Annotated in this window: 86 protein-coding genes and 2 pseudogenes (2 of these 88 running past the window's edge); 46 read left to right on the top strand and 42 right to left on the bottom strand. The window is 66.1% G+C overall.

All coding sequences use genetic code 11. The annotated features are described in order from the left end of the window. Together F1640_RS23260 and F1640_RS23255 are read right to left on the bottom strand one after the other, a co-directional pair. On the bottom strand, nucleotides 1–1,408 hold the 5' portion of the coding sequence (locus tag F1640_RS23260) for a LuxR C-terminal-related transcriptional regulator (RefSeq protein ID WP_124808518.1). It extends 1,340 nt beyond the left edge of the window; only the first 1,408 of its 2,748 coding nucleotides appear in the window; the start codon lies at nucleotides 1,406–1,408; its stop codon lies beyond the left edge, outside the window. Between the two features lie 110 nt (nucleotides 1,409–1,518). Beyond that, a complete protein-coding gene (locus tag F1640_RS23255) occupies nucleotides 1,519–2,310 on the bottom strand; it encodes an avidin/streptavidin family protein (protein WP_124808517.1) in 792 nt (263 codons plus the stop codon). 109 nt (nucleotides 2,311–2,419) lie between these two features. On the opposite strand from F1640_RS23255, the gene F1640_RS23250 reads away from it, so the two are divergent. Then, nucleotides 2,420–3,076 carry a DsbA family protein gene (locus tag F1640_RS23250; RefSeq protein WP_124808944.1) on the top strand — a complete coding sequence of 219 codons (657 nt, stop codon included), beginning with the start codon at nucleotides 2,420–2,422 and terminating at the stop codon, nucleotides 3,074–3,076. A 15-nt stretch (nucleotides 3,077–3,091) separates the two neighbouring features. On the opposite strand, the gene F1640_RS23245 is transcribed toward F1640_RS23250, so the two are convergent. Further along, the gene (locus F1640_RS23245) at nucleotides 3,092–4,069 is read right to left on the bottom strand and encodes an alpha/beta hydrolase (RefSeq protein ID WP_124808943.1); all 978 of its coding nucleotides are present in this window, start codon (nucleotides 4,067–4,069) and stop codon (nucleotides 3,092–3,094) included. 423 nt (nucleotides 4,070–4,492) lie between these two features. Between F1640_RS23245 and F1640_RS23240 the strand changes: the two genes are divergently transcribed. Continuing rightward, on the top strand, nucleotides 4,493–5,626 hold the full coding sequence (locus F1640_RS23240) for a glycoside hydrolase family 68 protein (protein WP_194921949.1): 1,134 nt from the start codon (nucleotides 4,493–4,495) through the stop codon (nucleotides 5,624–5,626). A gap of 27 nt (nucleotides 5,627–5,653) precedes the next feature. On the opposite strand, the gene F1640_RS23235 is transcribed toward F1640_RS23240, so the two are convergent. The 4 genes from F1640_RS23235 to F1640_RS23220 form a co-directional block, all read right to left on the bottom strand. Beyond that, on the bottom strand, nucleotides 5,654–6,655 hold the full coding sequence (locus F1640_RS23235; RefSeq protein WP_124808941.1) for a LacI family DNA-binding transcriptional regulator: 1,002 nt from the start codon (nucleotides 6,653–6,655) through the stop codon (nucleotides 5,654–5,656). A gap of 103 nt (nucleotides 6,656–6,758) precedes the next feature. Next, nucleotides 6,759–8,465 (bottom strand): carboxylesterase/lipase family protein, encoded by a 1,707-nt coding sequence (locus F1640_RS23230; RefSeq protein WP_124808940.1) that lies wholly within the window; start codon nucleotides 8,463–8,465, stop codon nucleotides 6,759–6,761. A 68-nt stretch (nucleotides 8,466–8,533) separates the two neighbouring features. Continuing rightward, nucleotides 8,534–10,642, bottom strand: coding sequence for a TonB-dependent receptor (locus tag F1640_RS23225; protein ID WP_206694938.1), 2,109 nt, complete (start codon nucleotides 10,640–10,642; stop codon nucleotides 8,534–8,536). A gap of 142 nt (nucleotides 10,643–10,784) precedes the next feature. Beyond that, complete coding sequence (locus F1640_RS23220) at nucleotides 10,785–11,885, bottom strand: alpha/beta hydrolase (protein WP_223806572.1); 1,101 nt, start codon at nucleotides 11,883–11,885, stop codon at nucleotides 10,785–10,787. Between the two features lie 172 nt (nucleotides 11,886–12,057). Here F1640_RS23220 and F1640_RS23215 point away from each other — a divergent pair, with 172 nt between their 5' ends. Beyond that, entirely contained in the window at nucleotides 12,058–13,167 is a 1,110-nt protein-coding gene (locus F1640_RS23215; protein ID WP_223806571.1) for an alpha/beta hydrolase fold domain-containing protein, read from the top strand. Nucleotides 13,168–13,177: 10 nt separating this feature from the next. Here F1640_RS23215 and F1640_RS23210 read toward each other — a convergent pair whose 3' ends face one another. After that, nucleotides 13,178–14,344, bottom strand: a complete 1,167-nt coding sequence (locus F1640_RS23210; RefSeq protein ID WP_124808939.1) for an alpha/beta hydrolase — start codon at nucleotides 14,342–14,344, stop codon at nucleotides 13,178–13,180. A gap of 131 nt (nucleotides 14,345–14,475) precedes the next feature. On the opposite strand from F1640_RS23210, the gene F1640_RS23205 reads away from it, so the two are divergent. From F1640_RS23205 to F1640_RS23185, 5 genes are all read left to right on the top strand, one after another. Continuing rightward, nucleotides 14,476–15,597 (top strand): phosphotransferase family protein, encoded by a 1,122-nt coding sequence (locus tag F1640_RS23205; RefSeq protein WP_190287195.1) that lies wholly within the window; start codon nucleotides 14,476–14,478, stop codon nucleotides 15,595–15,597. Then, nucleotides 15,594–16,604, top strand: a complete 1,011-nt coding sequence (locus F1640_RS23200; protein WP_124808937.1) for a hypothetical protein — start codon at nucleotides 15,594–15,596, stop codon at nucleotides 16,602–16,604. Before F1640_RS23205 ends, F1640_RS23200 begins: the two co-directional genes overlap by 4 nt. A 188-nt stretch (nucleotides 16,605–16,792) precedes the next feature. Then, nucleotides 16,793–18,154: an amidohydrolase family protein gene (locus tag F1640_RS23195; RefSeq protein ID WP_255530693.1), complete on the top strand. Its 1,362-nt coding sequence runs from the start codon at nucleotides 16,793–16,795 to the stop codon at nucleotides 18,152–18,154. Then, nucleotides 18,144–19,268, top strand: a complete 1,125-nt coding sequence (locus F1640_RS23190; protein ID WP_124808935.1) for a dipeptidase — start codon at nucleotides 18,144–18,146, stop codon at nucleotides 19,266–19,268. The genes F1640_RS23195 and F1640_RS23190 overlap by 11 nt, the downstream gene beginning before the upstream one ends. Before the next feature lie 4 nt (nucleotides 19,269–19,272). After that, a complete protein-coding gene (locus tag F1640_RS23185; protein WP_124808934.1) occupies nucleotides 19,273–20,202 on the top strand; it encodes an ornithine cyclodeaminase family protein in 930 nt (309 codons plus the stop codon). A gap of 269 nt (nucleotides 20,203–20,471) precedes the next feature. On the opposite strand, the gene F1640_RS23180 is transcribed toward F1640_RS23185, so the two are convergent. The 4 genes from F1640_RS23180 to F1640_RS23165 all read right to left on the bottom strand — a co-directional run bounded on the left by F1640_RS23180 (nucleotide 20,472) and on the right by F1640_RS23165 (nucleotide 23,795). Continuing rightward, the gene (locus F1640_RS23180) at nucleotides 20,472–20,843 is read right to left on the bottom strand and encodes an EthD domain-containing protein (protein ID WP_124808933.1); all 372 of its coding nucleotides are present in this window, start codon (nucleotides 20,841–20,843) and stop codon (nucleotides 20,472–20,474) included. Between the two features lie 9 nt (nucleotides 20,844–20,852). After that, nucleotides 20,853–22,100 carry a cytochrome P450 gene (locus tag F1640_RS23175; protein ID WP_124808932.1) on the bottom strand — a complete coding sequence of 416 codons (1,248 nt, stop codon included), beginning with the start codon at nucleotides 22,098–22,100 and terminating at the stop codon, nucleotides 20,853–20,855. Nucleotides 22,101–22,105: 5 nt separating this feature from the next. After that, a complete protein-coding gene (locus F1640_RS23170; RefSeq protein WP_194921946.1) occupies nucleotides 22,106–22,291 on the bottom strand; it encodes a TonB-dependent receptor in 186 nt (61 codons plus the stop codon). Between the two features lie 82 nt (nucleotides 22,292–22,373). After that, nucleotides 22,374–23,795, bottom strand: a complete 1,422-nt coding sequence (locus F1640_RS23165; protein WP_255530690.1) for an ISL3 family transposase — start codon at nucleotides 23,793–23,795, stop codon at nucleotides 22,374–22,376. 14 nt (nucleotides 23,796–23,809) lie between these two features. Here F1640_RS23165 and F1640_RS23160 point away from each other — a divergent pair, with 14 nt between their 5' ends. The 6 genes and pseudogenes from F1640_RS23160 to F1640_RS23135 form a co-directional block, all read left to right on the top strand. Continuing rightward, complete coding sequence (locus tag F1640_RS23160) at nucleotides 23,810–25,366, top strand: ISL3 family transposase (RefSeq protein WP_194917215.1); 1,557 nt, start codon at nucleotides 23,810–23,812, stop codon at nucleotides 25,364–25,366. A gap of 125 nt (nucleotides 25,367–25,491) precedes the next feature. Continuing rightward, nucleotides 25,492–26,316 (top strand): annotated as a pseudogene (locus F1640_RS23155) (ISL3 family transposase); the annotation flags it as partial. Between the two features lie 185 nt (nucleotides 26,317–26,501). Beyond that, nucleotides 26,502–28,028, top strand: coding sequence for an IS21 family transposase (gene istA / locus F1640_RS23150; protein ID WP_194917528.1), 1,527 nt, complete (start codon nucleotides 26,502–26,504; stop codon nucleotides 28,026–28,028). 11 nt (nucleotides 28,029–28,039) lie between these two features. Further along, nucleotides 28,040–28,780 (top strand): IS21-like element helper ATPase IstB, encoded by a 741-nt coding sequence (gene istB / locus F1640_RS23145; protein WP_194921074.1) that lies wholly within the window; start codon nucleotides 28,040–28,042, stop codon nucleotides 28,778–28,780. 90 nt (nucleotides 28,781–28,870) lie between these two features. Then, a complete protein-coding gene (locus F1640_RS23140; protein ID WP_206694934.1) occupies nucleotides 28,871–29,635 on the top strand; it encodes a transposase in 765 nt (254 codons plus the stop codon). 75 nt (nucleotides 29,636–29,710) lie between these two features. After that, nucleotides 29,711–32,488 (top strand): annotated as a pseudogene (locus F1640_RS23135) (conjugal transfer protein TraG N-terminal domain-containing protein); the annotation flags it as partial. On the opposite strand, the gene F1640_RS23130 reads toward F1640_RS23135, so the two are convergent. Continuing rightward, nucleotides 32,485–32,961, bottom strand: a complete 477-nt coding sequence (locus F1640_RS23130) for a hypothetical protein (protein WP_124811092.1) — start codon at nucleotides 32,959–32,961, stop codon at nucleotides 32,485–32,487. The pseudogene F1640_RS23135 and the gene F1640_RS23130 overlap by 4 nt on opposite strands. 116 nt (nucleotides 32,962–33,077) lie before the next feature. Between F1640_RS23130 and F1640_RS23125 the strand changes: the two genes are divergently transcribed. From F1640_RS23125 to F1640_RS23115, 3 genes are all read left to right on the top strand, one after another. After that, complete coding sequence (locus tag F1640_RS23125) at nucleotides 33,078–33,713, top strand: hypothetical protein (RefSeq protein WP_124811093.1); 636 nt, start codon at nucleotides 33,078–33,080, stop codon at nucleotides 33,711–33,713. 6 nt (nucleotides 33,714–33,719) lie between these two features. Next, a complete protein-coding gene (locus F1640_RS23120; protein WP_124811094.1) occupies nucleotides 33,720–34,280 on the top strand; it encodes an RES family NAD+ phosphorylase in 561 nt (186 codons plus the stop codon). Nucleotides 34,281–34,484: 204 nt separating this feature from the next. After that, nucleotides 34,485–35,210 carry a hypothetical protein gene (locus tag F1640_RS23115; RefSeq protein WP_194921942.1) on the top strand — a complete coding sequence of 242 codons (726 nt, stop codon included), beginning with the start codon at nucleotides 34,485–34,487 and terminating at the stop codon, nucleotides 35,208–35,210. 51 nt (nucleotides 35,211–35,261) lie between these two features. On the opposite strand, the gene F1640_RS23110 is transcribed toward F1640_RS23115, so the two are convergent. Then, the gene (locus tag F1640_RS23110; RefSeq protein WP_124811096.1) at nucleotides 35,262–36,035 is read right to left on the bottom strand and encodes an SDR family oxidoreductase; all 774 of its coding nucleotides are present in this window, start codon (nucleotides 36,033–36,035) and stop codon (nucleotides 35,262–35,264) included. Nucleotides 36,036–36,146: 111 nt separating this feature from the next. On the opposite strand from F1640_RS23110, the gene F1640_RS23105 reads away from it, so the two are divergent. From F1640_RS23105 to F1640_RS23070, 8 genes are all read left to right on the top strand, one after another. Continuing rightward, nucleotides 36,147–37,052 carry a LysR family transcriptional regulator gene (locus F1640_RS23105; protein ID WP_124811097.1) on the top strand — a complete coding sequence of 302 codons (906 nt, stop codon included), beginning with the start codon at nucleotides 36,147–36,149 and terminating at the stop codon, nucleotides 37,050–37,052. Between the two features lie 78 nt (nucleotides 37,053–37,130). Then, nucleotides 37,131–37,814, top strand: a complete 684-nt coding sequence (locus F1640_RS23100; RefSeq protein ID WP_124811098.1) for a response regulator transcription factor — start codon at nucleotides 37,131–37,133, stop codon at nucleotides 37,812–37,814. Further along, nucleotides 37,811–39,181 (top strand): HAMP domain-containing sensor histidine kinase, encoded by a 1,371-nt coding sequence (locus F1640_RS25920; protein ID WP_223806829.1) that lies wholly within the window; start codon nucleotides 37,811–37,813, stop codon nucleotides 39,179–39,181. Before F1640_RS23100 ends, F1640_RS25920 begins: the two co-directional genes overlap by 4 nt. Nucleotides 39,182–39,324: 143 nt before the next feature. After that, complete coding sequence (locus F1640_RS23090; protein ID WP_124811099.1) at nucleotides 39,325–40,026, top strand: phosphatase PAP2 family protein; 702 nt, start codon at nucleotides 39,325–39,327, stop codon at nucleotides 40,024–40,026. Between the two features lie 44 nt (nucleotides 40,027–40,070). Continuing rightward, a complete protein-coding gene (locus tag F1640_RS23085) occupies nucleotides 40,071–42,494 on the top strand; it encodes a TonB-dependent receptor (RefSeq protein WP_124811100.1) in 2,424 nt (807 codons plus the stop codon). Nucleotides 42,495–42,638: 144 nt separating this feature from the next. Next, nucleotides 42,639–44,066 carry a TolC family protein gene (locus F1640_RS23080; protein ID WP_124810397.1) on the top strand — a complete coding sequence of 476 codons (1,428 nt, stop codon included), beginning with the start codon at nucleotides 42,639–42,641 and terminating at the stop codon, nucleotides 44,064–44,066. Further along, the gene (locus tag F1640_RS23075; protein WP_194921940.1) at nucleotides 44,063–45,058 is read left to right on the top strand and encodes a hypothetical protein; all 996 of its coding nucleotides are present in this window, start codon (nucleotides 44,063–44,065) and stop codon (nucleotides 45,056–45,058) included. Before F1640_RS23080 ends, F1640_RS23075 begins: the two co-directional genes overlap by 4 nt. 2 nt (nucleotides 45,059–45,060) lie before the next feature. Continuing rightward, nucleotides 45,061–48,147 (top strand): efflux RND transporter permease subunit, encoded by a 3,087-nt coding sequence (locus F1640_RS23070; protein ID WP_124810399.1) that lies wholly within the window; start codon nucleotides 45,061–45,063, stop codon nucleotides 48,145–48,147. A gap of 1 nt (nucleotide 48,148) precedes the next feature. Here the strand turns inward: F1640_RS23070 and F1640_RS23065 are convergent, their stop codons facing one another. The 4 genes from F1640_RS23065 to F1640_RS23050 form a co-directional block, all read right to left on the bottom strand. After that, nucleotides 48,149–49,141, bottom strand: a complete 993-nt coding sequence (locus F1640_RS23065; RefSeq protein ID WP_124810400.1) for a DUF2891 domain-containing protein — start codon at nucleotides 49,139–49,141, stop codon at nucleotides 48,149–48,151. A 55-nt stretch (nucleotides 49,142–49,196) separates the two neighbouring features. Further along, entirely contained in the window at nucleotides 49,197–50,207 is a 1,011-nt protein-coding gene (locus F1640_RS23060) for an MBL fold metallo-hydrolase (protein WP_124810401.1), read from the bottom strand. 48 nt (nucleotides 50,208–50,255) lie between these two features. Further along, nucleotides 50,256–51,344: an MBL fold metallo-hydrolase gene (locus F1640_RS23055; protein ID WP_124810402.1), complete on the bottom strand. Its 1,089-nt coding sequence runs from the start codon at nucleotides 51,342–51,344 to the stop codon at nucleotides 50,256–50,258. A gap of 74 nt (nucleotides 51,345–51,418) precedes the next feature. Further along, a complete protein-coding gene (locus F1640_RS23050; protein ID WP_124810403.1) occupies nucleotides 51,419–53,830 on the bottom strand; it encodes a TonB-dependent receptor in 2,412 nt (803 codons plus the stop codon). A gap of 268 nt (nucleotides 53,831–54,098) precedes the next feature. Between F1640_RS23050 and F1640_RS23045 the strand changes: the two genes are divergently transcribed. From F1640_RS23045 to atzF, 9 genes are all read left to right on the top strand, one after another. Next, nucleotides 54,099–55,448, top strand: coding sequence for an IS1380 family transposase (locus F1640_RS23045; RefSeq protein ID WP_194917264.1), 1,350 nt, complete (start codon nucleotides 54,099–54,101; stop codon nucleotides 55,446–55,448). 263 nt (nucleotides 55,449–55,711) lie between these two features. Continuing rightward, the gene (locus F1640_RS23040) at nucleotides 55,712–56,797 is read left to right on the top strand and encodes a putative urea ABC transporter substrate-binding protein (protein WP_124810404.1); all 1,086 of its coding nucleotides are present in this window, start codon (nucleotides 55,712–55,714) and stop codon (nucleotides 56,795–56,797) included. A 44-nt stretch (nucleotides 56,798–56,841) separates the two neighbouring features. Then, a complete protein-coding gene (locus F1640_RS23035; RefSeq protein ID WP_194921937.1) occupies nucleotides 56,842–57,657 on the top strand; it encodes an ABC transporter permease in 816 nt (271 codons plus the stop codon). Then, complete coding sequence (locus F1640_RS23030; protein WP_124810406.1) at nucleotides 57,654–58,430, top strand: ATP-binding cassette domain-containing protein; 777 nt, start codon at nucleotides 57,654–57,656, stop codon at nucleotides 58,428–58,430. Before F1640_RS23035 ends, F1640_RS23030 begins: the two co-directional genes overlap by 4 nt. A gap of 12 nt (nucleotides 58,431–58,442) precedes the next feature. Next, nucleotides 58,443–58,967 (top strand): CopG family ribbon-helix-helix protein, encoded by a 525-nt coding sequence (locus tag F1640_RS23025; RefSeq protein ID WP_223806735.1) that lies wholly within the window; start codon nucleotides 58,443–58,445, stop codon nucleotides 58,965–58,967. Further along, the gene (locus F1640_RS23020; protein ID WP_124810407.1) at nucleotides 58,964–59,788 is read left to right on the top strand and encodes an urea amidolyase associated protein UAAP1; all 825 of its coding nucleotides are present in this window, start codon (nucleotides 58,964–58,966) and stop codon (nucleotides 59,786–59,788) included. The genes F1640_RS23025 and F1640_RS23020 overlap by 4 nt, the downstream gene beginning before the upstream one ends. Before the next feature lie 17 nt (nucleotides 59,789–59,805). Beyond that, on the top strand, nucleotides 59,806–60,441 hold the full coding sequence (locus F1640_RS23015; RefSeq protein ID WP_124810408.1) for an urea amidolyase associated protein UAAP2: 636 nt from the start codon (nucleotides 59,806–59,808) through the stop codon (nucleotides 60,439–60,441). Further along, the gene (uca, locus tag F1640_RS23010) at nucleotides 60,438–64,040 is read left to right on the top strand and encodes an urea carboxylase (protein WP_124810409.1); all 3,603 of its coding nucleotides are present in this window, start codon (nucleotides 60,438–60,440) and stop codon (nucleotides 64,038–64,040) included. The genes F1640_RS23015 and uca overlap by 4 nt, the downstream gene beginning before the upstream one ends. After that, complete coding sequence (atzF, locus tag F1640_RS23005) at nucleotides 64,037–65,806, top strand: allophanate hydrolase (RefSeq protein WP_124810410.1); 1,770 nt, start codon at nucleotides 64,037–64,039, stop codon at nucleotides 65,804–65,806. Before uca ends, atzF begins: the two co-directional genes overlap by 4 nt. A 153-nt stretch (nucleotides 65,807–65,959) precedes the next feature. On the opposite strand, the gene F1640_RS23000 is transcribed toward atzF, so the two are convergent. Continuing rightward, entirely contained in the window at nucleotides 65,960–66,886 is a 927-nt protein-coding gene (locus F1640_RS23000) for a YncE family protein (protein WP_124810411.1), read from the bottom strand. A 236-nt stretch (nucleotides 66,887–67,122) separates the two neighbouring features. On the opposite strand from F1640_RS23000, the gene F1640_RS22995 reads away from it, so the two are divergent. Both F1640_RS22995 and F1640_RS22990 read left to right on the top strand, forming a co-directional pair. After that, nucleotides 67,123–68,016 (top strand): sterol desaturase family protein, encoded by an 894-nt coding sequence (locus F1640_RS22995; RefSeq protein ID WP_124810412.1) that lies wholly within the window; start codon nucleotides 67,123–67,125, stop codon nucleotides 68,014–68,016. 3 nt (nucleotides 68,017–68,019) lie between these two features. Continuing rightward, nucleotides 68,020–69,621, top strand: coding sequence for a sulfotransferase (locus tag F1640_RS22990; protein ID WP_223806736.1), 1,602 nt, complete (start codon nucleotides 68,020–68,022; stop codon nucleotides 69,619–69,621). Between the two features lie 17 nt (nucleotides 69,622–69,638). Here F1640_RS22990 and F1640_RS22985 read toward each other — a convergent pair whose 3' ends face one another. The 9 genes from F1640_RS22985 to F1640_RS22945 form a co-directional block, all read right to left on the bottom strand. Next, nucleotides 69,639–70,583, bottom strand: coding sequence for a DUF979 domain-containing protein (locus F1640_RS22985; RefSeq protein WP_124810413.1), 945 nt, complete (start codon nucleotides 70,581–70,583; stop codon nucleotides 69,639–69,641). Continuing rightward, nucleotides 70,580–71,260 (bottom strand): DUF969 domain-containing protein, encoded by a 681-nt coding sequence (locus tag F1640_RS22980; RefSeq protein WP_124810414.1) that lies wholly within the window; start codon nucleotides 71,258–71,260, stop codon nucleotides 70,580–70,582. The genes F1640_RS22985 and F1640_RS22980 overlap by 4 nt, the downstream gene beginning before the upstream one ends. Nucleotides 71,261–71,327: 67 nt before the next feature. After that, complete coding sequence (locus tag F1640_RS22975; protein ID WP_194921936.1) at nucleotides 71,328–72,263, bottom strand: alpha/beta hydrolase; 936 nt, start codon at nucleotides 72,261–72,263, stop codon at nucleotides 71,328–71,330. Nucleotides 72,264–72,282: 19 nt separating this feature from the next. After that, the gene (gene glpK, locus F1640_RS22970; protein ID WP_124810416.1) at nucleotides 72,283–73,761 is read right to left on the bottom strand and encodes a glycerol kinase GlpK; all 1,479 of its coding nucleotides are present in this window, start codon (nucleotides 73,759–73,761) and stop codon (nucleotides 72,283–72,285) included. Further along, a complete protein-coding gene (gene glpD / locus F1640_RS22965; protein ID WP_124810417.1) occupies nucleotides 73,761–75,320 on the bottom strand; it encodes a glycerol-3-phosphate dehydrogenase in 1,560 nt (519 codons plus the stop codon). Before glpD ends, glpK begins: the two co-directional genes overlap by 1 nt. 67 nt (nucleotides 75,321–75,387) lie before the next feature. After that, the gene (locus tag F1640_RS22960) at nucleotides 75,388–76,293 is read right to left on the bottom strand and encodes a sugar kinase (RefSeq protein WP_124810418.1); all 906 of its coding nucleotides are present in this window, start codon (nucleotides 76,291–76,293) and stop codon (nucleotides 75,388–75,390) included. Next, nucleotides 76,294–78,189, bottom strand: a complete 1,896-nt coding sequence (locus tag F1640_RS22955; protein WP_124810419.1) for a glycoside hydrolase family 2 protein — start codon at nucleotides 78,187–78,189, stop codon at nucleotides 76,294–76,296. 102 nt (nucleotides 78,190–78,291) lie between these two features. Then, nucleotides 78,292–80,565 carry a TonB-dependent receptor gene (locus tag F1640_RS22950; protein ID WP_124810420.1) on the bottom strand — a complete coding sequence of 758 codons (2,274 nt, stop codon included), beginning with the start codon at nucleotides 80,563–80,565 and terminating at the stop codon, nucleotides 78,292–78,294. A gap of 403 nt (nucleotides 80,566–80,968) precedes the next feature. Next, entirely contained in the window at nucleotides 80,969–81,409 is a 441-nt protein-coding gene (locus tag F1640_RS22945; RefSeq protein ID WP_124810421.1) for a RidA family protein, read from the bottom strand. A gap of 356 nt (nucleotides 81,410–81,765) precedes the next feature. Between F1640_RS22945 and F1640_RS22940 the strand changes: the two genes are divergently transcribed. After that, entirely contained in the window at nucleotides 81,766–86,652 is a 4,887-nt protein-coding gene (locus F1640_RS22940; protein ID WP_194921935.1) for an S-layer family protein, read from the top strand. Between the two features lie 2 nt (nucleotides 86,653–86,654). Here F1640_RS22940 and F1640_RS22935 read toward each other — a convergent pair whose 3' ends face one another. Both F1640_RS22935 and F1640_RS22930 read right to left on the bottom strand, forming a co-directional pair. Continuing rightward, on the bottom strand, nucleotides 86,655–87,626 hold the full coding sequence (locus F1640_RS22935; protein ID WP_190287310.1) for a PHB depolymerase family esterase: 972 nt from the start codon (nucleotides 87,624–87,626) through the stop codon (nucleotides 86,655–86,657). 89 nt (nucleotides 87,627–87,715) lie between these two features. Further along, nucleotides 87,716–88,318 carry a TetR/AcrR family transcriptional regulator gene (locus F1640_RS22930; RefSeq protein ID WP_124810424.1) on the bottom strand — a complete coding sequence of 201 codons (603 nt, stop codon included), beginning with the start codon at nucleotides 88,316–88,318 and terminating at the stop codon, nucleotides 87,716–87,718. Between the two features lie 162 nt (nucleotides 88,319–88,480). Between F1640_RS22930 and F1640_RS22925 the strand changes: the two genes are divergently transcribed. The 5 genes from F1640_RS22925 (at nucleotide 88,481) to F1640_RS22905 (ending at nucleotide 96,481) form a co-directional block, all read left to right on the top strand. Then, nucleotides 88,481–90,673 carry a TonB-dependent receptor gene (locus F1640_RS22925; protein ID WP_194921934.1) on the top strand — a complete coding sequence of 731 codons (2,193 nt, stop codon included), beginning with the start codon at nucleotides 88,481–88,483 and terminating at the stop codon, nucleotides 90,671–90,673. Between the two features lie 35 nt (nucleotides 90,674–90,708). Further along, nucleotides 90,709–92,643, top strand: a complete 1,935-nt coding sequence (locus tag F1640_RS22920; protein ID WP_190287312.1) for a PQQ-binding-like beta-propeller repeat protein — start codon at nucleotides 90,709–90,711, stop codon at nucleotides 92,641–92,643. Continuing rightward, complete coding sequence (locus F1640_RS22915) at nucleotides 92,640–93,467, top strand: hypothetical protein (protein WP_124810427.1); 828 nt, start codon at nucleotides 92,640–92,642, stop codon at nucleotides 93,465–93,467. Before F1640_RS22920 ends, F1640_RS22915 begins: the two co-directional genes overlap by 4 nt. Next, nucleotides 93,464–95,038: a long-chain-fatty-acid--CoA ligase gene (locus F1640_RS22910; protein ID WP_124810428.1), complete on the top strand. Its 1,575-nt coding sequence runs from the start codon at nucleotides 93,464–93,466 to the stop codon at nucleotides 95,036–95,038. Before F1640_RS22915 ends, F1640_RS22910 begins: the two co-directional genes overlap by 4 nt. A 75-nt stretch (nucleotides 95,039–95,113) precedes the next feature. Continuing rightward, the gene (locus F1640_RS22905; protein ID WP_190287313.1) at nucleotides 95,114–96,481 is read left to right on the top strand and encodes a DUF1254 domain-containing protein; all 1,368 of its coding nucleotides are present in this window, start codon (nucleotides 95,114–95,116) and stop codon (nucleotides 96,479–96,481) included. Nucleotides 96,482–96,484: 3 nt separating this feature from the next. Here F1640_RS22905 and F1640_RS22900 read toward each other — a convergent pair whose 3' ends face one another. The 6 genes from F1640_RS22900 to F1640_RS22875 form a co-directional block, all read right to left on the bottom strand. Then, a complete protein-coding gene (locus F1640_RS22900) occupies nucleotides 96,485–97,783 on the bottom strand; it encodes a hypothetical protein (protein ID WP_124810430.1) in 1,299 nt (432 codons plus the stop codon). A 37-nt stretch (nucleotides 97,784–97,820) separates the two neighbouring features. After that, nucleotides 97,821–98,602, bottom strand: a protein-coding gene (locus tag F1640_RS22895) for an IS5 family transposase (protein ID WP_202804794.1) whose coding sequence is annotated in 2 segments (ribosomal slippage) — nucleotides 97,821–98,278 and nucleotides 98,278–98,602 — 783 coding nt in all. Because the reading frame shifts where the segments join, the coding sequence is not laid out codon by codon here. A gap of 373 nt (nucleotides 98,603–98,975) precedes the next feature. Further along, the gene (locus F1640_RS22890; RefSeq protein ID WP_124808249.1) at nucleotides 98,976–99,452 is read right to left on the bottom strand and encodes an Lrp/AsnC family transcriptional regulator; all 477 of its coding nucleotides are present in this window, start codon (nucleotides 99,450–99,452) and stop codon (nucleotides 98,976–98,978) included. A gap of 66 nt (nucleotides 99,453–99,518) precedes the next feature. Then, entirely contained in the window at nucleotides 99,519–100,652 is a 1,134-nt protein-coding gene (locus F1640_RS22885) for a membrane dipeptidase (RefSeq protein ID WP_309229353.1), read from the bottom strand. 13 nt (nucleotides 100,653–100,665) lie between these two features. Continuing rightward, nucleotides 100,666–103,425 (bottom strand): M14 family zinc carboxypeptidase, encoded by a 2,760-nt coding sequence (locus F1640_RS22880; RefSeq protein WP_223806482.1) that lies wholly within the window; start codon nucleotides 103,423–103,425, stop codon nucleotides 100,666–100,668. Then, nucleotides 103,422–103,664: a hypothetical protein gene (locus F1640_RS22875; RefSeq protein ID WP_124808251.1), complete on the bottom strand. Its 243-nt coding sequence runs from the start codon at nucleotides 103,662–103,664 to the stop codon at nucleotides 103,422–103,424. Before F1640_RS22875 ends, F1640_RS22880 begins: the two co-directional genes overlap by 4 nt. 340 nt (nucleotides 103,665–104,004) lie before the next feature. Here F1640_RS22875 and F1640_RS22870 point away from each other — a divergent pair, with 340 nt between their 5' ends. The 4 genes from F1640_RS22870 (at nucleotide 104,005) to F1640_RS22855 (ending at nucleotide 109,370) form a co-directional block, all read left to right on the top strand. Beyond that, nucleotides 104,005–106,293, top strand: a complete 2,289-nt coding sequence (locus F1640_RS22870; RefSeq protein ID WP_223806483.1) for a TonB-dependent receptor — start codon at nucleotides 104,005–104,007, stop codon at nucleotides 106,291–106,293. 68 nt (nucleotides 106,294–106,361) lie between these two features. Further along, the gene (locus F1640_RS22865) at nucleotides 106,362–107,252 is read left to right on the top strand and encodes an amidohydrolase family protein (RefSeq protein WP_194921932.1); all 891 of its coding nucleotides are present in this window, start codon (nucleotides 106,362–106,364) and stop codon (nucleotides 107,250–107,252) included. Nucleotides 107,253–107,330: 78 nt separating this feature from the next. Beyond that, nucleotides 107,331–108,893, top strand: coding sequence for an ISL3 family transposase (locus tag F1640_RS22860; RefSeq protein WP_194917272.1), 1,563 nt, complete (start codon nucleotides 107,331–107,333; stop codon nucleotides 108,891–108,893). 63 nt (nucleotides 108,894–108,956) lie between these two features. Then, a complete protein-coding gene (locus tag F1640_RS22855; protein WP_309229352.1) occupies nucleotides 108,957–109,370 on the top strand; it encodes an amidohydrolase family protein in 414 nt (137 codons plus the stop codon). Between the two features lie 46 nt (nucleotides 109,371–109,416). Here the strand turns inward: F1640_RS22855 and F1640_RS22850 are convergent, their stop codons facing one another. The 6 genes from F1640_RS22850 to F1640_RS22825 all read right to left on the bottom strand — a co-directional run. Further along, the gene (locus F1640_RS22850) at nucleotides 109,417–110,154 is read right to left on the bottom strand and encodes a class II aldolase/adducin family protein (protein WP_124808253.1); all 738 of its coding nucleotides are present in this window, start codon (nucleotides 110,152–110,154) and stop codon (nucleotides 109,417–109,419) included. Then, nucleotides 110,151–111,128 (bottom strand): ketopantoate reductase family protein, encoded by a 978-nt coding sequence (locus F1640_RS22845; protein ID WP_194921928.1) that lies wholly within the window; start codon nucleotides 111,126–111,128, stop codon nucleotides 110,151–110,153. The genes F1640_RS22850 and F1640_RS22845 overlap by 4 nt, the downstream gene beginning before the upstream one ends. Next, nucleotides 111,125–112,303, bottom strand: a complete 1,179-nt coding sequence (locus F1640_RS22840; RefSeq protein ID WP_124808255.1) for an aromatic amino acid transaminase — start codon at nucleotides 112,301–112,303, stop codon at nucleotides 111,125–111,127. Before F1640_RS22840 ends, F1640_RS22845 begins: the two co-directional genes overlap by 4 nt. Nucleotides 112,304–112,513: 210 nt before the next feature. After that, complete coding sequence (locus tag F1640_RS22835) at nucleotides 112,514–113,242, bottom strand: GntR family transcriptional regulator (RefSeq protein WP_124808256.1); 729 nt, start codon at nucleotides 113,240–113,242, stop codon at nucleotides 112,514–112,516. Between the two features lie 7 nt (nucleotides 113,243–113,249). After that, nucleotides 113,250–114,140, bottom strand: coding sequence for an N-acetylmuramic acid 6-phosphate etherase (locus F1640_RS22830; protein ID WP_124808257.1), 891 nt, complete (start codon nucleotides 114,138–114,140; stop codon nucleotides 113,250–113,252). 25 nt (nucleotides 114,141–114,165) lie between these two features. Continuing rightward, nucleotides 114,166–115,343 carry the 3' portion of a sodium:solute symporter gene (locus F1640_RS22825; protein ID WP_124808258.1) on the bottom strand. The gene runs 388 nt beyond the window's last position, so the window shows 1,178 of its 1,566 coding nt (coding positions 389–1,566); its start codon lies beyond the right edge, outside the window; it ends in the stop codon at nucleotides 114,166–114,168.

The raw sequence follows: 115,343 nt of genomic DNA, 5'->3' as shown, positions 1-115,343 counted from the left end.
AATCGTTCAGCAGGCTCCAGTCCCCACCAGGCCAGTCACCCGCCGGCGCACCCGGATCAAGGGCCACCAGATCGAACGTCGATCGCGCCTCGCGCAGCAGACCCATCTTGAGCTTCACGTAGGCTTCGGCCAGCAGCAGGCGCGGGTGCGACAGGCGCTCTGCCGGAGGAATGAAACCCAGCAGCTGGTTGAGCTGTCCCATCCCGCCGAACAGCACCAGCCGCCAGCCGCCCGCCTGTTCCACCAGTTCGGCGCAGCGCGCGAAATCGCCGGCCAGGCTGGCGTGGCGCACCGCCTCGTCCAGCAGTCCCCGCCGTTCGAATGCTTCCGAGGCGCGCAAGTGCAGCGCGGGCACCGCCGTCGGCCTGCGCTGGCGCAACTGCGCCTGGAGATAATCGGCGAAGAGATGGTGATACCGATACCAGATCGCGTCGGCATCGAGCGGTGTCAGCAACGATTGCAGCGGCTCCAGCTGCTCCATGATCCGCCAGCTGTCGTCACGCCCCCGCAGCGCATCGGTGATCTCCACGCTGAACCGTTCGAGGATCGAGGTTTCCAGCAGAAAATCGACCGCCTCCTCGGTCAGCCCGCGCAGGACCTGATCGGAAAGGAAGCTCCACAAGTGCCCTCCCCGCGTTGCCAGCCGGCCCAGAGCGGGCGCACCGGAGGCCTGCCCCTGGCCCTGCAAGGTGATCAGGCGGGCAAGCTGCAGCGCCACCGGCCAACCCTCGGTCCGCTCCGCCAGCGCGTCGCGATCGGCTTCGGCCAGACCGACATCGAGCACCTGCCGCGATTCCGACGGCGTGAAGCGCAGCATGTCGCTGGTGATCTCCACCGCCGCGCCGCTGCCCAGCAGGCGGTGCAGCCCGATATCCGGTCGGCGGCGCGTGCTCATCAGCAGGCGCGTGCCTTCGGGCAGCAGCGCGATCCACTGCCCGAGGAACCCGTCGAGCGGCTGGGCGGACGCGCGGTGATAATCGTCAAGAATCAGCGTGACCGGCGCGCCGCTGCCGGCGAGGCGCGCGTTCAATTCGCGCACCGCGCTGTCGATGGTGATCTCGGTCAGGCCCCGGTCGGCCTGCGCCACCAGATCGCCCACGTCGACATCGGCGCTTTCCAGCGCCCGGATCACCCCGATCATGAAGCGGCGCACGTCCGCATCACCCTCGTCGAGCGTCAGCCAGCCCACGCGCCCGCCGGCGTCGCGCAAATGATCGCGCCATTGTGACAGCAGCGTGGTCTTGCCGAAGCCGGCCGGCGCGGTCAGGAGAACCAGGCGGCTTGCCGCCACCGATCCCAGCGCGGTCATCAGCCGGGCGCGGTGGACCACGCTCGACGGCATGCGCGGCACTTCCAGCTTGAGCTGGAGCATCCGCTGGGCGTCACTGGCGGTTCCGGTGCTGGGCATTCCCCCTCGACGCTGGCCGGATGGCCCCGCGCCATCCCTGCTTGCCGCCGCATAGTGTGCCGCCCCGCGCTCCGGCGCAACCTCCCCTTCCCGTGGCGGCGGCAGCGACGTCACGGCCCGTCGCGCCGGACCAGCGACAGTGGCCAAAGCGAGGTCTGGAGGTAGGCGCCGTCCAACGGCGTGGCATGCCCGGTCAGTGCCTGCAGCAGGAGCGCCCCCGCCTCCCCCTCCAGCCAGCCGCCCATCGCGACCGTCCGGTTCCGCGCCTCGTCGCAAGCGGTGATCGCCAGCGCACACCGGTCGCCTTCCTCCGCCTGCCCGTCCAGATCGGCAAAACCGGTGATGGCGATTTCGCGCCCGTCTTGCTCCAGAAAACCGTCCACCAGCGCGACGCGCCCACCCGGTTCGGCCAGCACGCGGAGGGCGAGCCGCATGCCGTCCGCGCCGCTCCAGACGCCCGACGCCGGATGGGGAACGGCCACCCCCGCCGGCGGCAACCCGGCATAGGGGGTATCCGAAGTCCTGCGATAGGTGAGCTTGTCACAATAGAGGCCGGGGCCGCACAGGCCCGGAAACTCCCCGGATGCCACGAGCAGATGATTGACCGTCACCTGCGCTCCGCCATCCTGGTCATGATACTGGCCGGCCATCGCCGACGCCCAATGCCAGCTCGGATCGGCAGGATCGCCACCGACCGAACGCCATGCGATCGCAAGAGCAAGCGGCTGGCCGTTCCCGCCGGAAGCGGTCCCGCCCCGACGGCCGGTCACGAGGTAGCGGCCCGTCGATCCGGTGGTCGATTCATACACGCCCCAGATCGCGCCGCTGCCCGCAGGCTTCTCCTCCACCGCGAGGATCATGCGCGAGCCGTACTCGTTCTCCCAGACGCCTGCGACCGTCACTCTGCCATCCCGTCATCACCAACCGGGCGAACTATCGCAGGCGCCAGAGGGGAAACCAGCTACCCGGACGAGTAGGTCGCCGCTATCGAGCGGTCTGAAAGGATCTTGCATGAAGAATACGATGCACGCCGGCCTTGCCGCAATCGCCGCGCTGGCGCTGCTCCTGCCGACCGGGGCCGCGCTGGCCGCAGCGCCCGGGCGCGGGACCGACGATACGCAGGCCGCCGCCAACATCCGCGCCCTGTTGCAGAACGATCCCGTGGTACCGACCGTCGCGCCGCGCGGCGCGGACGTCACGATCGTGCTGTTCTCCGACTACCAGTGCCCCTACTGCAAGCAGATCCACCCGGTGATCCAGCAACTGCTGCGCGAAGACCGGAAAGTGAAGGTCGTCTATCGCGACTGGCCGATATTCGGGGCGGGATCGGTCGAAGCCGCCCGCACGGCAATCGCCGCGAACTATCAGGGCAGGCACGCTGCGTTCAACGATGCCATGATGCAGACGCCGGGGCGGATTACCTCTCAAGGGGTGCGCGCGGCGGCCGATCGGGCCGGGATCGACTGGAACAGGTTGCAGGGCGACCTTGCGATCCACGCAAAGGATATCGACGCAGCCATCACCCGCACCAATCTCTACGCCACCGTGATGGGCCTCAAGGGTACGCCGGGCATCCTTGTCGGCCCCTATCTGATCCCCGGCGCGGTCGACATCGCGAACCTTCGGCGCGTGGTGGCCAGAGCGCGCGCCAATCCGACGGGCGCCTGACCGGAGCCATGCCGTTCAGCCCCCGTGCCGCCCCAGAAACGCATGGAGCAAGGACGGCCATTGCCCCACCGGCGCGTTTGCGGGGCCAATGCCGAAACCATGCCCGCCCTCCTCGAACAGGTGCGTTTCCACCGGCCGTCCCGCGCCGCGCATGGCATCCAGGAACAACATCGTGTTCTGATAGGGAACGGCCTCGTCATCGAGGGCGTGAACCAGAAACGTCGGCGGCGTATCGGCACCGACGTGCTGCGCGGGTGAGCGCCGGCCGATCAGGGCGAGCTCCGGCGCGGGGCCGAGCAGGGTCTGCGCGGAAAGAGCATGCGTATAGGGCGGCGTCACGGCAATGACCGGATAGATCAGGCCGGCGCAGTTCGGCACCGGGTCCAGCTCGTCCGCAGCATCGCGCGCGGCATAGACCGCTTGCCTTCCACTGGTGATGAGCGAAGCCGCCAGATGCCCGCCGGCCGAAAACCCCACCACGGCGACGGATCGGTCGATGCCGAAGTACGCCGCCCGCGACCGGATGAGGCGCATGGCGCGCTGCGCATCCTGCAGCGGCACGTCCCAGCGATCGGCCCAGCCCTCGCCCGGCAAGCGATAGATCAGGACGAACACGGTGTAACCCAGACCCGTGAACACCCGCGCGACGTCCAGTCCTTCGTTGCGGCTCGACACGAAATTGTATGCGCCGCCCGGGATCGCCAGCAGGGCGCGACCATTGCCTTTCTGCGGACGGAACACCCGCATTTCGGGCCGGATCACCCCGGTAATGAACGTGGGATCGAGCGTGGCGGACTTCGACGGCGCCACCTTCGGCGCGCCGGGCGGCTGCCCTTCCCAAAGCGGCAGTGCAGGCGCCTCCAGCCACGCGGCAGACAACTGGCCCGCACCCTGCGGGATCTTCAGGGCTTCCCTGGCGGCTTGCACCGGCCCGTTCGTCAGCAACATTCCACTCCCCAGCAGCACCTGCCTGCGGTTGATCGGCCATTCCATTCCATTCTCCCGCAACAAGCAGGCCGGAAAGCTTCCGACCATCCGACTCCCGCATACAACCCCGGTCCGCGACAGGCGGGACCGGCGGGCACGCCACCGCCGGCCATCCTGCCACTGCCGACCACGTCCGCCAACCTCCCGGAACCGATGTCATACCGTGAAAATGCACGATTGCGTAATCGATTGCTCTATCCTAGGATCGGTCGCGCGGATTGGCCAGCACGAATTGCCATCAACCAGGGAACGGCAAAATTACGGGGTTTTCAATACGGGTATAAGCGGAAGCGCGCTGCTTCCGACAGGGACACAGGCGCCGTTCGAGAATTTTAGTGTAACGTTTACGCGAGGGCCGATCCTCGCCAAGGCAAGCGAGAGGAATATTTCAGTATGGCGACCATGGTCACCGCAAACGGCAATCGTGGTATGCCTGAGTCCACCTTGTGGACCGCCGCCGACCTGTCCTCCCTCACCCTGACATCCGACAACACCATCCCGGCTTTCGCGCTGGACGAAACCGTGCGCGTGCCCGGCTTCGATCTGTGGGACATGTGGCCGGTCGAGCGGGCCGATGGCTCCCTGCCCCGCTTCGATGGCGCCGCCCTGTGGATGGTGCTGACCGCCCCGGCGGGGGAGGATCCGGACGCGCGCCATGCCATCGCGCGCATCCACCTCGCCAGCGAGAAGGGCGGTTGCTGGACCTTGCACCAGCCGGTGTTTCCCGATGGCTTTACGCCGGGCGACCGGGAATGGTCGGGCTCGGCCGTTCTCGACGAGACGGCCGGGTTGCTCACCGTCTATTTCACCGCCGCCGGGCGGCGCGGCGTCACCCCGCCCAGTCTGGAACAACGGCTGTTCGCGGCGCAATGCGGGTTCGAAGCGCTGGATGGCACGTTTGCGCTATCCGGCTGGTCCGGGCTGACGGAAGTCATCATCGCGGACGGCCGGCACTACAGGGTCGCGGACCAGACGGAAGGGCGGGCGGGAGAAATCCTCGGCTTCCGCGATCCCGGGTTCTTTCGTGATCCGCGCGGCGGCGGAGACTTCCTGTTCTTCACCGGATCGTGCGCACGTTCTTCCTCGCGCTGGACCGGCGTCATCGGCGTCGCCACGGCGAGCGATGGCGAAACCTCCGGCTGGACCCTGCGGGCGCCGGTGCTCAACGCGGCCGGGCTGAACAACGAGCTGGAACGCCCGCACATGCGCGCGGTGGATGGCAAATATTACCTGTTCTGGTCGACACAGGGCAAGGTCTTCGCCGAGGACGGCGCGGCCGCGCCGACCGGTCTTTATGGCGCGGTGGCGCCGACCCCGCTGGGACCGTTCACGCTGCTCAACGGGACGGGGCTGGTTGCGAGCGTACCCGAGCAATGCCCCGCGCAGGAATACAGCTGGTGGGTCATGAACGATCTGCAGGTGATCGGTTTCGCCGATTATCCGGGCATCGGCGACATGGCGTCGATCACCGAGGCCAGCCAGCGCCGAGCCCATTTCGCCGGCTATCCCGCGCCGTTCTTCCGTATCGCGCTAGATGGCGCGACATCGCGGGTGGTCGCCTGAGCGATAGGCTGGGCGATACTGGCCCGTTCAGCTCGATCCGCGCACGATCAACCGCGGCTCGATCTGCTGCGATGTCGTTTCCTCTCCGCCGATGCGCCGCAGCAGGGTTTCGGTCAGAAGCTGCGCGCCGTGGCGCAGTTGCTGGTCGATGGTGCTGAGCGGGGGCGACATATGCTCACCGATCGGCAATCCGTCGTAGCCGATGACCCTGACATCGTCCGGTACCCGCCGCCCCAGATCGCGCAACGCGCGGATCACGCTGATCGCGGTGACATCGGAGCCGGCGACGATCCCGTCGGGCATCTCCGACAAGGTTTCCAGCTTCTGCCTTACATCCGCGTAGGCGGCATCGGGCTCGAAGTGCGTCGGAAGTTCCTGCAACGGCGGCAGACCCGCTTCCAGCACGGCCATGCGGGCGCCATCGATACGTTCGCCAAATTCCGAACCATCCACCGGCCCGGCATAGGCGATGCGCGTGCAACCGCGTTCGACAAGGTGCATGGCCGCCAGCCGCCCGCCCAGCCGGTTGTCCGAACCGATCGAACAGTGATGCTGGCCCGGCGAATGGCCGCCCCACACCACCATCGGGCGATAGCGGCGCGAAACGGTTTCAATGATATGGAACTGGTCCGACTGGCCGACGACGATGATCCCGTCGACCCGGCCGCTCGCGATGAAGCGGTCCATCCAGCGGTCGTTGCGTGGCAGCACGCGCGACAGCAGCATGTCGTATCCGTTCTCGGCGAAGGCATCGGCGAGAAAGCCTGTCATCGTGTTGAAGAACGGGTCCGAAAGGTGCTGCAATGCTTCGTGGCCCAGCGGAACGAGCACGCCGATCGTCATGGTGCGCTGCGTGCGCAGGTTGCGGGCGGCGATGTTGGGCTGGTAGCCGAGCTTTTCGGCGAGCGCGGAAATGCGCTTGCGCGTTTCGTCGCTGACGCGGCCCGACCCCGTGAGCGCGCGCGAGGCCGTGGCCGTCGACACACCGGCCAGTTCGGCAAATTCCTTGAGATTCTTGACGCTGACCATCTGATCCTTCGTGTCTCGGCTCCAAGCCTTCAGGCGCAAGCCCTCGATACCCCGGCGCAACACCTACACGCGGTTGCGCAACCGGCCAATGGCCTGCTCCGCCTCACCGCAGGCTGGCGCGCGCGTCCGCGTCGCTTTCCGCATCCATGCGCGGTGAACCGTCCAGACGCAGCGAGGGAAAATTGGCGGCCGAAACCGCCTGCCATTGCGGCAAGGCCGGCGTATCGGGCGAGCCGGTTGCCGCAAAGGCCAGCAGCGCGCCCGACATCCTGGCAGCCAGATCGAGCGCCTCGTGACCTCCGCCGGTCATCGAGGCGCACTTTCCGGCGTTGCCGAACCAGAAGGGGATATCAAGGCAGTGGAACGCCATCGGCCGTCCATCAAGGATCGGCGTCTGCCACGTGAACCAGAACAGATGAGTCGCTCCAGCCCCGGCAGCGACACGCCGCCGCGCCTGATCGATCACCGCCTGCCGGATCGGGGCCGTGGCGATCCGCGACCACAGGGCGAAAGGCGCCGCATCGGGCGCCGTGCGCCGGAACGCCTCCAGCACAGGTCCTGCGCGCCCGGGCACGAACTTCTCGACCCGGGCGCGCAGGCCTTCGGCATCCAGATCGTTCACGTCGGGATTGTTGATGCCGGTCACGAACTCGTTGAGCGTCGATCCGATGATCAACGGCACCTCGGGCATGGTCCGAGGCATAGCCGGATCGACTGCATCGGGCAGGATCGTCCTGCCATCGACGACCGGGGCAAAGTTCAGCATTTGCGGCAGGCGGCGAACGTCGAGAAACCCATCGAACGGCGGGTTGACCCGGGCGGCCACGCGCGCGGCTGCGGCGCGCAAGGTCGCGTAGGGCATGGCCTGAAGCCGCGCGAGATCACCCTTGCGCACGCCCAGTTCCTGCAACAGGAGCGCGGAAAGCCTGGCACTGCGCTCCGGTGTGTTGAACTGCGCGAAAGAGCCGCTGAAAATGGCGGCCCGGTGAAACAGGCCGCGCGCCGCCGGCATTCCCATCAGCGCGCTCACCTTGGCCCCGCCGCCGGACTGGCCGAACACGGTGACGCGCGCGGGATCGCCCCCGAACTCCGCGATATTGTCCTTCACCCAGCGCAGCGCCGCCACGATGTCCAGCATCCCGGCGTTGGCCGAATCCCGCAGGTCTTCGCTCCATTTGGAAAGATCGAGAAAGCCAAGGACGTTGAGGCGGTGATTGAGCGTGACGACCACGGCTCCGCCGGTGCGCGCAAGATTTTCGCCATCGAAAGCGGGAATGTCATGCCCCGAACCGGCCGCGAAACCGCCGCCGTGAAGCCATACGAGCACCGGGCGGCGCGCGTCGTCGCATCCGGCGGTCCACAAGTTGAGCCGCAGGCAGTCTTCATCCTCCACCGCATCGTTCCAGCGGAAGATGAAGGCTTCCTCATCGTTGAACCGTCCGGTTCCCTTGTCCTGCCGCGCGATCGGGCCGTAGTGCAGCGTGGAGCGAACGCCCTGCCACGGTTTGACCGGCTGCGGCGGCTGGAAGCGGTTTGCCCCGGCGGTGGACGCGGCATAGGGTACGCCCTTGAACATCAGGACGCCGCCCTGGCGATATCCGCGAATGCGTCCGTTGACCGTGCGCGCCGTCACCAGCGCCGGGTCGGTCGTGATCCCGTCGTCGGGAACCATGCCGTTCGTGGCCCTTTCGCCTCTCCCGGCGGCGGAAGCAGCCGCGGGCGCGGAGCCAAGCGCCAGGCCCGCCGCCACCGCGCCCTTGATCAGTCCCCGACGATCGAGTCCCTCGCTGGTGTCATCACGCCGCGCCATGGCTGAGGCTCCCGCCCCCGGAACGGCAGCACCTTCTCCCGCTGGAGCCGGTGCCGCCGCGTCTCGGGTCAGTTGGTATTGAGGCGGAACGTCACGCCGATCGTGCGCGGGCGCGGCCCTGCGAGCAGCGTGGGGCCGTTCGCCGAGGTCAGTCCGCGCAGGTCCGAAAGGTTGTCACCGAACAGGCGCACCTCGTAGCGGTCGAACCGCACGCCGATGCTCGCCTGATAGAGCTCATACGGGTTGATCTCGTTGACCGTGGCATCGCCCAGGCGCGAGCGGCCCACGAACGTCGCAGAGCTCGTCGCAAAGAGCACGGCGCGGCCGATGTCATGCTCGTAGGTCGCGTCCAGACGGAAGTTGTGCGTCGGCGTGTTGAGCAGGCGCAAGCCATTGGCAATCCGCGGATCGGCCCCCGAGAAGGCGGGCAGGACGCGCGTGAACTTGGAATTGTTGACGTTGCCGATGGCGTTCAGCGTAAGCCCCCGCAGCGGGGTGCGCCAGGACAGCTCCATGTCGATACCCTGCGCCTTGCCATCGCCCAGATTGGCGAAGGCGGAGAGGCCGATCGAGGTGTTGAAGGCACTCTGGATGTTCGTGTACTTGATGTCGTAGAGGCTGACGGCGACGTGCAGCGCGCCATCCAGCAGCGATCCCTTGGTCCCCACTTCCAGGTTGCGCAGCTTGTCCGGTGTCAGCGAGATGCTGCTCGGCACGCCATCGGCGATCACCGCGTCGGCCTGCGCCTTCGATTGCAGGATGCCGCTGCGGAAACCGGTGCCCGCGTTGAAGAACAGCATCCAGTTCGGCGATGGATTGATCGCCAGGTTCGCGCGCCAGGTCAGCGCATCGGGCGTAGCCTTGCTGGTCACGCCGACCCCGTTCGAAACCGAATCCGACGAACGGTGATCCTTGAAGTAGCGCAGCCCCACCAGCGGCACGACCTTTCCATCGAACAGCGAGTAGCTCACTTCGGAAAACACGGCCGCGTTTTCGGTCTTGGTGATCGTCCGCCCGTTCAGGGCCAGCGTCGGGAACGTCAGATTGAACGTATAGAGGCTGCGCGCGTTCTGGTAGTACACGCCCGCAACACCCTTGAACGGGCCGGCACCGTTTGTCGCAAGACGCAGTTCGTTGACGAAGCTGCGCGCATCGCCGCCGTTGTTCAACACGCCGATGCCCAGCGGCGCGCCCAGATTGAGCCCCACCTGGAAACCGCCGGGCAGCGACTTCTGGTACGATGTCGCGTTGGTCAGCGTGAAATCGCCGATCTCGCGCTCGATCGTGTTCGAGACGTACCACGCGCGCCGGCGGTCATAGCCGACCACGTCGCCCTGGTACGCGGCATAGGGCGGATCAAGCGAGTTGATCACGTTGAGGTACTTCTGGTCCGTGCTGAAGTACCAGCCCCGCGCGCGCACTGTCGTCAGTTCGTCCGGCTTCCACAGCAGCACCGCCTGGATATCCTTGGAGATGACGTAGTTGGCGTCCTTCTCGCGCGGGGTGCCGGTCGGCGCGCCCGAATAGATGTCGGCCGTGCCCGCGCGGCGGTCATAGCCACCGCTGATGCGCAGCGCGAGCTTGCCCGGCACCAGCGGAACGGAAAAGGCGCCTGCCCCGCGGTAGTTGGGATCGCCCGCCTCGCGCGTGCCCGAAAGCTCCAGCTCGCCCGCGTAGGTGATCTTCTCGAGATCGGGATTCTTGGTGTGGTAGATGATCGTGCCCGCCGACGAGCCAAGCCCGTAAAGGGTGCCCTGCGGCCCGCGCAGGACTTCCACGCGATCGATGTCGAAGTACTGGACCGGCGGCGCCGCCTGGTTGTTCGGCACGCCGAACGGTGTGTCATCGAGGTAGTAGCCGATCAGGCCATCGCCGATCGGGCCGCCGGCGCCCGAGCCGCGGAACGAGAAGATGCGATAGCCGGCACCGATTTCCTGCGCCTGCGATGCGCCGGGGATCAACTGGATCAGGTCCGCCCCGTCACGCACGTTGCGCTGCTTCAGCGTATCGCCGCTGAACGCCTGGATAGCGAGCGGCACCTTGTCGAGCCGGACCGAGCCGGACTTCAGGGCGGTGACAACGATTTCCTCTGCGCTGGCAGTGTCGCTCGCCTTGTCGGCGGCGGTTTCCTGCGCGTGCGCGGGAGCAATCCCGCACGCCGCCCCGCAAGCTGCCATCGCAACAGCGCATAGCAGGCGCGTGTGCAGAGATTGAATATGCTGGTGAGCCTTCATGATACCCTCCCTTGTTTTGCAGTTGAGTAATCGATTACGCATTTGATGTCAAACCATGCACAGAAGCCAAACACCCCTGCGACCGCTATGCCCCGGGCCGGTCTCCACTCCCCTTCAGGAAAGCCGCCCCCAGGGCGAGCTTCCACGAAGCGGTGAACGTCCGGGCCGCGCGGGATGCCGGCGCGATGAAATCGAAACCGTGGTAAGCGCCGGGAACGACCAGCATCTGCGTCGGCACGCCCTGCCGGATCAGCGCCTGCGCATAGGCGATGTCTTCATCGACGAACAAATCGATCGCGCCCACGCCGATGAACGCCGGCGGCAGGCCGGCCAGGTTTTCCACTCTCGCCGGCACTGCGCCGTGCGGCACCGAGGCCATGCCCGCGGGTTGCCCCAGCAGGCTGGTCCAGCCGACAACGTTGCCCGCCTCGTTCCAGCCGATCGTTCCGATGAACGGCGGAACACGCCGGATGCTGCCGGTGCGATCATCGAGCATCGGATAGATCAGCACCTGATAGCACAACGGCACGCTCGCGCGATCGCGCGCGGCAATCGCCAGCATGGCGGCAAGCCCGCCGCCGGCACTTTCGCCCTTGATCGCAATACGATCCCGGTCAACGCCCAGTGCTTCGGCATTGGCATGCAGCCATACCAGGGCCGCATGGCAATCCTCCAGCGGCCCGGGAAACCGCGTCTCGGGTGATAGCCGGTAATCGACTTCCACCACCACGCAATCCAGTTCCTCGGCAAGGGTCTGCGATGCGGGAAAAGTGTCCTCCATCCGGCCGACGATGAAGCCGCCACCGTGGATATGCAGCACCGCCGGTCGCAGCATGCCATCGCGCCGCGCCCCGATCACCGCGACGCCGACATCCGGCTGGCCTTGCGCACCGGGCACCCGCCGAAGCTCGACCGCCGGCGCGGGCGACGGCAGCGCGGCGGGTGGGGGCGGCGCTTTCGCCCGCATTCCAAGGATCGCCTTGTGATCGAGCGGATCGGGCAAAGGGCGGGAAAGGATCAGCTTCGCGCCTTCGCGAAGTTCCGGATCGACCATGGTCAATCCGTCCGAATCGGCGCTCGCGATCGCGGGGCTCGCTCCCGCGCGGCCAACTCCAGCCGCCAATATCGCCGGTGCGGCTGTCGCTCCCAGCGCGGCGATGCCGAACGTTCGTCGCGTAAAACCCACCTGCAATCCTCTCGGCCATTCGCTCCTTCAAGCGGGAGCGCACTCTGCGTAATCGATTTCTTACACCTTGCGACGGATAATGCAATCGATTACGCAGGCTTTCGTCATCACGGCGCGGCCGGCAGAAAGCCGTCCCACGAATTGAACGAACGCGCAGGAGAGGATCGAGCGCATGACCAGACCGGCAAAGGGTGCAAGCAGGATGCTGCGCGCGATAGTGGCGCTGCTGGCTTTCCTTCAGGGTTCGCCCTCGATTCACGCGCAAGACACGCCGCCGCCGCAAGTCCGTGTCGAGGACGACGGAACGGTCCACGTTCCCGCGATGACGGTGCCGGTATCGGCGATGCTTAGCCCGGAAGCGAAGCGCTATGTCGCCGATCACCTGAAGGCGATGCAGAACCCGCAACAGGTGCGCCAGAACAATGGCGTCCCGGTGTTCATGGAGCCTTATCTCGCCGAAGCGAAATCCACTTTCGCCTATGCCATGACCGAACGCAGGCTCGGCGGTGTCCGCGTGTTCGACTATGCGCCCAAGGCCGGCATTGCCCCGAAGAACGCGCGCCGCGTGCTGATAAACCTGCACGGCGGCGGCTTCATGGGCTGCTTTCCCGCATGTGCCGAACTCGAATCGATTCCGGTGGCGGCACTCGGACACGTGCGCGTGGTTTCCGTCGATTACCGCCAGGGACCGGCCTACCGGTTCCCCGCTGCCAGCGAGGACGTGGCGCTGGTCTATCGCGAACTGCTGAAGAGCTATCCCGCCGCAAACATCGGCATCTACGGTTGCTCCGCCGGTGGCATGCTGACGGGCATGGCGACGGCCTGGTTCCAGAAGCATGACCTGCCAAGGCCAGGGGCCGTCGGCATCTTCTGCGCCGGCCTCACCACCTCGGCCAACGGCTTCGGCGGCGATGCGGACTATATGACGGCCGCTGTCGGCGAAGCTCGCCCGGCCCCCAAATGGCCCCCCAGCGCCGATGCGCCATGGACCTCCCTGCCCTACTTCGCGGGCGCCGATCCCAGGGATCCGCTCGTGTCCCCCGGATCGTCCGACGAAGTGCTGCGGCAGTTTCCGCCGACGCTGATCATCACCGCGACGCGCGGATTCGAGCTGAGCTCCGCCGTCAGGACGCACAGCCGCATGGTGGCTCTGGGCGTGGATGCGGACCTTCACGTCTGGGAAGGCCTGTTCCACGGCTTCTTCTACAAGCCGAACATGCCGGAATCACGGGAAGCCTATGACGTGATCCTCAAGTTCTTCGACAAGCATCTCGGGCAATAGCGGCCCGTGATCAGGCCGGCGCGCCAAACGCGGCGTGCAGGCTCGATTTCCAGGCCTGCGTGAACTCGCGGGAAACGCGGGCTTGCGGCACCACGAAATCGAAAGCGTGGAAGGCGCCGGGCGTGACGTGAACGCGCGTCGGCACCCCGGCCGCGATCAACCGTCGCGCGAAATCGAGATCTTCCTCGACGAACAGGTCCAGCGCGCCCACGCCGATGAAGGAGGAGGCCAGCCCCTCCACGTCGGCAACGCGCGCCGGGACGCTGTTTTCAGGCACTTTGGCCAATCCTGCGGGAACGCCGAGAAAGCAGGACCACCCGAACCGGTTCGCCTGAGCCGACCAGCCGACCGTGCCAATATGTGGCGGCGCGGTTCGCGTCGATCCCGTGCGGTCATCGAGCATCGGATAGAGCATGACGAGGTGGCGGACCCGCACCTTGCCGCGATCGCGCGCCATAAGCCCGACCAGCGCGGCAAGCCCTCCGCCCGCGCTTTCCCCCATCACGGCGATCCGTGCGGGATCGATGCCGAGTGGTCCGGCATTCGCCGCCATCCATTCGAGCGCGGCATAGTTATCGAGCACGGGGCCGGGGAACGGCGTTTCGGGAGCCAGGCGATAATCGACGTTGACCACCACCGCATCGAATTCCGCCGACAGGGTCTGGCAGAACGCGGTCATGTTCCTCGCGCGGCCAGAGATCATGCCACCGCCATGGATGTGGAGAATGGCCGGACGGCCCGATGTGGAAGGCTTTGCGCCGATGACCTCGACCGCGACATCAGGCGCCCCGGCCAGGCCAGGGATCGTCTGCAACGCCACGGAGGGCGCGGGCGCATCGAGGAGGGGCGGGGGAGCCCACGAGGCCCGCATCGCCGGCAGCGTCTCTCGCGTGGGTGGTGGGAACGTCTGGCGCAACATCCCGCGCGCCGCTTCGCGGAGCTCGGGATCGAACAGCCGCAAAGGGTCTGCCGCCTCCTGGGCCAGTGCGCGCGCCCAGCCTAAGCCAGATGCGCCAAGGCCAGGCCACACGGCAAGACCCGTCCCCAGACAGGCCGCGCCGAAAAACAGATCTCTGCGGTTGAACTGCAAGCACGCCTCCCACGCCAGAACCGCTCGATAGCACAGCAGGTTTGGAACTCGAAGCAGGCGCGGCCATGACAGGGCTGCGATGGGCATGGACCTTGCCAGCGTCAGGACTAATTACCGGCGCGGTCCAGGCGTCGCGATCTGGTTTTGATAATTTGACAAAAATATCTTTTCGTCACATTTCTTGTTCGGGTCGCAACACGGCGGCGCGGGAGAGATGGATGGTCGACGATAGCGCGCTCGCTGCAAGCCGGGCGATTACCGGGGCAACGCAGGGCGGAGACGACGAGAAAGTCGCCGAACGGCTCAGGGCCTTTCTGAACCGGCAGGCGGCGCTCGGTGGAAACATCGGCGCGATCCGGATCGACGCTGGGCGCCGTTCGGCCGGCGCCTCCAGCGGGACGATCCTTTTCGACGCCGACATTGCGGGCGAAAACCAGCTGCCGCTGCGGCTCGTGTTCCGTTACGATCTTGGTGGCGCGTTCTTCAGCCAATATTCGCTGCCGCCCCAATTCTCGATCATGCAGGGCCTGCACGCGCGCGGGCTTCCGGTTCCGAAAGCGCTGTGGCTCGACGCCGATGGCGCGGTGAACGGCAAGCCCGGACTGTTCATGGAACGGATCGAGGGGATCGCGCCAAGCACCATGCCGTTCAACGAAGGCCCCTACATGGCCGTGGACGCGGCCGGTCGGCACGCCATGCTGCTCGAAGCGGCGCGGACGCTCGCGCTGATACACGCGACCTCTCCCGGTGGTCTCGCCGACGGGCATTTCGCGCAGCGCGGGGGCGATGGTCACTATCTCGATCGCGAGATCGGCTGGACACTGACCGAGCTGCGGCGAACGATTCCGCCCGCCGCGCAGGATGCAAAGGCGGATTTCTACCGCGACATTCGCCAGACGCTGGAGACGGTCGCCGACTGGCTGACAGCGCAGGCGCCGCGCCACCGCGCCCCCGAACTGGCGCACGGCGACGCGAACATATCGAACTTCATGTACGGCGAAGACGGCAAGGTTGTGGCCCTGCTCGATTGGGAACTGGCGCACCATGGCGTCGGGGAAGCAGACCTTGCCTACCAGATTGCCGGGATCGCTCATTTCGCGCTGCTCGCGCCGCCCGTCGATGGCATTCCGACGCCCGACGAGATGATCGCGGCCTACCTGCAGGCGCGCGGGAAGCTCGACGACTGGGCGTTCGCACAGGTGCTGGGCGAATGGCGCCTGGCGGTCTTCGCCTCGATGGGCATGAGCCGCCTGCCCCCCGAACTCGAAGACGTCGAACGCACCTATTGGACCGCGACACGCAAGCGCCTCGCGGCGCTGGTTCCGGGGATCGGTGCATGATTCCCGCCGAGGATATCATCGTCCTGCCGGTCGAGGACGAGTGGCCGCACGCCCCCGAACCCGACGCGCATTGGCAGGAAAGCGTGGTTCTCTGCTTTCAGGACATCGAGCAGGGATTGGGCGGCTTCATCCGGATCGGCCACCACCCCAACCTGGGGACGGGCAATTGCACGTTCGGCGTCGTGGGGCCGGGCGTCGGCTACAATCGTTCGCGGATCGACGTGCCGATGCGCGAGGGCGACCGCTTCGCGAACGGCTTTGCGATCGACGGATTTCTGACCGCGACCTTCGACAGCGCGACCAATCGCTGGACCGCCAAGGATGACGATTGCGCGCTCGACCTGCATGTCGAAAATCTTCATCCGCATTATGACGCCTGGGCCTTGTCCGGCCTGACCGGCGGCTTCCGCGAAAAGTTCGCGGCGATGCACACCGAGGTCGCAGGGCGGGTTCATGGAACCATGCGGATCGGTGACCGGACATGGACGGTCGACGGCTTCGGGCACCGCGATCACAGCTGGGGGGTGCGCAAGCACGACGATCCCGAGGCCGCGCTCGCCACCTTCTTCTGGCTCGTCGGTTCGTTCGGACCCGACCTGATCTTTAGCATGAGCGAGTCGATCACCTTTTCAGGCAGACGCAACCGCACCGGCTTCGTGATCCGGGAGGGCGAACTCGCCCGCCCCCTGACGCTGGATGCGCGCTTCGGGGTGACGCTCGACGGCATAACGATGCGCGATGCGCGCGTGACCTTCGACGCCGCCACGCTCGGCACGCACACGATCGACCTCGAAGGTTTCGGCAATGTCGTCCTCGGCATGGGCGGCCGCTATCTTGAGGTGGGCATGCCGGCGCGGGGGCACTGGAACGGTCGCACCGGCGGGGTTCACCTCAGCACCATGTTCAATGCACGCGGCGGGACCGGCCAGCCGCCGATGCTGTTCGGCACCTCGTCCGCCAACGGGCTTTACCGCGAGCAGGCCTTTCAGGAGGTCCGGAAACGCTAGCGCGCGGAGAGATTGCGCTTTGGGGATAACCGCTCTCCGAGGTCGGCGACAGAGGACTCAAGGATCGAAAATCGCTTTTCGACAACGGCATTCGTTCATTTGTCGAGCGCAGGCATGCTGGTCGAGCCAGCATCGCCATTGACCAGAATCTCCACCACTGAAATGCTTTAGGGATGAAGCTGCGACCATTGCGAGCAATCGCCCTAGCCTTTTCAGGCATCTCCCTTCTCCATGCGGTAGCGAGCCGAGCCGCACCACCCCCGCACGACGCCGTCTATTCCGATGCAACCGTCATCGATGGAACCGGCGCACCGGCGCGGACGCATCAGGACATCATCGTCTCGGACGAACGCATCGTCGCGATCGTCCCGCATGGTAGCGCGACCGGGCGGGACGGACCCGGCGCGCGACGTGTTGATCTATCCGGCCTTTTCGTCATCCCTGGCCTGATCGACAGTCACGTGCACATGGCAACGCCGCCCGAGCCAGTCAGGGCGCGCGCGCGACTGCGGCGCGATCTTTTTGGCGGCGTGACCGCAGTGCGCGACATGGCCGACGACATCAGGCTGGTCGGCGAACTGGCACGCGAGGCACGCTTCGGAGAAATTCCAGCGCCTGACATCGCCTATGTCGCCGTGTTTGCCGGACGCCCCTTCTTCGCCGACCCCCGCGTCGGCTCGGTGAGCAAGGGCTATGCGCCGGGAACCGCGCCGTGGATGCAGGCGATCGACGAGCAGACCAACATCGTGCACGCCATCAGCATGGCACGCGGCACCGGCGCCGCGGCGATCAAAATCTACGCCGACCTGCCGTCCGACCTGATCGCCGCGATCACGCATGAAGCGCATCGCCAGCACATGCTCGTGTGGGCGCATAGCGCGGTCTTCCCCACCCGCCCGGCCGATGTCATCGACGCGGGCGTCGATTCCGTGAGCCATGTCTGCTACCTCGCCTATCAGGCCGAGCCGGTCATGCTGTCCTCCTATGAGGATCACACACCGGTCCACGAAAACCTTCTAAAGCAACCCGATGACCCGGTCATGGCTGGTCTGTTCGCCGATATGGTGCGCCGCGGGACGATCCTCGATGCGACCGGCAGCCTGTTCGTGCGCTATGACAAGGAGCGGGCGGCCCATCCGGAACGCAAGGCGCTGCGCTGCACCGGCCCGACCACGACACGTCTGACGCGACAGGCATGGCACGCTGGCGTACCGATCTCCGCCGGCACGGATTCGGTAGCGGGTGCCGGAAGCCAGTGGCCCGATGTCTTCCCCGAGATCGAGTTCCTCGTCCGCGATGTGGGCATGCCTCCGCTTGCTGCGATCCATTCGGCCACCGCCGTCGGCGCGCGGGCGATGGGACAGGGACAGGACATGGGCACGCTCGAACCAGGAAAGCTCGCGAACTTCGTCGTGCTGTCTGCCGATCCCCTCGCCGACATCGGCAATATCCGCAGCGTGCAGATGACGGTAAAGCGCGGTCACGAATACCGCCGGGCAGACTATCGCCCGGTAACGGCCGACGAGATGGGTAACGACAATGACGACTGACAGGCGCACCTTTCTGGGCGCGGCATCGGGAACCGCAGCGGTCGCCGCGCTGGGCGTTGCGGGCAAGGCGAGCGCGCAAGGACATACAATGCTCATCGTCAATGCGCTCGGCGGGATGGACGATCCCAACCATCCTCACGGCAATCTCGTCCCTGACCTCTCGCCGCGCGTGCTGGCCGAAGCGCACGCGTCGGGCCTGACGGCGATCAACGTTACGCTGGGTTATGTCTCGGGCGAGGAGGATCCCTTCGAACTTTCGGTGCGCGATATCGCCGCGACCGATGCGCTGGTTCGCAAGCACGCGCGCGATGTACTCAAGGTCCATACCGCATCGGACATCCGCCGCGCCGCGCAGGAACGACGCATCGGGCTGATCTACGGCTTCCAGAACGGCGCGATGATGGGCAAGGACCCATCGCGCGTGGATATTTTCGCCGGGCTTGGCGTGCGCGTATTCCAGTTGACCTATAACCCCGCCAACCTGCTCGGCGACGGATCGATGGCGCCGGAGAACCGCGGCATCACCGCGCTCGGCCGCGAAGTGATCGCGCGATGCAACGCAAACCGGGTAATGGTCGACCTGTCGCACAGCGGCGAACAGACCTGCCTCGATGCCGCGCTGGCCTCGTCCCAGCCGATCTCGATCAATCACACCGGATGCCGTGCGCTGACCGACCTGCCGCGCAACAAGACGGACGCAGAGCTTCGTCTGGTCGCAGAGCGTGGCGGCTTTGTCGGCATCTATTTCATGCCCTTCCTCAATCCCACCGGACACGCCCGCGCTGCCGATGTCGTCGCGCATCTCGACCATGCCGTGAATGTCTGCGGCGAGGATCACGTTGGCATCGGAACCGACGGATCGGTCACGCAGATCGACGACCTCGTTGCCTATCAGGCCGCGCTCGCCAAGGAGATCGCGGAGCGTCAGGCAGCCGGGATCAGCGCGGCGGGAGAGCGGGCGGACACCTATCCCTTCGTCGTCGACTTGCGCGGGCCGCAACAGTTCCACGACCTGATTGCCTTGCTGAAGGGCAAGGGCTGGACCCAGGCGCGGATCGAGAAGATCATGGGGCTGAACTTCGTGCGTTATGCCGAAGCCGTATGGGGCGCGTGACCGGGTGAAGCTGATCGATCGCGAAGAAGTCGCGCGCCGACTCGACCATGTCACCTGCATCGCGCTGGTGCGCGAAGCGATGATCGCTCTGGCCGAAGGGCGCACGCGGCAGCTTTTGCGCGGGATCATCGATCTGGGCAAAGGCGACATGTTCGGGGTAATGCCCGGCGCGATGGACGGTGCCGGCTTCGGCGTCAAAGTGGTCAGCATATTCCCCAACGCGCCGGGCGGCCGCTCGCACCAGGGCGTGATCGTCATCTTCGACCGCACAACCGGTGCCCCGACGGCGGTGATTGAAGGCGGCGAAGTGACTGCCATCCGCACCGGATGCGCATCGGCCGTCGCGACCGACGCCCTGGCGAATAGGGACGCGCACCAACTGGCCGTGCTGGGTACCGGCGAGCAGGCGTGGCAGCACATTGCCGCGATCCGCCATGTTCGCGCGCTCTCGCGGGTCACGATCTGGGGGCGCGACCCGGCCAGGTCGGCGGCGCTTGCCTGCCGCGTGGAACGCGAGCTGCAACTGTGCGCGCGTAGCGCACCGGACGTTCCCGCCGCGGTCGCACAGGCCGACATCATCTGCACGGTCACCGCGGCCGACGTGCCCATACTGTTTTCGCGCGACATCCCCGACGGCGCGCATGTCAACGTGGTAGGCTCCAGCCGGCTAGGTCCGGCCGAGATCGATAACGCACTGGTCGCCCGTGCCCGGTTCTTCCCCGACCACCGCGAAGGCGTTCTTGCCCAGGGCGCCGAGTTCCTGAACGCCCGTGAGGCAGGACTTGTCACGGACGATCATGTCTTGGCGGAGATCGGGCATGTCCTCAATGGCGACACGCCAGGGCGCCTGGGCCAGGCGGACGTCACGATCTACAAGTCGCTCGGCTCGATCGTACAGGACCTTGCCTGCGCAGCCTATCTCGCAGGTGTGTGAGCACACCCGCTCTCATTCCGGCCGATGGCGATCGGACGAACTTTGCGGCCATTCGCAGCGCAGGAAAGGTTCGGGCAAAGCCGTCATGAGTTCATGATCTTCCGGTACCGCACTGGGCAAAGTTCGTCGATTACATCGGTGGCTCAGAAGATCGGGGGGGGGGGGGGGTCGGGCACACGCTGCTGGAACGGATGAAGAGTCGGCATATTTTGCCAAGCCGATCATGTCGGATAGCTGCCGCAACGGCCACGCCGGAATGCGCGCGCGGTCTAACCTCCCACAATGGTGTGCGAGCGTGCGAAGAAGATGGGCGAGCGCGGAAGGTCGATAAAGCGCTGCTCGTCCTCGAACAGTTCGCGATTGGCGGTACGCCGCGCCGGGTCGTGGCCACTGCCGAGCAGATCGGCCTCGCTGTTCCAGCCGAGTTCGGCGACGCCATCGAAGGGCTGATCGGCCAGCCTTCCCTTGAGCAGGCCCCCGAGCACGGGATCATCGAGCCGGTGATGCTGGCGGTAAAGCGCCAGGCCGATGGTCGGCGCATGCCGCGCGACGAGCGGCGCGTGCGTTTCCAGCCAGTAGGTCTGGAATTCTTCGAGACTGAGCGACGGCAGCCGATGAAGGCAGAACAGCATCCGGATCATGGAACGACCTTATCGCGCCTTGTAGGCGATTGGCAGACGCTTCAGCCCGCTGACGAAATTGGAAGCGACCCAGGCCGGATCACCAGCGAGTTCGATCGCATCGACGCGCGCCAGCAATTCCTCGAAGAAGATGCGGATTTCCATCTTGGCAAGATGCTGGCCGAGGCAGAGGTGCGGACCATAGCCGAACCCGAGGTGACGATTCGGCGGGCGCGAGAGGTCGAAACGGAACGGGTCGGGAAAGGCTTCGGCATCGCGATTGGCCGAGGGATAGCACATCATCAGATGCTCGCCCGCCCTGATCGTCTTTCCGCGCAGCTCATAATCCTCGACCGCGGTGCGGAAGAAGTGCTTCACCGGTGTTACCCAGCGCACCATCTCATCGACCCCGCCCGCGGCAAGGATCGCGGGATCGGCGCGCAGCCGCTCCATCTCCGGCGGGTTCTGCAGCAGCGCGAGCAGCCCGCCCGCGATCGTCGAACTGGTCGTATCGTGCCCGGCGGTTGCGATGATGATGTAGTAGGACATCAGTTCGAGCGTGCCGATTGGCTGCCCGTCGACCGTCGCGGTCGCAAGCAGCGTAGCGATATCGTCGGACGGATCGCGGCGCCGCGCCTCGGTCAGCTCGGCGAAATAGTCGCTGAAACCCTTGATCGTCGCCGCCAGATCGGGCTTGGGGCCTTTGCGGATGTCAGGATCGTCGGGGCCGAAGATATCGCGCGTCAGGACGAGCATCCGCGCCTCGTCCTCGGCCGGCACGCCCAGGATTCGCATGATGACACGGAGCGGATACCAGACCGCGACATCGTCGACGAATTCGCAGGTTCCGCCACGCTCCAGCATCTGGCCGACGAACTGCCGCGCCAGGGCACGCAGATCCTCTTCGAGCGCCTTCAGCCGCGCCGGCATGAACCACGCCTGCGTCAGCTTGCGGTGCACCATGTGATCGCGGCCGTCCATATGGACGATGTCGCGCAGCATCAGCGCGCTGCCGCCGGTCAGCTTGCGCACCTGTTGCTCGACCGAGACCGGCCGCAACATCATCCGCGGTGCGTTCAGGAATTGCGCGGCGTTCCGCTCCACGTCCTGAATATCCGCGAACCGGGTGACGCTCCAGAACGGTCGATAGTCCGAAGGCTCGGTCCAGTGGACCGGGTCCTCGTCTCGTAGCCGGGCGAAGAGACGGTCATAGGCATCGGGATCGGCATAGGTCGCGGGTGCGACGATCGCGTCGTCGTCGATAGGCGGCGCGATCATCACCATCAGAAATTGAACCCCACGCGCACGCCATAGGTCGCGGGCGGCGCGGCGCGCGCGTTGCGGACGATCCCGCTGATCGGCAGGCCGCTGTCGAAGTATTTCTCGTTGGTGATGTTCGCGGCGTACAGGGAAACCAGCCAGCGGTCATCGGGCGCTGTATAGGTCAGGCTGGCGTCGACGAGTTGCATGCTGCGCGCCGTCGCCCCGCCCGTGCCCGTCAGATTCTCGGCGTCGAAATAGGGGTCTGACTCAAATTCCGTGCAATCCAGGTCACGCTGGCGCCATAACTCTGGCTTTGAGAAGGTCGATTTTGGCGCGCCCGTACATCTGGCGCTTGATGGCCTTGAGGCGGTTGACTTTGCCCTCGACTTGACCGCTGGACCACGGCGTCGAGATCGCGGCGGCAACGGCGTCCTTGTCGGCTTCGACGCCGGCAGCGAACCCAGCAAGCTTGGTCTCGGCCGCCATGGCGATCCAAGGATCGAGCCGGGCCTTGTCCTTTGAGCGCATCATGGCGTGGAAGCAATCGAGAGCCTCGCGTGCGCTGATTAGCGCTGGCACGGCCTTTTCGATCACCGCGTTTATCAGGGCGGTCTGCGCTGATCCGGTGTCGCGCTCGGTGGTCATGCTGCGCGCGATGGTCCGTGCACTCAGCCCCGCACCGCCGGTGTGGCCAAGTTTTTCGTCGCGACGACGACGGGTCGCCCATTCGCTGACTACGCGCAGCGAACCGCCAAAACCGGAAGCCTTCAGCCGCCGCCACAGTTCAGCCCCAATCCGGCAGCCTGCATTCCACTCCGCCTCGAGGGTCAGCGACCAGACATCGAGCGAACTCTGGCGCGTGCGGAAGGTGTCGTGACGCTGGCCGCGCAGGACCTTGCGGATGGTCTTGCGCGACACGCCGGTCGTGCGTGCCATGACCCTGATCGGCACGCCTTGCCCGGCCAGATCGATAATCTGGCGGTTGAGGGCCTCGCGCAATTGGTAGCCATCCCACTGGATGCGCTCGGCACGGGTCAGGGTCGCCGGATCGACCGGCCCCGTCGGCGCCAGCGCGCGCCGCAAACATGGCATTTCCGAACGCACTGCCGCCAGAAATGCTGCCGAGGCGTTCTCGAACAGGTGCCAGCGGTCGGCCACCTGCTGTGCCTGCGGCGCCGCCTCGCTTGCGGCCGCACCATAACCCGGACCACGGTCGCGACAGATGATTTCGACTTGCGGGTTCTGGCGCAGCCAGGCGATGACCGTGTCGCGCTGACGATCGGGAAGCAGGTCGATCACCTCGCGTCGTTCGAGATCGACCACGATGCTCCCGTAGCTGTGGCCGCGGCGCCAAGCGAAGTCGTCGATGCCAACCACCCGCGCAGGTGGCGGCGGCACGGAGGCAGGATCGCTGCGTCTCAGAACTCGAAGCATCGTGTCGCGCGACCAAGGCGCCGACAGACGCGCCATCATGCGCGAGCCCGGCCTACCACCCAGCGCGACCGCCACCGCGCGCACTAGCGCGTCGCAACGACCCACCCTGCGGCCATATCGCCGGCCAACCGGCGGCGCCAGCGGCTCGCTGAACGTGCGCCTTGGACAAAGGTGTTGATTTCTGCTGAGAGTTGACCCGGGAGGGGCGTAAATTTCCACTGAGAAGTGGCTCTGACTCACTTTTGCTGCTGGTATGATAGGCTTTGGCTGTTCCATTGAGAGGATCTGCCATGCCCGGTCGATTTCAGCGCGCGAACTTGGTCCCCGAAGGTTTCGTGGTCGTTTCGGTTGATAGCGTCGGTGAGAATTTCCATATTCTGTTACGGTCGCGTTGCTCTGTAGGGACATGTCCCGACTGTGGCCGACGAAGTCGGCGCGTACAAAGTCGATATGTGCGCAGACCATCGGACCTTCCGCTTAGCGGTCGGCGGGTTATTCTCTTGATCGAGGCACGTCGTTTCTGGTGTGACGTGGTAGTTTGTGGCCGACGCATCTTTTGCGAGCAATTCAATAAAAGCGTTCTTACCCGGTACGCTCGGCGAACTCAGCGGCTCGAAACGATCGTTCATCAGCTTGGACTGGCGCTTGGTGGCAGGCCTGGAGCAGCTTTTGCCCAACGGCTGATGATGCCTGTGAGCAAAGACACTCTGTTGCGGGTCGTACGGCGACGTGTCGGTGCACGGTGCGATGAGCTCAATGTCATTGGCATTGACGACTTCGCCTTTCGGCGTGGTCAAACTTACGGCACGATTGTTTGCGATTTGGAACGGCGCAAACCTGTTACCTTGCTGCCAGATCGCGCCTTGGAAACGTCCCGCGCCTGGCTTGCAAGGCATCCCTCGATATCGGTTGTCGCCCGTGATCGCGGTGGCGGCTACGGTGAAGCCATCGCCAAAGGTCTACCTGATGCTGAACAGGTCGCGGACAGATGGCATCTTATGGAGAACTCGAGCCGGGCATTCCTTGATGCCGTGAACAAATCCATGCGTCAGATTAGGCATGCGGTCGGCAACAATGTCGTGGATCCCAAGCTTCTCACCTGTGCCGAGAAGCTGCAGTATGAAGGCTACCTGCGCCGGCAGGAGACGAATGAAGCAATCCAACAACTCTCACAGAATGGGACCTCCATCCGGCAAATCGTTCGACAAACGGGGTACAGCCGCAAGCTCGTACGCGACGTGCTGCGCGGTCAGCGTCTGGATGTATTCCGCACTCGGCCTAGCTCCCTTGATGCCTGGCTGCCATGGATGAATGATAGGTGGGAGGCTGGTGCTCGCAATGCCTCGGCGCTCTGGCGTGAAATGCGCAACGAAGGCTTTGTCGGGCAACGTGGTATCGTATCGCAATGGGCGCAACGTCGGCGCCTTGCCGAGAAGGCCAATCAAAGCGGCCTCGCTCGCACACCATCGGCACGGGTGCTTGCGCGGCTGATGACATCTGCGCGCGACGGACTTGCCAGATCCGAAGCGATCCTTGTGGCCGTGATCGAAGATCATGTCCCTGATCTGGTCGCAGCGCGTCAAGCGATCAGCGAGTTCCAATCGATGATCCGTTCAAAATCAGCGGCTAAGCTCAGTGACTGGCTCGACAGCGCAAGAGGCGGCCTCGTGAGCTCTTTTGTCAACGGCGTTGAACGAGACTTGGCAGCGGTCCGAAATGCAATGGTATCACAATGGTCGAACGGACAGACAGAAGGGCAGATTACCCGCCTAAAGCTGATCAAACGTCAAATGTATGGCCGCGCAAAGCTCGATCTGCTTGAAGCTCGCCTCGTCGGCGCAAACTGAGCACCTCCAGCAGCAAAAGTGAGTCAGAGCCACTTCTCAATGAAAATCCCGGGTCACTTCTCGGCTCTGACTCACTTTTGCTGCTGGTATGATAGGCTTTGGCTGTTCCATTGAGAGGATCTGCCATGCCCGGTCGATTTCAGCGCGCGAACTTGGTCCCCGAAGGTTTCGTGGTCGTTTCGGTTGATAGCGTCGGTGAGAATTTCCATATTCTGTTACGGTCGCGTTGCTCTGTAGGGACATGTCCCGACTGTGGCCGACGAAGTCGGCGCGTACAAAGTCGATATGTGCGCAGACCATCGGACCTTCCGCTTAGCGGTCGGCGGGTTATTCTCTTGATCGAGGCACGTCGTTTCTGGTGTGACGTGGTAGTTTGTGGCCGACGCATCTTTTGCGAGCAATTCAATAAAAGCGTTCTTACCCGGTACGCTCGGCGAACTCAGCGGCTCGAAACGATCGTTCATCAGCTTGGACTGGCGCTTGGTGGCAGGCCTGGAGCAGCTTTTGCCCAACGGCTGATGATGCCTGTGAGCAAAGACACTCTGTTGCGGGTCGTACGGCGACGTGTCGGTGCACGGTGCGATGAGCTCAATGTCATTGGCATTGACGACTTCGCCTTTCGGCGTGGTCAAACTTACGGCACGATTGTTTGCGATTTGGAACGGCGCAAACCTGTTACCTTGCTGCCAGATCGCGCCTTGGAAACGTCCCGCGCCTGGCTTGCAAGGCATCCCTCGATATCGGTTGTCGCCCGTGATCGCGGTGGCGGCTACGGTGAAGCCATCGCCAAAGGTCTACCTGATGCTGAACAGGTCGCGGACAGATGGCATCTTATGGAGAACTCGAGCCGGGCATTCCTTGATGCCGTGAACAAATCCATGCGTCAGATTAGGCATGCGGTCGGCAACAATGTCGTGGATCCCAAGCTTCTCACCTGTGCCGAGAAGCTGCTGCGGATTCCGAGGTCATGCCGGCCACCATTCCGATTTGATCCCGGCCGGCATTCCGACCTGATCCCGGCCGGCATTCCGATTAATTCCCGGCCACCTGCCGGGGGATGAGAAGCCTGATCGTTGGGCCATCCTTGCGGCTGCGTGTGAGCCGGGAGGACTGGATGCCGACGAGGAGGCCGAAGATGCGCGATGTGCGCGAAGTATTGAGATTGCACCGGGAAGGCTGTGTCCCGATGCGCGAGGTGGCCCGTATGATGGGCATTGCACGCTCGACGGTGCGAGACATGGTGGTCCGCTTCGAGCGCTCGGGGCTTTCCTGGCCGGTTCCGGCCGAGATCAGCGACGCGGAACTGGAAGCCCGGCTTTATGGGCCTGCCGGGGTAAAGCCGGGCAGACGCAAGCAATCCGAGCCCGACTGGTCGGTGGTGGCACGCGAGCTGAAGCGCAAGCACGTGACGCTGCAGGTCCTGTGGGAAGAATACATCGCCGCTCATCCCGACGGTTATCGGTACAGTCGCTGGTGCGAGCTGTTCCGCAACTGGGAAGGCCGGTTGTCGCTGGTGATGCGCCAGAGCCATGCCGGCGGCGAGAAGCTGTTCGTCGACTACGCGGGCGACACTGTCCCGGTCGTGATCAACCGCCGGACCGGCGAGATCCGCGCCGCGCATCTGTTCGTGGCGGTGCTGGGCGGCTCGAGCCTGTCGTTCGCGTGCGCGACCTGGACGGAGCAGTTTGCTGACTGGGCCGAGGCCCACAACGCCGCGTTCGCGTTCTTCGGCGGCGTGCCGCGGTTGCTGGTGCCCGACAATGCCAAGGTCGCGGTGATCAAGGCCTGCAACTTCGATCCAATGGTCAACCGCAGCTACACCGACCTCGCCCGCCATTACGGTACGGCGGTGCTCCCGACACGAAGCCGGAAGCCGAGAGACAAGGCGAAAGTGGAGGCTTGCGTCGGCATCGTCGAAAGATGGGTGCTGGGCCGGCTGCGCAACCGGATCTTCTACAGTCTGGCCGAGGTCAATGCGGGCATTGCCGAGTGCCTTGCCGATCTCAACGACCGGCGCGTGCTACGCCAGTTCCAGAAGACCCGGCGCGAACTGTTCGATGAGGTTGACGCGCCCAACCTCAAACCGCTGCCTGCCGAGCCCTGGGTCCATGCCCAGTGGAAGCGCTGCCGGGTCGGGCTCGACTACCATATCGCGCTCGAGCAGCATCACTACTCGGTGCCGCATCGCTTCGCCCGCCGTGAGGTAGAAGCCCGCTTTACCGCACGCACTGTCGAGATCTTCCTGGGCGGCGAGCGCATTGCCGTTCACATGCGTGGCAGCGGAAATGGCCGGCACACGACTGTGCCCGAGCATATGCCCTCGAGCCACCGGCGCTATCTGGAATGGACGCCCGCGAAGATCCGCGACGAGGCGGCCCGGATCGGGCCGATGCTGTCGCTGTTGGTCGAGCGCATCATCAACGATCGGCCGCATCCCGAACAGGGATACCGCTCGTGCCTTGGCATCATCGGCTTGGCCAAGCGCTTCGGCGCCGATCGGCTTGAAGCCGCCGCGGTCCGCGCTCTGGAGATCCAGGCGCGCAATTATCCTTCCGTCAAATCGATCCTCGAAAAGGGGCTCGACAAGGTGCCCGTGTCCAAAGCCCCGGAGCGCGAGCCGATCCTGCACGACAACATCCGGGGCTCCCAATACTACCATTGAGAGGAACAATGATGCTCAGACACCCAACCCTTGATCAATTGAACCAGCTCGGCCTGACCGGCATGGCGCACGCCTTCGCCGACCTCGACAACAACGGCGATGCCGCCAGCCTGAACCACGCCGAATGGCTGGCGTTGCTGCTCGATCACGAGGCTACCTGGCGTAACGACCGGCGCCTCGCGCTGCGCCTGCGACACGCCAAGCTACGGCACCACGCTGTTCCCGAGGACGTCGATTACCGCGCTGCGCGCGGGCTCGACCGCCGGTTGTTCGAAATGCTGCTCAAGGGCAACTGGATCGCCGCCCACGAGAACTGCGCGATTATCGGGCCAGCAGGCGTCGGCAAAAGTTGGCTTGCCTGTGCAATCGGCCACCAGGCTTGCCGGGACAATCGCTCGGTGCTCTACACCCGCCTACCGCGCCTGATCGATGACTTGTCGCTGGCCAAGGGTGACGGCCGCATCGCGGCCCGAATGAAGAGCCTGGCGCGCGTCGACCTGCTCATCCTTGACGACTGGGGGCTTGAGCCGCTCGACGGCAATGCCCGTCATCACCTGCTCGAAATCCTCGAAGACCGTTACGGCCGTCGATCAACGTTGGTGACCAGCCAGCTCCCAGTAGCCAGCTGGTTCAATCTGATCGGCGACCCGACCTACGCCGATGCCATCCTCGATCGCCTCGTTCACAACGCCCATCGCCTAGAACTCTCCGGCGAATCCATGCGCCGAAATCTCCACGCTCAAGCCGCTTGACCCACTCAAAACCTGCATGCCAATAATTACCCACGATCTGGCTTCACCCGGCCGGCATCATATCGGAACAGTGACCGGGATCAGATCGGAATGGGCGGCCGGGATCGTCGGAATCAGCAGCTGCAGTATGAAGGCTACCTGCGCCGGCAGGAGACGAATGAAGCAATCCAACAACTCTCACAGAATGGGACCTCCATCCGGCAAATCGTTCGACAAACGGGGTACAGCCGCAAGCTCGTACGCGACGTGCTGCGCGGTCAGCGTCTGGATGTATTCCGCACTCGGCCTAGCTCCCTTGATGCCTGGCTGCCATGGATGAATGATAGGTGGGAGGCTGGTGCTCGCAATGCCTCGGCGCTCTGGCGTGAAATGCGCAACGAAGGCTTTGTCGGGCAACGTGGTATCGTATCGCAATGGGCGCAACGTCGGCGCCTTGCCGAGAAGGCCAATCAAAGCGGCCTCGCTCGCACACCATCGGCACGGGTGCTTGCGCGGCTGATGACATCTGCGCGCGACGGACTTGCCAGATCCGAAGCGATCCTTGTGGCCGTGATCGAAGATCATGTCCCTGATCTGGTCGCAGCGCGTCAAGCGATCAGCGAGTTCCAATCGATGATCCGTTCAAAATCAGCGGCTAAGCTCAGTGACTGGCTCGACAGCGCAAGAGGCGGCCTCGTGAGCTCTTTTGTCAACGGCGTTGAACGAGACTTGGCAGCGGTCCGAAATGCAATGGTATCACAATGGTCGAACGGACAGACAGAAGGGCAGATTACCCGCCTAAAGCTGATCAAACGTCAAATGTATGGCCGCGCAAAGCTCGATCTGCTTGAAGCTCGCCTCGTCGGCGCAAACTGAGCACCTCCAGCAGCAAAAGTGAGTCAGAGCCACTTCTCGATGAAAATCCCGGGTCAACTCTCAGCAGAAATCAACATCATGGCCAACCGTGCGGTCATCTCCAATGGCCTCGCCACCATGTCGGTCGCGAACGAGTGGATGCCGACGATCCGCGCGACGGTGTTCGGGATCATGCTCTTCATGATTCCGATCGCGCTGCTGTTCATCCTGACGCCGATCAATCTGCGCGTCGCGAGCTTCGCGCTCGGCATGTTCGTCTTCGTGGCACTCTGGGGCGTGATCGACGCGGGCATCTACCAACTGACCCTAGGACGCGCGACCGCCACGCTGGCTGAACTCCGCTCAAACGCGCTGGCGGCCAACGCCTGGTTGCTCGCACCCTCCGCCGCCATGAAGGCGCTCGCGATCTTCGGCAGCTTCCGCACGGCGGCGGCAGGCCTCGCCGGCGCCTTCGTGTTCACCGTGTTCCGCTTCAGCGGCAATGTGTTCACGTCCCTTACCTCTGGTTCGCTTGGGATCGCTAGCCAGGCTACGGCGGCTGCGGCTCCGATGGGCACCGTCGAAGGGCGGTCCTCCGGGCTCGAGGCGCAGGCGTCTGCGATGGGCACCCGCTCCCGCGCGGCGGCAGCGTCGAGCTTCGGAGATTTCGGGGAGCGTTCGAACTTCAACGCCAACCGCACCTATGGCGAGGCCGGCCACATCCTCGGTGAGCGCCCGGGAACACCGGGCGGGACCGCCTTCGCGCTAGGCGGGATCGAGGGCTCACGCCAACTAGGTAGCCTCGCCCCTGCGCTGGGAGGCCGCGATCTGGCCGATCCGGCAGTCGCGCGCGCCGTTCAGGCCAACGCGGCCACGACGGCCATCCATCAGTTTGCCGAGAAGGATGCACTCAGAGGTCTGGGTACTGGTTATTTCGGCCAGGGCGAAGCTGGCGAAAAGGCGTTCGCCGCTTTCAGCCAAAACCTCGTCCAGTGGCGCGCCTTTGGCGATGGCCGAGCCTATGACATGATGCTGCAGGGGGCGACGCGGCACTTTGAGCGGGCCGGATATTCACCGGCCGATGCTCAGCTGAAGGCCTCGGGCGTAATCGGTGAGGCCCAGGCCGACCCGACTTTCGCCAAGTTGATCGCCAACACCTACGATCAGGAGCAATTGCTGCGCAACGACCTCACCTCCGCGCAGGTCCAGGTCGGCGCAATGGAGGGGCGCCGCGACTATGCCGGCGACAATGTCACCAGCGTCGAGCGCGCCAATGTCGCGACCGAGCAAGGCTGGCGCAGCGGCAGTAACCAGGGCCAGCGCGAAGCGGCGTCAATGCTCGGGCTTTCGGTCGATGAGACCGGGCGCCGGGTCGGGTTCATCAACGCACTCTCGGGTGAGGCGCGCAGCACCGCCGTCAGCCAGCTTGCTCGCGCCACCGGCAGGAACGAAGCCCAGGTGGTGGCAGCCGTTGAACGCTACAGCGCCGCCACGCAGCTCGGGACGGCAGATGGCGCGACCGCAGAAGCCGGCCGCGAAGGCACGAGCATCTATGGCCGCACCCGCGAGGCTGCCGGCTATGACTTCGCCGAGCGGTCGGGCAAACTCGACGCACAGCGTGAGGTTGGCACTGCAAGTACGCGCAGCGCGGCGCGGATCGGCGAGCAGCGCCGGCAGTCCGAGAATTTCGGGTTTGCCGAGGGCGCGGCGGCGGCCGGTGTCTCGACGCGTGACGCTGCGCGGCTCGACAGCTTCATCCAGGCACTCAGCCGAACGGCCGGAAACCAGGTCGATATGGCGGAAGGCGGCGCAGCAGGTATCGCTGATCGCGCGCGCAACGAGCGTCTGACCTCGATTGTCGACCGGGAGCGTCTCACCCGCATGCAGGGTTTGCTCGCGGAACATGGCATCAAGCTCTCGAAGCGTCAGCTCGCCATGGATCAGAATGGCGATCTGGGTCTCAACCTCACTCCTGCGACTGCGGCCGCCATGTGGAAGGCCGGCCTCATCAACGAGAGCCAGCTTGGCGCGATAGCCAATGGCGGCCATGCCCGCTTCAGCTTTGCGCACAATGACCTGCTGGTCTCCAGCGGAACGGATTTCAGCCGATCGGCGCGCAGCGACACCAGCACCCGGTTCGAGGCCGGCAAGCAGGCTGGTCCCGACACAATCGAGCATTTCATGGGCGGCGGTGCCGACGGCCAGGCCATGCTTGCGAATTGGCTGCGCGGCGGGTTCGAAATGGACCGAAAGGGTGATTGGCGCCTCAAACCGCAAGTTGCTGATACGCTCCAGCGTGACGTCCAAGCAATCATGGCCCAGACGGGATGGCAAAGGACGCTTTCGCGCTCCGCCCAGGATCAAACGACAATGGGCACGACTATTGACGTCGGGGTGGGACGCTCGGTGGAGATTTCTGATGGCAACGGACCAAGCGGAGGCGCTCCTGTGTCGGGGGGAAGAAGGCAAAATTCGAGCTCCGAATGGCAACGAAAGGGCCGGACAGGAGCCGGTCAGGCTTCGGCCGGTATCGGCTTCAACAGCCAGGATATGGGCAGCACTACAGAACATGCGCAATCGACAATGGATATCGTCAATTACGAAGTCCGGGAGTCCATTGCCGTTGCAGAGCGAGCAGCAGCTCGATCGGAGAATCCCGCGGCGGCATTCTCCCGCACGCTCTCTGACCGCATTCTCGGGCCCGAGGGCATGCGCAATCGTTATCTGCAGGACGCGGACGACGGACGCGCCACCTTCGACGCCACCGGTCCACTCACTTCACTGGAGCAGAATTCTGTGCTGTCGAAAGGGAGCTTCTCGACGGACATCAAGGGAAGTCCCGGTGACGGCGATAGCAGCTTCAAAAAGCGCTAATGATGCTTCCTGCGATTGGGGTCGATGTACCCCGGATTGTTCGGGTTCATCGGGTTGCCGATCCACAGGGAGCCAGAGCGTGGGTCCATAGGGTTCGACTGCGCGCGCCACCTTTCCATCGTCCGCGCTAGGTCACGTCTGCTGTGCTCAGCAAAGGAAGTCTCTGCTTCTTCATCAGAGAGTGGCAGACCGTCGGCTCGCCCGACGAAGCCATCAAGGCGTTCGCGAACGTATCCGACGCCGAGCACCATGAGCGCGGTCATCGGAAAGAAGAGAATATTCAGATACCCGGCAATCCCGCCACGGTAGAAAGAAGCTAATAGATCTATCTGGGTCGATACCGCCATGCCCGCCCACCAGACAGGAATGGTTGCCCACCAGAGCTTTGCGTACCACGGCTTCCAAAGCCAAGCAGACAGCTGCGAATTTGGTCCGCGGCCTCCCTGTTCCTGGTGATCGATGGCTTCGTCCATCGGGACTTCCTTTCAAACTGCTGATAGCACAACCGGCACCAATCGTCGTCGAAAAATCGGCATTCCACCTTGTCTTTTTTGTCCGCATCCCTATTGTCGAGACAGAAAGGACGCAGATGGCCAGCAATGCTTCCCTCGCCCGAACGGGTCGCCGATCGTCGGCTCATCCGATCATGTCGGCAACCGATACGCTCCGTCGAAAGGCCTTGGAGAAACTTACCCTGGCCATTGCCAAGGCTGTGGAGTCAGCAAGCGACGATACGCTGGCCGATATCGTGGGTTCGCACGACTTAAGACACGCGCTGGTGGTCGCCCCGCGAGACATAGCGCCGGAATCGCCTGCCGATCTTGAGGCTCTCAAGGCTGCGCGCGAAAGGACCGGCCACTTTCGGGAGGAGATGGCAGAGCGTGCCGGCGGCATGTTCGACCGCACTCATGTGGCAGAGATGCTCGGCGTCTCGGCCGCAGCGATCGACAAGCAACGTCAGCGCAAACGGATACTCGGCGTCCCTTATGGGACGGAAATCCGCTACCCCGCTGCCCAATTTGCCAATGGTGAAGTGCTGCCCGGCCTCAAGGCGGTGCTGGAGGGCTTTGCGGACATGAACCCTTGGGAGCAGTTGATGATGCTTACCACGCCGCTCGAAGGGTTCGGATCGCATCCCGAGACTGTCTTTCAGAAGCTCACCAAACGGCCTGAGCCCGGCGTCCTGAAGCGCCTCGCAAGTCTGACCGCAAGCTGGGCGGCCTGATCGTCAGTGGCATCCGTTCGGTTAAGCCGCATTGATGCAGGCGTTCGCCTTCATCGCATTCACCGCCCAAAGCATAGTGCCCTGTTCTTCGGGCCAGTCGGCGATGCACCGCATTTTCGGTACGACGCGCCAGATGGCAGCTTCAAAGTCCTCTATGTTGCGCGAACCCTTGAAACGGCATTCGGCGAAACGATCGTGCGAACGCCAGAAACCCTCTACGTGCTTTCCTCCATCGTCGAAACTCGAGTGCGAAGTGAGCTGGTAACGACCAGGGCACTCAAGCTCTATCCTCTGTTCGATGCCCGTGTCTCCGCGCATGGGCTGTCCTTCACCGATCTACACGGCGCCGATTATCTGCGAACCTGGGCACTCAGCGCGGAAATCCACTCGACAACTGGCGCGGACGGGATCCTCTATACATCCAGGTTCGACAATCGGCGCTGCTTCGCCCTCTTCGATAGAGCCTCAGACGGGATTGCGGAGACAACCATCACGGGCGTGGCGATCAGCGCGGCACATGCGACCGTCCTTGCCCATCACTTTGGAAAGCAATTTGTCGAGCCTTGAACCATTGCGCTCAGGGCACGCCTGAGGCTCCAATTAGCGGGCGCTGACCAGCGCACGATCGCCACGGCTCAAAGCTGGGGCGACGCGCTCGCGCCCGGACGCGCGCTGGCGATCGACCACAAGCCACACGATGAACCGGACCCGCGGTTCAACGCGATCGAAGCTGGCCTTTCGCCCTACGATTCCACGCAAGCGGACGCTGCCGTGCGGGCGACTACCGCCCCCGATGGCATCGGCGCGATCGCCGCCGCCTACCGCCCCCTGCTGGCCCGCCTGGACGCGATCCTGTGCGGCGCGCGCCGGGCAGCCTGTGGCGTATCCTCGCAACCGGCCGCGCTGGTGCCGGCAAAGGCCAATGGACGCCCCAAGTTGACCGGCGCGCTCGACCGGGCATCGACGGCGGCGCAGATCCTGCCGCTCGAATATGCCGAAGGCAAGCCGCTGCCCCAGGTTGGCTGGGGCGGTGCCAGCGCCGCCGACATCGGCCGCCTTTCGGCGTTTCACGCGCTCGAATTCCGGCTGCTTGCCCGTCCCCGCTATGTCGCCTCGGCGAACTTCGCCGGGCTGGCGCCGATCGTGCCCGAAGGGCTGACGGGCGAAGCCCGCGTCACGACGATTTCGGGACACGATACCAACGTCGCCAATCTCGGCGGGCTGCTGGACGTCCACTGGCAGGTGCCCGGCCTTGCCGCCGACGACCCCTCCCCCGGCGGCGCGCTGGTGCTGGAACGGTTGCGGGCGGCCGATGGCGCGCTGTTCGTGCGGGTGCGCTATCGCTCGCAATCGCTTTCACAGATTCGCAGCGCCGCGCCACTGACGGCCGGATCGCCTCCTTCGGCATCGATCCTGCCGATAGAGGGCTGCGAAGCGCGAGAGATCAAGGGATTGTTCCCGCTCGATCAGTTCCTGAAACGGATCGAAGCGCGTTAAGGGATCGTGCCGCAGCCGGGCGCCCATGGCCCCGGCTGCGGGCCCATCGCGCTACTTGGTGGTGTATCCGCCGTTCACCAGGATGGTCTGCCCCGTCATCCACCAGCCGTCCGAAACGAGGAAGCGGATGTGCGGCACAATGTCCCGGATGTCGGTGAGGCCGGTGTCGGTGAAGGGCGAAAGCGCCGCCGCGCTCTTGTGATAGGCCTGCGCATCGGCGCTTTCCTGGCCATAGAAGAACGGCGTGTCCATCGGGCCGGGACCGACCGCGTTGACCGAAATGCCGCGTTCGCCAAATTCCTTGGCCGCCGCACGGGTGAAGTGTTCGACCGGCGCCTTGGTGCCCGCATAAGTCGAATAGAACGGCGTGAACGCGCCGAGCAGCGAGGTGACCAGCGTGACGATCTTGCCGTGATCGTTGAGCGCGCGGCCCGCCTCCTTGATGAAGAAGAACGCGGACTTGGCGTTGATCGCGCTCATCGCGTCGTATTCCGCCTCGCTGATGTCCAGCACCGGCTTCTTCAGCACCTTGCCGACGGTGTTGATCGCGATGTCGGGCCGGCCGAACGCCGCGACGGCGTCCGCGAACAGCTTTTCGACCGCGCCCGCCGTAGTAAGATCGGCCCGGATAGCGAGGGCCTGCGCGCCCGCCGCTTCCACGGCCGCCACGGTTTCGCGCGCGGCCCCGGCGGTCTCCGCGCTGTTGTAATGGACAACGATCGCCCGCGCGCCCTGCGCGGCAAGATCACGGGCAATAAGGCCACCCAGGTTCTTGCCGCCTCCGGCGATGATGGCCGTTTTTCCCTTGATCGAATGGTCCGTCATTCTGGTCTCCCACGTCAATGTTCGCATGCATGATGCATGGCCCTGTGATACTTGCGGAAACTGCGGGATAAAGCTTGTAATCCTGGCATTATTAGCCAGAATTGACGAACAATGGATCGCGTCGATCTCTTCCGTATTTTTACGCGCGTGGCCGAGGCCGGCAGCTTCACGCACGCCGCGCACACGCTGGGCCTCCCACGCTCCTCGGTGTCGGCGGCCATTCAGGAGCTTGAGGCCCGGCTTGGCACGCGCCTGCTCAACCGGACGACACGGCGCGTCGCGCTGACCGCCGATGGCGAGGCGTTCTATGCCCGCGCACAAAACCTGCTTGCCGATTTCGAGGAGACCGAGGGGCTGTTCCGCCAGGCCGGCGCGACGCCGTCCGGGCGCATCCGCGTCGATCTGCCGGGGCGCGTGGGCCGGCTGATCGTGGCGCCGGCGCTGCCCGGATTTCTAGCCGCCTATCCCGGCATCGACATCGAACTCGGCGTGCGCGATCGCGCGGTGGACCTGGTGGAAGATGGCATCGATTGCGCGCTGCGCGTGGGGCCACTCGCCGATTCCGGCCTGATCGCGCGGCGGCTGGGCGAACTGGAACTCATCAACGTCGCCAGCCCCGGCTATCTTGCCGCGCACGGCACGCCCGAAACCCCGTCGGATCTCGACCGGCATCATGCCGTTGCCTACGCCTCCCCCACCACCGGACGGGTGGAGCCGTGGGAGTGGATCGATAACGGGCAGGTCCTGACTCGTTCCCTGCGCGCCCGGCTCACCGTCAACAGCGCCGAAGCGCTGATCGCCGGCGCGCTGGCCGGGTTGGGACTGATCCAGATCCCCGCCTATGACGTTGTGGACCACATCGCCGGGGGGAGGTTGATCGAAGTAATGCCGGAACACCGAGCCGAACCGTTGCCAGTCTCTCTGGTCTATCCGCACCGCCGTCAGCTTTCGCACCGGCTGCGGGCCTTCCTTGGCTGGCTCGTCCCCGTGCTGGAACAGGGGCTGCAACTGCGCTGACGCGCACGGGATTTCGCCACTCCGTCTCACAACAGTCACATCTCCATCGCAAAAGCCTTCCGAAAACAGGAGGCGGCCGTGCGTGTGCTGGTGGTGGAAGACGATGCCGTGATTGCCGATCACATCACGGCCTGCCTGGGCACGCTGGGCTACCGACCCGAGCGGGTTGCCTCGGGCGAGGACGCGCTCGCGGCGATCGAGCGCCAGCGCTTTTCGGGCATGGTTCTCGACCGGTTGCTGCCGGGCATCAGCGGCATCGAGGTGCTGGCGCGGCTGCGCGCCGAACGCAGGTTGCCCCCGGTGGTCATGCTCAGCGCCTTGGGCACCGTGAAGGACCGCATCGAAGGCCTCGCCGCCGGCGCCGACGACTATCTGGCCAAGCCGTTCGACATGGACGAACTGGTGGCGCGCCTCAACGCCGTGACCCGCCGCGCCGCGCCGACGCCCCCTTCCGACACGGGGCTGGCGGTCGGCAGGCTGAAGCTGGACCCCAGCAGCCATTCGGTGCTGTTCCTTGACCGCACCATCGAACTCAACCGCAAGCAGTTCTCGCTCCTTGCCCACCTGATGCGCTGCGCCGACCGGCTGGTGACGCGGGGGATGCTGCTCGAAAGCGTGTGGGGCTATGCCTTCACGCCCACCACCAACATCGTGGAAAGCAACATGAGCCGGCTGCGCGCGCGGCTGGAGGAACTGGGTTGCGATCCGATCGACACGCTGCGCGGCTCGGGATACGTGCTGCGTTCGGAGCGGTGCCGGTGATCGCATCGCCCGCCCGGCGCGCACCCGGACCGGGAAGGCTCGCCATCCAGTTCGGCGTGGCGTTCGCACTGGCCATGCTCGCCATGGGCGTGATCGTTTTCCTGGTGGCGGAGGAACGGATCGCCCAGCGCATCGACGATGCCTTGCAGGTTCACGTCACCAAGTTCCTGCGCCCCGTCGCCACGGGGCCGGCAACCGATGCCGATGTCATCGCCCGCATCCAGGAATGGCAGCGGCGCAAGATGCTGAGCGAGAGGACCTACCTGTTCTACGATGCCGCCGGCCGGCTCGTGGCGGGAAGGCTGGACCTGGCCGCGCCGCAACCGGGCTATTCGGACGTCACCTTCATGGGCGGCGGCAAGAAACCGCAAAAAGGGCGTGCGCTCGCCACCCGCCGGCCCGATGGCAGCCTGTTCGTGGTGGTCCAGCACAGCGAGGCCGCCGCGAGCCTGCGCGCCCTGCTGCCTTCGGTGGTCGCCGCGATCTTCGTTTCCGCCCTGCTGGTGGGGCTTGCCGCCACGATCCTGTTCGCGCGCCTGACCGCCCGGCGTCTGGCGGAAACGCAGGCGGCGGCGGACGCCATCGCGCAGGGCGACCTCACCCGTCGCATTCCGTCCGACCGGCTCGACGGGATGTTCGCGGTGCAGGCGGAAAGCCTCAACCGGATGCTCGACCGAATGGAGGACATGGTCAATGCGCAGCGCCAGTTCTCCAGCCATCTCGCGCATGACCTGCGCACGCCGCTAACGCGGCTGCGCGGGTTGCTGACGGCGGAAACGGCGGAGGCCGACCGGGTGCGCCTGCTCGAACGCGCCGAACGCGAATGCGCCTCGATCATCACCATCTTCGATGCCCTGCTCCGGCTCGCCGAGATCGAGACGGGGCGCCACCCCTCTGCCGTGCGCGACCTGCCGCTGCGCGACATGCTGGAAGACATCGCCGAAACGATGGAGCCGGTCATCGCCGATGCCGGCTGCGCGCTGGAACTCGGCCGGCTCGAACCGGTGCGGGTGCGCGGGGATGCGGACCTGTTCAACCAGATGATCGTCAACCTGCTGGAGAACGTGGTCACGCACACCCCCGCCGGCACGCGCGCGACGCTGTCGCTGGAACAGGCTGGCGAATCCGCCCTGATCGCGATCGACGATGACGGTCCGGGCCTGGCCGAAGGCGAGCGCGATCGCGTGCTGCTGCCGTTCGAGCGGGGCAAGGGGTCCGGGCTGCGCCGTGGCAGCGGACTGGGCCTTGCGATCACGCGAGCGATCGTGCGGTTCCATCAAGGGTCGCTGGAACTGGCGGACAACGCGCCGGGCCTGAAGGTCCGCATTCGCCTGCCCGCCCTTCCAGAGGCGGTCCCGGCCGCCTGAACGCTACATTCTAAATTTGCAATGTTGACGGTTTTGTGGCGCGCGACTCGCTGCCTGTCACCTTTCCGTCATGGACCCCGCCTAGCGCCCCTCTCGTGGCCTGCGGTTCGATCCGGACCGGGGCGCGACGAGGGAACATTCCAATGCCGGCCACCAGGCGCGTTCTGGCTGCATTCGCGGCCTTCCTTCTTGCACCCTGTGCTCCCGCCGGCGCGACGGCGGAGGCGACGCATTACCTCGACCCATCGGCCTTCGTGCCCGAACGCCTGCTGCCCCCGCCCCCGGTGGCGGGATCGGCACGCGAGAAGCGCGAACTGGATGAAGTGCGCCGGATCATCGCGGCGGCCAGCCCCGAACGACTCGAACAGGCGCGCTGGGATGGCGCACACGAGAACGCTTCCGCCTATAACGCGGTGGTCGGCCGCGATCTCGCCACGCTACCGCAGACGGCCGCGCTGCTCGACATCGTGACCGAGGAGACCGAAGGCGTGGTGGTCGTGGCGAAGGATCATTTCGCCCGCCTGCGCCCCTACGGCGCCGACCCTACCCTGCCGCATTGCGGGAAGAAGGACGCGACGGCGGCCCCGCGCTCCTATCCCAGCGGCCATGCCAGCATCGGCTATGCGCTGGCCTGGACGCTGGTGCGCCTGATGCCGGACCGCGCGCCCGCGATCCTCGCCCGCGCGGACGATTACGCGATGAGCCGCGCGGTCTGCGGCGTCCACTATCTGTCCGATCTCGAAGCCGGCCATGTCGTCGGCACGCTCGTCGCCGAAAGGCTCCTTGCCGATCCACGGCTTGCCGCGCGCATCGCCGCCGCGCGCGCCGAACTTTTCACGCACTGACCGCGCCAGCGGTCGATCCATCCGTTCCGAACCATGAGGGCATCATGACCAAGACCTACCACCGCGCGGCGCTGCTGGCCGCGACGAGCCTGCTCACCGCAACGCTGCCGGCGGCGGCCCGTGCTGCTGAAACCGCCGCCGAAACCGCCGACGCCGACGCAGCGGCCGCGGGTGCGGCGGAGGGCGAGCAGTCCACCAGCGCCAACCAGGCCGGGCAGGCCAACGACCGCCAGTCGCTGACCTCCTCCGACATCATCGTGATCGGCTCGAAAGCGGCGGAGGCCGCGCAGATCACCGCGTCGCTGACGACCACGCAGCCGCAGGCCGCCGTGGGCCGCGAATACATCGACAGCACCGTCTCTCCGACGGCGGACTTCAACGAACTGATCGCGATCACGCCCAGCGTCTCGATCAGCGGCAGCAGCAACGGCGCCGGCTTCAGCGAGACCAAGGCGACGATCCGCGGTTTCCAGGATGGCGACTACAACGTCACCTATGACTCGATCCCGTTTGCCGACACCAACAACCCCACCCACCATTCGACCGCGTTCTTCCCTTCGACCACGATCGAGACGGTGGTGGTCGATCGCGGCCCCGGCAACGCCAGCCAGCTCGGCCAGGCGACCTACGGCGGCAACATCAACATGTATTCGCGCGCGGTGAAGGACCAGATGGGCGGGCAGGTCGAAGGCCTGATCGGCAACTGGAACACGTTCATCGGCCGCGCCGAGTTCCAGTCGGGCGCGATCGACAAGCTGGGTGGCGCCAAGTTCATGCTTGGCGGCCAGTACCTCCAGTCCGACGGCGCGCTGACCTATTCGCCGGTCCAGTCGAAGAACCTGTTCGCCAAGGCGGTGGTCCCGATCGGGTCCTCGAACACGCTGACGCTGCTTTCGACCTGGAACCGCAATTACTACTACCAGTCCGACGTGCTGAAGGGCGCGACCTGTGGCACCGGCGGCACAGCCTTGCCGGCCGGAACCCAGCTTACCGCCGACAACTGCACGGCCGCCTCGCAGATCGGCCAATATGGCCGGAACTATGGTCTCGGCAACGATCCGACCAAGCAGGACTACTGGAGGTACAACCGCACCGACAAGACGACGGACTTCTCGTACATCCGCCTGCAGAGCGATCTGGGCAGCGGGTTCTCGATGGACAACCGTGCCTATATGTACGGGTACACCAACAACACGCTCTCGGGGAACACCGGCAGCGTGGTGACCGGTTTCGCGGGTGCGGGCACGGCAACCTCACCCTACAAGGCGGTAACCGCACCCTCAGCCGCGACCGATATTCTCGGATACGACAAGCTCAACAAGTACCGGGTGCTGGGCTACATCGGCCAGATCAACTACGACTTCTCGATGGGCAAGATCCGCCTTGGCGGCTGGTTCGAGCACGCCGCCACCGATCGCCATCTGCTCGACCTGGACCGGACCACGGGCCTGCCGAGCTACAACGAGAAGTTCGCCGACGGCACCGCCGCCAAGGCCAGCCTGCCTCCGATCTCGATCGCCAACGTCGGTTATCTCCAGCATTCCGACTGGAACCAGTACCAGCTTTTCGGCGAGTTCGAGTTCCGCCCGTTCGAGGCGCTGGCGATCACGCCGGGCGTGAAGTACGTCCACTTCAACCGCTCGATCACGGCAAGCGTCAACCAGAAGTCGCGCACGCCCATCGATACGTCGGCGACCTGGACCAAGGTGCTGCCCTTCGCCACGGTCAACTGGATGGTGCGCCCGAACTGGTCGTTCTATGGCCAGTACGCGCAGGGCATGTACGTGCCCGACCTGTCGAGCTTCTACACCGCGTCCGACAGCGCGACCAACCAGGCGATCCAGCAGCAGAACCTCGCCGCGCTGAAGCCGCAGACCTCGACCAACTATCAGGTCGGCACCGTCTGGCACGGCGAGAAGGTTTCGATCGACGTCGACGGCTATATCATCGACGTGAACAACAAGATCGCCAGCGACACCTCCGCCGGCGCGCCGACCAACGCGCTCGTGAACATCGGGCAGGTCCGCTACAAGGGCGTGGAAGGGCAGGTCAGCGTGATGCCGGTGCGCGGGCTGACGCTGTTCGCCAACGGATCGTACAACTACGCGCACAGCGTGACCACCGGCGCGCAGGTGGCCAAGGCGCCGTTCTCGACAGCCGCCGCCGGCTTCTTCTACAACCACAACGGCCTGCGGGTTTCGTTCACGCAGAAGTACACCGGCCCGCAATACGCCAGCGAATACAGCGGCTCGGGGCCACGCAACTACCGCATCAAGCCCTACAGCGTGGGCGATTTCGCGATCAGCCAGGAAATCGGTTCGCGCTTCCGCATCGGCGTGAACGTTTCCAACGTGTTCAACAGCCGCGCGATCACGGCGATCTCGAATGGCAAGACCTATGGCGTGGACGACCAGTTCAACTTCCTGCCGCCGCGCTCGTTCCTGCTCGACGTGCGCGTAAAGTACTGACGACGCGCGCCGCTTGTGGCGGTGGCCGGTATCTTCACGCCGGTCACCGCCGCCCCCTTTCATTAAACTCCTGTCATCATCGTGTTCTGGCCTTTTCCGCGTTCGACGGCCCGGTTACGCTTTCAGGTATTGGGGGACGGGCACATGGGACGCGATCGACAGGCCGGGTGCCGGCTCCATCGCCGGGCGCTGCCGCTGTTGCTGGCGGGGATAGGCGGCTGCACGCATGTCGCGCCCGCGCCGGTCCATCTCGAGGCGCGCATCGCCGGCCAGGCAGCGCGCACGTTCGATGCGCCCGCGGCGGAGCGCGACGCGGCCCTGCTCGCGCCCGGCGCACAAGCCGGCCGTATCGATCGCCTCACGCTGTTCGCGGCGCTGCTTGCCTCCGATCCGCGCGTGGCCGAGGCGCGCGCGGCGCTGGAAACCGCGCGGCGCGACGCGCGCAGCGCGCGCAAGGTGGGATCGCCCACGCTGACGCTCAGCAGCGAATACGCCAACGACCCGTCGACGTCCTCGCCATGGCTGCTGGGCGGCGGGGTGGACCTGCCGCTGGACATCGGCGGCCGGCGCGGCGCGCGGCTGGCGCGGGCGGATCTTGGCGTGATTGCGGCGCGCTATGATCTGGCCGAGGTGGCTTGGGCCGATCGCATGGCGCTGGTGCGCGCGCTGGCGGATCACCTGATCGCGCGCCGGCAGGCGGAGCTCGGCACGGCCATCGTCGCCATGCGCGACCGGCAACTGGCCGTGCTGGAACAGCGCGTGGCGCGTGGCGAGACGGCCGGACTGGATCTGTTTCCCTATCGCGCACAGCGCGCGCAGGCGGCGCGGGCGCTGGAAGACGCGCAGCGGCGCGCGCAACAGGCCCGCATCGCGATGGCGGGCGTGCTCGGCCTGCCCGCAACCGCGCTCGATGGCCTTGATGTCGCATGGGATGGTTTCGACGCCGCGTCCACCGATGCGCCCGCGTTGTCCCCCTCCGCCATGGCCCGTGCCGTGGCCGGCCGCGCCGACGTGCTCAAGGCGATCGTCGCCTACGATCAGGCGGAAGCCGATCTGCGCGGGGAGCTGGCGCGCCAGTATCCGGCGGTCAGCCTGGGGCCGGGCTATACCTGGGAGCGGGGGCTGGTGAAGCTGCCGTTCGCGATCAACCTGGCCGTGCCGTCGTTCGATCTCAACCGCGCCGCGATCCGCGCGGCCGAAGCGCGTCGCGCGCAGGCCGGGGCGGCGATCGAAACCACGCTGGCGCAAGCGCAGGCCGCGATCGAAAGCGCCCGGGCGGAACGGGCGGCGGCATCGGCGGCGCTCGATCGCGTGCGCCGCACCGAATTGCCGCAGACCGCGGCTGTTGCCCGGCGCGCCGATGCCCAGCTTGCAAAGGGCACGGCCGGTCGCGCGGACTGGGCCGGCGCACAGATCGCGGCGCTCGAAGCGCGCCTTGCCGAAATCGATGTGCTCGCGCGCCTCCGAGCGGCGGACGCCGCACTGGAGGACGCTCTGCGGCAGCCGCTGGAAGGACCGGAAACGATGATCGACCGCAACCGCCTGGTCGCTGTGCTGGAGAAGCAACCATGAAAAGGCTGGCCGGCGCGGGACTGCTGCTGGGGGGTATCGGCGCGGGGGTGCTGGGCACCCTGCTTGCCGTTTCGCGCATGGACGCGGATGCCGAGGCCGGCGATTCCGACCCGCCCGTATCGACTGCCGGCGCGGGACTGCATCTGGACGCCGGGGCGCAGGCGCGCGCCGGGATCAGGCTTAGCGCGCCCATGCCGGCCACGCAGCACACGGAAGCGGCCGGCTATGCCCGCGCGATTGACCTCACCGCGCTTTCGGCCATCGCTTCCGAAGTGACCGCCGCAACGGCGGCGGCCGACGCATCGGGACGCGAGGCGGCGCGGCTGGCCAGCCTGGCCAGCGCCGATCAGGGCGCGTCGCAACGCGATGTGGAAGCCGCCCGTTCGCAGGCGGTCGCCGACCGGGCGCGGCTGGGCGCGGCCTGCCAACGGATCGGGCTGGAATTCGGCGCGGGCCTTGCCCGGCTGGGATGTGGGAGCGTGCCGGGACTGGCGCGCGAAGCGGCGGCGGGCAAAGTCGCCGTGCTGCGCATCGATTTCCCCGACGGCGTCGTTCCTGCCGGATCCGCGATCACGATCGATGCCGGCGACCAGCAGGTAAGCGTCCGCGCGCTCGGCCCCGCCGCGATGGGCGACACGCAATTGCAGACGGCCGGCACGCTCGCGCTGCTCCGTGGCGCTGCCGTGGCCCGCGCCGGCGTGGGGCGCATCCTGGCGGCGCACCGCACGGGTGCCGGAACACAGGGTGGATACCTGATTTCGCGCGAAGCGCTGGTGCGGGTAGATGGCGCGCTCTGTGCCTATCGCACGGCTGGGCGCGACGGCTTCGAGCGTGTGACTTTGCAAGGCGCGGTCCCGCGCCGGGAAGGCTGGTTCGTTCCCGGCGCCGCGCTGCGCGCGAACGATCGCATCGTGGTATCGGGCGCGGGCACGCTGCTGGGGCTTGAACACGCCGCCCCCGCCGACGGTCCGGCCGACGGGGGCGACAAATAGCGATGCTGTCGTTTGTCGTCCGTCAATCGCTGCGTCATGCCTGGACCGTGCTGGTGCTCGCGCTGGCCCTGCTCGGGCTTGGCGCGATGCGGATGGTCGGTGCCGCCTACGACGTGTTTCCGGAGTTCGTGCCGCCGCAGGCCAGCATCCAGACCGAAGCGCCGGGCTATACGCCGCGGCAGGTCGAAATGCTCATCACCCGACCGCTCGAAGCGGTGATCAACGGCGCCAACGGCGTGGAGACGGTCCGTTCGGAATCGATCCAGGGCTTGTCGGTCATCGACGTGACGTTCCACGAGGGCGTCGATCCCTACCGCGCGCGGCAACAGGTTTCCGAAGCGCTGGCCGATGCCATTCCGCAATTGCCCGCCGGGTCCGACACGCCGCGCATCACCCCGCTGACCTCCTCGACCATGGACCTGCTCAAGATCGGCTTCACCAGCGACCGCCTGAGCCCCATGGCGCTGCGCGATCTGGTCGAATGGACGGTCCGCCCGCGCCTGCTCGCCGCGCCGGGGGTAGCGCGCGCGAACGTGTTCGGCGGCGAACAGCGCCGGATCGAGGTGCGCGCCGATCCCGCGCGCCTGCTCGCCCGCAGCCTGACGTTCGCCGACCTCGCCGGGGCGGTCGACCGCGCGATCCACGTCAACGGCGGCGGCTTTGCCGATACGCCCAGCCAGCGCATCCTGATCGATCCCGGCCCCAGCGCGATGACCGCGCGCCAGATCGCCGATGGCGTGCTGTCCACGGGCAGCGGCGGCACAGTGCGGATCGGCGATGTCGCGCAAGTGATCGATGCCGCCGCGCCCCGGCAGGGCGACGCGCTGATCATGGGGCGCCCCGGCGTGCTGATGACGCTGTCGAGCCAGTACGGCGCGAACACCTTGCAGACCACGCGCAATCTGGAAGCGGCGCTGGCCGAAGTCACGCCCGCGCTGACCGCCGCCGGCGTCCGGATCATGCCGGCGATGCACCGGCCGGCGAATTTCATCGAAAGCGCACTGGGCGGGATCGAACGCGATCTGGTGGTCGGGGCACTGATGATCGCGCTGGTGCTGATGCTGATCCTGCGCGATTGGCGCGTGACGCTGATCGCCTTCGTTTCGATCCCCCTCTCGCTGCTGGCGGCGCTGGTCACGCTCGATGCGATGGGGCAGACGATCAACACGATGACGCTGGGCGGCCTTGCCGTAGCGCTGGGCGTGGTGATCGACGATGCCATCGTCGATATCGAGAACATCGTGCGCCGTCTGCGCGGCGTGCCGGACAGCGCCAACCGGCGCGCGATCATCGAGGCCGCCTCGATCGAAGTGCGCGCGCCAGTGGTCTATGCCACGTTCGTACTGGCGCTGACCATGGTTCCGGTGATCCTGTTGACCGGGCTGCAGGGCGCGTTCTTCGCGCCGCTCGGCCTCGCGTTCCTGCTGGCGACGATGGCGTCGCTGCTCGTCGCGCTGACGGTCACGCCGGCACTGGCGCTGCTGTTCCTGCACGGGCACGAGCCGCGCCCGGAACCGGCGTTTCTGCACCGCTTGAAGCAACGGCACGAACGGCTGGTCGCGCGGCTGATGCAAAGGCCGGCCGGCGCGGCGCTGGCGATCGGGCTGCTCGGCGCAGTCGCGCTGGCCGGCGCGCTCTCGTTCGGGGCCGAGCTGCTGCCCTCCTTCCGCGAACGGCATTACGTGCTCCAGGTGAGCGGGCCGGCGGGCGCCTCGTTCGACTGGATGCGCGCCACGGGCGAGCGGATTTCGCGCGGGCTGCTGGCCATTCCCGAAGTGCTGAGCGTCGAGGAACAGATCGGTCGGGCCGAAGCGGGCGAGGATACCTGGCCTCCGCACCGGGGGGAGTTCCACGTCCGCCTGAAGCCCGATGTCGACGGGGCGGGAGAAGACCGCGCGCTGGCGCGGATGCGCAAAGTCCTGGCCGATACCCCCGCGCTTCAGAGCGAGGTGACGACGTTCCTGGGCGACCGCATCAGCGAATCGCTTTCGGGCGAGACGGCCGCCGTTTCGATCAGCGTCCACGGCGCCGATCTCGATACGCTGGATCGCGTCGCTGCGGCGATTGCCACGCAGTTGCGCGCCTTGCCGACGGCGGCGGACGTCCGCGTGAAGACCGATCCCGGCACGCCGATGCTGGGAGTCACGCTCGATCCCGCGCGCATGGCGCTGCGCGGGGTGAGCGGGGCCGACGCGGGCGACGCCATCCGCGCCACGTTCGCGGGGCAACCGGCGGGCGTGGTGGCGCTGCCGGACCGCACGGTCGATGTCGCGGTCACCGTTCCCGAAGACCAGCGCCGCGATCCCGAAGCGCTGGGGCAGACGCTGGTGCGCACGGCCAGCGGCGGCGCGGTGCGGCTGGCGGACATCGCCACGATTGCACTCGGCACCGAACGCCTGTCGATCGCGCACGAGGGCGGGCAGCGCCGGCAGGTGGTGACGGCCAACGTCACCGATGGCGACGTTTCCGGCTTCGTCTCCGCCGCCAAGGCGCGGATCGCGCGCAATATCCATCTGCCCCCCGGCGTGTTCCTGTCCTGGGCCGGGGCGGCGGAAGGGCAGGCCAAGGCGGCGCGGCAACTGGGCAGCCACGTCCTGTTTACCGCCGTGGCGATGGTGATCCTGCTGGTCGTGGCCTTCGGCGGCCTGCGCCCCGCCCTGCTCATCCTGGCCGGGATGCCGCTGGCGATGGCCGGTGGCGTGCTGGCGGTGGCGCTGACCGGCGGCGTGATTTCGCTAGGCTCGCTGGTCGGCTTCATCACCCTGTTCGGCATCTCCGCGCGCAACGCGATCCTGCTGGTCGCGCATGTCGATGAACTCGTCGCCCGCGATGGCCTGCCCTGGACGATCGAGACCGTGCTGCGCGCCACGCGCGAACGGGTGACGCCGATTGTCCTCACCGCCCTCGTCACCGCGTTTGCGCTGGCGCCGCTGGCGTGGGAAAGCGGGCAATCGGGGCGCGAGGTCCAGGGGCCGATGGCGCTGGTCATCCTGGGTGGGCTGGCGACGTCGCTGGTGCTGTCGCTGCTGCTGTTGCCGGCGCTGATCTGGCGTTGGCGATACAGCCCCGAAAAGCGGCCTTCCGCGTGAGCTAATCGCCGGCCAGCGCCAGCAGCGCGAACGTCGCCAGCCAGTGTTCGCCCATGTAATCGCCGGCGACGTGCGGCAGGCTGGCGGCCAGATGGTCCTCGATCGTCCGCGCGATCAGTGGCTCGAGCGGATGCGGCGCCAGCGCCGCGCCGATCGCGCGCCAGCACCAAGCCCGGCTGAGATTCAGCCCGTCCAGATGCGCGATCTTGCCGTCGCTGCGGTCCGACACCAGCGCGGGCGTGAACAACGTGCCAGGCTGGCCTTGTGCGGCACGCGGCAGGAATGCGGCGAACCAGGCCGCGAAGGCGTCACAGTCCAGCACACGGCTCATCAGCAGCGCCTCGGCCAGCGCGGGCGAGAGGAATTCGTCCCCGCCCGGCTCCCACGCCTGGCAATCGCGATCGTCCAGGAACCAGTCATGCGCGCGGGCTTCGATCAGCGCGTGCAGAGCCGGATCATGCATCGCCGCCCAGCGATGGGCGAGCACGAGGGCAAAGCTGATGTTGAAATGCGTGCCCACGCGGATGGGATAGGTCAGTTTGGGCAGAAACGCGTGGAAGCGCGCGGCGAACGCGCGGGCCAGCGGTTCCACGGCGGCGGCCCAGGGGCCATCGTGCCGCGCCAGCTCCTCGTGCAGCGCCAGCAGCCACGCCCAGCCATAGGGCCGTTCGAACCCCGCCGCGCCGGGCCGCTGGAGATAGGCCAGTTCGCCCGCGACCTTTTCCGGCACCAGCATCGCATCGGCGCGTGCGCGGGCTTCGGCGGCCTCCGGCATGGCGGGATAGAGCCGCGCCAGCCGCATCACCTGCCACCAGCCATGGACGCAGCTGTGCCAGTCGAAACTGCCATGGAAGATCGGGTGATGATCGGCCGGTGGCCGCGCGTCCTCCGGCCCGTTCAGGATGAGATCCATCTTGAACGGGTACGGCCGGCCCAGATGGCCCAGCGTGAGCCGGGCGAAACCGGCGGCGGTGTCCTGCGTCAGCGTGGCCATGCTATGGCGACCCTAGCGCAGGACCGTGCCGCCGGCCAGCCGGCCGTCCCGCGCTTCAGTACCGGTAGGGGTTCTGGTCGATCGTGGTGGTGCCGCGCGTCTGGTTGCACAGGAACACCGTGCCAGTGAAGTAGATGCCCGGCTTGGTGATCGTCTTGGCGTATTCGAACGCCTCGCGCAGTTGCTGCACGGTCATCTGCACCGGCGCCTCGTCGGGCTGGTAAGTCATGCCATAGGCATAGTCCTGCCCGTCCTTGCTGATTTCGACATGGCAGCCCATCACATGGCTGACCGGGTGTGTGTCGCAGAAATCGATCAGGCGCTTCATGCTGTCGAACCATGGCTGCCAGAAGCTGATATAGCAGCGCCCGCGATAGAACATGTCCCCGGTGTAGAGGATCTGGGTATAGGTATCGTAGTGCGCGAATTCGGACATGACGTGGCCGGGCGATCCCCATATCAGGATGTCGCGCCCGCCAAGGTCCAGCGTCACGCGCTCCTCGGGGAAATTGGTCATGCCCCAGAAGCCCATCATCTCTTCCTGGGTCAGGCCCATGTAGCGCGTGTTGGGCCGGTCGGCGAACTGGTTGGTGGCGGCGTAGTGATCGGCGTGCAGGTGGCTGAAGGCGACGAGCAGTTCCAGGCTGGCGGGATCGCGCCCGTTACGCTTGCACCAATCGGCGATGCAGCCATCGACCACGCCGCGCAAATCCCAGTCGTTGCGCAGCTGGACGAAGCCTTCGTCGAGCAGCAGCACGCGATCGTTGCCGAAATAGAGCGGCGCGAACGGCGCTTCGTAACTGTAGGCCTTGTTCTGCCGCAGGATGGCGGTGTGCGGGTTGTACCAGTGGACCTGCACCGGCGGATCGGTGTTGTCCATGCACGAAGGGGAACCGCAGATCCACCGGTCGGGGAAGCTGCCCGGCGCGGGAAGATTGCTCTTGAAGTCGATCGGCGTGGCTGGCGGTGTGGCTGGCGCGGCCGCCCGTGCAAGGCCCGCCGCGCCGATGCTGCCAAGCGGCACCGCCGCCGCCGAGGAGGTGGTCAGGAAAGTGCGACGATCCATGGGTCTCTTCCTTGTCGAAGAAGAATAGGGCGTTTCAGAATGGCCGGGTCAGAAGGGGCGGGGCGGATTGATGTTGGGCACGCCTTCGGGCCATTCCAGCGTGCGCTGGTCCGGGCTGACGCCGTTGAGCAGGATGAAGTCCGGGCGGATCAGCATCCGGTCGTGCCCCTGGATCTCGCGCGCGTACTGGATTGCCTCGTCCAGCACCGCCGGCACCATTTCCAGCACGCGTTCATAGGGCTTGTAAGTGGCGAAGCGCGGATAGGCCTTTCCGGGCACGAACATCATCTCGATGTGGCCGCCCATGATCCACTTGACCGGATGGCTCCCCGTCCATGCCTTCAACCGTTCGAGCGAGGCGAGGAAGTCCCGGTCGTTGCCGATGTTGATCTTGCCCGGAAACAGCAGGTCGCCGGTGAACAGGAAATCGCAATAGGGATCGTAGAAGCTGACGCCGTCCTTGTGCGTGCCGGGTGTGGGGATCACGTCGATCACGCGGCCGCCGAGGTCGATCCGGCCGGTGCCCGCCGGCCAGCTCGCGGCGAGGCCGTAGTGCTGCTTCATCACCGCCAGCGGCGTGGGCACGATGGTCGTGCCGGGACGCCCGGCGAATTGCCGCAAGCCCTGGTTCTGCGCCACGTCCTCGCCCGATGTGCAGGCGACGGTCAGCGGAATGTCGCGCCAGCCGCGCACCTGGCCGATGCGGGCGATGATCGCATCGACCGTTTCGCGCAGCGGATAGAGGTGGGCTTCGGCCGTCGCGCCGCTGTCGATCAGCAGCGCGCCCTTGTTGCCGAACAGCAGGTAGGTGAACGGCGCTTCCCAATGGACGCACACGTTCTGGCGCAGGATGAAGGTGTCCTCGTTGTACTGGATCACCTGCACGCGCGGATCGCGGTTCTTCGCCGCGACGTTGGAGCCATAGGTCCAGCGGAACCCGATGGCTCCCGGCGCGGGGCCATCGCAGGCGTAGTCATGCACCACCGGCTTGCCGCGATGGAGCGGAACCGCGCTGTCGGTATTGCGGGCACCGGGCAGGTTGTAGCCGAGATCGGGATTGCCGTTGGGATAGACGCGGCCGGTTGCGGACTGCGGATTGCCCGACAGCGCGGGATTGTAGGTTTTCGTCGGTTCCATCGGACACTCCTGGGAAAAGCCTGCGGAATGCGATCGGAGCCAAGCCTTTCGGCAAGGCCCCGATCGAGTGTCACTCAAAACCGCTTGGTGAATTCCACGCCGAACTTGCGCGGCGACAGCACGTTGTTCGCATAATAGCGCGAAACGATGCCGTCGTTGACGATCCGGCGCGAAAGATCGTTGCCCACCGATGTCACCGCGAACTTGTCGAAGATGTTGTCCGCATAGGCGCGGAATTCGAGATCCGGCCCCAGCTTGTAGGTGATCGAGGCGCGATGCACGGTATAGGCGGGCAGCACCTCACCGTTCCCCAGCGCGCCAACGCGCGAGAGGATGTTGCCGGTGTAGGTCGCGGTCCAGGTAAAGACCATGCTGTCGCGTTCGTTGACTGGCAGTTCGTAAACCGCGCCCAGGCTGCCGGAATTCTTGGTCGATCCCGGAAGCCGCGCGCCTGCCAGCGCATCCACCGCGCCGCCTTCCACCTTCAGCAGCTCAGGCACCGTCTGGGTCAGATGCGCATCGTTGTAGGCATAGCTGCCGTTGATGGTCAGCCCTTCGAAGGGCTTGGCGGTGAACGTCAGTTCGATGCCCTTCGAAACGGCCTTGCCGCCATTGACGGTAATGCCGGTCGCGCCGTTGACCGTCTGGCCGGCAAGTTGGATGCCGTCCCAGTCGATGTGATAGGCCGCGATGCTGCCGCGCAGCTTGCCGCCGAACAGCGTGGCACGAACGCCCACTTCGATGTTCTTGGTGGTATCGGGCTGATAGGACAGCTCGTTAGGCAGGGCGCAGATGTTCTGGCCCGGCGGCAACGGCAGCACGCACGGCGCAACGCGGTTCACACCGCCGATGCGATAGCCCTTGCTGTAGGTTGCGTAGGCCATCAGGTCGGGAGAGAACTTGTACGAGCCGTTGAACTTCCAGACCACACCGTTGTCCTTGGTGCTGCCCGAACGCGAACGGAAATTGATGTTCGGATAAGTCTGAAACAGGGGCAGCGCCTGACCGCCGTTCACGAAGGCATCGTAGTTGTAATAGCGGGCACCGCCGGTGAACTGCAGATTCTTGATTGGCGTTACGCTGAGTTCGCCGAATACCGCTTTTTCCTTGGTGCGGCTGTCAACGAACGAGGCATATTCCACTTCGTCCGGGCGGTTGATCCCGGCATAGGCCGGGTAGCCCGGCACGATTTCGCGATACTGCGATTTGGTGCGGAAGTTGTTGTAGAACCCGCCCAGAACCCAGCTGAACGGCCCGCCATGCTTGGAAACGAGACGGATTTCCTGGTTGAACTGGTCGTATTTGACGTTCTGCTTGGTGTAGCCGGAGAACGCCGGGAACAGTTCGTAACCGTAATCGAGATCGATCAGCAGGTCCGTCACGTCGACCGAACTGTCGATCGTCTGCTTCGTGATCGCCGTTGCCGAAACCAGCTGGGCAATCTCGCCGATGTCCGCCTCGACCTCGGCCGCGTAAAGGTGCGCCTTGCGCTTTGACGGTTCGAGATAGCGCCACGGCGCCTGGTACTTGCTGGTGCCGAACACGCCGCCACCGTTGGCCTGCCGACCGTTGGTGTCGGTGGTCTGGTAGGCATAGGTCAGGTAGACCTTGAGCCAGTCAGCCGGGAAAATGCCAAGCTGGTTGCGCGTCGTGAACGTGTGCTCGAAGTTGGCGTCCTTGTAGGTGTGGAGGTTCGCCTTGATCTGGTCGGGCGTGCCAATCGAGCCGAAGAACGTACCGGGCTGTTGCGGCTGCGCCAGGGAAACGCCCGGCGTGTTCACCAGATAGACGTAATCCATGAAGCCGGGATCGTTGTAGTATCCCGTGGTCGAACGGAACGCGATCTTGCCGGGAACGATCGGAATGTTGATCGTGCCGTCCATCTGGAAGCCCGGCTTTGACGAATGCGATACCCCGTAGACACGACCGTGGGCCGTGCCCGACCAGTTGTCCGGATCGGGACGGTTGGGAATGTAGCGGATCGCCCCCGCCAGCGTACCCAGGCCATAGAGCGTGCCTTGCGGGCCAAGCAGAACCTCGATCCGGTCCATGTCGAGGAACTTGAAGTCCTGATAGAGCGGAATTTCGCCCATATAGGTGGCGAGCGTGTTGTTGTAGTTGTCACCGAAGCTGCTGTTGTCGTCAGCGCTGAGACCACGCAGAACGATCGTGCCGGTATTGCGCGGTCCGGTGTCCTGCACGGTAATGCCGGGCGTGAACGCCGCCAGCGACCGCACATCGTCGATGTGATCGCGCTTGAGGCTGTCGGCCGTGACGGCAGCGATGTTGATTGGCGCATCCTGGATGCTCACCGAACGGCGCGTGCCGGTGACGACGATGGTTTCCAGACCTTCGGCCGACGGATCGGCCGGCACGTCCGCCGACGCCTCGGCGGGAGCGGTCTGCGCGAATCCGGGCGTTCCCCAGACTCCGACGAGCGCGGTTGCGGATAAGATGGCGGCGCGGAATGCGTTCTTTTGCACCATGTAGCGGCTCCCCAATTGCCACGGCCTACCGCCCTCCTCCCCATGAGACGGGCGGCGGCTAAATGCCTCAGGGGGCATTCTCTCCCGGAACTGCGGATGCTTCGGCTTCCTGCGGCCGATCGCGATGCGAGGGAAAGCTAGCCCGGCTTATTCACCGCGTTGGGCCGAGAGGGTTGGCGGGAGTGGCATAAGCCTCTGATCTGAATTAGGAACTGGGTGTCTAAGCCGAACCTGCCGCAGGGCAGAAGATGCCACAGGCCACCCCGCCATGACCGACGATACTGCAAACCCATTCCGATTCCCAGCAGTGCGCAGCCGGAAAGTCACAGCCGCCTTTGATGGTGGTCGGCTGACCTCGGACGGCGGCGTCCTGCTACTGGCACAGGCTGAGCGCGCGATGGGCATCTGCCGTCGGCTTGCCGCTTGCATAGCCGACCCGCGTGACCCTGGCCGGGTGATCCATGCGCTGCCCGACATCCTGCGCGCCCGGGTGTTCGCGATCGCTTGCGGATACGAGGATGCCGACGATCTCGACGCCCTTCGCGACGATCCCGGCTTCCGCCTGGCGCTGGGCAAGCTGCCGGGCTCCGGTGCCGGGCTTGCGAGCCAACCCACGATGAGCCGCTGGGAGAACGCGCCGACCACGCGCGAACTGGCGAAGTTGATGGCCGCCATGATCGATATCTACTGCGCCAGCTATCCCACTTCGCCGGCGGCGGTGACGTTGGATATCGATGACACCTGCGATGTCGTCCACGGCTATCAGCAGCTCTCGTTCTGGAACGGGCACCATGGCGAGCGCTGCTTCCTGCCGATCCACGTCTACGACACCGCCAGTGGCCGGCCGGTGGCGATGCTGCTTCGCACCGGCAAGACGCCATCTGGCGCCGAAGCTGCTGGCCACATCCGGCGTCTGGTGCGTCACATCCGCCGGCACTGGCCCGATACCCACCTCACCATCCGCGGTGACGGGCACTATGGCCGCCCCGAGGTCATGGCGTTCTGCGAGGCGTACGGCATCGATTACGTGTTCGGCCTGCCAACCAACGCTGCGCTGCGGGCCGATCCCGCCATCGTCGCCGTCGCCGATACCTGCGCGGTCAAGCGGGCCGAGGAGCAGCGTGTGATCCTGCGAAACTATGCCGAGACCCGCTACGGCGCCAAAAGCTGGAAGGGCCAGCGCCGCGTCGTCGCCCGGATCGAGGCCAGCACGCTGGGCATGGACATCCGCTATGTCGTCACTTCGCTGACCCAAGGCTCGGCCGAGCACATCTACGACACGCTCTACTGTGCCCGCGGCCAGGCCGAAAACCTGATCAAGCGGCACAAGACCCAGCTCGCCAGCGATCGCACCTCGTGCCGCTCGGCCAATGCCAACCAGATGCGCCTCATTCTGCACACCGCCGCCTACTGGCTCCTGTGGCGGATCCAGCAAGAAATCCCAAAATCTGCCGCGCTTGCCGTCGCCGAGTTCGCAACGATCCGCCTCCGGTTGCTCAAGGTCGCCGCCCGCGTCATTGAATCCGCAACGCGCATCCGCATCGCCTTCGCGTCAGCATGCCCCGATGCCGCCACGTTCAAGGCCGTCGCCACCAACCTTCGGCCTGCTCCTACATAGCCCGCGCGGCCGTGCCGCCGAACCGCAAGCCCCCCTCCATTAACCCCGAAAAGCCCATCGATCCCACCGCGGTGAAAAACACCGCCAGAGGCGCTCGTCCGGATCACATCACCGAAAACGCATCGCCACCCAACAAGCCCGGAACCTCAGTCTCATGAATAGGCCGGGCTAGGGATATTACAAAAGTGCGCAATGGTAATAATGACGCATAGACAAACGCCTTTGGATGCGGCAATGTTGCAGTGCAAAAAGGGGTCTCACTCATGCTGAACCGGATTCGCGTCGCTGGAACGATCACCCTTATGGCCGGGGCCTTGCTGGCCGCGTCGTGCTCATCCGGGGGCGGCACGAAGGCCGAGTCGCGCACCGAATTCAACATCGGCTGGTCGATCTATGCCGGCTGGATGCCCTGGCCCTATGCGCGGCAGGCGGGCATCGTGAAGAAGTGGGCCGACAAGTACGGCGTGAAGATCAACATCGTTCAGGTGAACGACTACGTCGAATCGGTGAACCAGTACACCGCCGGCAAGCTGGACGGCGTGACCGTCGCCAACATGGATGCGCTGACCATTCCCGCCGCCGGCGGCAAGGACACCACCTCGCTCATCATGGGGGATTATTCCAACGGCAACGACGGGATCGTGCTCAAGGGCGCCGACAATCTGGCCGCGATCAAGGGACGGCAGGTCTATCTCGCCGAACTGTCGGTGTCGCACTACCTGCTCGCGCGCGCCCTCAATTCCATCGGACTGCAACTGACCGACGTGAAGACGGTGAACACCTCGGACGCCGACATCGTCAGCGCCTGGGCCAGCCCGCAGGCAACCGCCGCGGTCGCCTGGAATCCGCAGCTTTCGGTAATGAAAGCGCAGCCGAACGCCAAGCTGGTATTCGATTCGTCGAAAATCCCCGGTGAAATCCTCGATCTGCTGGTGGTGGATACGGCGACGCTGAAGGCCAATCCCAATCTGGGCAAGGCGCTGACCGCGATCTGGTACGAGACGACGGCGCTGATGCTGCGGCAGGACGAACAGGGCAAGGCCGCCCGCGCGGCGATGGCCAAGCTGGCGGGGACGACGCCGGAGGTGTTCGACAGCCAGCTGGCGACCACGCACCTCTATGCCGATCCCAAGGAAGCGGTGGAGGCCACCTCCGCGCCGGCGCTGATCACCACGATGACCCGCGTGCGCGACTTCAGCTTCTCCAAGGGGCTGTTCGGCCAGGGCGCGAAGTCGGCCGACGCGGTGGGCATGGCCTTTCCCGGCGGCAAGACGCTGGGCGATCCCGCGCACGTCACGCTGCGCTTCGACGAAAGCTTCATGAAAATGGCCGCCGACGGCAAGCTTTGAGCCGGCCCGGTGCCCGTTGACCGCACGAACGAAGTAGAGGTTCCATGCGCTGGGTGAACCGCCAGATCCGGCCGGGCAATCGCGTGCTGCTAGGCGCCGCGCCGGTCGTGATCCTGATCATCGTCTATCTGTTCATGGCGGCCAGCCGCCATGCCGCCAACCCCTCGGACAAGATCCTGCCCCTGCCCGGCGGCATGGTGGAGGCCATGTCCGGGCTGCTGAGCGAGCCGGACGCGCTTTCAGGACAGATCGTGTTCTGGGCCGATACGCTGGCGAGCCTGCAACGCCTCGGGCTGGGGCTGGCCATCTCCACCGTCTCGGCGCTGCTCGTTGGACTGGTGCTGGGCGTGCTGCCACCGGTGCGCACCACGTTCGGTCCGCTGGTGACCGGCATCGCGGTGATCCCGCCGATCGCGCTGCTGCCGATCCTGTTCATCGCCTTCGGCCTGGGCGAGACCGCCAAGGTGGCGCTGATCGTGGTCGGCATCGCCCCGTTCATGATCCGCGATATCGCCGCGCACGTCGCCAGCCTGCCGCGGGAACAGATCAGCAAGGCGCAGACGCTGGGCGCAAGCAGCTGGCAACTGATGCTGCGCGTGGCGCTGCCGCAGGCGATGCCGCGCCTGATCCAGGCGGTGCGCCTTTCGCTGGGACCGGCCTGGGTGTTCCTGATCTCGGCCGAGGCGATCGCGTCCGATGTCGGGCTGGGGTACCGCATCTTCCTTGTTCGCCGCTACCTCTCGATGGACATCATCCTGCCCTACGTCGCGTGGATCGCGCTGCTGGCGATCGTGATGGACGTGGCGCTGGTGAAGATCAGCCATCGTCTCTATCCCTGGGCGCATGGAGCCGGACATTGAGCGCGCTCCTCAGCCTCCGCGACCTCTGGGTCGAATACGGCGACAAGGTCGTGCTCGAACGGGTGAACCTCGACATCGAGGCCGGCTCCTTCGTGTCGATCATCGGCCCGTCCGGCGCGGGCAAGAGCAGCCTGCTGCGCGTCGTTCTCGGGCAGGAACGGCCCACGCGCGGCTCGATCCTGCTCGATGGCGTGCCGCTGGCGCCCGAATGCGGGCCGGACCGCGGCGTGGTCTTCCAGCGCTATTCGGTGTTTCCGCACCTGTCCGCCCTGCGCAACGTGATGTTCGGGCTGGAATGCGCGGAAGCGCCCTTCACCGCGCGGCTGTTCGGCGCACGCCGCCGCGCCGCGGCCGCCGAAGCGGCGGACATGCTCGCCGCCGTTGGCCTGGGCGACAGCCTGGATCTGCTTCCGGCGGAGATGTCGGGCGGGATGCAGCAGCGGCTTGCCATCGCGCAGGCGCTGATCAAGCGCCCCCGCATCCTGCTGCTGGACGAACCGTTCGGTGCTCTCGATCCGGGCATCAGGGCGGATATGCACGCGCTCATCACGCGGCTGTGGCGGGACTACTCGCTGACCATCCTGATGGTGACGCACGATCTGCGCGAAGCCTTTGCGCTGGGCACCCGCGTCCTCACACTCGACAAGCGCCGGATCGATCCGCACGCGCCGCACCGCTTTGGCGCGACCGCCGTTTACGACCTGCGACTGAAGCCTCGTCCGGTTCCGACGAACGACGAGAGTATTACACTTGACCAAGTTAGTAATAATTGAGAGACCTGCGTCATGAGCACCGAGCCTCCTCTCGCCAACCTCGCCCGGCTCAGCATGAGCCTTCCGGCGGAACTGTTCCGCCAGCTTGACGTGATGGTGGAGGAACGCGGCCTGCCGTCGCGTTCCCAGCTGATCGCCGAACTGATTCGCCACGCCCTGGCCGAACACGAAGCCCTGACCCGTCCCGACGAGATGCTCGCCGGAACGATCACGCTGGTCTATCGGGGCGATCGCGGGCGGGTGCGGCACCAGCTTGCCCAGACGCAGGCCGATTACCTCAAGGAGGTCATCTCCTCGCAGCACGTCTTCCTGGAAGACGACCAGTCGCTCGAAGTCCTGCTCGTGCAGGGACCGGCGGTGCGGCTGAAGGCGCTGTGCGATGCGCTGCGGGGCATTCGCGGCGTCCACCAGCTCGAACTGGTCACGACCACCGCGCTGCTGCCGCCGCTGTACGAACAGGATGACGTGGAGGCCGATGGCGGCGGGCTTCGGGAACAGAAGCCCGTGCGCGGCGCGCGCAAGGGAGCCGCGGCATGAGTGGGGGACTGGCCGATCCGCTCGCCGCGCGCGACCATGCCCGCGCCATGGGCGGCACCAAGGTGGAAGCGATGCCGGTGCTTCCGCCGGTCGCCGAAGACCTCCCCGGCGATGTTCCCGCGAATGACCTGTTGTGGGAAGAAGTGGTGGCCGCCGGTGGCTATGCCACGCGCCGGCTGGCGCGTGGTACGCGCCTGCGCCTGACCGACCTGCGCGGCGATGCCTGCGCCTCGCTGATGGTCTTCAACGCCGAAATGCCCACCGAGCGGCTCAACGTCGCCGATACGGTCAAGGTCCAGTGGAACGCCTATCTGGGCGCGGGCAAGCTGCTGCTGTCGGACATGGGCCGCGTGCTGATGAGCATCATCGAGGACGACGCCGGAACGCACGATGCGTTCTGCGGCACGTCCAACGCGGCGACCAACGCCGCGCGCTATGGCGAAGGCCGCAACAGCGGCGCCTTCCCCAACGGGCGCGACCGCCTGTTGCTGGGGGCGGCGAAGCACGGCCTTGGCCGCCGCGACGTGCATCCCTGCATCAACCTGTTCAAGGGCACGCGGATCGAGGCCGACGGCGCGATCACGCCGCTGGTCGGTCCCTACGACCCCGGCCGTACCGTGCTGCTGCGGGCCGAAATGGACGTGATCGTGGTCATCGCCAACTGCCCGCACGTGCTCGATCCCCGTCCGGAATGGACCGTGACCCCGTTGCGCCTTTCGGCCTGGCGCGGCCCGGTGACGCCGGCCGATGACGCGATCCGCAATGCGACGCCGGAAGGCCTGCGCGCCTTCCTCAACGTCGAAGACTATTACCGCCGCTAGCCAAGGAATTCGCCAGCATGAGCGTGGACCCCCATACCGCCGGGCTTCCCGGCACCATCGTGCACGACGAGATCGTGCCGTCGCGCGCGCCGTGGCTGCACCATGTCGCCGCCGGGCAGACGCTGCGGATCGTCGATCTGGAAGGCAACCAGGCGGTCGATTTCCTACTCTATGCCACGGCCGACGATGCCGAACGCTACAGCGCGCAGGATACGGTGGCGGCGCAGGGTAACCTGTTCCTGCGCGCCGGAACCGTGCTGCGATCGAACGAGGGGCGGCCGATGATGGTCATCACCGGCACCTCGGTCGATTACCACGACACCATCGGCGGGGCGTGTTCGTGCGAATCCAATACCCTGCGCTATGGCCATCACACCAAGGCGCAGCACGCCTGCGTCGAGAACTTCCTTGAGGCGAACCTTCTCGAAGGGCGCAGCAAGCGCGACATCGTCTCGAACATCAACTTCTTCATGAACGTTCCCGTCGAGGCCGACGGCGCGCTCGGCATCGTCGACGGTATCTCGGCGCCGGGGCTTACGGTGGACCTGCGCGCGGAAATGGACGTGACGGTGGTCGTGTCCAACTGTCCGCAGATCAACAATCCCTGCAACGCGTTCAACCCGACGCCGGTACGGATGATCGTGGCGGCATGAGCTTCGATACCGTCCTGATCGCGAACCGGGGCGCCATCGCCACCCGGATCATCCGCACCCTGCGCCGCATGGGCCTGAAGTCGGTCGCCGTCTATTCGGAAGCCGATGTGGATTCGCTCCATGTCTCGCAAGCCGATGAAGCGGTGTGCATCGGCCCCGCGCCGGCGGCGGAGAGCTATCTCAACGTCGCCGCGATCCTGGCGGCGGCCAAGGCGACGGGCGCGGGCGCGATCCATCCCGGCTATGGCTTCCTCGCCGAAAACGCCGAGTTTGCCGAGGCTTGCGCGGCTGTCGGCATCGCCTTCATCGGCCCGAACCCCGACAACATCCGCACCTTCGGCCTCAAGCACAGCGCGCGCGCGCTGGCGCGCGAACACGGCGTGCCGCTGGCGCCGGGCACCGAACTGCTGCAGGACGAGGACGAGGCCGTCACGGCCGCGCGCGAGATCGGATACCCGGTCATGCTGAAGGCCACGGCCGGCGGCGGGGGCATCGGCATGCGCGTGTGCGAGGACGATGACGCGGTGCGGCAGGGCTTCGCCGCCGTGGCGCGGCTGGGCGAAGGCAACTTCGGCGATGCCGGCGTGTTCCTGGAAAGCTACGTCGGCCGCGCGCGCCATATCGAGGTGCAGATCTTCGGCGACGGCGCCGGCCGGATCATGGCCCTGGGCGAGCGCGACTGTTCGCTCCAGCGCCGCAACCAGAAGGTCGTGGAAGAAGCGCTGGCGCCCAACCTGCCCGCCAGCGTGCGCGCCGACCTGATCGCCGCCGCCGTCCGGCTGGGCGAGGCCGCGAACTACAAGTCGGCCGGCACGGTCGAGTTCCTCTACGATGCCGAGCGCGAACGGTTCTTCTTCCTGGAAATGAACACACGGCTGCAGGTTGAACACGGCGTGACCGAAGAGGTCATGGGCATCGACCTGGTCGAATGGATGATCCGGGGCGCTGCGGGCGATTTCGCGATGCTCGACGCGCCAGCGCCGCAGCCCAAGGGCCATGCCATCCAGGTGCGGCTCTATGCCGAAGATCCTGCGCTCGATTATCGCCCGACATCCGGCACGCTCACCGCGGTAAGTTTCCCCGGGGATATTCGCGCCGAAACATGGTGCATGGCGGGCACCACGGTCAGCGCGTGGTACGATCCGATGCTGGCCAAGCTGATCGTCCACGCCCCCACGCGGGCCGAGGCGGTCACGGCGATGCAGCAGGCGCTCAACGCCAGCCGCATCGACGGGATCGAGACCAACTTGCGCTGGCTGCGCGACGTGGTGCGCGCGGCCCCGTTCGTGGCCGGCGATGTTTCCACCCGCCTGCTCGACGGGCTGAATTTCGGTCCGCGCGGCATCCGCGTCATCAGCGGCGGCACCGCAACCACGGTGCAGGACTGGCCGGGCCGGCAAGGCCTGTGGGCCATCGGCGTGCCGCCGTCTGGCCCCATGGACGACCAGTCGTTCCGCCTGGGCAACCGCCTGCTCGGCAATCCCGAAGGCACGGCCGGGCTGGAAATGACCATCACCGGGCCGATCCTGCTGTTCAACGCCCCCGCGCGCATCTGCCTGATGGGGGCGGACTTCAAGGCCCGCCTCGATGGCGTTCCGGTCGAACGCGGCGTGGCGATCGAGATCGCGGCGGGGCAGACATTAGCGTTCGGCCGCGTCACCGGCGGCGGGCTGCGCGGCTATATCCTGATCGCCGGCGGGCTGGACGTGCCGCCCTATCTCGACAGCCGCAGCACGTTCGAGCTGGGCCAGTTCGGCGGCCATGCCGCGCGCCGGCTGCTGGCGGGCGATACGCTGCATCCGGCGGGCGCAGCCACGGGCGATGCCCTTCCCACCGCGCCGCTGCCCGATCTGGCGAAGGAATGGACGCTGCGCGTGCTCTATGGCCCGCACGGCGCGCCGGACTTCTTCACAGACGCGGACATCGACACCATCCTGGCGGCGGAATGGCAGGTCCACTACAACAGCAACCGCACCGGCGTGCGACTGGTTGGCCCCAAGCCGCAGTGGGCACGCGCGGATGGTGGCGAGGCCGGGCTGCACCCGTCGAACATCCACGACAATCCCTATGCCATCGGCGCGGTCGATTTCACCGGCGACATGCCGATCATCCTCGGGCCTGACGGCCCCTCGCTCGGTGGTTTCGTCTGCCCGTTCGTGGTGATCGCGGCGGACCGCTGGAAGATCGGGCAGCTCGCGCCGGGCGATCGCCTGTGCTTCCGCCCGGTGACGATCGACGACGCGATGAAAGCGGACGCGGCGCAGCGTACGCTCGTCGCCAGCGGCACGGTGCCGGCCCCGACCGCCGCCCGCGCCATCGTCGATCTTTCGCCGATCCTGGCCGATCTGCCGGCGAAGGGCGAGCGCCCGCGCACCGTCTATCGCCAGCAGGGCGACCGCAACATCCTGGTCGAATACGGCCCGATCGTGCTCGACATCGAACTGCGCATCCGCGTCCACGCGCTGATGGCGGAGCTGGAACGGATGGCCCTGCCCGGCGTGATCGACATCGTGCCCGGCATCCGCTCGCTCCAGTTCCATTTCGACGGCGTGCGGCTGGACCAGCGCGCGGCGCTGGCCGCGCTGATCGATGCAGAGGAGCGGCTGGGCGATCTGGAGGACTTCGCGGTGCCATCCCGCATCGTCCATCTGCCGCTGAGCTGGCGCGATCCCGCCACGATCGAGACGATCCAGAAATACATCGCCGCCGTGCGCGATGATGCGCCGTGGTGCCCGGACAACATCGAGTTCATCCGCCGCGTGAACGGCCTGCCCGATGCCGACGCGGTCGAGCAGGTGATCTTCGACGCCAGCTACCTCGTGCTGGGCTTGGGCGATGTCTATCTCGGCGCGCCGGTGGCGACGCCCGTCGATCCCCGGCACCGTCTGGTCACGACCAAGTACAACCCGGCGCGCACCTGGACCCCGCCCAACGTGGTCGGCATCGGCGGGGCCTATATGTGCATCTATGGCATGGAAGGGCCGGGCGGATACCAGCTGTTCGGCCGCACCATCCAGGTCTGGAACACGCATCGCGAGACCGACGCGTTCGAGGGCGGCAAGCCGTGGCTGCTGCGTTTCTTCGACCAGATCCGCTTCTTCAAGGTGAGCGCCGAGGAACTGGCCGACTGGCGCCGGGATTTCCCCAGCGGGCGCCGATCCATCCAGGTCGAGGAGTCGGAGTTCCGCCTGGCCGATTACCGCGCGTTCCTGCGCGACAACGCCGATACGATCGCCTCGTTCGAGGCACAGCGGCAGGCGGCCTTCGATGCCGAGCGCGCCGAATGGCAGCGCATCGGCGAGTTCGACCGGGTGACCGACCTGACCGATCGCGATGGCGGGGCCGAGCCCGCCGTCGCCATCGAGGTGCCCGATGGCGCCGATGTGATCGAGGCGCCGTTCGGCGGCGTCGTGTGGAAGCTGCTCGTTGCTCCCGGCGATACGGTGGAAGCCGGGGACACGATCGCGGTGATCGAGGCGATGAAGATGGAATGCCCGGTCGAAAGCCCCGGTGCCGGCACGGTGGCCGCGCTCTATCTGGAAGAGCGGCAATCGCTGCTGCCCGGTGCGCCGATGCTGGCGCTGAGCCCGCTGGCATGAGCGTGTCGTTCGCCCGGCGCGGCGTTGCCGCTACCGCCGCCGCCGTCAACAGCGGAGAGACCAGCGCGCTTGCCGTGATGGAAGAAACGCTGGCCCGCATCGCCGCCTACGATGCGGTGCAGCCGCAGGCCTGGATCAGCCGCGCCGATCCCGAGGCGCTGCGCGAAGCCGCGCGTGCGGTGGACGCCCGCATCGCGGCGGGCGAAACATTGCCGCTGGCGGGCGTGCCCTTCGCGGTGAAGGACAACATCGATGTCGCCGGGTTCGAGACCACGGCCGGCTGCCCCGCCTTCACCTATCGTCCCGATAGTTCGTCGGACGTGGCCGCGCGGCTGAAGGCGGCTGGCGCGCTCTGCGTCGGCAAGACCAACCTCGACCAGTTCGCCACCGGCCTCGTCGGCACGCGAACGCCCTACGGCATCCCCCGCAACGTACACAACCTCGCCTATGTCAGCGGCGGATCGAGTTCGGGCTCGGCGGTCGTCGTCGCGGCGGGGCTGGTGCCCTTCGCGCTCGGCACCGACACCGCCGGATCGGGCCGCGTGCCCGCCGCGTTCAACCATCTCATCGGATTCAAGCCCAGCAAGGGGCGCTGGAGCACGCGCGGCCTGATTCCGGCGTGCCGCACGATCGACTGCATCACCGCGTTCACCGATGACATCGCCGGTGCGGCCCTGATCGATTCCGTGGTGGCGGGCTTCGATGCCGCCGATCCCTATTCCAAGCCGCTGGCCGATCGCCCAGTGGGCCGCACGCGCATTGGCGTACCGCGCCGGGCACAGCGCCTGTGGTTCGGCGATGCCGAATCCGAATATCTCTATAATCGCGCGCTCGAGAAGCTTGGCGCGCTGGGCGAGATCGTGGAGATCGACACGGCGCCGCTGCAGGAAGCGGCGCAGCTTCTCTATGGCGGCCCCTGGGTTGCCGAACGCACCGCGGCCATCGCCGGCCTTCTCGCCAGCGATCCCGATGCGATCGACGAAACCGTGCGCAAGGTCGTCGAACCGGGGGGGGACATCGGGGCGGTCGAACTGTTCAACGGCATCTATCGCCTGGCCGCGCTCAAGCGGCAGGCAGACCAGATGTGGGACGCCATCGACGTGCTGGCTTTCCCCACCACGGGCACGACCTATCGCGTGGCGGAACTGCTGGCGGCGCCGATCGCGCTCAACAGCAACCTCGGCGCCTATACCAACTTCGTGAACCTGCTCGACATGGCCGCCGTGGCCGTGCCGGCCGGCGCGCGCGCTAATGCCACCGGCTTCGGGATCACCTTGATCGGGCCTGCCGATACCGATCAGGGTCTTTTGACGCTGGCCAACGACTACCTGGCGGCCGCCGACTTGCCGCCGCCACCGCCGCTCGATCTGGAGGGACGAATGCAGACCGTGAAACTCGCCGTCGTCGGCGCCCATCTCAAGGACATGCCGCTGCACTGGCAACTCACCTCGCGCGAGGCCACGTTCGTTGGCGCGTTCGAGACCGCGCCCACGTACCGGCTCTATGCCATCGCCGACAGTGTGCCGCCCAAGCCCGCGCTGATCCACAACGCGGATGGGGCGGCGATCGCGGTCGAGGTCTATGAACTCGATGTCGCCGCCTTCGGCAGCTTCGTGGCCGAAGTGGTGCCCCCGCTCGCGATCGGCACGGTGACGCTGGCCGACGGCAGCAGCGTTAAGGGTTTCGTGGCGGAGCCGCGCGCGATCGACGGGGCCACCGACATCACGCACCTGGGTGGCTGGCGCGCCTATATCGCGAGCCTTTAGGGTCGGGCGGACCTGGCACTTCCACTCTCCCCCCTTCAGGGGAGAGATACGCAGGCTTGGTCGTGAAACGGCCTAGCCGAAATTGAGAGGGGCAAGCGCGGTGCGCCCCCTCTCCCAACCCTCTCCCCTGAAGGCGAGAGGGCTAAAAGCCCCCTACTTCCCGATCTTGCCCGGCTTCGACCACCACGAAAGCGTGTGCACGTCGTGCGAGGTCGTCCACACACCCTTGCGCGTGTAGCGCAGCGCGCCGCTGCCCGAAGCCTTGCCCATGCGCGCGCGGATCGCCAGCGTCGCCGGGTCGATCACCACGAACACCTGGTCGGCGGTGGTGCGCAGCCACACCTTGCCGCCGCCGGTATCGATGTCGCCGTACTTGAGATTGTCGCCCACCTTGACGCGGCCGGTGACAGCGCCCGTGGCGGGATCGATCCGCGCGACGGTGCCATCGCCTTGCTCCTGCACCCACACCGCGCCTTCGCCGGCGGCGAGGAAGCCGGGTTCCTTGCCCAGCGCGGTCTTCCCGGCAACCGTGTTGGTCGCGGGATCGATGCGCTGGACGGACTGCTGCGCGCTGCTGACCGCCCACAGCGATCCCAGCCCGAACGCCAGATAGAACGTGCCCGGATCGACCGGTATGGTCGCGATCACGCTGTTGGTCGCGGGATCGACGCGCGAGACCACGCCCTTGCCGTCGCTGGCAACCCAGATCGAGCCGGCGCCCGCCACGACGTTCAGCTCGCCGAACGGATTGGCGATGCCGGTCGGGATCGTGGCGGTGATCTGCGCGGTCCGCGTGTCGATGCGCTTGAGCGCGCCTTCCTTGCAATCGGCGACCCACAGCGCGCCATCGGCCACCGCCATGGCCCCGCACGGACGCGTCATCGGCACTTCCGCGCGCTTGCCGCCACGCGCCCACTGTTCCACCCTGCCCTTGTTGGTCGCCCACACGGTATCGCCATCGACCGCGAGGAAATCCGCGAAGCCCGGCACGGTGATGACCTGTTCCTCCTGCGCCTGCGCCGCCGGCGGCTCCACGCAGAGAGCGGCAAGCGCCACCATCGCCAACCCGAGCCTGTTCATTTCGGTTCTCCTTCAAGGAAACAGCGCATGCGCTTTCGCGTTGCAGCATTGTCCGAAACAACCGTCTTGTCCACGCCGTTATTACGAGAATGTGGCTATGTAATACCTTTTTGGGCGCGCGTGCCATCGGATGCGTTGCGGGGCGCGTTAGCAAATGCGGAATATTACGCTTGACGATATAGGTAATATCGATAGCATGCCGGCATCATTCGGAAATCCATCCGCCGAGGACCACGATGGGCAAGGACTTCAAGCAGACGCTGGTCAACCTGATCCCGCCCGCGATGATCGTCGCCGTGGTGCTGTTCTGGGCCTTTATTCCCGAAGCGCTGGCCAAACATCCGGCGACCATCATCGCGGCCGGCCTTGTCATCACCGCGATTGTTCTGGGGCTGGAGTTCCTGTTCGAACGGCACGCCGGCTGGCGGCTGAACAAGCGCGAGTTCCTGACCGATACGTTTTATGTTGTCCTGGGCTACACCGCGATCTCGTGGGTTTCCAACACGCTCGCGGAAGACCCCCTGAAGGCGGTCAAGAAATCGCTGGGCATCACCACCGACTGGGCGATGCACATGCCCTTTCTCCTCCAGGTGGCGCTTGTCGTGTTCCTGATCGAGTTCGGCCAGTATTGGATGCACCGGCTGATGCACAACTGGCATCCGGCCTGGCTCACCCATGCGCCACACCACCACATCACCCAGCTGAACGCGATGAAGGGATATGTCGGCAATCCGATAGAGCTGTTCCTGATCAGCCTGAGCGTGGTGGCGCTGTTCGATCTGCCGCTGGCCGCGATCTTCTGCGCGGCGAACATCCTGGGCGTGGTTTCCACGTTCGCGCATGCCAATGTGCGGTCCGATCCGCCGCTGTTCTATTCTTTCTTCTTCACGACGATCCGCAACCACAGCCTGCATCATTCGGTGCCCTATGAGGACACCCGCTGCAATTACGCCAATTCGCTGATCCTGATCGATCGCGTGTTCGGCACCTATCGCGAAGGCGAAGCGGACATCGTGGGGCAGGACGAACGCAAGCGGCTGTCGATATGGGAACAGTTCCTGTTCCCGTTCCGCCCGGTGATCGACGCGATCAAGGCCCGGCGCAACGATCCCCCGGCTACCGCCGGCTAAGCGGTGAGCCTGCTGCGTTCGCCCGCGCCCGATCGCACCATCGCCTCGCTGCAACAAGCGCGCGCGGCGCTGCGCCGGGGCGATGTGGCGGGTTGCGCGCAACTCGCCGATGCCGCGCTGCGCGTGAATGCCGCGCTCCCCGAGGCGCATTTCCTGCTCGCCATGGCGCTGGCCGAAACCGGGCGGATCAACGCCGCGCTGCCAGCCGTGGAACGGGCGGTTTCACTGGCGCGCAGCAATGCCGAATACGCCGCGCAGCACGCCCGCCTGCTGATCCTGCTGCGGCGGGAAGCCGAAGCCCGCGCCGCCGCCGACCATGCCGCGCGCTGTCCCACCGACGATCCGCTGGTGCTGGATACGATCGGCTGCACTTATGCCCGGCTCGGCGATCACGGCGCAGCCGTGCCCTTGTTCGAACGCGCGGTGGCCGCCATGCCCGCGAACGTTACGTTCCGCTTCAACCTGGCCAGCAGCTACGGCTTCTTCGGCCGCACCGACGATGCCGAAGCGCAGTACGAGGCCATGCTGGCGCACGATCCGGGCCATGGCCGCGCGCATCTGGGCCTGGCTGGTCTGCGGCGACAGAAGGCGGAGCGGAACCACACCGCGCGGCTGGAGACGGCCATCGGCGCGCAGCCCGATCCGGTCGAACGCTTGCGCATCCACTATGCCGCAGCCAAGGAATACGAGGATCTGGGGCGGCACGAGGATGTCTTCCGCCATCTTTCCACGGCCAACGCCGCGCACCGCAAGCGGCTGGGCTTTTCGATGGAGAGCGACGAGCACAACGCCACCGCGCTGCGTGAGGCCTTTGCCGATCCCGCCTATTTCGCCGGTGAAAGCACGCTGGCCGACGCGCCGATCTTCGTGGTGGGCATGCCGCGCACCGGCACGACGCTGGTCGACCGCATCCTGGCGGCCCACCCGCAGGTGGAATCGGTTGGCGAGTTGCAGGCCATGCCGCTGGCGCTGAAACGCCTGTCGCAGAGCCCTTCGCGCATGGTGCTCGACCCCGAGACTATCGCGGGCGTGCGATCGGCACGGCCCGAAGACCTTGGCCGCGCCTATCTCGACCGCGCGCGCCAGCACGCCGGCGGCGAAGCGCCAATCTTCGTCGACAAGTTCCCGCTCAACTTCCTCTATGCCGGCCACATCGCGCGCGCGCTGCCCAACGCCCGGATCGTCTGCCTGCGCCGCCACCCGCTCGATGCGGTGTGGAGCAACTACAAGAACCTGTTCGCCACCACCTCGCCCTACTACGGCTGGTCATACGACCTCGTCGATGCGGCGCGGTACTATGCCCTGTTCGATGGCCTGGTCGCGCTGTGGCGGGATCTGTTTCCCGGCCCCGTGCTCGAACTCGGCTACGAAGCCCTGATCGCCGATCAGGAAGGCGAAACCCGGCGCCTGCTCGATCATTGCGGGCTGCCGTGGGACGATGCCTGCCTGTCGTTCCACACCGCCAGCGGCGCGGTGGCAACGCCCAGCGCGCAACAGGTGCGCCGGCCGCTGAACGCCGATTCCGTGCAGCGCTGGCGCCATTACGAAGCGCATCTCGGCCCCGCCCGCGCCTGGCTGGAGCAGGCCGGCATCGCCTGCGACTGAAGCGCCAGCCCTTGGGGCTATCGAGCGGCGAACGCGAACCAGTAGAGAAACGCGATGTTGATCGCCAGCAAGGGCAGCGCGGTGCCGATCTGGCGGCGGATCACGCCGTATTCGTCGCGCAGTTCCAGCAGCGCGGCGGGCACCAGATTGAAATTGGCCGCCATCGGGGTCATCAGCGTACCGCAGAAGCCGGCGAGCATCCCGATCGCGCTGATCGCCGCCGGATCGCCGTGATAAGTGCTAATCAGCAAGGGCATGCCGATGGCGGCGAACATCACCGGGAACGCCGCGAAAGCATTGCCCATGACCATGGTGAACAGCGCCATTCCCAGCCCGAAGGCCACCACCGCGCCGATCAGGCTGCCCTCCGGAATGCCAAGACGGACGATCCCGCCCACCGCCTCGCCCACCCCGGCCAGCGCGAACACGGCGCCCAGGCTGGCCAGCATCTGCGGCAGGATCGCGGCCCAGCCGACCTGGTCCATCAGCCGCCTGCCTTGTTGCAAGGGCAGCGCGAGAGGCGCGCGCAGCAGCGCGCCACCGGCCGCCACGGCCAGCACCACGCCCAGCCCAAGGCTGATCAGCGTCGCCTGCTTGCTTTCGATCAGCGCGGGAAACTGCTTGAACAGCAACGTACCGGCCAGCGCCGTCAACGGGATGGCCAGCGCGATCAGGAACAGGCGATTGCCATGGCGCGCCGCGCGCGCGGTCAGGGTGGTCGATGGAACTTCGCCCGCATCGCTCCGCCCCAGCCCCCGCGCGCCGATGCCCACCAGCGCCAGCACGAGCAGCCCGTTGCCGACATCGCCGAACCGATCGCCGCCCCACATGCTCGCGGCCATCAGCCCCCAGAACGCGCCGTTCCGGAACCGCCGGGGGTTCCCCGCATCGCGCAGCCCCAGCACGGCGAACGCGGCGAAGACCGCCCCGGCCAGTCCATAGACCCATTGCAGCGTGATCATGCCTCCGTTTCCCGGCCCTTCGTTCGGGCGAGGCGACGGTCCAGCAGCCATAGTCGGAAGCCGTGGACCGCGAAGGCGGCGATCGCCGTAGGGATGGCCCAGACCGAAAGCTGGAAGGGTTCGACGACGATCCCGTATTGTTCGAGCAGGCCCTTCATCAGCAGGATCGATCCGATCGCCAGGAAGATGTCCTCGCCGAAGAACAGCCCGACATTGTCGGTCGCGGCAGCCCAGGCCTTGATTTCCTCGCGCTCCGCTTCCGGCAGATCGCCCGCCTGTGCTTCGGCGGCGGCCAGCGCCGTGGGGGCCACCAGCGGCCGCACGGTCTGCGGATGGCCGGCGACGGAGGTCAGCCCGATCGCCGCCGTCGCCTGGCGCAGGAGCAGGTATCCCGCCAGCAGGCGCCCCGCCGTGGCGCCGCGCAACCCGCCGATCAGCGTCCTCGCCCGTTCCCGCAGGCCATAGGCTTCGAGCATGCCGATGACCGGCAGCACGATCCACACGACGCTGACGTAGCGCGTATCGTTGAACGCCTTGCCGAAGGCCGCGACGATCGCCACGGGGCTCAGCCCCGCCGCCAGTCCCGTCGCCAGCGCCGCCGCCACGATGACGAGCAGCGGATTGAAGCGGAGCATGAAGCCCGCGACGATGATGGCGATGCCCAGCAATACCCACATGCCCGTGGTATCCGATTGGCGGGCCGCCTATGTCAAAAACAATCCGCGCGGATCTAGGGTCAAGACCCTAGGGCACGATCTTCATGGCCCTGAGCCACAAGGCGTACTGACTGAACCAGGCATCGCTGGTGGTGCCGTTAGGCTGCGAGGCGAAGCCGTGGCCGCCGCCGCTGTAGAGGTGGAATTCCACCGATGCGCCGGATTTGCGCCAGCCATCGATCAGGCCGAGATCGTCCTTGCCGAAGAAGCGGTCGTCCATCGCCAGCGCGGCGAACAGGGGCGGCGCATGGGGCGGGACGGGGCCGGTCTTGGTCGGGCCATAAATCAGTCCCGCGAAATCGGGCATGGTATCGGGCACATCGGCCTGCATCATCGCGAGCGTCGTCATCGCGCCGGCGGAAAAGCCCAGCAGCCCCACGCGGCGGGGATCGACATGCCATTCCTTCGCCCGGGCACGCACCGTGCGCACGGCGGACTGCGCATCGGCCACGGCATAGGGCAGATCCTGCAGGATATCGATCGGTGGCCCCTTGCCCGCGAACGTGCTCGCCAGCGCATCGCGGAAGCCGTCGATGCTGTCGGGCAGAACCAGCGTGCGGTACTTGAGGATAAACACGCGCACGCCCAGCTTGCCGAGCCGTTCGGCCACGCCATAGCCTTCGTTGTCCATCGACAGGAACTCGAAGCCGCCACCCGGAACGAGAATCACCGCCGGTTGATCGCCTGCGGGCGCAGCACCCTGGGCGGGAGGGACGACGATCAGTTCCGGCCGGTTGACGTTATAGACCAGCCGCTGTCCCGGCCCCTGCTGCGCCCAGGCTTCGTGGCGGCTTTCCCCGCCCTTCGGCGATGGCAGCGTGACTGGCAGAGCGATGCCCTGGCCGTCGGCCGGAATCGCGATGGGTTGCACCTGTTGCACCCAGTCGCCCGGGGCGGCCCGCGCCACGCCGGACAGAGCCAACAGCGCCATCAGCGCCATGCAACCGCGATGGAAAATGCGCATGCGGTTCTCCCTCTCTACCTCAGGCGCTGATGGCCCGGCGCACGGCCGTTTGCCAGCCGCCGATCAGCCCGGCCCGTTCTTCCGACGCCATCCGCGGCGCGAAGCGGACGAGGCCTTCCGCGCCCGGATCGGCCGAAAGCGCATCGGGCCAGGCGCCGGACTGGTGCCCCGCCAGCAGCGCCGCCCCCAGCGCGGTGGTTTCGAGGTTGGCCGGCCGCTCCACCACGATGTCGAGAATATCGGCCAGGAACTGGCAGAACCAGTCGTTCGCCGCCATGCCGCCATCGACGCGCAGGACGGCAAGCTTGCCCGCCCCGTCCGCCTGCATCGCCGCGACCAGATCGGCCGTCTGGAAGGCAACCGATTCCAGCGCGGCGCGCGCGATATGGGCCGCGCCGGTGTCGAAGGTCATGCCGGTCAGCATCCCGCGCGCCTCGGTATGCCAGTGTGGCGCGCCCAGGCCGACGAAGGCCGGGACCATGAAGACGCCGCCGTTATCGGGCAGCCGTGCGGCCATCTCCTGCGTCTGGCGCGCCTCCACGATGATGCCCAGTTTGTCGCGCAGCCACTTGATCGCCGCTCCGGCGACGAAAATCGAGCCTTCCATCGCGTAACGCGCCTGTCCGCCGACGCGATAGGCAATGGTCGTGAGCAGCCGCGCCTGCGACCGCGCCGCCCTGTCGCCCGTGTTGAGCAGCATGAAGCCGCCCGTGCCATAGGTGATCTTGGCCTGACCCGGCGCGAAGCACGACTGGCCGACCAGCGCCGCCTGCTGATCCCCCGCCATGCCGCCGACCGCCACACGCGCGCCGAGCAGGTCGGTATGGCCGAAGTCCGAAGCGCTGTCGCAGACTTCGGGAAGGACCGCCGCCGGAATGCGGAACAGCGCCAGCAAGTCGGGGCACCAGCGCTGGCGGTGGATGTCGTAGAGCAGCGTGCGGCTGGCGTTGGTCACGTCGGTCCTGTGCGAACGCCCTTCGGTCAGGCGCCACAGCAGGAAGGTGTCGATCGTGCCGAACGCCAGTTCGCCCGCTTCGGCCGCCGCACGCGCGCCGGGCACGGTATCGAGCAGCCAGGCGAGCTTCGTCGCCGAGAAATAGGGGTCGAGCAGCAGGCCGGTGCGTTCCTGCACCAGCGGTTCATGGCCCGCATCGCGCAGCACCGCGCAGACTTCGGCGGTGCGCCGGTCCTGCCAGACGATCGCGTTGTGCAGCGGCTTGCCCGTCTTGCGGTCCCACAGCACGGTGGTTTCGCGCTGGTTGGTAACGCCGATCGCCGCGATGTCCGCCGCCGAAAGCCCGCCGCGCTCCAGTGCCAGCTTCGCGCAGGCCAGCGTGTCGCGCCAGATGTCCTCGGCATCGTGTTCGACCCAGCCGGGATGCGGGTAGTGCTGGGGGAATTCCTGCTGCGCGCTGGCAATGACGCGGCGATCCGCGTCGAACACCAGCGCCCGCGTGGACGTGGTGCCCTGATCGAGCGCGAGGATCAGCCCGGCCATTATCCTTCTCCCCCGCTGGCCACCGCCGGCGCGGCGGTCGTTTCGTGTCCCGCGCGCCTTGCCAGATAGAGCGCGAGCCGTTCCGCCGTATCAGAAGGACAGACAAGGCCCAACTTGGTTCGCCGCCACAGGATGTCCTCCGCCGTCCGCGCCCATTCGTGCGCGCAGAGATAGTCCACTTCTGCAGCGGTCAGGCCGGCGCCGAAATCCTCACCCAGGGCGTTCCAGCCCTCCGCACCGCCCAGCCATTCCTCGACGCGCGTGCCATAGGCATGGGCCACGCGCTCGGCCGTGTCGGCGGGCAGGAACGGCCAGCGCGCGCGCACGGTCTGGAGGAAGGCATCGAAGTCGCCTCCGGGCAAGTCGCCGCCCGGCAGCGGCCCCGCGCCCGTCCATGCCGGCCCCATCGCCGGCAGGAACGGGGCCAGCTTTTCCAGCGCGTGCTCCGCCAGCCGGCGATACGTCGTCAGCTTGCCGCCGAACACGCTCAGCAGCTGCGGGCCTTCCTCGCGCCCCAGCTTGAGCACATAGTCGCGCGTGATCGCCTTGGCGTCGTCTCCGCCATCGTCGTACAGCGGGCGGACGCCCGAATAGGTCGAGATGACGTCGGCCGGCGCAACCTGCCGCTCGAAGTATTCGCTGACGGTGTGGCAGAGGTACTCGGTTTCCTCGGCGCTGATCCTGGGCCGCGCGCGCTCGGCCTCGTCCACCAGCACATCCGTCGTGCCGATCAGCGTGAAGCGCTTCTGGTACGGGATGGTGAAGACGATGCGTCCGTCCGGGTTCTGCAGGATGAACGCGTGATCGCCCTTGTAGAGCGGCGGCACGATGATGTGGCTGCCCTTGACCAGCCGGATACCGCCCTCATGCGCCACGCCGCCGATGTCGTGCAGCAGGCTGCCTGCCCACGGGCCAGCGGCGTTGACGAGGGCACGCGCCTGCACGGTGGACGCGGCGCCACCGGCTTCCTCGCGCAAATCCACCTGCCACAGGCCGTCTTCCACCCGCGCCCCGGTCATGGCCACGCCCGTCCGGATCGTCGCCCCGCGCGCGGCGGCGTCCATGGCGTTGAGCACGACCATCCGCGCATCGTCCACCCATGCGTCCGAATAGGCGAAGCCGCTGGTCAGGCCGGGCTTGAGCCCATCGCTCCAGCGCGGATCGCGCAGCGAGACCCCTTCCGACTTTGGCAGGCTTTGCTTGCCGCCGATGTGATCGTAGAGCCACAACCCGATGCGGATCATCCAGCCGGGCCGGCCGCCCTTGGGTCGGGGCAGGACGAAGCGTAGCGGCCAGATGATGTGCGGAGCGATCCGCAGCAGGCGTTCGCGCTCCTGCAACGCTTCGCGCACCAGGCGGAATTCGTAGTATTCGAGATAACGCAGCCCGCCATGGATCAGCTTCGTGCTGGCCGACGAGGTGTGCGAGGCGAGATCCTCGCGCTCCACCAGCAGGACGTTCAGCCCGCGCCCTGCCGCATCGCGCGCGATGCCGGCACCGTTGATGCCGCCTCCTACGACAACGATGTCATAAACGGGCGATGCGCTTGTTTTCGTCATTTCAGGCGATCCTGTTCCCGGAAGCTGCGCGGAGCGCCTGGAGGCGTAAAGATGCGGGAATGCCGCGTCAATTGGGCACCACGGATGCAAACGTATCCGCCGGGATCGCCCCCGGGCGCATGATCGTCCAGCCGGCGAGCGCGTGGCCGGCTCGCGCGGCGGCACGCGGATCGGCGCCGCGCATCCGCTCCGCCAGATAGCCCCCGTTGAACGCATCGCCCGCGCCACTGGTATCGACCGGATCGAGCACGGCGTCGGGCGCGATGATCGTCGCATCGGGCAGCAGGCACCCCGCCTCGCCCAGCTTGACCACGGTTTCGCGGCACCCGGCGGCCTGCCAGTGCGCCGACACCGCCGGTGCGGAGCTTGCGCCCCCCATGGCCATCTCGTCGTCCAGCGTCGGCAGGCCGATATCCGCCACCGCGATCGCGCTGTCGCGCGCGGTACGCGCTTCTGCCGCATCTTTCCACAACCGGGGCCGGTAGTTCCCGTCGAACGAGACTGTGCCGTCGCGCGCACGCACCCGGCGGGCCAGCGCCAGCAGAGCCTCGCGCGCTTCGGCCGGCAGGATCGCCAGCGTAATCAGCGAAAAATGGATGAGGTCCGCTCGCTCCACCTGCTCCAGCGCCGCCGCCGCGCCGGGCAGCGCGAACATTTCGCGCGCGGCGCTGGTATCGCGCCAGTAGGCGAAACTGCGTTCGCCCCGCGCGTCGGTGCTGATCGCATAAAGACCGGTCTGGCGGGTCGGGTGCGCCAGCGCCAGCGAACAGTCCAGCCCTTCCGCCGCCCAGCGCCGCCGCAAGTCATCCGCGAAAGGATCGCTGCCCAGCGCGGTGAAATAGGCTACGTCATGCCCGGCGCGTGCCAGATGGATCGCAGTGTTCAGCGTGTCTCCGCCATAGCCCAGCGCCCAGCCCTCGCCCTGCCGCGAGAGTTCGAGCATGGCTTCGCCCACGCATACGATCCGGGCCATTCAGCGTCCTGCCTGATCTTTGGCCTGATAATAGTGCGCCAGGACGTCGAACGCCATCTTGTGCTGGCCGGTTTCCGAAATCAGACCCTTGCGGTTCCAGCCTTGCTGGAAATCCGGATTCTGGCGGCGGGGAGAGCGGAAATCCTTGAGGATCCAAGGAGACATGCCGCGCAGCGTGGGCAGTTCGTCCGCCATGGCCAGGGTCTTGCGGTAGTATTCCGCCTGGAACTCCTCGGAGAACTTCTGCCCGGCGCCGCCATCGTGAAAGCCCGCCTTGGCATCCGCGCCGAACTCGGAAAAGACCAGCGGCTTGTTGGCGGGCACATGCCAGACGCTGCCCGGCAGATCGGCCAGCCGATCGTTGGTGTACCAGCCGTTGTACGTATTGATCGCCATGACATCGAGAACATCGGCCAGCGGATCGGCCAGCGTCATCGTCGGCACCGCCGCATCCTTCGCGCGATCGACCAGCAGTGCCGCACTGACCAGCCGCGTATCGTCCAGCCGGCGCACATCGCTGACCAGCGTGCGCAGGAACACGTTGCGCGCGTCCGTTACCGGCGTTTCGTTGGCGACGCTCCAGATCGCCACCGAGGCGCGATTGCGATCGCGGAGGATATTCTCCGCCAGCATGTTGCGTGCCGTCGCCAGCGTCTGCGGGTTCGACCACGCGACCATCCAGTAGACCGGCACCTCGCTCCACACGAGCAGGCCCATTTCGTCCGCCGCACGGGTCATCACTTCGCTGTGCGGATAGTGCGCCAGCCGCACGTAATTGCCGTGCAAGCCGTTCTTGACCTCGCCCAGCAAGGCCCGCGCCGCATCGGGCGTGATCACGCGCGCCGGATTGCTGCCGATTTCCTCCTCGTGCACCGAGATACCGCGCAGGAACACCGGCTTGCCGTTGAGCAGGATGTCCGCCCCGCGCGTTTCGATGGTGCGGAAGCCCACGCGGTCGCGCCAGGTATCCTCGCCCGCCGCGATCGTCACGTCATAGAGCCGGGGCGTTTCGGGCGACCAGCGCACCAGTGCGCGTGGCGCGGTCATCGTGGCGCGCCAGTCTCCATGCGCGTCGGTCTTGCCGGCCAGCTCCAGCTTCAGTTCCCCGATACGCAGACGGATCGCGCTGTTGGCGGCCTGCGGGCCATCGAGATGCGCGCTGACCGTGATCCGGCCATCACGCGTCAGCCGCACCCACGCATCGTCCACGTAAGTGTCGGGCGTGGTGATCAGGCGGATCGGGCGCGTGACGCCGCCATAGTTCTCCCAGTCGGTCACCGGCGGAGGGACGGTGGTGGCGGTCGCCTGCGAATCCACGCCGATCGTCACCTGGTTCGCGCCATCGCGCAGCAGCTTCGTCACATCGAAGGCGAAGGGGGTGAAACCGCCCTCGTGCCGGCCCACCGGCTGGCCGTTGACATAGACCGTGGTGGTGTAGTTCGCCGCACCGAAGCGCAGGAACGTGCGCCCTTTGCGCTGCGCGGGCACATCGAACGCGCGCTGATACCAGACGAGGCCCTGATAGTGGCGCATCTCGGGCGTCTGCGCCAGCCACGAACCGGGCAGCGCGGCGGTGGGCGAATGCGCCATGTCGAATTCGTACAGCGTGCGGTTGTCCTCGGCCATGGCCTTGCGGACATCGACATCGGCATAACGCTGCTGCCCGCGCTCGGGCATCTCGCCATGGAAGCCGGCGATCCCCGCACGATAGGGATCGATCGAATAATGCCACGGGCCGGAAAGATCGGTGCCTTGGCGCATGTCGGCCGAAACGAGCAGCGGCCCGTTCTGCACGGTGCTGAGCGGCAGGACCGCGGGTGCTTCCTGCGCCATGGCCGGCACGGCGCATCCCAGCGCCGCCACGATCAATCCCGCTTTTACCCGAACCTGCCGCATGTCCTTCTCCCGCGCTTGTCGCCCGATACGTCTATTGGCGCTCCGGAAGGGTGGTGGGGGCTGAGGGACGCCCCCACCGTTGCGACCGGAGGACCCGGATCGTCAGAAATTGACGCCGAAACGCACGCCGCCATAGCGGCGATAGTCACGCGGCAGCACCGCCTGCGTCGCCAGCACCGTGCCGAAGTTGCTGGCCGTGTTCACCAGCGACCCGTAGTACTGCTTGTCGAACAGGTTGTTGATGAACCCGGTCAGTTCCCAGCGGCGATCCTCGGCGCGCAGGCCCAGCGCGATATTGACGATCGAATAGGCCGGCTGGAACGTCTGCGGGTCTTCCGCCACGAAGTAGAGGCTGCTCTGGTACTGCCAGTTGAGCTGGGCCACGCCGCGCAGGGTGTCGGTCAGCGCCGGGCTGTATTCCGTGCCGAGCGCGAACTTCCACTTCGGCGCCTGCACGGCGCGCGCGCCGGTCAGGTTCTGGTAGTTAGGCGAACCGCTGATGCAGCCCGTCGCGGCCGTCTGCAACGGATAGCACTGCGCGGTCGGGTACGAGAGGTACTTCGCGTCGAGATAGGCCAGCGACCAGTTGAGCGAGAGGTCGCCCGTCCGCGCCGAGGTATCGAGTTCGACGCCCTTGGTGCCCAGCTTGCCGACGTTGGTGAGGCGGAAGTTCTGCGTGCCGCCGATCGTCTCGATCGATTGCGCCTGCAGGTTCTTGTAGGTCGTGTCGAAGTAGGTGAGGTTCACCGTCACGTGCCGGTCGAGGAACTGCATGCGCGCGCCGACCTCGATATCGCGCGAGCGTTCGGGCAGCAGCGGGCCGGCGGCCGCACGCGCCGCATTGAAGCCGGTGGTGAGGTCGTAGGTCTGGCCCTTGTAACCGGTCGAATAGGTCGCGAACACCATCAGGTCGGGCGTGAATTCATAGCGCGCGCTGATCCGGTAGGTGCCGGCCGTCTTCGAGGCGCCGCCACTGAAGAACTGGCTGCCGGCCGCCGCCAGGTTGTCCTGGAAGGTGTAGGCGATCTTTTCGTTCTGCACGCGGCCGCCCGCCGTCAGCGTGGCCTTGGGCATGAATTCCCAGTCGGCCTGCACGAAGCCGGCAACCTGCCGCGACTTGGACGTGGCATACCAGTTGGCCGGCGAGAACGCGGGGCCGCGATAAAACGGCCGCTCGAACCGTACATCGGCATAGTAGGCGCCGACCGTGTAGCGGAACGGCTTGTCGCCGGGCGACAGCAGGCGGACTTCCTGCGTGAACAGCCGCGATTTGAACGCGCCGACCTGGATGTTGCTGCCGATCGGCAGCGTCGAGGAGGTATCGTCGTGATCAAGGTAATCGTTCAGGCGGAACTTGTCGTAGGACGTGATCGAGATCAGCGTCAGGTCGCCCAGCCCGAATTCGCCGCGCAGCGATCCGCCGCCGCCGTAATACTTGGTGCGGGAATCGTAGTTGTTGCTGATGTCCTGGTTTTCGGGGTTCACGTTCACGCCGGGCATCGTCACGCCCACGGTCTGGCCGGCGGTGTTGCGCAGCAGCGCGCCGGGCGCCATGCGGATGAACGGACGGCCGACGGTGGTGGTGCCGTTCACGTAGTTGCCCGACAGCGTGATCTTGACGTCGGAGCTGGGCTCGTAACGGATCTTGCCGCGCAGGTTCACCGTTTCGCGACCGTTCACGGTCTTGCCGTTGTACAGGTTGTGGACGTTGCCATCCCACTTCGAATAGCTGGCCGAGAGCACATAGCCGAGATCCTGGGCAAGCGGTCCGGAGATGCTCACGTTGCCGCCCACTTCGGAATCGGTGGTGGCCAGGATATTGGCGCGGGCGTGGAAGGTGTCGGTCGGCTCACGCGTGATGATGTTGATCAGACCCGCCGAGGCCGACTTGCCGTAAAGCGTGCTCTGCGGCCCGCGCAGCACTTCGATGCGTTCCACGTCGGGCAGATCGGTGAAGGCGCGGGCCTGAAAGGCCAGCGGCACTTCGTCGACGAGCACGGCCACACTCGGCTCCACGCCGATGCCGAAGGCGAAGGTGCCGACGCCGCGCAGCGAGACGTTGGCGTTGGCGGGGTGTTCGGCGGGGCGGATCGTCAGCGAGGGCGCGATCTTGCCCAGATCCTGGAACTGCGTGACGCCGGCGGCCTTGAGCTGGGTCGGCCCGACCACCGAAACGGCGAGAGGAACGCTCTGCACGTTTTCCGCGCGCTTCTGCGCGGTGACAATGATCTCGCCGGGTGCCGCGGAATCAGCCCCGGAATCGGACTTCGCAGATGCCTGATCCTGCGCCGCGTTCTGCGCAATGGCCGGCTGCGCCAACGCTGCCGTCGCGGCAGCCAGCGCACCGAGGCAAACGGAATTGCGGAAACAGGTCATCTCCATTCTCCCTGGAAGTAGAAGCACGGGTTCTTCGCCCGTGAAGCATCGGCCTCCTATCAAATGGCCTTACCAGATACAAGCCGTTCTTCGCAGATTTTGACAACTTTGGTCATTCCTCCTTACAGGGAATTGGCCGCACAACCCGTCATGGCATTGATATAGCGATATATTTATGGATCATAGCCGCTATCGCAACGCCCGGAAAACGAAGCCTCGGACGGCCGAAGGCTCACCGTGGCGCGGCAAAAAATCCGCCACCCGCCGCTCGTTGGCTGGGCCAGAGCAATAACCTTCCCGGGAAATGCCAAATTGGCCTGTCCAATAATTCCGGTGACGCGCAGGACGCACCGCATGGCTTGCGGCAACGCGGAAAGTGCGGCCAGGACGGATTCGGAGCGGGTTACTTCCGGGGCAACGTGGCCCAGCATTCGACCTCGGTCACCGCGCCCATCGCGAGACCGTTCACGCCCAATGCGCTTCGCGCGGGCAAACGACCGGGTTTGAAGTAGGACACGTAGATGCGGTTGAACGCGCTCCACTGGCTCATGTCGGCAAGATAGACCGTGCACTTGAACACGTCGTCGGTGTTCAATCCCTCCCGCGCGAGCGTGGCGACGATGTTGTCCATCGTCTGGCGCACCTGCGCGTCGAAACCTTGCACCAGCTTCCCGTCCGGCCCCGTTCCGATCTCGCCCGAGAGATACAGAATTCCATCGACCGCCACCGCCTTGGAAAACGGAAAGCCTACAGCCGCCGGCACATGGCGGGCGGGCGCGGCATCGGCGGTGGCCATCGGCGCGAGCAGGCTCAACCCTATCGCGTGCATTGTGAAACGGCGCATCGCAGCTTCCTTGTTTTCGCGGGCCAAGGGATTCCCGCACGGCGGAAGCGCACCCTATCCGCACGCTCCGGTCGCCGCCAGCGCTGATCGCGGGGCCTTGGAGCACCTCGTCAAGCGCACGGCCGGACGCGCGTGCAATGCGGCGGCGGCTTCCGACGGCGGAATGGGAAAGTCCCGATTTCCCAGTTCGGCACGGGTGCTGGACAATGGAATACGACCAACACTTATCCCTCGCGGAAATCCCTAAGTGTTTTCCTTTATACGTCCGTAATTTTGATGGATATTTTACCATCGTAGATAGCCGTTGCTTTCAAAACGCCACTTAAACTGGCGCGTCGATCAGGAAAGGGCGGCGAATGACGTTTTCGAGAAAGGCTGAATCCTTTGGACTGGCGCTGCTCTTTTCCAGCGCCATTATTCCGCCTCATGCCGCGATCGCGCAGACCGCGGGCAGCCTCGACCTCTTCGCCGATGGCACCTTGAACGGGTGGACGACGGCCGGCGGCGCGTCTGTCACCGCCACCACGGTAACGCTGAATCTGGGCGTCTCCCCTTTCACGCTGACGCCGGCTCCGGGTGAGTCCATGGCCGTGATCCAGCCTCAACTCAGCCTCACGACGATCGACTCCATCGACGCCGCGCTGGGGCTCAGTGCGGGTACGATGCTGTCGGCCACCGGTACCGGTAATGTCACGATTAATGGCGTGGGCGCCAACCTTACGACAACGAACTTCGGCTACATCTCCAAGCAGCTGACCCTGTCGCAGGGCTCCTACACGTTCTATTGGGCCTATGCCGCGCAAGACTACCTTCCCTATACGGATGGCGTCTTCTTTTCGATCGCGGGCAACGGCCTCAACACGGTCGACCTGCTGGCCCGCAACGGCGCTGCGGGGATCACGGCGGGGTCCACCGGCTACCCCGCGCAGACCGTCATCCTGCAAAGCTATGGCAGCACGTCATTCATTGCCCAGACCTTCACGATCGACAACAGCGGCACGTATCAACTGGGGTTCGGTGATTTCAACGCGATCGATAACGCGCTTGACCCCATCCTATTCGTCGCTTCGAAGCTGGGGACGACCACGGGCACGGTCGTGATCACCAACCCGCCCGCGCCCCCCGCCATTCCCGACATCGACACGGCGGTCAGCTATTACAGTTCCACCGATCTGGCCGCCAATGCCGTCAACCCCGTGTTCGCGGGCGGAACGCTCAAGATCGTCGCTGGCGGAACGATCGGCAACAATTTCACCGTGCAATCACTGGGCGGCGCGATCGATACCGACGGCAACGCCATCGCCCTGACCGGAACGCTGAGCGGTTCGGGATCGCTGGTGAAGCGGGGCGCCGGCACGCTGCAGCTGATGGCCAACAACAGTGGCTTCTCGGGCGATCTCTATGTCAATGGCGGCACACTGGAACTGGGTGATACCGGTGCCGCAGGGACGGGCACGATCCATGCCGTGAACCCGACCATCGCCTTTGCCGCAGACGGCACCTATGCCAACAACGTTTCGCTCGAGGTGGCCTCGCCCGCCAGCGCCAACGGGACCGTCTTCCGGAACACGTCCGGGCACGTGGTGACTCTTTCAGGCGCGATCACCACGGGAACGGGCAACAACATCAACGGCGATGCTGTTGCCATCGATCAGCAGGTGACGTTCTCGGGCGGGCCTTTCGCGCTGACCAATGCCGGCAACAACTGGACCGGCGATACGACCATCGACAGCGATGCCGCACTCGCCCTTTCCGGCGGGGCGTCGATCACGAATTCCGCGCGCCTCGTGAACAACGGTATTTTCGACATTGCCGGAGCAGGCGGCGTGGCATCGGTTGCCTCTCTGGCAGGCAGTGGCGTCGTCACGCTGGGCGACAATACGCTGACAATCACCCACGCCAACGATACGTTCGCTGGCACGATCGCCGGAGCCGGGGGGCTGGTGCTGGGAGCGGGAACGCAAACGCTGTCGGGCACCAACAGCTACACCGGGGGCACAGTCGTGAGCGACGCCACGCTCGCGCTGGCGGGCGACGGCACGCTGGGTGACACGAGCGGCACCACCACCGTCATCGGCGGTGGCTCGCTTGACCTCGGCGGCACCAGCCAGGTCCAGAACGGCGGCGTCACGCTCGCCGGCGGGGAGATCCAGAACGGCGTCCTTTCCTCGTCGGGCACTTTTGCGCTCCAAGGGGGCGCGGTGAGCGCCGCGCTGGCCGGCACCGGTGGCGTTCATCAGTCCGGCGGCACCACCACGCTTTCCGGCGCGAACAGCTACACCGGCGGCACCGTCGTCAGCGGTGGCACGCTGGCCCTGGTGGGCAACGGCACGCTCGGCGATACGAGCGGCAGCAGCACCATCAACGCCGACGGCACGCTTGACCTTGGCGCTACCAGCCAGACCCAGGACGGCAGCGTCACGCTGGCCGGCGGCACGATTGAGAACGGCACCCTCACCTCCTCCGGCAGCTTCACGCTGCACGGCGGCACGGTCAATGCCGCGTTGGCCGGCACCGGCGGAGTCAACCAGTCCAGCGGCACAACCACTCTGTCCAGTGCCAACAGCTACACCGGCGGTACCGTCGTCAGCGGCGGCACGCTGGCGCTGACGGGCGATGGCACGCTGGGTGACACGAGCGGCTCCACCACCGTCAACGCCGACGGCACGCTTGACCTCGGTGGCACCAGCCAGACCCAGAACGGCGGCGTCACCCTTGCTGGCGGGACTATCCAGAACGGCGTGCTGTCCTCCTCGGGCACCTTCGCCCTGCAGGGCGGCACGATCCGCGCGCAGCTGGCCGGCACCGGCGGCGTCGACCAGTCCAGCGGCACGACCACGCTCTCGGGCACCAACAGCTACACCGGCGGTACCGTCGTCAGCGACGGCACGCTGGCGCTGACGGGCGATGGCACGCTGGGTGACACGAGCGGCTCCACCACCGTCAACGCCAATGGCACGCTCGACCTCGGTGGCACCAGCCAGACCGAGGACGGCGGCATCACCCTTGCCGGCGGGACGATCCAGAACGGCGTGCTGTCCTCCTCGGGCACCTTCGCCCTGCAGGGCGGCACGGTCAGCGCCACGCTGACCGGCACCGGCTGCGTCAGCCAGTCCAGCGGCACGACCACGCTCTCGGGCACCAACAGCTACACCGGCGGCACCGTCGTCGATGGCGGCACGCTGGCGCTGACGGGTTCCGGGGCGGTGGTTTCTTCCTCTCTGACGGTCGACGGCACGTTCGATATTTCGGGCATCGCGGATCAGGGGACCAGCGTAGTCGATCTCGATGGGTCGGGCTCGGTCGTGCTGGGAAGCAAGGCGCTGACCGTCTCGGCCGGAACCGGCACCTTTTCGGGCATCCTCTCCGGAGCGGGACAGTTCGGCCTGAGCGGCGGCACGCTGACGCTCACCGGCGCCAACAGCTACAGCGGCGGCACCACGATCGCCGGCGGGACGCTGAAGGGCACAAGCACTTCGCTGCAAGGGGCGATCCTGAACGACAGCGCGCTTGAATTTATCCAGGCGACCGATGGCACTTATGCCGGATCGATCACCGGAACCGGCACCCTTGCCAAATCGGGCAGCGGTGCGCTCACCCTCACCGGAAGCAGCGCGATTGGTGGCGCCACCACCGTTTCCGCCGGGCGGCTTGCGGTCAATGGCACTTTGGCGACGGGCGGGCTGACCGTGGCCAATGGCGCCGTGCTGAGCGGTTCGGGCACGATCACCATGGCCAGCGACGGCATTCTCGCAGTCTCCAGCGGCGCCACGCTGGCGCCGGGCAATTCCCCGGGCACCTTGATGGTGAACGGATCCGTCTCGCTGGCGTCGGGATCCACCATGGCCGTCGACATCGACGGGGCGACCTGGTCCGCCGGCGGTGGCGCGGGCAGTTACGACCGGCTAGTGGTCAATGGCACCGTGACGCTGGGCGGCACGATTGTCCCCACACTGCGCGGCATCACCGGTGCTGCCACCAACAGCTACACGCCGGCGCTGGGCAGCCGCTACACCGTTGTATCGGCAACGGCGGTGCGGGGTACATTCGAATCCATCGTGCAGCCTGCCAGCGGCCTGGCGGCCAACACCCGCTTCGATGCGCTCTACACCGATACCACCGCGCAATTGGTCGTAACACCGGTGAGCTTCGGCTCGCTGGGCGCGACCAGCGGATGGAACAGCAATACGCGGGCCACGGCCACCGCGCTGGACAGCCTCCGCGGCAATGCCGCGAACGGCGGCCTGTTCAACAGTCTCTATGGGCTTGATGCGGCCGGTTATGAACGGGCCTTCTCGCAGATCAGCGGCCAGATCTATGCCGATGCGCTGCAGGGCTATGCCAGCGCGGCGAATACCGCCCTGGGCACGGTGCGCGATCAACTGAATCAGGGGGGCTACGTCGGAGCGCGCGGCGAGCAGGGCGTCCAGCTGTGGACGCGCTACATCAACAGCCACGAGGCGCCGGGCGACAGCGCGCGGGGCAACGGCAATTCGGCAACGACGCGCGGCTTCATCGCCGGGGCCACTCTGGTCGACACGCCGCGCCTGCGCTTTGGCGTGGCGGGCGGCTACACCCATACCCGGATCAACACCGGACTCGGGGCGGAAGCCAGCGGCGCGGGAGCGGTCGGTTACCTCTACGGCCGCTATGCGCCAGCGGCTTTCGTCGATCTCTCCGCGATTGGCGGGTTTGCTTCCGGCACGATGAACGCCAGCCGGACCATCGCCACCGCCCGCGATACCGTGCGGGCCAGCGGAAACGCGCGTGTCTCCGTGGCGCAACTGGCGGTCGATGCACGGCTGCGGGCGGTGCAGGCCGGCGGATTTGCGGCCTATGCGCTGGCCGGGGTGCAGCTTGGCAATGCGTCCTCCGGGCAGGTCAGCGAAACCGCATCGAACAGCGCTTTCGCCCTGACCCTGCCCCACAGCGGCTGGAACACGCTGGACAGCCGCGTCGGCGGCCAGTTGGTGCAGACGTTCGCGTCCGCCAGGCTATCCGCCTATGGAACCTTGCTGACCCAGCTTGGCGATGCGCCAACGGCCTCGCGCACGGCGGTCCTCAACGGTGCGGCATGGACGGTGCAGAGCACCGGTCTGGCAAAGAGCGGCATGGCCTATGGCGCCGCCGTCAGCGCAAATCTGGCGCGCAACCTTTCGGTCCAGGCCAGCTACGATGGCGTGGACCGGGGCAAGAGCTATCGCAATCACCGGATGTCGGCGGGCGTCAGCTTTGCGTTCTGACCCTAGCGCCGGTGGGCCTTGAAGAAATCCCAGATCACCTCGGTGGCATTGATCTGCGTATAAGGATCGTTCCCAAGCATCCCCCGGCTGCGGGTATCGCCCGGCCAGCCATGACCGGCGCTTGCCAGGCTGTAGAACAGGACTTCCGATCCACCCGAGCATCCTGAGGATCGCGCGCTGGTCACATCCCCGCCCGTGGTGACGGCCGGCGCGGCGCGGCAGCCATCCGCGTCCCGCCAGAACGCAACGGCGCGCTCCACCGGCAGGAACGGCGCGGATTGGGCACGCGCGACGAAACTGGTCGGGCTCATGCCCCCGTCATAGCCAACAACATTGTCCTTCCTGCCGTGCATGATCAGCATCGGAACCGGGGCGGCGGCCGGCTTTTCATCGCCAAACATCGCCCCGGAAACAACGGCGGCGGCGGCAATCCGGTCTCCGTGCGTGATCGCGAAGCGGTGGGTCAGCATCCCGCCGTTGGAAAAACCGGCCACGTAGATCCGCCGCGTGTCGATACCGCCCTTGCGCGTGATGTCATCGACCACGGCATTGACGAAGGCCACGTCATCCAGCCCGCTGGTCATGGCCTCGCCACAGCAGCCACCGGCATTCCAGGTTCCCATGCCCTGCATACGGCCCACACCATCGGGCGCCGCGACGACCAGCCCCTCGGACCGCGCCTTGTCGGCCCAACGTGGCAGCATCGTACCGCCATTGCCGCCGCCGCCGTGCAGTACGATCACGAGCGGAGCGGGCGTGCCGCCCTTGTGCGCATCGAGCAGCGCATAGCTCCGTTCCCGCCCCGCGAACATCAGCGTCTGGCGCGTGGCGCCATCGACATCCGCAGAGGCTTGCTGTCGCGCCGCGCGCAATTCGCGCAGACGTTCGCCAAAGCCGGGGCGTTGCGCAGCGGCGGCGCCGGAAAACAGCGCCATAACCAGCATTCCGCCCGCGATCATCCGATAGCCCGCCATTCGCGTTCTCCTCTCTCCACCAAGCATGTAACTCACGAGTTACACACCTATCCCGCAGAGTTCAAGGCGGAGCGCCGTGGGGCCGGCAATCAGGGCGCGAGGCCTCGCCAGTAATAGACCGTGGCCCGGACCGAAGACGTGATCCAGGCGAGGAACTGCTCATCCCGGGCCGGATCGCCGTTCTCCATCCAGCGCACATAGGCGTCGAGCAGGAAGGCGGTGACGGATTCGGCCAGGATGCGCACATCGCCCGGCGTGTCGCTGCTTTCCGGCCCCAGGATCGCGGCCTGACGCTCTTCCACACGTCCCACCAGCGCCTGCGTGAGCCGGTCGAAATGAATCCCGAATTCCGGATCGTGCGAGGCGTGCCGCACCAGCAGGCACATCGCGGCGGCATGTGAGCGGGCGACCGCCAGCGTCCGGTGCAATCGCTTGGTCCACCAGTCGACGTCCACGTCGTCGGCGCGCAACAGCGCATCCACGACATCGGACAGCACTTCATGCACCAGCCGGTCCTTCGATTCGAAGTAGCGATAGAGCACGACCTTCGAGACACCCGCGCCCTGCGCCACCTGATCCATGGTCGTCTGGCGCAGGCCCCGTTCGTTCAGCACCGTCGCCGCCGCGAGCAGCAGCGTCTCCCGCCTGCGGGCACGATGCGCGTCCAGCATTTCCGAATAGCTCTGCGTCATCGCGCCACGTTCTCCCGCCGCCGGCCGGATTGCAACCGGGCATCTCCCCTTCCGTCCCGGCGGCGCAAAGCGCAAGCCTATTTACTCACCCGGAACTAGATGTTACTCATGAGTTACAGAGGTGGCGTCAGGATGAATCGCCACCCGTTTCGAGAGAAGGGGATGGAGATGAAAGGTATGGAGCGGCAGGCGCGTGCGTTGAGGGCGGGAAGCGCGCTGGCCATTCTGGCGACCGCGCTGATCGGCGCACCGGCTCATGCCGAGGATGCGCCGCAGGACGGTTCCGGCGAAATCTTCGTGGTTGCCCGCAAGCGGGCCGAAACGATCGAATCCGTGCCGGTCTCCGTCGGCGTCCTGTCGGACAGCGATCTCAGCCGCCTCGCGATCAAGGACGTTGCCGACTATACGCGACAGACCCCGGGCGCGATCCTGATCGGTTCCGGCCCCGAATATCTCAACGACATTGCCTTGCGCGGCCAGGGCGGCGGACGGCTGGGCTTCTCGGAATCGAGCACCGGCATCTATCGCGACGGCATCTTCGTGGCCGGCGGCGGTTTCGGTGGTCGCAGCTATAGCCGCATCGATTTTCACGACGTCGAACGGGTCGAGGTTTACCGGGGACCGCAGGGCGCGCTTTACGGACGCAACGCGGTGGGCGGGGCGGTCAATGTCATCAGCCGCAAGCCCGTGCTCGATACCGAGGTGCGCGGCAAGGTCGGGTACGATTCGGTCAACGAACTGGACACGTCGTTGACCGTGAACGTGCCGATCGGCGGGACCGCCGCGGTTCGCGTGGGCGGTTACTACGTCAACCAGACCGGCGGGTTCTACAAGGACCAGGTGAGCGGCAAGACCATAGACACGTCACGCGACTGGGGCATTCGCGGCGCGATCGGCGTGGGCATCAAGACTGACAGCACCGCCACGTTGATGGTCGAACATTCCCGCTCAGAAGCGCCGGGGTTCACGGCGCTGGGGCAGAACCAGGTGCTCGATCCCGATCCCTTCGTGCGCACCGGGCTCGACGCGGTGGACCGCGTGACGATCAACCAGACGCAGATGATCGGCGAATTCACGCATGATTTCGGGACGAGCGAACTGACGCTGCTGGCGAATTACAAGGGACGCGATGGCGCCCGATCGGGCGCGGATTTCGACCACTACCTCGGCATCCGGCTGCCCACGGCGCAGTTGTACGACGCGCAGGGAGAGGACTTCAAGCGCTACGGCACCGAAGCGCGCTGGGGATCGACCGGAAAGACGGGCTTCACCTGGCTCGGCGGCGTGGATTTCCTGACCTACACGTCGAACGTCTATTCGCTGCGCACCGGCACGGTCACCGGCAGCAACGCCACCGCGATCTCGCTCAAGCGCCAGCTTCGCCGGCAGGAATCCCAGGAAACGCTGGATTCGTATTCGGCCTATGGGCAATTGGGCTTCGATCTGACGAGCCAGTTGAAACTCTCGGTCGAAGCGCGTTTCCAGATCGACCGGAAGAACTTCCGGTTCCGCCAGATCGATCTCGATCCGACGACCAACGAAACCATTCCGCTCACCACCTTCCGGCGGACATGGCACCGGTTCCTGCCCACCGCGTCCCTGACCTACACGGTCAATCCCGATCTCACGTTCTATGGCCGGGTCGCGACAGGCTACCGGCCGGGCGGTTTCAACCAGAGCCCAGCGCAGGGCTTCTTCGACCGCGTTCCCTACAATCCCGAAGACATCACATCGGGCGAAATCGGCGTGAAAGGCCGCTTCCGGATCGGCAGCGCGGTCTTCCGGAGCCAGCTGGCGCTGTACTACAGCGTGACCCGCAACGTGCAGCAGACCACCACGCTGTCCGCTACCAACCCCGCCTTCACGCTGGAGAACGTCGGCACCGACGACATCTTCGGCGGCGAGTTCGAACTGAGCGGCACCATTCCGCTGGCGGGCGGACAGCTCTTGACCAGCCTGAATGTCTCGGGCGAGCGCGGTCGCTGGCACGACGGGGCCTCGATCATCAACGCGGGCGCGCTCATCGACCTTGCGGGCAAAACCACGCCCCGCACCCGCGACTACATTATCAACCTCAACGCGATGTACGATCATCCGATCGGCGGCGGCATGGACGCGATGTTCACGGCCAGCTACCAGACCGCCGCCGGCGGGTTCGACGATGCCTCGCTGGCCCGACCCAGCCAGAACTACTCGATGGTGGATCTTTCGGCCGGCATCAGGACGCCCCACTGGACGCTGATGGGGTATGTGAAGAACCTCACCAACGATTTCTACCGGATCGTGTCGGTGGGCGGGAATTCCTACTACAACACGCCGCGCACCTATGGCGCGACGCTTTCGTTCAACTGGTGAGCCGCGCCGTGGCCGGTTTCGACAGGCGGACGACCATGAAGGGGGCGGGCGCCGTTGCGGCGCTCGCTCTCGCTCCCGGCCTCGCCGCGCGTGGCCATCCAACGCGCAACGCCGCCGAATGGCCGGTCTATGGCGCGACCAACGCGGCGACGAAGTATTCGCCGCTCGACCAGATCGACGCCTCGAACGTCGCCACGCTGGAAGTGGCGTGGGAATGGACATCGCCGGACGCCGCCATCCTGGAGGCGCACCCCGAATTGCAGCCCGGCGAATTCCAGGCAACGCCGATCATGGTCGATGGCCGCCTGTTCACCTCCACGGCGATGAGTCAGGTGGCGGCGATCGATCCCGCTTCGGGACGAACGCTGTGGGTTTACGACCCCGGCACCTGGCGGCACGGCTATCCCACCAGCAAGGGTTTCCAGCATCGTGGCGTGGCCTTCTGGCGCGCGGGGAAAGATGCGCGCGTCCTCATCGCCACGGGCGACAACCGCCTGATCGCGCTCGACGCAGCCAGCGGAACGCCTGTTGCGGGGTTCGGGGCAAAAGGGGAAGTCGACCTGCTCCGTACCTCGGGAGAGCCGGTTCCCGACACCCCCGCCCGATTGATCGGCGCGACCTCGCCGCCGGTGATCTGCCGCGACACCGTGATCGTGGGCCAGTACATCAACGACGTGCCGAGCCGTCCGGTGATGCCCGTGGGCGTCATCCAGGGTTTCGACGTGCGCTCCGGGCGCCACAAATGGACGTTCCGGATGATTCCCCGCGCCGGTGAAGCGGGCGCCGAAACATGGCGCGAAGGCTCCGCCCAACGTACCGGCAACGCCAATGCCTGGGCACCGATGAGCGCGGACGACGATCTCGGCCTCGTCTATGTCCCCGGCACCTGCCCGACCAACAACTTCTTCGGCGGCGACCGGCCGGGCGACAACCTGTTCGGCAACGCGCTGGTGGCCCTCGACGTCGAAACGGGCTTGCGCCGCTGGCACTACCAGCTCGTCCACCACGACATCTGGGACTACGACATTCCCTGCGCCGGCAATCTCATCGACATCATGGTCGACGGGAAGCGCATCCCCGCCATCGCGCAAGTCACCAAGCAAGGCTTCTGCTTCGTGTTCGATCGCCGCGACGGCAAGCCGGTCTGGCCGATCGAGGAACGGCCGGTACCGCAATCGACCATCGCGGGCGAACGCACTGCCGCGACGCAGCCCTTCCCCACCAAGCCGCCACCGTTCGACCGACAGGGCATCGGCGAAGACGACCTGATCGATTTCACCCCGGCCCTGCGTGACGAGGCCAGGACCATTCTGGCGAAGTATACCGCCGGGCCACTGTTCACGCCGCTGGGTACGCAGCCGACCATCGTGCTACCGAGCTGGGTGGGCGGAGCGAACTGGTGGGGCGCCGCCGCCGATCCGGAAGCCGGGATGCTCTATGTCCCGTCGCTGACCGCGCCGGTGTCCATGGCGCTGGACGGGGAAGGCAAGCGCACCGACGCGGCCGACGGCGACAGCGAGATCGCCGGCCGCGCCAGCGTCGTGCGCGGACCGGGCGGCCTGCCGCTGCTCAAGCCGCCTTATGGCCGCATCACCGCGATCGATCTCAATCGGGGCGTGATCGCGTGGACCCGCGCCAATGCGCCGGGCGCGCGCGACCTGCCGATGTTCCGGCCCTACAATCCCGGCTGGATCGGCACGACCAGCCGCACCGGTCCGCTGCTGACGCAGACGCTACTGTTCCTGGGGGAAGGGCCGCACAGCCCGGCGCAGTCACGCAAGATGCTGTGCGCCTACGACAAGGCGACAGGGGCGCTCCGGGCGGAGATCCCACTGCCCGATCACACGCTGGGGCCGCCAATGACCTACATGGCCGGCGGCCGGCAATTCATCGTTTGCGGCATGGGCTTCCGCAAGGCGCCGCACAGGCTGGTCGCGCTGGCCCTACCCTCAACCAGGAAGGAACCATGATGGCCGCCCACCTTTCCCGTCGCCAAGCCATGGCCGGTGGCGCCGCGGTGCTGGCCGCGCTGGCTGTGCCGCAACCCGCCCTGGCGACCGGCGCGATCAAGCACTACATCCTGATCGAGCTACTGCCAGGGGCCGATCAACTGGCGCTGGACCGCTGGTACATGACCTTTCACGCACCCCAGGTGCGGCGGGCCTATCAGGCCTGGCAGCGCGATTACCTCTCGTTTCGCGCCTATCTGCCGCCGGAAGAAGCCGTGCATCGGTTCCATGTCGCGTTCGGGCGCATGACCGAGATCTACTTCGACAGCATCGACGATTTTCGCGAGAGCCGCCGGAATGGTCTCTATGGCGGCGATCTTGCGTCGTTCACCCCACCGCCCGGCGGATGGGCCGGCAACCGGCTGTTCCGCAGCACCACCGCGACGATCCCGGTCAATCCGGACATGCTTTACCTCTCGAAACCCACCCCGCCCCGGGACATGCCCTACCTGCGCTGGATCGTGTTCCTGCGCTATCCGGCCACCATGCCGGCCGCGGACGCGGATGCATGGTTCGACAAGGTTGCCGCGCCGGAAATCGCGGCGCGGCCGGGGCTGCGGCGGTTTGGTCTCTACCGCGCGGTCAGCGAACGCTCCGAATATCCCCGCGTGATGGAACTGTGGTTCGACAGCTATGCCGACTGGCGTGCGGCGTTCCTCGATCCCGAACCCCGGTTCACGCCACCGCCATGGGGCGGCGCGTTCCCTTTCGCCGATACGCTTTCCATGTTCGTCGGGGAGAATCCCGACATCGATTTCATTCATGACGATCGGGTGGTGCCTTGAATACCTCTGCTACCGATACTGTTTCCCGCGAGAGCGAAAGCCACCTTCTCGATGATCTGCTGCGCCGGATCGCGGCCCGGCATCCGCACGCGCCGGCGCTTGGAGAACGCGATACGGCGATCGATTTCGCCACGCTCGACGGGCGGGTCCACCGGGTCGCCAACGGTCTCGTCGCCTCCGGCAGCGCGGGCGATCGGATCGCCATCGTCGGACGTAATTCCGCGGAGCAAGTCGAACTGCTGCTGGGCATCGCGCGCGCGGGGCAAGTGGCCCTGCCCGTCAACTGGCGCCTCGCCGCGCCGGAAATCCGGTATATCCTCAGCCATTCCCGCGCGACGCGCGTCTTCGTGGACCGGGAGTTCGCGGGCATCGTGGCGCAGGCGATGGAGGGAAGGCCGGTGCCGCTGATCGTGCTCGACGAGGCAGGGGCGAAGGGTTTCGCGGCTTGGCGTGACCGCCAGCCGGACACGCCGGTCGAGCGCTCGGGAAGCGCCAAAGACGTGGTGCTCCAGATGTACACCAGCGGCACCACCGGACTGCCCAAGGGCGTGATGCTCACCAACGCGAGCGTCATGGCCTCGATCGCCCTGTTCAGCCGCCCGCCGCTCGATCTCGACACGTCCGACGTGATCTATGCCCCCGCTCCGATGTTCCACATCACCGGGATCGGCCCGGTGCTGCGGTCGGTCCAGTCGGGTGCGCGGCTGGTGCTGGCCAGCCAGTTCGTGCCGGACGAGGCGGTGCGTGTGATCGCGCGCGAAGGCGTCACCTATACCACGCTCGCCCCCGCGATGATCCAGGCCTGCCTTGCCGCGCCATCGTTCCGCGACGCCGCGCCCACCGCGTTGCGCATGATCGTCTATGGCGGCTCACCCATTGCCGAATCCGTCCTGCGCGAAGCGCGCGAGCGGATGGGATGCGCATTCGCGCAGTGCTACGGCCTGACGGAAACCACCGGCCCGGTCACGCTGCTGACGCCGGAGGACCATGCGCCGGGCGCGCAGCGGCTGCTGTCGTGCGGGCGCGCGGCAGACGGAATCGAAATCGCAGTGATCGACGCGGACGGCGCACCGCTCCCTGCTGGGGAAACAGGAGAGATCGTGGTGCGCGGGGACATCGTCATGTCGGGCTACGCCGATGACCCCGAGGCCACCAAGCAGACAATCCGCGCGGGATGGCTGAAAACGGGCGACGCCGGTTATCTGGACGACGAAGGCTATCTCTTCATCCGTGATCGCGTGAAGGACATGATCGTTTCCGGCGGCGAAAACGTCTATCCGGTGGAAGTCGAGAACACGCTGCTCGATCATCCCGCCATCGCGGACGCGGCCGTCATCGGCGTGCCCGATCCGCGCTGGGGTGAGGCCGTGCTGGCGATGATCGTGCCCGCCTTCGGACATGCCCTGACCACGGACGAGGTTACCACCTTCTGCCGCGACCGGATCGCCGGATACAAGTGTCCGCGCGAATTCCGTTTCATCGACATGGTGCCACGCAACGCCGCCGGCAAGATTTTGCGTCGCGAGTTGCGCGCGCCCTTCTGGGAAGGCCGGGAACGGCAGGTAGGATGAAAGACGGCGATGACGTCCGTCAAAACTCCCCGCTTGAAGCGGCGGGCACACGGTAATCGGGAAAGGATACAGGCCATGACTTCAGACGGTGCTTCACGTTCCCTGCCGCTTACCCGCCGCGCCTTGCTGGGCACGGCGGGCGCTTTGTCGTTCGGCGCGGCGCTGCCGGCACGCCTGCTTGCGGCCGACGATCCCGATGCCGGCATTCGCGCCGCGTTCTATTATGCCTTCACGCTCTACGAGTTCGCGCGCAACGAACAGGCGCTGGCCCGGTGCGTCGGCGCGCCCGGCACGCTCAACACCATCGTCCGGCGGTCGCAGCTGTCCGACTGGCGTTCCCGCAACGTGACCGCGCCCAACAACGACACGATCTATTCGTCCTGCCTGCTCGACCTGTCGGGTGGTCCGATGGAACTGGCCGCGCCCACGGTGCGCGATCGCTATCTGTCCATCGCCTTCATGAACGCGTTTACCGACAACTTCGCCTATGTCGGCACGCGCGCGACCAACGGGAACGGCGGCCGCTTCTGGATCGCGGGACCGGAATGGCGGGGGACCGCTCCCGACGGGGTGCCGGTGTTCCGGTCGAGCACGAACGATGTCTGGATGCTCGCGCGCATTCTTGTCGACGGGCCTGGCGATCTTCCCGCCGCAGAGGCCGTGCAGCAACAGATCACCATATCCGCCCCGGCAGGTCGCCAACCGCCGCGTGGCTTTACGGTCGCGGCCCAGCCGCAAGCGACCGATGCCGCCAATTTCCTTGCCGTCGTCAACGAGCTGATCCGCCGTTCGCCGGGACGCAAGGGGGAACTCGCGCGCTCCGGGCAGTTCGCCGCCTTTGGCATCGGCACCGACAAACAACCCTCCCCTGCCCTGCTCGCCGCTTGGACGCGCTTCCTGCCGATGGGGATCAAGGACCTGCGCGAAGGCTTCCTTTTCCGTGATCTTGTCGTCAACGGATGGAGCTACCAGCCCCGCGGCGTCGGGAATTTCGGCAGCAACGACCGTCTTCGTTCGCTTGTGGCGCTGGGCGGGATCGCGGCGCTGGGCGAACAGGAAGCCATGTACTTTCATGCCAACTTCGATGCGCACGGCGCACGTCTGTCGGGCCAGAACGCCTATCGCTGGAAAGTGCCGCCCGGCGGCGTTCCGGCCAAGGCGTTCTGGTCGCTGACGATGTACGACGCGCAGCCGGACGGCCGCTACTACCTGGTGGAGAATCCGATAGGGCGCTATTCGATCGGCGATCGCACGCCCGATCTCGTGCGCGAACCGGACGGCAGCACGGTGATCTGCATCCAGCGCGAACGCCCCGAGGGTCGCCTAGCCGCGAACTGGCTGCCGGCCCCCGCTGGCCCCATGCGGCTTGCGCTGCGCGCCTATCTGCCGAAAGACGAGCTGATCGAGCGCAAATGGCGAGTGCCGCCGCTCGAACAAGTCTGATCGTCAGGCCGTCGCGCCGAGAATCAACGCCTTGCAGGCCGCGATCACCGGCGCAACGAAATCGGGCGACACGCAACGCGCATCGTCGCCTTCGACGTGATGGTAACGGTGCGCGCCGAAGATACCGGCCACGCGCCGGTGCCCCGCCGCAAGGATCGTCGAAAGTTCGCCGGCCGCACCGGCACTGGCCGGATACGCCATTTCAAGGCCGGGCAGCCCCGCGAACACCCGTTTCGCCAAGGGCAGGAGGTCGGCGCCAACCGCCAGGAATCGCTGCGGATCCGCGCTCGGCAGCGGCAGAAGCCGCCCTGCGCCCGGTTCATGCCAGTCACGCGCGGCGACGTTGGCGCCAAGATGCAGCCACAGCGCCGTGCGTTCCGGCAACGGCGCAAGCGCGTCGAGCGCATGTTCCGATCCGAGGTTTTCGTACTCGTGCCCGCTGTTGCACAGGAACAGGAGATCGTGCCGGGGGAGAGCCGCGCCAGCCCAGCGCGCCAGCGCCAGCCACGTAACGAGGCCGGGACCACGTTCGCCGGCGCAGATCGTCCAGCCTGAACGCGGTGTGGACACGACCAGCGTTCCCGCACCGCCGCGCCGCCATCGGCCGGCGATATTGAACGCCTCCCGGCGACCGGCATCCCCCTCGAGGAAAAGCGTGGCGGCCTCCCCTGCCTGCGCCAGCGCGCGGAACGGAGCAGCCGCCCTGGGCGCAAGGATGGCGGCAGGGACATCGACCATGGCCTTGTTCCCGTCCGCATTGAGCGCGATGGCCTCTCCGGTGGGGCCATTGGTCACCAGCAGGACCGCGGCGGCACCGGCTGCGGCGACCGCGCGCACCGTCTCCGCGACCGGCCGCGCCAGCGCGCTCGACCAGCGCGCGTAGGGCAGTTCAACCATGACGAGCGCACCGGACAGGCCCGATGCCGGCACCAATCCGGGCTCCACGCGCACCAGCTTTCCGGTCAGCCCGGACCCGCCCGTCGGCATGACGATAGCAAGTGGCAGCACCGCCGCCCGCGCCGCGCCGCTCACCAGTTCCGTGCGGCGCGGGGAGAAGAACGGTACGCTGAACGCCTGCCGTTCGGTCTGCGCGCCGGCCTGTTTCAATTGCTGTTCGATCCACGCGCCGCAGGCGGTATCGCCGGGGCCGCCCGACGCCTTGTTGCCGAAGCCGACGTAGCGGTCGAGGTCCGCTGCGATGGCATCCCGGGTCGGTCCGGCCGGACGTGCCTGGACAGCAAAGGGCAGGGCCGGCGTGAGCGCCATGGCCTTGATGACGGACCTGCGGGTGGAGCGTGTCATGGTGCGGGTGCAGAGCCTGATCGTTCGAGCCGGAAGCCTAGGCGGCGTGGACAAATTTGAGCCAGTATCTGGCGGTGGCGAGATGGACCATGCCGAGGAAGCTGTTGGCAAGCTGGTCGTAGCGGGTGGCGATGGCGCGGTTGATTTTGAGATGGCCGAACATGCGCTCGATGCGGTTGCGCTGCTTGTAGAGCGTTCGATCATGCTCGATCTTGACGCGGCGGTTTGACCGGCCGGGGATGACGGCAGCAATCTTCCGCTCGGCAAGATCCGCACGAATGGCATCAGCGTCATACCCCTTGTCCGCCAACAAAGCGTCGGGCGTGCACTCGGGCAGATCGATCAAAGCATCATACGCCTTGCAGTCCGCTGCCTCGCCACCTGTTAGGTGGAAGGCAACTGGTCGTCCGAGGGCATCAGCCAAGCAGTGAAGCTTACTGGTGAACCCGCCCCGCGAGCGGCCAAGAGCGCGTCGATGAGTCCCCCTTTTCCGCCCGCTGCCGAAACGTGGGCGCGGACTGTTGTGCTATCGATGCTGTAGTGGCCGCTGTCAGCCATGATTTCGGCGAGCGTAACCGCAACGGTCTCCCAAACACCAGCCTCACTCCAGCGTCGAAACCGCCGATAGATCGTGTTCCAACTGCCGTATTTCGGTGGTACATCGCGCCACGGTGCGCCGCAACGGAGCCGCCAGAGTATGCCGTTGACGACAGAACGGTTCTGCTCCGGCCGCCTGCCTCGACCGCGATTTTCAGGCTCGATTGGCAACAAGCCCTTCAAAATTCGCCATTCTGCTTCGGTGAGATCGCCCCGGCTCAAATCTGCCTCCAAAAAGCAGGCTTGAATCAACGACTGGCCATCGCGTCAATCGCGTTCCCAAACACCATGCAGAAATCGGTGTTTTTACGGCCACCTCGCGATAGATTACGCCGCATGAGGAAAGTGACCCGACGGGATTGGCTTGCGCTATCTGCTCCGGCCGTTGTCAGTATTCTGGTGGCCTATTTTCATGGTCATCAGAAGGGATGGGGTGCTGGTATAGCTACCGGAGCAATCATGTTTTCGTTCGCCGTTTGGATATGGCGGCGACAAATCATCAAATATCCCGAAGACACTTGGAAAGCTCGCCTCTAGGCAATTTGTCCACGCCGCCTAGGGTCAGGACCGGATACTGGCGCGGCTAGCGCGAAACTCAGCAGAAATCGAGCGGCAGGGCGGTCGTTTTCTTAAGCTGCTTCATCACGATGAACGTGCGGACGTTATCGATCTCCTCCCCGATCAGCAGCTTCGCGGAAAGGAACTCGCTGTAGCTTTCCAGATCGTGGGTATAGATCCGCAGCATGAAGTCCATCTCCCCCGTGGTGTAATCGCACGAGATCACTTCGGGCAGCGCTTCGATCCGCGCGCGGAACAGGCGCTCGGCCTCGCCGGTCTGCGAGCGCAGCTTCACCGCGATATAGGCGGAAATGCCCAGATTGAGCTTTGCCGGATCGAGGATCGCGGCGGTGCGTTCGATAAAGCCCTGTTCGCGCAGACGATGCAACCGCCGCGAACATTGCGAGGGCGAGAGGTGGACGAGCGTGCTCAGTTCGCCCGGCCCCAGATCGCCTCGAATCTGGATGTGCTGCAGGATCTTGCGATCGAACCTGTCCAGCCGTTCCTGCGCCATCCTATACTCCTGCCTGCCGCCTCCCGCGCCCGGAGCGCGGCTCTCTCCCGGATCACCAACGGCTTGTCAGCCGGGCCAGACTTCGCGGAACAATCGATCGAAATTGCCGCCGATGACCTTTTCGACCACCCGATCCGGATAGCCGGCCGCGTTGAGATCGGCGGCGATCATCTCCAGCCGGCGCGGGGCGTTGAGATCGGGCACGGTCACCGGGCTGTCCGCCTCGCCCGGCGCACCGATACCGGCCTTCTGCCGCGCCTCGGCCGTCTGGCGCACGATGTCCATGTAGGCCGGCGAAATGTCCACGGGGGTGATGCTCTGGTCGCTGCCGATCCCGACATGATCCTCGCCGCAGGTATCCAGCGCGTGGCGCAAATGCCGGCGAAACAGCGCGCGCGAGGCCGCCACCGGATCGCGGCCGAGGAACGGCATCAGGTAGAGGCCCACCACGCCACCCCGGTCGGCAACCGTGCGGAACGCCGTGTCGGGCAGGTTGCGCTGGCTGTCGAACACCGCGCGGGCGCCAGTGTGCGAGATCGTGATCGGCCGGGTGGAGGCTTGCGCCGCCTGAATCGCGGTGGAGGGATTGGCGTGCCCCACATCGACAAGCACGCCCAGGCCGTTCATGCGCGCCACCGCCTCGCGCCCCAGATCGGTCAGTCCCTCGCTTTCGGGAAGCGAACTGCCCGCGCCCAGCGCGTTGCGATCGTTGTAGGTCAGTTGCATGATCTTCACCGACATGGCCGCAAAGGCATCGATCAGGCCAAGATCGGTGCCGATCATGCCCATGCCCTGAAACCCGAAGATCACGCCCAGCTTCCCCTCGCGCTTGGCCCGCGCGATATCGGCATGGTGGCGCACCAGTGTCAGGTAATCCGGATGACGCGCGATCTGGTCCAGCCAGAAGCCGATCTCCTTGACCGTCTCCGCCAGGCTGCCCGGCTTGCCCACGGTCAGGTTGATCGCGGTCATGCCGGAAGCGCGGACGTTCTCCAGTTGCGCGGGCGTGAGCGGCCCCGGCTTGGGATAGGGCACGTTCCAGGTATTCGGCGAGGCCAGCGCGTCGATGACGATGGCGCGGCGGTAAAGCGCGCCGATCGCGGGTGGAACGCCGTTCGCCGCAGGCGCGGCGCTCGCCGTTCCGCCAGCGCCCGCGGCCAGCGTCGCCAGCATGCCCAGCGAAAAGGCGCGACGATCCACCCCCGGCATTCCCTTACTGCCCTTCCGGGACCGGCGGCGGCGCGGGCGGCGCCTCGTCGGTCAATCCCAGCTGCTTCCAGTTGATCAGCGCGTTGTACAGCATCCGGAATTCGCCCAGGTTCTGCCAGCGCCAGATCGGATTGGTGGCGAACATCAGCACGCGGCCCGAACCATCGGGCACGTTGATGATCGCCGGACGGTCCTTCACCTGGTCCGATCCGCGCATGAACCCGCTCTGCACGCCGTCCTTGCCGCCGGGAAATTCCATCAGGATCTGTCCCTTGAGCCTGTCCGGCACGGTGAACAGCGTGCTGGTCGCCCAGCGGACCGGCATCTTCTGGTCCTTGATGTCGGCATCGTAGCCATAGAAGATCGGGCTGGCGGGCTTGGTGACCCTGGCCGTCACCACGGGGCCGGGCGCGTAGAAATTGCCGCCGGCCTTGGTTTCGGACAAATCGTCCACCAGCCCGAAATCGATCGGCACTGCGCTGGCATCGCCGGTTGTGATCAGCGTTCCGCCCTGCTCGACGAACTTCTGCAGTTCGGCCAGGCCTTCCAGCCCCATGCCGCCGCGCACGTCTTCCGACGATCCGTAATCGCCCGAGAAGCGATAGCGGTCGGTCTTGGTGTAGGGCAGCGGCTTGCCCTTCATCGGAATGTCGAAAACGATGTCCTTCACCGACCGGCCCTGCATCGGCAGAATGATGACGTCGTAACTGGCGCGCAGGTTGCCCTTGCGGACCTGCTCCTTGTAGATCAGGTCATAGGACACGGCGTGCCGATCCATCGCATAGCGCAGCCAGCCGACCTTCTCGCTCGACCCCCAGGTGCTGAACACCGCCGTGCGCGGCAGGACGGTGTCATGCGCGGGGGCGTTCGGCTGCCCCGAAAGCCCGATGGCCTCCAGCCCCAGTTCCTCGACCGCCGGCTTGAGCGCCGCATAGGCGCCGCCATCGACCAGGAAGGAGCCCGCCGGAATGGTCTTGCCGCCGGACTGGAACGCCTTTTCGACGACCTTCACCGGCGTGTCCTTCAGCCGGTAGCGCAGCGTGGCCATGTTGACCGAGCCTTGATCGAGCACGGCGTAGGTCCGCGCGCCGCCGCCACTGATCCGCCCGGTAACGGTGAACTGCGCCAGCGGTGTGACCGGCACGGAGAGCGCGGCCTTGTCCGCCACCTCCACGATCCGGGTGTGCGTCATCAGCCCCATGGTCCAGGCCGCGTCGTCGTAGGTCGTCAGGTTCTCGTCCGGATAATCGTTCTGCAGCTTCAGCAGCATCTTGGCGAGCCGGCCGTAGGGCTGGTTGAGCTTGATGATGAGCGAACCGGCCGGGAACGTGCCTTCCTTGACCGTCACAGCCTGGTTGGCGCGCCCGATCTCTATCCCCTGCAACTGGAGAATGTCCGTCACGAACTTGATGCGCGAAGGGTCGGCGTGATCGGCGGGAATGACATAGGCGTAGGGCGCCTTGTCCGCTCCTGCCTGGATCGCGTTGCTGCTTTTCTTGTAGAAGTTCTCGAGGATGACCTGCGGGAACCGCGCGGCCAGGTCGAGCGCGGTCAGGATGCCGGTTTCCATGTAGTTGGTGTTGTTGCGCATCGACCACATCACCTCCTTGTAGGGAGGCAGCGGCCGGAACCAGTCGCGCTTGGTCCAGTCCCCGCCGCGCACGCCCGTCTGCACTTCGGGGGCGACATGGCGGTACATCGTGGTCGCGCCGGCGTTGCCGAAGGTTTCGTACATGCGCAGCATGCCGTTGTGGTTCGACGACATGAAGGCGAGGTAGCCCGGCGTCCAGGCATCGACAAAGCCGTGCGTCCACACGCCGGGCATGCCGTACTTGGTCATCTGCGCCATTTCGAAATTCGAGAACCACGGCAGTTCGCCGAACAGGATCGGATCGAGATCGGGGTTCTGCGGCGCCTGCCCGGAATAGGTGTACATGAAAGGCACCGATTCATGCAGTTCGTGCATGATCGGCGGATGCCAATCGAGGTAGTACTTCATCAGGTGACGCGCGCTGACGTCCGAGAAATTGATGTCGCGGTTGTTGTCGTGGTAGATGTACTTGCCCCAATAGGGCGGACCACCGGGCTTGTTGCGATCGTCCTTCTCGTCGATCAGGTTGCGATAATACCAGTCGACGTAGCGATCGCGCCCGTCCGCTTCCAGCACGGGCGTGATCGCTACGACCAGATTGTCACGAATGCCCTTCATCATCGCGCTGTCTTCGGTGAGCAGACGATAGGCCAGTTCCATCAGCATTTCCGGCGGACCGGTCTCTGCGCTGTGGAGGCCGCCGGAGATGTGATAGACGGGCTTGGTCGCGGCGATGACCGCCGGCGCGTCGGCGGCCGGCAGCTTGCGCGGATCGGCCAGCAGCGCCAGGTTCTTCTTGTAGATATCGAGGCTGGCGATGTTGTCGGGGGCAGAGATCATGACCACGATGTTCTCGCGGCCTTCCTCGGTCTTGCCGATCTCGATGATCTTCACGCGGTCCGGCGCGGCTTCCGCCAGCTTGCGATAATAGGCGATGATCTGCTCGTAGTAGTGCAGCGTATCGGGCGCGCCGATATTCTTGCCGAGCACCTGCTTGGGCGAAGGGATCGTCTGCGAGACCGGCAGGTGATCGACCAGCGGGCTCATGAACTCGGGCTTGGTGGTCCACCGTTTCACGTCGGCGGCGTAGTCCGGGTCCATCTGCTGCGCCATGGCGGTACCGCTCAGCAGCATGGCCATGGCCATGCCGGCAACAATCGTTCTGTTCTTCACACGTGCTCCCCGAAAATGACGATTACCCGACGCGCCGGCCAGGCATGCTGAAACGCCTCACGCCGCAGGCGCGAGGAAGAGAGGCTGGACAGTCCCTTTGAAAGGCGGCCAACCTTATCGGCGACCGGAATCGACACAACGCCTTTTCTTGCGCCGTGCGCGCGGATTGGCGAAGGATCATGCACGAGCGAAGCATTGTGCAGGCCGAAAATTCCACATTCGATGCGTTCCTCCGCCATCTTCCCCAATTCCGCAACCGGCGTGCGGCGCGATCGCGCTTCATGCAATCCGCGTGCATTCTGCGAATCCGGCCCCTTGCATTCTTATTGACGGCAACCCCCTCCTGTTTCACGCTCCCGGCCATAAGAACCTTTGGGGGCCGCGGCAGCGTGCATTTGCACCGTCGCGGAAAAATTGCGGGGAAACAAGGGAGTAGAATCTCCTCCTCTCATATGGGACTCCTGAAATTGGGCAGACAAGCCTGTCGATCGCATCCGTTGCATCGGCATGGTGATTTGTCATACGGCGGCGCCTTCGCGCGTCACCGCGTGATGAGGGAACAAACAAAAGGGAGGTCAAGTGACAAAGAACATGAACCGGGGTTGCACCTCAATCCGCCTCAAGGCCATGCTGCTGGCGGCGGGAAGCGCGACGCTGCTCGCCACACCGGCTCTGGCGCAGGAAACGCCCCAGGACCGCGGCGGCGATGAAATCGTGGTGACCGCGCTGAAGCGCGAAACCAACCTGCAGGACACGCCGATCGCGATTTCCGCCATCAGCGGCGCAGCGCTTGCCAATTCGGGCGTGCAGAGCATCGCCGATCTGGGCGCGACCACGCCGGGCCTCAACTTCGTCGATGGCGGGCCGTCGCAACGCCGCGTGGTCATCCGCGGCATCCAGGGTCCGGGCGAGCCGATGATCGGCACCTATTACGACGAAACGCCGGTGACCGGATCGATCGGCGCCAGCAACGACGCCGGCGGATCGACGCCCGAACTGCGCCTGTTCGACGTGCAGCGCGTGGAAGTGCTGCGCGGTCCGCAGGGCACGCTCTATGGCTCGGGTTCGATGGGCGGCACGCTGCGCGTGATCTACAACAAGCCGAACCTGGACGCGGTGCAGGCCGGCGTGGACATCAGCGGTTCCAACACGCACCACGGCGGCTGGAACATGGAAGGCAGCGCAATGATCAACGCGCCGATCGTGACCGACAAGGTCGGCCTGCGCGTCGTCGGCTTCTATCGCAACCAGGATGGTTTCATCGACAACACCACGCTGGGCATCAAGAACATCAACAAGCAGGAAAGCTTCGGCGGCCGCGCGCTGCTGCGCCTGAAGCCGACCGAGCGCTGGACGATCGATCTTGCGGCCTACATCAACCGCAGCCGGACCGACACGCCGAGCTGGACGCTGGGCGCCGGCAAGTACATCTCCGATGCCTATACCCGCCAGCCGGTGCGCGACAACGTGGAGCTGTACAGCATCACGTCGAACTATGACCTCGATTTCGCGACGCTGACCGCGACCGGATCGTACATGCACCGCAAGCTGTCGTCGGTCTCCGACGTTTCGCGCTACATCCGCGGGCAGCGCACGCCCGCCCGCTGTTCAGCGCTGGTTGCCGGCGGGGCGGCCTGTTCGCCGACCCAGCTCACGAACTTCTACGCGCTGGTCGATGGCCAGTCGACGTCGGCGCTGTTCCCGCAGCAGGACATGGACACCTGGACCGGCGAAATCCGCCTCAGCTCGAACGGCAAGGGACCGATCAACTGGACCCTGGGCGGCTTCTATTCGAACCGCCACACCAACGTGGCCAATCCGCAGGTCAATGCCGATCCGCTGAACGGCCAGGTGATCTATCCGCTCCAGATCGCCACGGTGCGCTTCATCGATGACAGGCTGGAACAGATCGCGGGCTTCGGCGAAGTGTCGTGGGATATCACCGATCGCCTCAACCTGACCGGTGGCGCGCGCTATTTCCACTACAACAAGAACATCGTGGGCCAGACGACCGTTCCCTCGATCCTGGTCGGCGCGCGCCTCACGCCGCCCACCGCCGTCACGTCGGGCGAAAGCGGCTGGGTGGTCAAGGCCAACGCATCGTACAAGATCACGCAGGACGTGATGCTCTATGCCGAAGCGGCGCAGGGCTTCCGCCCGGGCGGCGCCAACCAGGTGCTGGGCCTCGACGCCGCGCTGACCGCGTACAATTCGGACAGCCTGTGGAACTACGAAGTGGGCCTCAAGACGGCGTGGTTCGACCGCAAGGTGACGCTCAACGTCGATGCGTTCCAGATCGACTGGAGCGACATGCAGATCACGCTGCGCACGCCCAACGGCGCCTTCTCCTACATCGGCAACGCCGGCAAGGCGAAGGTCAAGGGGATCGAGGCGGAAACCGGCATCCACCCGCTGCCAGGCCTGTCGATTCTGGGCAACTTCTCCTACATCGACGCCAAGCTGACCGAGAACCAGAACACCGGCGTGACCGCCACGTCGGGCCTGAAGGGCGATCGCATACCCTACGTGCCCAAGATCATGGGTGGCGGTTCGGCGCAGTACAGCTGGCCGCTCACCGAGTCGCTCTCGGGCTTCCTGCGGGCGGACTTCAACTATGTCGGCAGCTCGTGGTCGGATTTCCGTCCGAACTACGTCTATGCCCGCAAGGTTGACGATTACGCGCTGGTCAACGCCCGCATCGGCATCGAGGAGCCCGACAACAAGTGGGGCGTGTACCTCTTCGTCACCAACCTGTTCGACGCGACCGCGATCACGCGTTCCACGTCGAGCGCCATCGCCGTCGGCCGCACGCTGGTAACCAGCGCCACGCCGCGCACGGTCGGCGTCAATTTCCGTACCAACTTCTGATCCCATCGGGGCGGCCTTCAGCCGGGAGAAGGCCGCCCCGATTCCATTCCCATTTCAAGAGAGCGCCCATGTTCACCATCACCAGGAACCGTCTGGCCGCCACGGCCGCAACCACCGTTTTCGCCCTGTTCACCACCCCGGCCCTGGCGAAGGATCTGGTGGTTCACGCCGGGCATCTGATCGACGGGGTCGGCGCGAAGCCGCGCGACAACGTCTCGATCCTGATTCACGATGATCGCATCACCGGCGTCCAGGACGGGTTCGTCACGCCCGCCGGCGCGGAAGTCATCGATCTTTCGACGGCCACGGTTCTGCCGGGCCTGATCGACATGCACGATCACATCACCTCGGCCTATACCGGCAAGAACCCGATCGCCGAGCGCGTGACGCATTCGGACATCGATACCGCCTTCGATTCCGTGGGCTTCGCGCGCAAGACGCTGGAAGCCGGCTTCACCTCCGTGCGCGATGTCGGCGGGGAAACCGGCGTTGTCGTCGCGCTGAAGCGCGCCATCGCCGGCGGCAAGATCGCGGGGCCGCGGCTGTGGGTTTCGGGCTATCCGCTCGGCCCCACCGGCGGCCATGGCGATCCGCAGAACGGCATGAGCACGGAACTCGATTTCCATAGCGAAGGCCGCGTCATCGATGGCCCGGACGAAGCCGCCAAGGTCGTCCGGCGGATGCACCGCGATGGCGTGGACCTGATCAAGATCATGCCCAGCGGCGGCGTGCTGAGCATTGGCGACGATCCGAACAACACACTGATGACCGACGCGGAGATCAGCGCGGTCGTCAACACCGCGCACAGCCTTGGCATGCGCGTGGCCGCGCACGCCCATGGACGCGACGCCATCATCCGCGCTTCGGCGCTGGGCGTGGATTCGATCGAGCACGGCTCGTTCGGCGATGCCGAAGCCTACAAGGTGATGAAGGCGCACGGCACTTATCTGGGGGTCTGACTCAAATTCCGTGCAGATTTGACATTTCTGCGCTGTGTGCGGCCAACTGGATTGGGGGTCAGCAAGGAGCACACGTCGATGGCCTCGAAAGCATGGGACAGTAGCCTGCAGTTACCGGGATTAATCGTGGAAAGCCGGACTGTGATCGACGGAATCGTCGAGATGTCGGGCCGATTGGCGGCCGTGGGAGCGGATTGCCCGGATTGCGCGATGCCATCGACGTCTCTCCACAGTCGATATGACCGCATGCTTTCGGATTTGCCGGTCAGCGGCAGCATCGTCAGGCTGAGACTGTCGGTTCGACGGTTTCGGTGCACGCATACCCTTTGTCCAAGGCGCACGTTCAGCGAGCCGCTGGCGCCGCCGGTTGGCCGGCGATATGGCCGCAGGGTGGGTCGTTGCGACGCGCTAGTGCGCGCGGTGGCGGTCGCGCTGGGTGGTAGGCCGGGCTCGCGCATGATGGCGCGTCTGTCGGCGCCTTGGTCGCGCGACACGATGCTTCGAGTTCTGAGACGCAGCGATCCTGCCTCCGTGCCGCCGCCACCTGCGCGGGTGGTTGGCATCGACGACTTCGCTTGGCGCCGCGGCCACAGCTACGGGAGCATCGTGGTCGATCTCGAACGACGCGAGGTGATCGACCTGCTTCCCGATCGTCAGCGCGACACGGTCATCGCCTGGCTGCGCCAGAACCCGCAAGTCGAAATCATCTGTCGCGACCGTGGTCCGGGTTATGGTGCGGCCGCAAGCGAGGCGGCGCCGCAGGCACAGCAGGTGGCCGACCGCTGGCACCTGTTCGAGAACGCCTCGGCAGCATTTCTGGCGGCAGTGCGTTCGGAAATGCCATGTTTGCGGCGCGCGCTGGCGCCGACGGGGCCGGTCGATCCGGCGACCCTGACCCGTGCCGAGCGCATCCAGTGGGATGGCTACCAATTGCGCGAGGCCCTCAACCGCCAGATTATCGATCTGGCCGGGCAAGGCGTGCCGATCAGGGTCATGGCACGCACGACCGGCGTGTCGCGCAAGACCATCCGCAAGGTCCTGCGCGGCCAGCGTCACGACACCTTCCGCACGCGCCAGAGTTCGCTCGATGTCTGGTCGCTGACCCTCGAGGCGGAGTGGAATGCAGGCTGCCGGATTGGGGCTGAACTGTGGCGGCGGCTGAAGGCTTCCGGTTTTGGCGGTTCGCTGCGCGTAGTCAGCGAATGGGCGACCCGTCGTCGTCGCGACGAAAAACTTGGCCACACCGGCGGTGCGGGGCTGAGTGCACGGACCATCGCGCGCAGCATGACCACCGAGCGCGACACCGGATCAGCGCAGACCGCCCTGATAAACGCGGTGATCGAAAAGGCCGTGCCAGCGCTAATCAGCGCACGCGAGGCTCTCGATTGCTTCCACGCCATGATGCGCTCAAAGGACAAGGCCCGGCTCGATCCTTGGATCGCCATGGCGGCCGAGACCAAGCTTGCTGGGTTCGCTGCCGGCGTCGAAGCCGACAAGGACGCCGTTGCCGCCGCGATCTCGACGCCGTGGTCCAGCGGTCAAGTCGAGGGCAAAGTCAACCGCCTCAAGGCCATCAAGCGCCAGATGTACGGGCGCGCCAAAATCGACCTTCTCAAAGCCAGAGTTATGGCGCCAGCGTGACCTGGATTGCACGGAATTTGAGTCAGACCCTATCTGGTACCCACGCTGCTCGTCGCCGACACGGTGGTCAAGGTCGCCAAGGCCCACCCGGAATCGCTGAACCCGTCGTCGGCAAAGAAGGCGCTGGAAGTCGGCCCGATCACGATCGCCAACCTCGGCAACGCCTACAAGGCCGGCGTGAAGATCGCCTTCGGCACCGATCAGGGCATGGCGCCCCATGGCACCAACGCGCAGGAATTCGCGCTGATGGTCCGCGCCGGCATGACGCCGATGGACGCGATCCGCGCGGCGACCGTCAACGCCGCCGATCTGCTCAACGCCAGCGCGGATGTCGGATCGGTCCAGGCCAATCGTTACGCCGACCTGATCGCCGTGGCGGGCGATCCGCTGGCGGACGTCACCCAGCTTGAACGCGTGCGCTTCGTGATGAAGGGTGGCGCGGTCGTGAAGGGTTGGACGGACGCCACGGCAAAGTAAGTATGTTCGGATCGGACCGGGGGCTATCGGCTTCCCGGTCCGGTGGTTACCCTTGCGCGCGGCGCATGCGCCTCACCGCCGCGTCGAACACCATGCGCGCCGCACCATTCGCACCGCCGGTGATGCGGCGCGCATCGGCCGCGCACTTGTCGCGAATGATCCCCGTCAGCGAAATCTGCTCGCCCTGCATCGATTGCGCGAGCAACTGGATCTGCGCGGCCCGCTCCACCGTCCACATCAGCATGAACGTCGACGCGATATCCGGCCCGCAGACCGCGACACCGTGGTTGCGCAGCGCCAGCACATCGTGCTCGCCCAGCGATTCCAGCATCCGCCCCTTCTCTTCCGGATAGAGCGTGATGCCCTCGAAATCGTGGTAGCCGATGCGGCCGGTCAGTTGCGCGCCGTAGAAGTTGTCGTGGCTGAACCCCTGCGCCTTGTTGACCACGGCGGAAACCGCCAGCGTATGCGCGTGGGCCACGCAATTCACGTCCGGCCGGTGGGCGTGGATCACGCCGTGCAGCGCGAAACCCGCCGGATTGGCCTTGTAGCCGTTGTCTTCCAGCAGGTTGCCGTCGGTATCGACCTTGACGAGACTTTCCGGCGTGATCTCTTCGTAGGCGAGGCCGAAGGGATTGACGAGATAGCCGTGAATCGCGCCCGGTACGCGCAGCGAGATATGGTTGAAGATGATCTCGTCCCAGCCGAACCAGGCGACGAGATGATAGAAATCGGTGAGTTCGCGGCGCAGCGCCGCCTCGTCCGTCAGAACGGCCTTGGTCATGCTTGCTTCTCCGGAAAGCGGGTGCCGGCACGGAAACGCGCCATGTCGACGATCGCCCGGCTGACGGGCAGGTCCATGCCGATCTCGTCCGCCATCTCGAACACGGCATCGGCGATCGACGACAGCTCCAGCGGCCGGCCTTTCAGGTAATCCTCCAGCATCGACGTCCGGAACGCCCCGGCCAGCCGTCCACGCCCCAGCATCTCGTCGCGCGTCATCGGCGGGCAGGCGTTGTAGCGCGCGGCGACGCGCCAGGTTTCGTCGAGGATGTTCGACACGATCGGGACCAGCCGCGCATCGGAGCACAGATCGCCGAGTCCCGCCTCCGCCACCACCGACAGCGGGTTCGTCGCCAGGTTGAGCGCGGCCTTGGCCCAGACCGCATCGACGATGCGGTCGCTGACCGTCACGTCGATGCCGCACGCCGCCAGCACCCGCGCGAGGGCCGCAACCTTGTCCCGGCTGTCGCTGCCGATCGCGCCGATCACCAGGCTTTGTCGCTGGGTGACGGTGACGTGGGCGGGCGCCTGCATCATCGCCGTCGTATAGACCACGCTGCCCACGATCTGCGCCGGCGCGAACCGCCGCGTCAGCGTGCCGTCGGGATCGACCGCGCGCAGCGGCTCTGCCCTATCCGCCCGCCCGAGCCGGAACCACCACGGAATTCCGTTGACCAGCGGCACGACCAGCGTGTCCCTGCCGATCGCGGCGGGCAACGTTGCGGCCACGCCGGGCAAGGCCGCCGCCTTCACCGCCAGCACCAGAACATCGGCCGGGGTATCGGGAACCCGATCGCTGACCGCCGGATGACCGGTAATCGTCTCGCCCGCCTCCTCGCAGGTCACGCCATCCCGTTCGATCAGCGCGGCCCTTGCCGCATCGCGCACGACCAGCGTCACGTCCTGCCCGCCATGGGCGAGCCGTGCCGCGATCGCGCTGCCGATCGCCCCCGCGCCGACCACCACGAACGTCATGCCAGCACCGCGCGCAGGGCAGCCACGAATGCTCCCACCTGCTCTTCGCGCAGACCTGCGATGTTGATGCGCCCGGACGGCACGACATAAACGCCGTGATCGTCGCGCAACCGCGCGATATCAGCGGGGGCAAGCGCCAACGACGAGAAAAAGCCATGCTGCGCCGCCAGCCGGCCCAGATCGATGGGGCCGATCCGTCCTTCCCGCGCAAGCAAGGCGCGCAATCCCTGCACGCGTCCGCGCATGGCATCCAGTTCGGCGCGCCAGATCGCGGTCAGTTCGTCCGAATGCAGGATCGTGCGCACCACTGCCGCGCCGTGGTCCGGCGGCATCGAATAGGTGGCGCGGGCCAGCGCGGTAAGGTTGGACGCCGCCAGCTCGACTCCCTGCCGCCGGCCAACCACGAAAAGCGCGCCCACGCGTTCGCGATAGAGCGCGAAATTCTTGGAGCAGGAATAGGCAACGAGCGCGTTTGGCACCTCCTCCAGCAGGATGCGCAATCCCGCCCGGTCTGCCTCGAGGCCCTGCCCCAGCCCATGGTAAGCGGAGTCCACCAGTGGCAGGAGATTGCGGCGCGCCAGTGCCCTGCCGATCGACCGCCATTGCGCTGCGCTGGCGTCCACCCCGGTCGGGTTGTGGCAGCAGCCGTGCAGCACGAAGACATCGCCTTCCCGCGCCGCTTCTAATGCTTCCCCGAACGCGGCTTCATCGATCTGTTGCGAGAGCGGATCAAGGTAGCTGAAGGTGCGGACAGCCAGACCGGCGGCGGCGAACAGGGCGCCATGGTTGGTCCAGCTTGGCGCGCCGAACCACACGGTGCGGTCCGGCTTCTCCCGCGCGAGCAGATCGGCGGCGAGCCGCAGCGCGCCGGTTCCACCGACGGTCTGGATCGCGGTGACGGCATGGTCCGCCCGCGCATCGCCCAGCGCCAGCGGCTCCACTCCCTCCAGAAACGCGCGATCGCCTTCGACGCCAAGGTAACTCTTGGTCGGTTGGTCGAGCAGCAGCCGGCGTTCGGCTTCCTTGACCGCCCGCATGACCGGGGTCTGCCCGCATTCGTCCCGATAGACGCCGATCCCCAGATCGAGCTTCCGGTCCCGGACGTCGGCGGAAAAGGCGGCGCCCATGGCCAGAATCGGATCGTCGGCCTGTCGCGCCAGGGTCATGAAGTGCATGTTCGGGTCCCGTGATGAACGGGCTTCACCCTAGCGGGGGGGCGCGGCAATCGGCTTGCGTAATGGGGGTCGGATGCGCGCCGGATGCAACCGGGTTGCACCTTCACGCCATTTGGAGAAGGCGGCTTGCGTCAGACCTCTGCGCCGCACTCGAAGCACCCTGCCGTGTACGATGATCCCGCAAGCGCCCTTGCGGCCTCGGCCATGAAGTCAGATATCTTTGAGATCGCTCACGAATTCGTAGCGGTCACCGCGATAGACCGATCGCGTGAATTCCACGATGCGGCCACTGGGCACCCAGGTCTTGCGTTCGATCCGCAGAACTTCCGAATTCTGCCGCACGCACAGAATGCCTGCTTCCGTCGGCGTCGCCAGCGATGCGCGCACGCGTTGCGTGCCCGCCGTCGGCCGGAAGCCATAACGGTCGAGCGCCTGATAGAGGGAATCGCCGAGCGCTTCGAGATCGGGAATGAACTCCGCCGGGACCACGGCATGTTCGATCGCCAGCGGTTCTCCTCCCGCCAGACGGACGCGCCCCAGCCGGGCGACGCGGGCGTTCGCGGCGATTTCGAGAGCGGCAGCCTCTTCCTCGGTCGGCTGGGCATAGCCCTTGTTGATCCAGACAACGCCGGGATTTTCGCCGCGCGAGCGGGTTTCGTCACTGAAACTGCTAAGCTTGCCGCCGGGCGTTTCGATGCGGCGGGCGACGAACGTGCCGGAGCCCTGCTTGCGGACCAGCACGCCTTCGTCGATCAACTGTTCGATCCCCTTGCGCACGGTGACGCGCGAGAGACCGGCCATTTCGCTGAGATCGCGCTCCGATGGAAGCGCGCTGCCCGGATCGATGGCCCCGCTGCTGATGTGTTCGCGCAGGCTGCGCGCCAGTTGCAGGTAGAGCGGTGTTCCCTCCCCGCTGCGTGTCCAGGCAATGTCTTGCATCGTTTGCTCAATCTCGCCTTTCCAGCGCCCCCATGACCTTGCGCAGGTCACCCCCGTTGGCGTCGAGAAGGGCCTGCCCTTCCCGTACCGGAACGCCCAGCGCCACGATCACGCCAAGCCGGATCTCGTTCCCGGCGGTCTCAAGCGCCTGCGCGGCGGTTTCGGCGTCCACCCCGGCGATATCCTGAACCATGCCGCGCCCCCGTTGCAAGAGCTTCGCGTTGGATATGCGCATCGCCACCATGCGCCCTTCATAGACCAGTCCGCGCCGGATCATGATCGCGGTGGAAAGAAGGTTGAGCACCGCCTTCTGCGCCGTACCGGCCTTCATCCGGGTGGACCCGGCGACGACCTCGCTGCCGGTCACCACCACGATCGCATGTTCGGCCTTTTCGGCAAGAACCGAGCCGGCATTGTTGGCCACGCCGATGGTCAGCGCGCCCAGCCGACGGGCCTGCTCGATCGCCGCGACGGTGTAGGGCGTGCGCCCGCTGGCGGCGACGCCGATCACGACGTCCGCCGGCCCGATCCCCGCCTCGGCAATTTCGGCGCAGCCTGCCTTCGCATCGTCTTCCGCGCCTTCATAGGCTTCGGTCAGCGCGCCGAGACCCCCGGCCATCAGGAACACCATCCGCTCCATCGGCCAGCCGAAGGTGGGGTGCAGTTCCGTGCCATCCTGCACGGCAAGCCGCCCCGACGTTCCCGCGCCGACGAACACCAGCCGCCCCGTCGCGCCGAGGCGCTCAGCCGCCGCTTCCGCCGCGCGAGCGATGGCGCGGGTCTGCGTCTGGATGGCCGCGATCGCCGCCATCTGGCCTTCGAGCATGGCCTCCACCGCCAGGTCCGTCGGCCAGAGATCGAGATCACGGTAGCGCGGATCGAGAGCTTCGGTATTCATGACATCCTTTTCCGCAAGGCGGGGATCAATCTGTTTCAGAAACCGCTGGCCCGCCCGGCCCCGGCACCACGGCACAGACCACGAAGGCCACCAGCGTGCCAATGCAGAGCTGGAAGGGAAACGACAGGCCGAGCAGCGCGGCCGGCAGCCCGATCGCGCGCGCGATCGCGGGTTGCAGCAGCAGCACGGTGAAGAAGCCCACCAGCAGCGATGCGATGACCGATCCGGTCGTTCCCCGCCGCGTGAACAGCGCGGTGAAATAGACGCCGAGCAGGCCCGCGTAAGTGAACACCATGACCTGCAGCGCGAATTCCAGCAGGCCCATGTCCGAATAGCGCTGCCAGTAGAACGAGACGATCGCCATCACGAACATCGCGAAGCCGATCACGCCCATGCCGGCGCGGCCCGCCTGCACGTAATGGTGTTCGGCCACGGCGCCGCGCCTTGCGCGCCAGGGTCGGTAGAAGTCCTGCACCAGCACCGAGGACATCGCGTTGAGCGCGGAATTGGTCGTGGCGACGGCCGCCGCGCAGATGCCCACGGTCACCAGACCGCGCAGTCCGCCGGGAAGCTGGGTCAGGATATAGTGCATGAAAATGCTGATCTTCTCGCCGCCGAACTCGTTGCCGGCAACCGCCGTGGCCCCGCCCATCAGGTCTGGCCGGTCATAGAAGACGTAAAGCAACAGCCCGATGACAATGAACATGCCGACTACCGGAACCGTCGCCAGGACCGAAAGGTAGAGGCTGCGCGCGCCGGTCTTCGCATCCCGGCAGGCGAGCAGGCGCTGGGTGGTATCCTGATCCAGGCCCGAATTGGCGATATAGAGCAGCGTCAGACCCGTCAGGATCGCCAGCATCGAGAACGGGCGCGACGGATCGATCGAGAAATCGAAAAGCCGCAGCTTGTCCACGCCTTCGGGCGTATGCGACAGCCCGTGGATGATGTCCGCCGTCGATGCCGGGATCGACAGGCGCAGGAACACCAGCACCGCGATGGCGGACCCCAGATAGACGACGAACTGGATCAGGTCGTTCCACAGCACCGACTTGAGCCCGCCGACGAAGGTGAACAGCACGCTCGCCACCACCAGCAGCGCGGCCGCGATCATGATGCCCTGCGCCTCGACCGTGCCGGTAATCACCATGGCGAGGGCGATGGCGGCAAGATAGACGCGCGCGCCGCCGGCTAAGACGCGGCCGA

Source organism: Novosphingobium sp. NBM11 (assembly GCF_015390225.1).
Taxonomy (GTDB): Bacteria; Pseudomonadota; Alphaproteobacteria; order Sphingomonadales; family Sphingomonadaceae; genus Novosphingobium.
This window is presented reverse-complemented; position numbering and strand designations above follow the sequence as displayed.

Bases quoted from the DNA above. Each gene is read 5' to 3' on its own strand.
- F1640_RS23165 (WP_255530690.1), bottom strand. From the start codon at position 23,795: ATGGAACAGCCAAAGCCTATCATACCAGCAGCAAAAGTGAGTCAGAGC.
- F1640_RS22840 (WP_124808255.1), bottom strand. From the start codon at position 112,303: ATGCACTTCATGACCCTGGCGCGACAGGCCGACGATCCGATTCTGGCC.
- F1640_RS23060 (WP_124810401.1), bottom strand. From the start codon at position 50,207: ATGGATCGTCGCACTTTCCTGACCACCTCCTCGGCGGCGGCGGTGCCG.
- F1640_RS23175 (WP_124808932.1), bottom strand. From the start codon at position 22,100: ATGATCGCGCCGCCTATCGACGACGACGCGATCGTCGCACCCGCGACC.
- F1640_RS23130 (WP_124811092.1), bottom strand. From the start codon at position 32,961: ATGGACGAAGCCATCGATCACCAGGAACAGGGAGGCCGCGGACCAAAT.
- F1640_RS23020 (WP_124810407.1), top strand. From the start codon at position 58,964: ATGAGTGGGGGACTGGCCGATCCGCTCGCCGCGCGCGACCATGCCCGC.
- F1640_RS23110 (WP_124811096.1), bottom strand. From the start codon at position 36,035: ATGACGGACCATTCGATCAAGGGAAAAACGGCCATCATCGCCGGAGGC.
- F1640_RS22985 (WP_124810413.1), bottom strand. From the start codon at position 70,583: ATGATCACGCTGCAATGGGTCTATGGACTGGCCGGGGCGGTCTTCGCC.
- F1640_RS22940 (WP_194921935.1), top strand. From the start codon at position 81,766: ATGACGTTTTCGAGAAAGGCTGAATCCTTTGGACTGGCGCTGCTCTTT.
- F1640_RS22975 (WP_194921936.1), bottom strand. From the start codon at position 72,263: ATGCGCATTTTCCATCGCGGTTGCATGGCGCTGATGGCGCTGTTGGCT.
- F1640_RS22900 (WP_124810430.1), bottom strand. From the start codon at position 97,783: ATGACACGCTCCACCCGCAGGTCCGTCATCAAGGCCATGGCGCTCACG.
- F1640_RS22890 (WP_124808249.1), bottom strand. From the start codon at position 99,452: ATGGCGCAGGAACGGCTGGACAGGTTCGATCGCAAGATCCTGCAGCAC.
- F1640_RS22915 (WP_124810427.1), top strand. From the start codon at position 92,640: ATGATGGCCGCCCACCTTTCCCGTCGCCAAGCCATGGCCGGTGGCGCC.
- F1640_RS23125 (WP_124811093.1), top strand. From the start codon at position 33,078: ATGGCCAGCAATGCTTCCCTCGCCCGAACGGGTCGCCGATCGTCGGCT.
- glpD (WP_124810417.1), bottom strand. From the start codon at position 75,320: ATGACGAAAACAAGCGCATCGCCCGTTTATGACATCGTTGTCGTAGGA.
- glpK (WP_124810416.1), bottom strand. From the start codon at position 73,761: ATGGCCGGGCTGATCCTCGCGCTCGATCAGGGCACCACGTCCACGCGG.
- F1640_RS23050 (WP_124810403.1), bottom strand. From the start codon at position 53,830: ATGGTGCAAAAGAACGCATTCCGCGCCGCCATCTTATCCGCAACCGCG.
- F1640_RS23245 (WP_124808943.1), bottom strand. From the start codon at position 4,069: ATGGAATGGCCGATCAACCGCAGGCAGGTGCTGCTGGGGAGTGGAATG.
- F1640_RS22865 (WP_194921932.1), top strand. From the start codon at position 106,362: ATGTTCACCATCACCAGGAACCGTCTGGCCGCCACGGCCGCAACCACC.
- F1640_RS22835 (WP_124808256.1), bottom strand. From the start codon at position 113,242: ATGCAAGACATTGCCTGGACACGCAGCGGGGAGGGAACACCGCTCTAC.
- F1640_RS23065 (WP_124810400.1), bottom strand. From the start codon at position 49,141: ATGGCCACGCTGACGCAGGACACCGCCGCCGGTTTCGCCCGGCTCACG.
- F1640_RS22950 (WP_124810420.1), bottom strand. From the start codon at position 80,565: ATGACCTGTTTCCGCAATTCCGTTTGCCTCGGTGCGCTGGCTGCCGCG.
- F1640_RS22955 (WP_124810419.1), bottom strand. From the start codon at position 78,189: ATGCGGCAGGTTCGGGTAAAAGCGGGATTGATCGTGGCGGCGCTGGGA.
- F1640_RS23235 (WP_124808941.1), bottom strand. From the start codon at position 6,655: ATGGTCAGCGTCAAGAATCTCAAGGAATTTGCCGAACTGGCCGGTGTG.
- F1640_RS22875 (WP_124808251.1), bottom strand. From the start codon at position 103,664: ATGGCGGAGGAACGCATCGAATGTGGAATTTTCGGCCTGCACAATGCT.
- F1640_RS23015 (WP_124810408.1), top strand. From the start codon at position 59,806: ATGAGCGTGGACCCCCATACCGCCGGGCTTCCCGGCACCATCGTGCAC.
- F1640_RS22850 (WP_124808253.1), bottom strand. From the start codon at position 110,154: ATGACCAAGGCCGTTCTGACGGACGAGGCGGCGCTGCGCCGCGAACTC.
- F1640_RS23070 (WP_124810399.1), top strand. From the start codon at position 45,061: ATGCTGTCGTTTGTCGTCCGTCAATCGCTGCGTCATGCCTGGACCGTG.
- F1640_RS23210 (WP_124808939.1), bottom strand. From the start codon at position 14,344: ATGCCCATCGCAGCCCTGTCATGGCCGCGCCTGCTTCGAGTTCCAAAC.
- F1640_RS23200 (WP_124808937.1), top strand. From the start codon at position 15,594: ATGATTCCCGCCGAGGATATCATCGTCCTGCCGGTCGAGGACGAGTGG.
- F1640_RS22930 (WP_124810424.1), bottom strand. From the start codon at position 88,318: ATGACGCAGAGCTATTCGGAAATGCTGGACGCGCATCGTGCCCGCAGG.
- F1640_RS23090 (WP_124811099.1), top strand. From the start codon at position 39,325: ATGCCGGCCACCAGGCGCGTTCTGGCTGCATTCGCGGCCTTCCTTCTT.
- F1640_RS22945 (WP_124810421.1), bottom strand. From the start codon at position 81,409: ATGCGCCGTTTCACAATGCACGCGATAGGGTTGAGCCTGCTCGCGCCG.
- F1640_RS23085 (WP_124811100.1), top strand. From the start codon at position 40,071: ATGACCAAGACCTACCACCGCGCGGCGCTGCTGGCCGCGACGAGCCTG.
- F1640_RS23230 (WP_124808940.1), bottom strand. From the start codon at position 8,465: ATGGCGCGGCGTGATGACACCAGCGAGGGACTCGATCGTCGGGGACTG.
- istB (WP_194921074.1), top strand. From the start codon at position 28,040: ATGCTCAGACACCCAACCCTTGATCAATTGAACCAGCTCGGCCTGACC.
- istA (WP_194917528.1), top strand. From the start codon at position 26,502: ATGCGCGATGTGCGCGAAGTATTGAGATTGCACCGGGAAGGCTGTGTC.
- F1640_RS23180 (WP_124808933.1), bottom strand. From the start codon at position 20,843: ATGATCCGGATGCTGTTCTGCCTTCATCGGCTGCCGTCGCTCAGTCTC.
- F1640_RS22935 (WP_190287310.1), bottom strand. From the start codon at position 87,626: ATGGCGGGCTATCGGATGATCGCGGGCGGAATGCTGGTTATGGCGCTG.
- F1640_RS22920 (WP_190287312.1), top strand. From the start codon at position 90,709: ATGAAGGGGGCGGGCGCCGTTGCGGCGCTCGCTCTCGCTCCCGGCCTC.
- F1640_RS23240 (WP_194921949.1), top strand. From the start codon at position 4,493: ATGCCTGAGTCCACCTTGTGGACCGCCGCCGACCTGTCCTCCCTCACC.
- F1640_RS23045 (WP_194917264.1), top strand. From the start codon at position 54,099: ATGACCGACGATACTGCAAACCCATTCCGATTCCCAGCAGTGCGCAGC.
- F1640_RS22830 (WP_124808257.1), bottom strand. From the start codon at position 114,140: ATGAATACCGAAGCTCTCGATCCGCGCTACCGTGATCTCGATCTCTGG.
- F1640_RS23035 (WP_194921937.1), top strand. From the start codon at position 56,842: ATGCGCTGGGTGAACCGCCAGATCCGGCCGGGCAATCGCGTGCTGCTA.
- F1640_RS22925 (WP_194921934.1), top strand. From the start codon at position 88,481: ATGGAGATGAAAGGTATGGAGCGGCAGGCGCGTGCGTTGAGGGCGGGA.
- F1640_RS23000 (WP_124810411.1), bottom strand. From the start codon at position 66,886: ATGAACAGGCTCGGGTTGGCGATGGTGGCGCTTGCCGCTCTCTGCGTG.
- F1640_RS23055 (WP_124810402.1), bottom strand. From the start codon at position 51,344: ATGGAACCGACGAAAACCTACAATCCCGCGCTGTCGGGCAATCCGCAG.
- F1640_RS22845 (WP_194921928.1), bottom strand. From the start codon at position 111,128: ATGACGTTCGTGGTGGTCGGCGCGGGGGCGATCGGCAGCGCGATCGCG.
- F1640_RS23170 (WP_194921946.1), bottom strand. From the start codon at position 22,291: ATGCAACTCGTCGACGCCAGCCTGACCTATACAGCGCCCGATGACCGC.
- F1640_RS22860 (WP_194917272.1), top strand. From the start codon at position 107,331: ATGGCCTCGAAAGCATGGGACAGTAGCCTGCAGTTACCGGGATTAATC.
- F1640_RS23215 (WP_223806571.1), top strand. From the start codon at position 12,058: ATGACCAGACCGGCAAAGGGTGCAAGCAGGATGCTGCGCGCGATAGTG.
- F1640_RS23140 (WP_206694934.1), top strand. From the start codon at position 28,871: ATGGGCGGCCGGGATCGTCGGAATCAGCAGCTGCAGTATGAAGGCTAC.
- F1640_RS22995 (WP_124810412.1), top strand. From the start codon at position 67,123: ATGGGCAAGGACTTCAAGCAGACGCTGGTCAACCTGATCCCGCCCGCG.
- atzF (WP_124810410.1), top strand. From the start codon at position 64,037: ATGAGCGTGTCGTTCGCCCGGCGCGGCGTTGCCGCTACCGCCGCCGCC.
- F1640_RS22980 (WP_124810414.1), bottom strand. From the start codon at position 71,260: ATGTGGGTATTGCTGGGCATCGCCATCATCGTCGCGGGCTTCATGCTC.
- F1640_RS23250 (WP_124808944.1), top strand. From the start codon at position 2,420: ATGAAGAATACGATGCACGCCGGCCTTGCCGCAATCGCCGCGCTGGCG.
- F1640_RS23075 (WP_194921940.1), top strand. From the start codon at position 44,063: ATGAAAAGGCTGGCCGGCGCGGGACTGCTGCTGGGGGGTATCGGCGCG.
- F1640_RS23040 (WP_124810404.1), top strand. From the start codon at position 55,712: ATGCTGAACCGGATTCGCGTCGCTGGAACGATCACCCTTATGGCCGGG.
- F1640_RS23080 (WP_124810397.1), top strand. From the start codon at position 42,639: ATGGGACGCGATCGACAGGCCGGGTGCCGGCTCCATCGCCGGGCGCTG.
- F1640_RS22960 (WP_124810418.1), bottom strand. From the start codon at position 76,293: ATGGCCCGGATCGTATGCGTGGGCGAAGCCATGCTCGAACTCTCGCGG.
- F1640_RS22905 (WP_190287313.1), top strand. From the start codon at position 95,114: ATGACTTCAGACGGTGCTTCACGTTCCCTGCCGCTTACCCGCCGCGCC.
- F1640_RS23105 (WP_124811097.1), top strand. From the start codon at position 36,147: ATGGATCGCGTCGATCTCTTCCGTATTTTTACGCGCGTGGCCGAGGCC.
- F1640_RS23160 (WP_194917215.1), top strand. From the start codon at position 23,810: ATGCCCGGTCGATTTCAGCGCGCGAACTTGGTCCCCGAAGGTTTCGTG.
- F1640_RS23205 (WP_190287195.1), top strand. From the start codon at position 14,476: ATGGTCGACGATAGCGCGCTCGCTGCAAGCCGGGCGATTACCGGGGCA.
- uca (WP_124810409.1), top strand. From the start codon at position 60,438: ATGAGCTTCGATACCGTCCTGATCGCGAACCGGGGCGCCATCGCCACC.
- F1640_RS23190 (WP_124808935.1), top strand. From the start codon at position 18,144: ATGACGACTGACAGGCGCACCTTTCTGGGCGCGGCATCGGGAACCGCA.
- F1640_RS23225 (WP_206694938.1), bottom strand. From the start codon at position 10,642: ATGGCAGCTTGCGGGGCGGCGTGCGGGATTGCTCCCGCGCACGCGCAG.
- F1640_RS23025 (WP_223806735.1), top strand. From the start codon at position 58,443: ATGAGCACCGAGCCTCCTCTCGCCAACCTCGCCCGGCTCAGCATGAGC.